At 68.7% G+C, this 114,790-nt stretch carries 101 protein-coding genes and 1 pseudogene (1 of these 102 cut by a window edge); 63 read left to right on the forward strand and 39 right to left on the reverse strand.

The features are described from left to right. Positions 1-901 precede the first annotated feature (901 nt). The 3 genes from ABD260_RS29460 to ABD260_RS29470 form a co-directional block, all read right to left on the reverse strand. Positions 902-2,497 carry an FAD-dependent oxidoreductase gene (locus tag ABD260_RS29460; RefSeq protein ID WP_344238682.1) on the reverse strand — a complete coding sequence of 532 codons (1,596 nt, stop codon included), beginning with the start codon at positions 2,495-2,497 and terminating at the stop codon, positions 902-904. Further along, entirely contained in the window at positions 2,498-3,730 is a 1,233-nt protein-coding gene (locus ABD260_RS29465; RefSeq protein ID WP_344238684.1) for a LacI family DNA-binding transcriptional regulator, read from the reverse strand. A 64-nt stretch (positions 3,731-3,794) separates the two neighbouring features. After that, entirely contained in the window at positions 3,795-5,540 is a 1,746-nt protein-coding gene (locus ABD260_RS29470; RefSeq protein WP_344238686.1) for a hypothetical protein, read from the reverse strand. Positions 5,541-5,780: 240 nt separating this feature from the next. On the opposite strand from ABD260_RS29470, the gene ABD260_RS29475 reads away from it, so the two are divergent. The 6 genes from ABD260_RS29475 (at position 5,781) to ABD260_RS29500 (ending at position 12,554) form a co-directional block, all read left to right on the forward strand. Continuing rightward, complete coding sequence (locus tag ABD260_RS29475) at positions 5,781-6,704, forward strand: carbohydrate ABC transporter permease (protein WP_344238688.1); 924 nt, start codon at positions 5,781-5,783, stop codon at positions 6,702-6,704. Beyond that, positions 6,694-7,578, forward strand: coding sequence for a carbohydrate ABC transporter permease (locus ABD260_RS29480; RefSeq protein WP_344238690.1), 885 nt, complete (start codon positions 6,694-6,696; stop codon positions 7,576-7,578). The genes ABD260_RS29475 and ABD260_RS29480 overlap by 11 nt, the downstream gene beginning before the upstream one ends. A 67-nt stretch (positions 7,579-7,645) precedes the next feature. Further along, positions 7,646-8,944, forward strand: coding sequence for an ABC transporter substrate-binding protein (locus tag ABD260_RS29485; protein ID WP_344238692.1), 1,299 nt, complete (start codon positions 7,646-7,648; stop codon positions 8,942-8,944). A 25-nt stretch (positions 8,945-8,969) separates the two neighbouring features. Further along, positions 8,970-10,082, forward strand: a complete 1,113-nt coding sequence (locus ABD260_RS29490) for a Gfo/Idh/MocA family protein (protein WP_344238694.1) — start codon at positions 8,970-8,972, stop codon at positions 10,080-10,082. Beyond that, positions 10,079-10,981, forward strand: a complete 903-nt coding sequence (locus ABD260_RS29495) for a DUF6807 domain-containing protein (protein ID WP_344238696.1) — start codon at positions 10,079-10,081, stop codon at positions 10,979-10,981. Before ABD260_RS29490 ends, ABD260_RS29495 begins: the two co-directional genes overlap by 4 nt. A 205-nt stretch (positions 10,982-11,186) precedes the next feature. Further along, on the forward strand, positions 11,187-12,554 hold the full coding sequence (locus ABD260_RS29500) for a hypothetical protein (protein ID WP_344238698.1): 1,368 nt from the start codon (positions 11,187-11,189) through the stop codon (positions 12,552-12,554). A gap of 36 nt (positions 12,555-12,590) precedes the next feature. On the opposite strand, the gene ABD260_RS29505 is transcribed toward ABD260_RS29500, so the two are convergent. Continuing rightward, positions 12,591-13,793 (reverse strand): cytochrome P450, encoded by a 1,203-nt coding sequence (locus ABD260_RS29505; protein WP_344238700.1) that lies wholly within the window; start codon positions 13,791-13,793, stop codon positions 12,591-12,593. 189 nt (positions 13,794-13,982) lie between these two features. Continuing rightward, positions 13,983-14,573: a TetR/AcrR family transcriptional regulator gene (locus ABD260_RS29510; RefSeq protein WP_344238702.1), complete on the reverse strand. Its 591-nt coding sequence runs from the start codon at positions 14,571-14,573 to the stop codon at positions 13,983-13,985. Positions 14,574-14,683: 110 nt separating this feature from the next. Here ABD260_RS29510 and ABD260_RS29515 point away from each other — a divergent pair, with 110 nt between their 5' ends. After that, positions 14,684-15,466 carry an SDR family NAD(P)-dependent oxidoreductase gene (locus tag ABD260_RS29515; protein ID WP_344238704.1) on the forward strand — a complete coding sequence of 261 codons (783 nt, stop codon included), beginning with the start codon at positions 14,684-14,686 and terminating at the stop codon, positions 15,464-15,466. A 94-nt stretch (positions 15,467-15,560) separates the two neighbouring features. Here ABD260_RS29515 and ABD260_RS29520 read toward each other — a convergent pair whose 3' ends face one another. Further along, positions 15,561-16,793 (reverse strand): aldose epimerase family protein, encoded by a 1,233-nt coding sequence (locus ABD260_RS29520; protein WP_344238706.1) that lies wholly within the window; start codon positions 16,791-16,793, stop codon positions 15,561-15,563. A 202-nt stretch (positions 16,794-16,995) separates the two neighbouring features. Between ABD260_RS29520 and ABD260_RS29525 the strand changes: the two genes are divergently transcribed. The 6 genes from ABD260_RS29525 (at position 16,996) to ABD260_RS29550 (ending at position 26,101) form a co-directional block, all read left to right on the forward strand. Further along, complete coding sequence (locus tag ABD260_RS29525) at positions 16,996-17,595, forward strand: isochorismatase family protein (protein WP_344238708.1); 600 nt, start codon at positions 16,996-16,998, stop codon at positions 17,593-17,595. Between the two features lie 4 nt (positions 17,596-17,599). Next, complete coding sequence (locus ABD260_RS29530) at positions 17,600-18,517, forward strand: GlxA family transcriptional regulator (RefSeq protein ID WP_344238710.1); 918 nt, start codon at positions 17,600-17,602, stop codon at positions 18,515-18,517. 68 nt (positions 18,518-18,585) lie between these two features. Beyond that, positions 18,586-19,266 (forward strand): hypothetical protein, encoded by a 681-nt coding sequence (locus ABD260_RS29535; protein ID WP_344238712.1) that lies wholly within the window; start codon positions 18,586-18,588, stop codon positions 19,264-19,266. A gap of 69 nt (positions 19,267-19,335) precedes the next feature. Further along, positions 19,336-21,171 carry a S8 family serine peptidase gene (locus tag ABD260_RS29540; RefSeq protein ID WP_344238714.1) on the forward strand — a complete coding sequence of 612 codons (1,836 nt, stop codon included), beginning with the start codon at positions 19,336-19,338 and terminating at the stop codon, positions 21,169-21,171. A 96-nt stretch (positions 21,172-21,267) separates the two neighbouring features. Further along, positions 21,268-22,230: an LLM class F420-dependent oxidoreductase gene (locus ABD260_RS29545; RefSeq protein ID WP_344238716.1), complete on the forward strand. Its 963-nt coding sequence runs from the start codon at positions 21,268-21,270 to the stop codon at positions 22,228-22,230. Positions 22,231-22,417: 187 nt separating this feature from the next. Continuing rightward, a complete protein-coding gene (locus ABD260_RS29550; RefSeq protein ID WP_344238718.1) occupies positions 22,418-26,101 on the forward strand; it encodes a S8 family serine peptidase in 3,684 nt (1,227 codons plus the stop codon). Between the two features lie 153 nt (positions 26,102-26,254). Here ABD260_RS29550 and ABD260_RS29555 read toward each other — a convergent pair whose 3' ends face one another. Beyond that, entirely contained in the window at positions 26,255-27,634 is a 1,380-nt protein-coding gene (locus ABD260_RS29555; RefSeq protein ID WP_344238720.1) for a lytic transglycosylase domain-containing protein, read from the reverse strand. 265 nt (positions 27,635-27,899) lie between these two features. Between ABD260_RS29555 and hemL the strand changes: the two genes are divergently transcribed. The 11 genes from hemL to ABD260_RS29610 all read left to right on the forward strand — a co-directional run bounded on the left by hemL (position 27,900) and on the right by ABD260_RS29610 (position 41,796). Beyond that, entirely contained in the window at positions 27,900-29,213 is a 1,314-nt protein-coding gene (gene hemL / locus ABD260_RS29560; RefSeq protein WP_344238722.1) for a glutamate-1-semialdehyde 2,1-aminomutase, read from the forward strand. 10 nt (positions 29,214-29,223) lie between these two features. After that, the gene (locus ABD260_RS29565) at positions 29,224-29,874 is read left to right on the forward strand and encodes a histidine phosphatase family protein (RefSeq protein ID WP_425553418.1); all 651 of its coding nucleotides are present in this window, start codon (positions 29,224-29,226) and stop codon (positions 29,872-29,874) included. After that, a complete protein-coding gene (locus tag ABD260_RS29570; RefSeq protein ID WP_344238724.1) occupies positions 29,874-30,437 on the forward strand; it encodes a TlpA family protein disulfide reductase in 564 nt (187 codons plus the stop codon). The genes ABD260_RS29565 and ABD260_RS29570 overlap by 1 nt, the downstream gene beginning before the upstream one ends. A gap of 4 nt (positions 30,438-30,441) precedes the next feature. Beyond that, complete coding sequence (locus tag ABD260_RS29575) at positions 30,442-31,185, forward strand: cytochrome c biogenesis CcdA family protein (RefSeq protein WP_344238914.1); 744 nt, start codon at positions 30,442-30,444, stop codon at positions 31,183-31,185. 3 nt (positions 31,186-31,188) lie between these two features. Beyond that, entirely contained in the window at positions 31,189-32,775 is a 1,587-nt protein-coding gene (resB, locus tag ABD260_RS29580; RefSeq protein ID WP_344238726.1) for a cytochrome c biogenesis protein ResB, read from the forward strand. Then, positions 32,772-33,821, forward strand: a complete 1,050-nt coding sequence (ccsB, locus tag ABD260_RS29585; RefSeq protein WP_344238728.1) for a c-type cytochrome biogenesis protein CcsB — start codon at positions 32,772-32,774, stop codon at positions 33,819-33,821. Before resB ends, ccsB begins: the two co-directional genes overlap by 4 nt. Before the next feature lies 1 nt (position 33,822). Continuing rightward, the gene (locus tag ABD260_RS29590) at positions 33,823-34,074 is read left to right on the forward strand and encodes a DUF4229 domain-containing protein (protein WP_184840106.1); all 252 of its coding nucleotides are present in this window, start codon (positions 33,823-33,825) and stop codon (positions 34,072-34,074) included. Positions 34,075-34,255: 181 nt separating this feature from the next. Continuing rightward, positions 34,256-34,864, forward strand: a complete 609-nt coding sequence (locus ABD260_RS29595) for a TetR/AcrR family transcriptional regulator (RefSeq protein WP_344238731.1) — start codon at positions 34,256-34,258, stop codon at positions 34,862-34,864. 56 nt (positions 34,865-34,920) lie between these two features. Further along, positions 34,921-36,483, forward strand: a complete 1,563-nt coding sequence (locus ABD260_RS29600; RefSeq protein ID WP_344238733.1) for an MFS transporter — start codon at positions 34,921-34,923, stop codon at positions 36,481-36,483. A gap of 182 nt (positions 36,484-36,665) precedes the next feature. Then, positions 36,666-39,182: a hypothetical protein gene (locus ABD260_RS29605; RefSeq protein ID WP_344238735.1), complete on the forward strand. Its 2,517-nt coding sequence runs from the start codon at positions 36,666-36,668 to the stop codon at positions 39,180-39,182. A gap of 109 nt (positions 39,183-39,291) precedes the next feature. Then, positions 39,292-41,796, forward strand: coding sequence for a hypothetical protein (locus ABD260_RS29610; RefSeq protein ID WP_344238737.1), 2,505 nt, complete (start codon positions 39,292-39,294; stop codon positions 41,794-41,796). A 2-nt stretch (positions 41,797-41,798) separates the two neighbouring features. On the opposite strand, the gene ABD260_RS29615 is transcribed toward ABD260_RS29610, so the two are convergent. Together ABD260_RS29615 and ABD260_RS29620 are read right to left on the reverse strand one after the other, a co-directional pair. Continuing rightward, a complete protein-coding gene (locus tag ABD260_RS29615) occupies positions 41,799-42,278 on the reverse strand; it encodes a GNAT family N-acetyltransferase (RefSeq protein WP_344238739.1) in 480 nt (159 codons plus the stop codon). A gap of 69 nt (positions 42,279-42,347) precedes the next feature. Beyond that, positions 42,348-43,367, reverse strand: a complete 1,020-nt coding sequence (locus tag ABD260_RS29620) for a M48 family metallopeptidase (RefSeq protein ID WP_344238741.1) — start codon at positions 43,365-43,367, stop codon at positions 42,348-42,350. A 130-nt stretch (positions 43,368-43,497) separates the two neighbouring features. Here ABD260_RS29620 and cds1 point away from each other — a divergent pair, with 130 nt between their 5' ends. After that, complete coding sequence (gene cds1 / locus ABD260_RS29625) at positions 43,498-44,610, forward strand: L-cysteine desulfhydrase Cds1 (RefSeq protein WP_344238743.1); 1,113 nt, start codon at positions 43,498-43,500, stop codon at positions 44,608-44,610. 15 nt (positions 44,611-44,625) lie between these two features. Here the strand turns inward: cds1 and ABD260_RS29630 are convergent, their stop codons facing one another. Beyond that, positions 44,626-45,600, reverse strand: coding sequence for a zinc-binding dehydrogenase (locus tag ABD260_RS29630; protein WP_344238745.1), 975 nt, complete (start codon positions 45,598-45,600; stop codon positions 44,626-44,628). A 106-nt stretch (positions 45,601-45,706) separates the two neighbouring features. Between ABD260_RS29630 and ABD260_RS29635 the strand changes: the two genes are divergently transcribed. The 3 genes from ABD260_RS29635 to ABD260_RS29645 are packed head-to-tail and all read left to right on the forward strand — an operon-like array spanning position 45,707 to position 47,297. After that, positions 45,707-46,297, forward strand: coding sequence for a TetR/AcrR family transcriptional regulator (locus ABD260_RS29635; RefSeq protein ID WP_344238747.1), 591 nt, complete (start codon positions 45,707-45,709; stop codon positions 46,295-46,297). After that, positions 46,294-46,740 (forward strand): AAA family ATPase, encoded by a 447-nt coding sequence (locus ABD260_RS29640; RefSeq protein ID WP_344238749.1) that lies wholly within the window; start codon positions 46,294-46,296, stop codon positions 46,738-46,740. The genes ABD260_RS29635 and ABD260_RS29640 overlap by 4 nt, the downstream gene beginning before the upstream one ends. 26 nt (positions 46,741-46,766) lie before the next feature. Next, positions 46,767-47,297 carry an AAA family ATPase gene (locus ABD260_RS29645; protein ID WP_344238751.1) on the forward strand — a complete coding sequence of 177 codons (531 nt, stop codon included), beginning with the start codon at positions 46,767-46,769 and terminating at the stop codon, positions 47,295-47,297. A gap of 4 nt (positions 47,298-47,301) precedes the next feature. Here the strand turns inward: ABD260_RS29645 and ABD260_RS29650 are convergent, their stop codons facing one another. Then, entirely contained in the window at positions 47,302-48,174 is an 873-nt protein-coding gene (locus ABD260_RS29650; RefSeq protein WP_344238753.1) for a 1,4-dihydroxy-2-naphthoate polyprenyltransferase, read from the reverse strand. Between the two features lie 63 nt (positions 48,175-48,237). Between ABD260_RS29650 and ABD260_RS29655 the strand changes: the two genes are divergently transcribed. The 3 genes from ABD260_RS29655 to menD are packed head-to-tail and all read left to right on the forward strand — an operon-like array spanning position 48,238 to position 51,889. Then, positions 48,238-49,329, forward strand: coding sequence for an AMP-binding protein (locus ABD260_RS29655; RefSeq protein WP_344238755.1), 1,092 nt, complete (start codon positions 48,238-48,240; stop codon positions 49,327-49,329). Next, positions 49,326-50,252 carry an o-succinylbenzoate synthase gene (locus ABD260_RS29660; protein WP_344238757.1) on the forward strand — a complete coding sequence of 309 codons (927 nt, stop codon included), beginning with the start codon at positions 49,326-49,328 and terminating at the stop codon, positions 50,250-50,252. Before ABD260_RS29655 ends, ABD260_RS29660 begins: the two co-directional genes overlap by 4 nt. Then, positions 50,249-51,889, forward strand: a complete 1,641-nt coding sequence (gene menD, locus ABD260_RS29665; RefSeq protein WP_344238759.1) for a 2-succinyl-5-enolpyruvyl-6-hydroxy-3-cyclohexene-1-carboxylic-acid synthase — start codon at positions 50,249-50,251, stop codon at positions 51,887-51,889. Before ABD260_RS29660 ends, menD begins: the two co-directional genes overlap by 4 nt. Here menD and mptB read toward each other — a convergent pair. The 4 genes from mptB to ABD260_RS29685 all read right to left on the reverse strand — a co-directional run bounded on the left by mptB (position 51,876) and on the right by ABD260_RS29685 (position 55,826). Next, complete coding sequence (gene mptB, locus ABD260_RS29670) at positions 51,876-53,300, reverse strand: polyprenol phosphomannose-dependent alpha 1,6 mannosyltransferase MptB (RefSeq protein WP_344238761.1); 1,425 nt, start codon at positions 53,298-53,300, stop codon at positions 51,876-51,878. The two genes, menD and mptB, sit on opposite strands and share 14 nt — an antisense overlap. 49 nt (positions 53,301-53,349) lie before the next feature. Continuing rightward, positions 53,350-54,114 (reverse strand): ABC transporter permease, encoded by a 765-nt coding sequence (locus ABD260_RS29675; protein ID WP_344238763.1) that lies wholly within the window; start codon positions 54,112-54,114, stop codon positions 53,350-53,352. After that, positions 54,111-55,100, reverse strand: coding sequence for an ABC transporter ATP-binding protein (locus tag ABD260_RS29680; protein ID WP_344238765.1), 990 nt, complete (start codon positions 55,098-55,100; stop codon positions 54,111-54,113). The genes ABD260_RS29675 and ABD260_RS29680 overlap by 4 nt, the downstream gene beginning before the upstream one ends. Before the next feature lie 96 nt (positions 55,101-55,196). Further along, the gene (locus tag ABD260_RS29685; RefSeq protein WP_344238767.1) at positions 55,197-55,826 is read right to left on the reverse strand and encodes a PadR family transcriptional regulator; all 630 of its coding nucleotides are present in this window, start codon (positions 55,824-55,826) and stop codon (positions 55,197-55,199) included. 55 nt (positions 55,827-55,881) lie between these two features. Between ABD260_RS29685 and ABD260_RS29690 the strand changes: the two genes are divergently transcribed. After that, positions 55,882-56,049 carry a hypothetical protein gene (locus tag ABD260_RS29690; protein ID WP_344238769.1) on the forward strand — a complete coding sequence of 56 codons (168 nt, stop codon included), beginning with the start codon at positions 55,882-55,884 and terminating at the stop codon, positions 56,047-56,049. Continuing rightward, positions 56,046-56,696 carry a GNAT family N-acetyltransferase gene (locus ABD260_RS29695; protein WP_344238771.1) on the forward strand — a complete coding sequence of 217 codons (651 nt, stop codon included), beginning with the start codon at positions 56,046-56,048 and terminating at the stop codon, positions 56,694-56,696. The genes ABD260_RS29690 and ABD260_RS29695 overlap by 4 nt, the downstream gene beginning before the upstream one ends. Here ABD260_RS29695 and ABD260_RS29700 read toward each other — a convergent pair. Next, positions 56,693-57,310, reverse strand: coding sequence for an MBL fold metallo-hydrolase (locus ABD260_RS29700; protein WP_344238773.1), 618 nt, complete (start codon positions 57,308-57,310; stop codon positions 56,693-56,695). The two genes, ABD260_RS29695 and ABD260_RS29700, sit on opposite strands and share 4 nt — an antisense overlap. 2 nt (positions 57,311-57,312) lie before the next feature. Further along, on the reverse strand, positions 57,313-58,578 hold the full coding sequence (locus ABD260_RS29705; protein WP_344238775.1) for an isochorismate synthase: 1,266 nt from the start codon (positions 58,576-58,578) through the stop codon (positions 57,313-57,315). A 308-nt stretch (positions 58,579-58,886) separates the two neighbouring features. On the opposite strand from ABD260_RS29705, the gene ABD260_RS29710 reads away from it, so the two are divergent. The 17 genes from ABD260_RS29710 (at position 58,887) to ABD260_RS29790 (ending at position 77,657) form a co-directional block, all read left to right on the forward strand. After that, on the forward strand, positions 58,887-59,585 hold the full coding sequence (locus ABD260_RS29710) for a demethylmenaquinone methyltransferase (RefSeq protein WP_344238777.1): 699 nt from the start codon (positions 58,887-58,889) through the stop codon (positions 59,583-59,585). 153 nt (positions 59,586-59,738) lie between these two features. Further along, positions 59,739-61,052, forward strand: a complete 1,314-nt coding sequence (locus ABD260_RS29715) for a geranylgeranyl reductase family protein (protein ID WP_344238916.1) — start codon at positions 59,739-59,741, stop codon at positions 61,050-61,052. Positions 61,053-61,142: 90 nt separating this feature from the next. Then, positions 61,143-61,502, forward strand: a complete 360-nt coding sequence (locus tag ABD260_RS29720) for an NADH-quinone oxidoreductase subunit A (RefSeq protein WP_184840174.1) — start codon at positions 61,143-61,145, stop codon at positions 61,500-61,502. Position 61,503: 1 nt separating this feature from the next. After that, a complete protein-coding gene (locus tag ABD260_RS29725) occupies positions 61,504-62,058 on the forward strand; it encodes a NuoB/complex I 20 kDa subunit family protein (RefSeq protein ID WP_344238780.1) in 555 nt (184 codons plus the stop codon). Continuing rightward, entirely contained in the window at positions 62,055-62,762 is a 708-nt protein-coding gene (locus ABD260_RS29730) for an NADH-quinone oxidoreductase subunit C (protein ID WP_425553423.1), read from the forward strand. The genes ABD260_RS29725 and ABD260_RS29730 overlap by 4 nt, the downstream gene beginning before the upstream one ends. Next, positions 62,762-64,099, forward strand: coding sequence for an NADH-quinone oxidoreductase subunit D (locus tag ABD260_RS29735; protein WP_344238782.1), 1,338 nt, complete (start codon positions 62,762-62,764; stop codon positions 64,097-64,099). Before ABD260_RS29730 ends, ABD260_RS29735 begins: the two co-directional genes overlap by 1 nt. Beyond that, complete coding sequence (gene nuoE, locus ABD260_RS29740) at positions 64,100-64,906, forward strand: NADH-quinone oxidoreductase subunit NuoE (protein WP_344238784.1); 807 nt, start codon at positions 64,100-64,102, stop codon at positions 64,904-64,906. It begins immediately after the preceding gene. Positions 64,907-64,908: 2 nt separating this feature from the next. Beyond that, positions 64,909-66,219 (forward strand): NADH-quinone oxidoreductase subunit NuoF, encoded by a 1,311-nt coding sequence (gene nuoF / locus ABD260_RS29745; RefSeq protein ID WP_344238786.1) that lies wholly within the window; start codon positions 64,909-64,911, stop codon positions 66,217-66,219. Next, a complete protein-coding gene (locus ABD260_RS29750) occupies positions 66,216-68,666 on the forward strand; it encodes an NADH-quinone oxidoreductase subunit G (RefSeq protein ID WP_344238788.1) in 2,451 nt (816 codons plus the stop codon). Before nuoF ends, ABD260_RS29750 begins: the two co-directional genes overlap by 4 nt. After that, entirely contained in the window at positions 68,663-69,976 is a 1,314-nt protein-coding gene (nuoH, locus tag ABD260_RS29755) for an NADH-quinone oxidoreductase subunit NuoH (protein WP_344238790.1), read from the forward strand. Before ABD260_RS29750 ends, nuoH begins: the two co-directional genes overlap by 4 nt. Beyond that, positions 69,969-70,517 carry an NADH-quinone oxidoreductase subunit NuoI gene (gene nuoI, locus ABD260_RS29760; protein WP_344238792.1) on the forward strand — a complete coding sequence of 183 codons (549 nt, stop codon included), beginning with the start codon at positions 69,969-69,971 and terminating at the stop codon, positions 70,515-70,517. The genes nuoH and nuoI overlap by 8 nt, the downstream gene beginning before the upstream one ends. Next, a complete protein-coding gene (locus ABD260_RS29765; protein ID WP_344238794.1) occupies positions 70,514-71,353 on the forward strand; it encodes an NADH-quinone oxidoreductase subunit J in 840 nt (279 codons plus the stop codon). Before nuoI ends, ABD260_RS29765 begins: the two co-directional genes overlap by 4 nt. After that, complete coding sequence (gene nuoK, locus ABD260_RS29770; RefSeq protein ID WP_130384807.1) at positions 71,350-71,649, forward strand: NADH-quinone oxidoreductase subunit NuoK; 300 nt, start codon at positions 71,350-71,352, stop codon at positions 71,647-71,649. Before ABD260_RS29765 ends, nuoK begins: the two co-directional genes overlap by 4 nt. An 11-nt stretch (positions 71,650-71,660) precedes the next feature. After that, positions 71,661-73,529 carry an NADH-quinone oxidoreductase subunit L gene (nuoL, locus tag ABD260_RS29775; RefSeq protein WP_344238796.1) on the forward strand — a complete coding sequence of 623 codons (1,869 nt, stop codon included), beginning with the start codon at positions 71,661-71,663 and terminating at the stop codon, positions 73,527-73,529. Continuing rightward, complete coding sequence (locus ABD260_RS29780; RefSeq protein WP_344238798.1) at positions 73,526-75,049, forward strand: NADH-quinone oxidoreductase subunit M; 1,524 nt, start codon at positions 73,526-73,528, stop codon at positions 75,047-75,049. The genes nuoL and ABD260_RS29780 overlap by 4 nt, the downstream gene beginning before the upstream one ends. 5 nt (positions 75,050-75,054) lie before the next feature. Beyond that, on the forward strand, positions 75,055-76,635 hold the full coding sequence (gene nuoN, locus ABD260_RS29785) for an NADH-quinone oxidoreductase subunit NuoN (protein ID WP_344238920.1): 1,581 nt from the start codon (positions 75,055-75,057) through the stop codon (positions 76,633-76,635). After that, positions 76,632-77,657 carry a polyprenyl synthetase family protein gene (locus ABD260_RS29790; protein WP_344238800.1) on the forward strand — a complete coding sequence of 342 codons (1,026 nt, stop codon included), beginning with the start codon at positions 76,632-76,634 and terminating at the stop codon, positions 77,655-77,657. The genes nuoN and ABD260_RS29790 overlap by 4 nt, the downstream gene beginning before the upstream one ends. A 4-nt stretch (positions 77,658-77,661) precedes the next feature. Here ABD260_RS29790 and ABD260_RS29795 read toward each other — a convergent pair whose 3' ends face one another. The 3 genes from ABD260_RS29795 to ABD260_RS29805 all read right to left on the reverse strand — a co-directional run bounded on the left by ABD260_RS29795 (position 77,662) and on the right by ABD260_RS29805 (position 81,188). After that, complete coding sequence (locus ABD260_RS29795; RefSeq protein ID WP_344238802.1) at positions 77,662-79,212, reverse strand: phospholipase D-like domain-containing protein; 1,551 nt, start codon at positions 79,210-79,212, stop codon at positions 77,662-77,664. A gap of 58 nt (positions 79,213-79,270) precedes the next feature. Further along, positions 79,271-80,641 (reverse strand): MFS transporter, encoded by a 1,371-nt coding sequence (locus ABD260_RS29800; protein ID WP_344238804.1) that lies wholly within the window; start codon positions 80,639-80,641, stop codon positions 79,271-79,273. 64 nt (positions 80,642-80,705) lie between these two features. Further along, positions 80,706-81,188 carry an RrF2 family transcriptional regulator gene (locus ABD260_RS29805; RefSeq protein ID WP_344238806.1) on the reverse strand — a complete coding sequence of 161 codons (483 nt, stop codon included), beginning with the start codon at positions 81,186-81,188 and terminating at the stop codon, positions 80,706-80,708. A gap of 1,136 nt (positions 81,189-82,324) precedes the next feature. Here ABD260_RS29805 and ABD260_RS29820 point away from each other — a divergent pair. Continuing rightward, the gene (locus ABD260_RS29820) at positions 82,325-83,077 is read left to right on the forward strand and encodes a sugar phosphate isomerase/epimerase family protein (RefSeq protein WP_344238812.1); all 753 of its coding nucleotides are present in this window, start codon (positions 82,325-82,327) and stop codon (positions 83,075-83,077) included. Between the two features lie 78 nt (positions 83,078-83,155). Here the strand turns inward: ABD260_RS29820 and ABD260_RS29825 are convergent, their stop codons facing one another. From ABD260_RS29825 to ABD260_RS29835, 3 genes are read right to left on the reverse strand one after another with little or no spacing between them, the layout of a single operon-like run. Continuing rightward, entirely contained in the window at positions 83,156-84,403 is a 1,248-nt protein-coding gene (locus ABD260_RS29825) for a DUF445 domain-containing protein (RefSeq protein ID WP_344238814.1), read from the reverse strand. A gap of 35 nt (positions 84,404-84,438) precedes the next feature. Beyond that, a complete protein-coding gene (locus tag ABD260_RS29830; protein WP_344238816.1) occupies positions 84,439-85,635 on the reverse strand; it encodes an MFS transporter in 1,197 nt (398 codons plus the stop codon). Next, positions 85,625-86,623: a hypothetical protein gene (locus tag ABD260_RS29835; protein ID WP_344238818.1), complete on the reverse strand. Its 999-nt coding sequence runs from the start codon at positions 86,621-86,623 to the stop codon at positions 85,625-85,627. The genes ABD260_RS29830 and ABD260_RS29835 overlap by 11 nt, the downstream gene beginning before the upstream one ends. A 162-nt stretch (positions 86,624-86,785) precedes the next feature. On the opposite strand from ABD260_RS29835, the gene ABD260_RS29840 reads away from it, so the two are divergent. The 3 genes and pseudogenes from ABD260_RS29840 (at position 86,786) to ABD260_RS29850 (ending at position 89,928) form a co-directional block, all read left to right on the forward strand. Next, a complete protein-coding gene (locus ABD260_RS29840) occupies positions 86,786-87,370 on the forward strand; it encodes a TetR/AcrR family transcriptional regulator (RefSeq protein WP_344238820.1) in 585 nt (194 codons plus the stop codon). Continuing rightward, a pseudogene (locus tag ABD260_RS29845) lies at positions 87,354-88,640 on the forward strand (nitrilase-related carbon-nitrogen hydrolase); the annotation flags it as partial. The gene ABD260_RS29840 and the pseudogene ABD260_RS29845, both read left to right, overlap by 17 nt. Before the next feature lie 136 nt (positions 88,641-88,776). After that, positions 88,777-89,928, forward strand: a complete 1,152-nt coding sequence (locus ABD260_RS29850; RefSeq protein ID WP_344238822.1) for an alpha-hydroxy-acid oxidizing protein — start codon at positions 88,777-88,779, stop codon at positions 89,926-89,928. A gap of 94 nt (positions 89,929-90,022) precedes the next feature. On the opposite strand, the gene ABD260_RS29855 is transcribed toward ABD260_RS29850, so the two are convergent. The 4 genes from ABD260_RS29855 to ABD260_RS29870 all read right to left on the reverse strand — a co-directional run bounded on the left by ABD260_RS29855 (position 90,023) and on the right by ABD260_RS29870 (position 96,276). Next, on the reverse strand, positions 90,023-90,322 hold the full coding sequence (locus ABD260_RS29855) for a hypothetical protein (RefSeq protein ID WP_344238824.1): 300 nt from the start codon (positions 90,320-90,322) through the stop codon (positions 90,023-90,025). A gap of 22 nt (positions 90,323-90,344) precedes the next feature. Beyond that, positions 90,345-93,095 carry a hypothetical protein gene (locus ABD260_RS29860; protein WP_344238826.1) on the reverse strand — a complete coding sequence of 917 codons (2,751 nt, stop codon included), beginning with the start codon at positions 93,093-93,095 and terminating at the stop codon, positions 90,345-90,347. A gap of 122 nt (positions 93,096-93,217) precedes the next feature. Beyond that, positions 93,218-94,297 carry a 2-oxoacid:ferredoxin oxidoreductase subunit beta gene (locus tag ABD260_RS29865; protein ID WP_344238828.1) on the reverse strand — a complete coding sequence of 360 codons (1,080 nt, stop codon included), beginning with the start codon at positions 94,295-94,297 and terminating at the stop codon, positions 93,218-93,220. Continuing rightward, positions 94,294-96,276 (reverse strand): 2-oxoacid:acceptor oxidoreductase subunit alpha, encoded by a 1,983-nt coding sequence (locus ABD260_RS29870; protein WP_344238830.1) that lies wholly within the window; start codon positions 96,274-96,276, stop codon positions 94,294-94,296. Before ABD260_RS29870 ends, ABD260_RS29865 begins: the two co-directional genes overlap by 4 nt. Positions 96,277-96,551: 275 nt before the next feature. Here ABD260_RS29870 and ABD260_RS29875 point away from each other — a divergent pair, with 275 nt between their 5' ends. Together ABD260_RS29875 and ABD260_RS29880 are read left to right on the forward strand one after the other, a co-directional pair. Then, the gene (locus ABD260_RS29875; RefSeq protein WP_344238832.1) at positions 96,552-97,352 is read left to right on the forward strand and encodes a hypothetical protein; all 801 of its coding nucleotides are present in this window, start codon (positions 96,552-96,554) and stop codon (positions 97,350-97,352) included. Between the two features lie 10 nt (positions 97,353-97,362). After that, complete coding sequence (locus ABD260_RS29880) at positions 97,363-97,719, forward strand: NADH-quinone oxidoreductase subunit A (protein ID WP_344238834.1); 357 nt, start codon at positions 97,363-97,365, stop codon at positions 97,717-97,719. Between the two features lie 77 nt (positions 97,720-97,796). On the opposite strand, the gene ABD260_RS29885 is transcribed toward ABD260_RS29880, so the two are convergent. Continuing rightward, positions 97,797-98,714 carry an ornithine cyclodeaminase family protein gene (locus ABD260_RS29885; RefSeq protein ID WP_344238836.1) on the reverse strand — a complete coding sequence of 306 codons (918 nt, stop codon included), beginning with the start codon at positions 98,712-98,714 and terminating at the stop codon, positions 97,797-97,799. Between the two features lie 43 nt (positions 98,715-98,757). Between ABD260_RS29885 and ABD260_RS29890 the strand changes: the two genes are divergently transcribed. The 3 genes from ABD260_RS29890 (at position 98,758) to ABD260_RS29900 (ending at position 101,540) form a co-directional block, all read left to right on the forward strand. Continuing rightward, entirely contained in the window at positions 98,758-99,777 is a 1,020-nt protein-coding gene (locus tag ABD260_RS29890) for a dipeptidase (RefSeq protein ID WP_344238838.1), read from the forward strand. Between the two features lie 4 nt (positions 99,778-99,781). Continuing rightward, on the forward strand, positions 99,782-101,131 hold the full coding sequence (locus tag ABD260_RS29895; protein WP_344238840.1) for a serine hydrolase domain-containing protein: 1,350 nt from the start codon (positions 99,782-99,784) through the stop codon (positions 101,129-101,131). Positions 101,132-101,312: 181 nt separating this feature from the next. After that, positions 101,313-101,540, forward strand: a complete 228-nt coding sequence (locus tag ABD260_RS29900) for a hypothetical protein (RefSeq protein ID WP_344238842.1) — start codon at positions 101,313-101,315, stop codon at positions 101,538-101,540. Positions 101,541-101,603: 63 nt separating this feature from the next. On the opposite strand, the gene ABD260_RS29905 is transcribed toward ABD260_RS29900, so the two are convergent. The 5 genes from ABD260_RS29905 to ABD260_RS29925 all read right to left on the reverse strand — a co-directional run bounded on the left by ABD260_RS29905 (position 101,604) and on the right by ABD260_RS29925 (position 107,649). Next, positions 101,604-104,516, reverse strand: a complete 2,913-nt coding sequence (locus tag ABD260_RS29905; RefSeq protein WP_344238844.1) for a helix-turn-helix transcriptional regulator — start codon at positions 104,514-104,516, stop codon at positions 101,604-101,606. Positions 104,517-104,638: 122 nt separating this feature from the next. Further along, the gene (locus ABD260_RS29910) at positions 104,639-104,845 is read right to left on the reverse strand and encodes a hypothetical protein (RefSeq protein WP_344238846.1); all 207 of its coding nucleotides are present in this window, start codon (positions 104,843-104,845) and stop codon (positions 104,639-104,641) included. 14 nt (positions 104,846-104,859) lie between these two features. Further along, on the reverse strand, positions 104,860-104,988 hold the full coding sequence (locus ABD260_RS29915) for a hypothetical protein (RefSeq protein WP_344238848.1): 129 nt from the start codon (positions 104,986-104,988) through the stop codon (positions 104,860-104,862). 502 nt (positions 104,989-105,490) lie between these two features. Beyond that, the gene (locus ABD260_RS29920) at positions 105,491-106,198 is read right to left on the reverse strand and encodes a GntR family transcriptional regulator (RefSeq protein WP_344238850.1); all 708 of its coding nucleotides are present in this window, start codon (positions 106,196-106,198) and stop codon (positions 105,491-105,493) included. Further along, the gene (locus ABD260_RS29925; protein WP_344238852.1) at positions 106,195-107,649 is read right to left on the reverse strand and encodes a purine-cytosine permease family protein; all 1,455 of its coding nucleotides are present in this window, start codon (positions 107,647-107,649) and stop codon (positions 106,195-106,197) included. The genes ABD260_RS29920 and ABD260_RS29925 overlap by 4 nt, the downstream gene beginning before the upstream one ends. 113 nt (positions 107,650-107,762) lie before the next feature. Here ABD260_RS29925 and ABD260_RS29930 point away from each other — a divergent pair, with 113 nt between their 5' ends. Genes ABD260_RS29930 through ABD260_RS29940 form a run of 3 tightly spaced genes read left to right on the forward strand, consistent with a single transcriptional unit; the run spans position 107,763 to position 110,067 of the window. Next, a complete protein-coding gene (locus tag ABD260_RS29930; RefSeq protein WP_344238854.1) occupies positions 107,763-108,371 on the forward strand; it encodes an NADH-quinone oxidoreductase subunit B in 609 nt (202 codons plus the stop codon). Then, positions 108,368-109,138, forward strand: coding sequence for an NADH-quinone oxidoreductase subunit C (locus ABD260_RS29935; RefSeq protein WP_344238856.1), 771 nt, complete (start codon positions 108,368-108,370; stop codon positions 109,136-109,138). The genes ABD260_RS29930 and ABD260_RS29935 overlap by 4 nt, the downstream gene beginning before the upstream one ends. Next, entirely contained in the window at positions 109,135-110,067 is a 933-nt protein-coding gene (locus ABD260_RS29940; protein ID WP_344238858.1) for a GNAT family N-acetyltransferase, read from the forward strand. The genes ABD260_RS29935 and ABD260_RS29940 overlap by 4 nt, the downstream gene beginning before the upstream one ends. On the opposite strand, the gene ABD260_RS29945 is transcribed toward ABD260_RS29940, so the two are convergent. The 3 genes from ABD260_RS29945 to ABD260_RS29955 form a co-directional block, all read right to left on the reverse strand. Next, positions 110,058-110,483: a PIN domain nuclease gene (locus ABD260_RS29945; RefSeq protein WP_344238860.1), complete on the reverse strand. Its 426-nt coding sequence runs from the start codon at positions 110,481-110,483 to the stop codon at positions 110,058-110,060. The two genes, ABD260_RS29940 and ABD260_RS29945, sit on opposite strands and share 10 nt — an antisense overlap. Then, positions 110,480-110,701, reverse strand: coding sequence for a type II toxin-antitoxin system VapB family antitoxin (gene vapB, locus ABD260_RS29950; protein WP_344238862.1), 222 nt, complete (start codon positions 110,699-110,701; stop codon positions 110,480-110,482). Before vapB ends, ABD260_RS29945 begins: the two co-directional genes overlap by 4 nt. Before the next feature lie 76 nt (positions 110,702-110,777). Then, a complete protein-coding gene (locus ABD260_RS29955; RefSeq protein ID WP_344238864.1) occupies positions 110,778-111,593 on the reverse strand; it encodes an SDR family oxidoreductase in 816 nt (271 codons plus the stop codon). Between the two features lie 61 nt (positions 111,594-111,654). Here ABD260_RS29955 and ABD260_RS29960 point away from each other — a divergent pair, with 61 nt between their 5' ends. After that, positions 111,655-112,602 (forward strand): complex I subunit 1/NuoH family protein, encoded by a 948-nt coding sequence (locus tag ABD260_RS29960; RefSeq protein ID WP_344238866.1) that lies wholly within the window; start codon positions 111,655-111,657, stop codon positions 112,600-112,602. Here ABD260_RS29960 and ABD260_RS29965 read toward each other — a convergent pair. The 3 genes in view from ABD260_RS29965 to ABD260_RS29975 are tightly spaced (each overlapping or abutting the next) and all read right to left on the reverse strand, a layout consistent with a single transcriptional unit that may run on beyond the window. Next, entirely contained in the window at positions 112,589-113,917 is a 1,329-nt protein-coding gene (locus ABD260_RS29965; RefSeq protein WP_344238868.1) for an ABC transporter permease, read from the reverse strand. The genes ABD260_RS29960 and ABD260_RS29965 overlap by 14 nt on opposite strands. Next, the gene (locus ABD260_RS29970; RefSeq protein ID WP_344238870.1) at positions 113,914-114,579 is read right to left on the reverse strand and encodes an ABC transporter ATP-binding protein; all 666 of its coding nucleotides are present in this window, start codon (positions 114,577-114,579) and stop codon (positions 113,914-113,916) included. The genes ABD260_RS29965 and ABD260_RS29970 overlap by 4 nt, the downstream gene beginning before the upstream one ends. Next, positions 114,576-114,790: the 3' portion of a peptidoglycan-binding protein gene (locus tag ABD260_RS29975; protein WP_344238922.1), read on the reverse strand. The gene runs 838 nt beyond the window's last position; 215 of the gene's 1,053 nt are visible here — the last part of the coding sequence; the start codon falls outside the window, past its right edge; it ends in the stop codon at positions 114,576-114,578. The genes ABD260_RS29970 and ABD260_RS29975 overlap by 4 nt, the downstream gene beginning before the upstream one ends.

Raw genomic sequence — 114,790 nt, forward strand, 5'->3', positions numbered from 1 at the left:
CCTTCCGGAGCACAAGCTCCTGATCTCGGATGTCCGTCAAAACGGGGCAGCCCCAGGGGCGGGGGTCGGGGGTGCCGTCGGGGGATTTGTGGGGGCGGGCGTGGGCGTGGATGAGGGTGCGGAAGAGTTCGGCGTTTTCGTTGGCCAGGTAGCCGCGGAAGGTGATGCCTCGGTCTGCTGGGCTGAGGGTCAGGGACTCTTGGGTGTAGGCCTGTTTTTCCTTGGGTTCTGGGCCGTCTGGGTCCAGGAGGTCGCGGATCTTGCGGCCGGAGCGGCGGAGGTCGGCGGGGGTGTGGGTGGCGGCGAGGGTGATCAGTTGTTGTTCGGCGAAGTTCAGGTTTTCGGTGGAGACCGAGGGCGGGACCTGATCGAGGACGGACATGATGGCGGCTGCTTGGGCAGGGGTGACTCGCCAGCCGGCCTGAGGCGTCGCGGCTGGATCAGGTGTGGTGTCGGGGGCGGGCGTCGTTGTGGTTAGGGGGTTGGGGAAGGGAGTGCTTGGGTCGGGGAGGGCGGCGGTGGTTTGGGGGTACTTGGGGAGCTGGGTGGCGGTGCGTACGGTGCGGCGGGACTCGGTCGGGTCCAGGTGGTACCGGGTGGTGAGGAGGCGGGCGGTGTCGCCGGCGCCCAGGTCCTTGGAAGTCGGATCGTAGCCATGTCGTTCTGTGAGCCAAGGAGTTGGTCTTGTGAGTTGTCTTCCTAAGACCGCTTGGCCTCCGACTTCGTCCAGAGCGGACAGTTGTTCGCTGTCGCTCATCGTCCACACGGGGCGTTCGCCGAGTACCTCCATGCAGACAAGCCTAGACACACCCACCGACAGTTTTTGCCCGGAAGGCCTTTTATTTAAGAGGAAATTCAGCGCTGGATCGAGTAATCCGCGTGTGTAAACCCCGAAGCGAGCTCAGTACCCAGTGACGTCCGGCCAGCTCAGTTCGATGCCTTGGGCAACTAGGCTTGATTGGAAGGCCGTGAGCTGTGCGGGATTACCACGGACGGCGCGCGGCGTGGTCTTGTGGTTCAGGCAGTACGCGGCAAGGGCGCCCGCGGATTCGCCGATGTTCCACTCGACCGGATGCAGGCGGTAACACCCGTTGGTGATGTGTGTCGTGCCGAGGTTCTTGTTGGCAGGCAGGAGGTTGTCGACGCGTTCGGGGATCAGCGCCCCGAGCGGGATGCGGAACGGGCTGCTCGCCACATCGATGTAATTGTCCCCACCCGTCGACGGATGCAGGTCGATGCGGTACATCCCCACGCCGACCGAGTCCGCGTACTCGACCGCGCCGCGCGACCCCCGCACCGCAACGGACAGATCCTGCTCCACAATCGTGTACTCGGCCTTGATCCGCCGCGATTCCCGGATGTACGGCGCCTGGGCCAGACCATCCGTGGAGCCGAGCAGATCGCCCCGCAACCGCAAACCGGGGAATCCCGCGCCCCCGTCGGGCCGGGGTGCTTCGGTCTGCAGCCAGTAGAAGACCGCCTGCGACAGCTCTCGCGCCGCGGCGAGATGTTTCGCGGCGTCCGGTACGTCGATCACCGGGCCGTCGAAGTAGTCGATCATCGGCCAGTTGACCAGGCAGATGTCGCTCTCGTACGCACCGGGGACGAACTGCCGGCGGGCGGCGATCCGGCGGAAGGTCCAAAGGTTGGTGTCACCACCGGTACGGCGCTGGTCGGCGATCACGGCCAGCGGATCGTCGTCGGGGTTCGGGGTGAAGGAACGCGTCGAGGTTTGCAGGGTGCGCGGGTTCGGCGCGGTCCAGGACAGCAGCCGATCGCCCCAGAACTCGGGCTGGTAGTTCCGCCAGTACGCATAGTTGGCCGGTTTGTCGCCGACGTGATCGCCGTCGGCGTGATCGATCGCGAAACAGTACGAGACGGCTTGCATGTTCAGCGGTTGCGCCTCGGCGGGGGCGCTCGGTTCGCCGGTGGTGGACTGGGATTCGAAGCCGGTGACGTACTCGGTGCCGGTCAGCGGGAGCAGCTCGCCGGTCTCGGTTGCGTCGAGTACGTACGGCGCTGTGATGGCAATGCGCTCGTCGGACTCACGGTGCTGAACGGTCACGGCGGTGACGCGGTCGCCGTCGGTGTCGGCGGCGATCGGACGGTACGGCTGGAGGATCTGCAGGCGACGGCTGGCGCGGTACGGGGCGAGCATGCTCTCCAGGACGGCGAGCGCGACACGTGGTTCGTGGCAGAGTTTGGAGACGTAGCCGGCGCCTGGGTTGAGCTGTGCGGTGTCGCGGGCGGCGGCGGTGAGCGGGTAGTGGCGGCGGTAGTAGTCGCGGATGCCGTCTCGGAGGGCGCGGTACGAGGCGGTGACGCCGAACTGCTCGACCCAGGAGTGCTCGTCCGGTGGTACGGCCTGGCTGGTCAGCTGTCCGCCGAGCCAGTCGAACTCCTCGGTGAGGACGACCGAACGGCCGGCGCGCAGGGCGGCGAGCGCCGCCGCGACACCGCCTAGACCGCCGCCGACGACGAGAACATCTGTATGCATTTAGCGACCTTTGCTGGGCGGGGTGAGGGTGGTGCCGGTGGTGAGTTCGCAGGGGAGGAGCACCTGGTACGAGCCGGCGGTGCCGCTGAGGATCGCTTCGAGCAGTTCGACCGCCCGGAGTCCCATCGCGCGCCGGGGAACGTGAAAGCCGGAGAAGTCGACATCGCTGGCGACCGGACGAGTGGAGTCACCCAGGGCGACCACGGAAAGCTCAGTTGGTACGTCGATGCCCCGCGCGGATGCTGCAGCGAGTAGGGCGATCGCGTCCGCGCGCTCCTCGACGAAGACAGCGGTGATGTGCCGGTCGAGGAGCGTGTCGAGTAGTTGGCCGGCCCAGGTGTCGGGTGGCGTTGAATCCGCCGCTGTGCTTCCAGGTGAGATGGGATCAGATGGAAGGGAGGAGGGGGAGGGGCGCGGACCGGTGGTGAGGGTGAGGGCGCGGGGGCCGGCGGCCTGGTAGTAGCCGCGGAGGCGGTCGGCGGACGACTCGGCGAGGCGACCTGCGGCACCGCCCAAAGCACCGCCCAAAGCACCGCCCAAAGCACCGCCCGAGGCGCCGCCCAGAGCACCGCCCGAAGTGCGGTCCGAGGCGTCGCCCGAAGCGCCGCCTGACGTGGCGGCCAGGGTGCTGGGGCCGGCGTAGGCGAGGTGGTGGTGGCCTTGGGAGAGGGCTTGTTGGACGACTGTGGCGGTGGCGGTGGTGTAGTCGGCGCCGACGTACGGAACGGGGCCGCCGGCGTCGTCGCGGCGGCCGACCGAAACGAACGGGTAGTCCTCGGCGATCAACCGAGCCAGCTCGTCACGCGGCACGTCGCGCCCCAGCAGCAGGCAGCCATCGGCGATCCGCAACCGGTTGTTCTCATGGAAGATCCGCCGGTGACCATCGCTCACCGGCGCGCTGGTGAACAGCAGCAGATCCAGCCCGAGCCGCTCGGCGCAATCCTCGATCCCGGCGAGAAACGGATGGTAGAAATCCCCACTCGCGCTGGGAAACACCGACTCGTACGTGAACACGCCAAGGATCTGATTGCGCTGTTTCAGCATCCGCCGGGCCAGCGGATCAGCCTGGTACCCGGTGTCGCGGATCACCTTGAGCACCCGGTCCCGGGTTTCGGCCGGGATCCGGGCGGTCGCGTCGCTGCGGTTGTTCAGCACCAGCGAAACGGTGGTCTGGCTGACATTCGCCAGCCGCGCGATGTCACGCTGCGTCAGTCGGGTGGCCTTGTCTGGCATCGTGCGACGATAGCTCGCCCGCAACCAGGACGTCAAGCCGATCAATCAGTGGTAATGCGAATTACTAGGTCATCCTGAACTGCAGTACCTGCCGCCCGGGAGTGCGTCCGGTCAGGTACACCCGAAGCCCGTCCGGCGTCAGGTTCCCACCGAGATACGTGTACCGCTCACCAGGATCCATCGCGACCCGAGCCGTCCCGTTCCCAGGCCCGAACGAGATCCGATCCGCCCCCACCGTGTAACTCCCGGTCCCGGACCCGAGCTGATAGTTGCCCGAAGCATCCAACGCGTCAACCCCGGCCAGCGTTCCACCGGGCCGGAAGCACAGCTCGATCGCGTACCCCGTCTCATCCCCCGCGAAATCGAACGTCAAGTCAAACCCGTCTGGCACCTCGACAACTGAAACCGACGTCCGCAACGACCGATACTGCTTCGGCCGATGCTCAAAATCCATCGACGCATAGAACCGCCCCTCCGGCGTCAGCGCATACTGCCCGTCAGGACGCCGATACCGCTTGGGCAACGGCAAGTGGTACGGCACCTTGACCTCGGACGACAACCGAAACGCCTTGCCCGCCACCCGAAGCCCATCACTCCGAAAATGCCCGGTACTGAAGAACTGCGGTGACAACCGCACCGAGTCCAGGATCGCCGCACCGTTGCGCAGCTTGAAGAACGTCGGGTTCGTCGACAACCCCGACGAAATCACCGGCACGTCAGAGAAGTCCGTGCCACCGAAGATGGTCGCCGTACGCGCCCCACGCCGCACCCGAACCGACGCCTGCGACGGATAGTGCTGCACAAAGTCTACCGGCGCCGGCACCAAACCAGGAAGCGATGCAGCAAGCGAAGGCCGCTCCAGCACCTCGGCCAAGAAGTCCCCAAGCTCACCCGTCCCACGCGCTTCGATGCCCTTGGCAACGGTCGCGAACCGCCCGTCCCGTGCATGCAAAGCCAGCTCACGGAACTGCGTCAGGTACCACCAAACCTCCCGAATCCCCTTCTGATCCTGCCGGCGCGAAGCCGTCGTATCCACCTCGCCATTCGGCTCCAGCAAATACAACGTCACGTCAAGATTCCGCCGCACGTACTCGAGCAACTCCGGCTTGTTCCGCAACCACGCGATCGTCAGCAGACAAGGGTTCGTCACCTCAGCCGCGTACGTGGAGCTGCGTTCGCTGTAGATCCCGTCCGGGGTCGCGTCGATACCCTCGTCCAGCCACTCGTCGATCCGCGCCGCGTACCGCCGGTCCGGGAACAGGTGATGCGCGCGAGCCAGCGCGGCGGACACCTCCCACCGATGGTTCGGCGTGTGTACGCCACCACTCGCCAGCGCCGGACCGGCCTTCTTCACCACCGACGCGAGCCGCGCCCGCAGCGCCGAAGTCTCGGACCGCCCATCGTCCTCCAGCAACGCGTACAGCATGCACACGTCCTGGATCGCGAACGCACTGTCCGGCGGCGAATGCAGGTTGCCCACGTCGTACAGCCCGTCCGCATGCTGCCGTACGACGAGCTGATCCACGAGCCACCCAAGCGGTTCGAGCAGCGCCGGATCGTGGTGATAGGACGACCGCCCCCACACGTACCCGGACACCAGCCGCCGCGCCTTTCGCGCCACCGTCCGGACGCTGTCGCCGGTGCTCCGGTAGTTCGCCAGGACCAGCGGGATCTGGGTCTGGTTGGCCTTGGTCAGCAGGGTCAGGAAGTCGTCGTCCACGGCAGCAACCTCAGCATGCGCGGGCCCGGGATGCAGCGCCCCCACCGCCACCGTGGTCAGCGAACCGGTCAGAAAGGTACGTCGGAGCATCGGGGATCTCCCTCGGTAAGCGGTTGCCAAGTGTCCAGAACTGTCGCTGCGCGACTTTGTCCTGTCAAGACCGCGCGAGCCGCGCGCAGCCAGCCGTCCGACCCGCGCCGACCCCTTGCATAAACCGGTTTCTCGTACTAGTTTCACCGGCCAAAGCAAGCGCTTTCCGGCGGCTCCGGGGCAGGCGGCCCCGGAGCATTGCCCAAGGCAACCCGCCGGCCTGGGATGGAGGAGTCGTCGATGAGTGCGCTCAGCGAACTGGGCAGCCTCCGGGGCAGGAAGGCATCAGGCCGGAAGAAGGACAACCTGGCCGGCTACCTGTTCCTGGCGCCGTGGCTGCTCGGGCTGTTCCTGATCACGATCGGCCCGATGCTGGCCTCGCTGTACCTGTCCTTCACGGACTACAACCTGATCCAGGCGCCGAAGTGGATCGGCCTGGACAACTTCGTCCGGATGCTGTCCGACCAGCGGCTGCACAACTCGCTCAAGGTCACCTTCACGTACGTGTTCGTCTCGGTCCCGCTGCAACTCGGGCTGGCGCTCTTGCTGGCCGTGGTGCTCGACCGCGGTGTTCGCGGGATGGCGTTTTATCGATCGATCTTCTACCTGCCGTCGCTGCTCGGTTCGAGCGTCGCGATCGCGATCCTCTGGCGGCAGGTGTTCGGCACCGAAGGCCTGATGAACCAGGTGCTCGGCCTGGTCGGCATCGAAGGCAAAGGCTGGATCTCCGACCCGAGTACGGCACTCGGCACCCTGGTCGTCCTGAACGTGTGGACGTTCGGTTCGCCGATGGTGATCTTCCTTGCCGGCCTCCGGCAGATCCCGTCGATGTACTACGAGGCCGCGGCCGTGGACGGAGCCGGCGTACTCCGCCGGTTCTTCAGCATCACGCTGCCGCTGCTGACGCCGATCGTGTTCTTCAACCTGGTGCTGCAGATCATCCACGCGTTCCAGTCGTTCACCCAGGCGTTCGTCGTCTCCGGGGGCAGCGGCGGGCCGTCGGACTCGACGATGTTCTTCACGCTCTACCTCTACGACCGGGGCTTCGGCAATTTCGACATGGGGTACGCGTCCGCGATGGCGTGGTTCCTGCTCGTGATCATCGGGGTCTTCACCGCCGCGAACTTCTTCGCCTCGAAGTACTGGGTGTTCTATGACGACTGAGACGCTGCCCCGAACCGTCGGCGCCGGCCGGACCGCGCTCCTGACCTGGTCCCGGGTCCGCCCGATCCTGATCCATGTCGTGCTGGCCGGCGCCGCGCTGGTGATGCTCTACCCGGTGATCTGGATGGTGGTCAGCTCACTGCGGCCGGGCAACGAGATCTTCCGCGATCCCGGCATCCTGGTGAAGGACCTGCGGATCGAGAACTACCGGGTCGGCTGGAACGCACTGACTGAGCCGTTCACGCGCTACCTGCTGAACTCGGCCCTGGTGGTCCTGGGCGCGATCCTCGGCAACCTGGTGTCCTGCTCGATGGCCGCGTACGCGTTCGCGCGGCTGGAGTTCAGCGGCAAGAAGTTCTGGTTCGCGATCATGCTGCTGAGCATCATGCTGCCGATCCACGTGGTGATCGTGCCGCAGTACATCCTGTTCTCGAACCTGGGCTGGATCAACACCGTGCTGCCGCTGATCGTGCCGAAGCTGCTCGCCACCGACGCCTTCTTCGTCTTCCTGATGGTGCAGTTCATCCGCGGCATCCCGCGCGAGCTGGACGAAGCGGCCCGGATCGACGGCTGCGGCAAGGCCGGCATCTTCGTCCGGATCATCCTGCCGCTGATGGTGCCGGCGCTGGCCACCACGACGATCTTCACGTTCATCTGGACCTGGAACGACTTCTTCAGCCAGCTGATCTACCTGACCGACCCGCACATGTACACCGTCCCGCTCGCGCTGCGGTCGTTCGTGGACTCGACCTCCAGCTCGTCCTGGGGCTCGATGTTCGCGATGTCGGTGGTCTCGCTGGTCCCGGTCTTCCTCGCCTTCCTGCTCGGCCAGCGGTTCCTGATCAAGGGCATCGCCACCACCGGCATCAAGTAGTCCCGCCCAAGTACCCACGCCCAAGTACCCACGCAGTCGCGGTAGTTATCGCTGAAAGGTGCACCACATGAGGCACATCCCCAAGGCCCTGACGGCCCTGGCGCTGGCCACCACGTTGCTGGCGGCAAGCGCCTGCGGTGGCGACTCCGGCGGCGCGGCGTCGTCGAAGGACGGCAAGGTCACGCTCCGCTTCACCTGGTGGGGGTCGGACACCCGGACCAAGCTCACCCAGCAGGTGATCGACGCGTACCAGAAGGATCATCCGGACGTCACCATCAAGGGTGAGTTCGGCGAGTGGTCCGGCTACTGGGACAAGCTCGCCACCACGGTCGCCGCCAACGACGCGCCGGACATCATCCAGATGGACGAGAAGTACCTGCGCGAGTACGCCAAACGGGGCGCGCTGCTCGACCTGAAGAAGGCGCAAGGGCTGGACACCGGCAAGTTCGAGCCGGACACCCTGGGCGCGGGCGAGTTCGACGGCGGTCTGTACGGGCTGAACGCCGGAATCAACTCCTTCGCGGTCGTCGTGAACCCGGCCGCCTTCAAGACCGCCGGCGTACCGATCCCGGACGACACCACCTGGACCTGGGACGACTTCGCCAAGACCGCCGCCGAGATCACCACCAAGACCGGCGGCAAGATCACCGGGTCCGGCACGCTCGGCGGCAACGAGGCCGGCCTGAACCTGTGGGCCCGGCAGAACGGCGAGTCGCTCTGGACCAAGGACGGCAAGCTCGGCGTCTCGCCGGAGAAGACCACCGACTTCTTCAAGTACATCCTGAAGCTGCGGGACCAGAAGGCGATCCCGTCGGCCGAGGCGGTCTCGCAGGACATGAACGCCTCACTCGACCAGTCCGCGTTCGCGACCGGCAAGCTGGCGATGACCTTCATCTGGAGCAACCAGCTGGTCGCCTTCAGCAAGGCGACCGGGCAGCAGTTGAAGCTGCTCCGGATCCCGAGCCAGGACGGCACGGCGGCCGACAACGGCTCGTACTACAAGGGCTCGATGTTCTGGTCGATCTCGTCCCGGTCGAAGCAGCAGAAGGCGGCCGCCGAGTTCGTCAACTACCTGGCCAACAGCACTGCGGCTGGGAACGTACTGCTGGCCGAGCGGGGTGTGCCGCCGAACACCGAGATCCGCGCTGAGGTGACGCCGAAGCTGCAGCCGGCCGACGCCGCGACCGCGAAGTTCATCCAGGACATCAGCAAGGACCTGGGCGACCCGTCACCGGCGCCGCCGGTCGGTGGTGGACAGGTCGAGAAGATCATCCAGCGGTACACGACCGAGGTACTGTTCGGCCGGCAGGCGCCGGACGCGGCTGCCAAGGCGTTCCTGGCCGAGGTCGACGGGGAGCTCAAATAGTGTTGCTGATGGCAACTGATTGCCGATGACGGGCTCGCGCGTGGCCGTGGTGGGAATCCACGGCCACGGCGCCTCCCATGTCCGGAACGTCGCCCGGCTGGCGGACCGCGGCCAGGCCGAGCTGGTCGCGGTCGCCGATCCACAAGGCGCGGACGATCTGCCGGCCGGCGTCCAGGTCTTCGCCGGTCTGGATGAACTGCTCGCCGCCACCGCGGTCGACGTGGTGGTGATCTGTACGCCGATCCAGACGCACGTCCCGCTCGCGGAGCTGGCGATGCGCGCGGGCGCCGACGTCCTCCTGGAGAAGCCGCCGACCGCGACGCTGGCCGAGTTCGAGCGGCTGTCCGAGGTGGTGGCCGAGACCGGGCGGGCCTGTCAGGTCGGCTTCCAGGCGCAGGCGTCGGAGGCGACGCTCAAGCTGGCGTCGATGATCGCGGCCGGGCAACTCGGCGAGTTGCGCGGCATCAGCGCGACCGGCAAATGGGTACGAAAAGCACAGTACTTCCAGCGGGCGCGCTGGTCCGGCCGGCGGCGGCTCGACGGAATCGATGTCGTCGACGGTGCGGTGACGAACCCGCTGGCGCATGCGGCCGCGGCTGCACTGCTGCTGGACGGTTCGACCGGCGTTGATGACGTACGCACCGTCGAAACCGAGCTGTACCGGGCCAATCCGATCGAGTCCGACGACACGTCATCGGTACGCATCACCACCACGCGCGGTACGCCGATCCTGATCGCGGTCACCTTGTGCGCGACCGAGCATCTGGAGGCGTCCGTGATCGTGCACGGCTCCGAAGGGCGTGCGGTACTGACGTACCAGTCGGACCTCATCGACGGTACGAAGTACGGCCGCGCTGATCTGCTCGAGAACTTGCTCGCCCACCGCGCCGATCCCGGCGTACCGCTCTACTGCCCGCTGCACGCGACCGGCGGATTCACCCGCGTGGTCGAGGCGGTGCGCACTGCCCCGGACCCGATCGAGATCCCCGCGGAGCTGGTGCGCTGGGAAGGTGACGGACTGGAGCGCCGGCCGATCGTCCGCGACGTGGAGAACTGGATCGACCGCGCCTCGAACGAGCTCGCCCTCTTCAGCGAGATCGGCGCGCCCTGGACCCCAACGAAACGGGAGACCCGATGACCCTCGGCTGCAACCACGCGCTCGGCCGATCCATCCAGGTCACGGCCGGCGACCGTGAGCTGTTCACGTACGTCTACAACGCCGACGACCCCCAGTACGAATCGCCGCGACCGTACTTCCACCCGATCCGCACCCTGACCGGCGACCTGATCAGCGTGTACCGGCCCTGGGATCACCTGTGGCACAAGGGCCTGGCGTGGTCGCTGCCGCACTTCGGGCAGGACAATTTCTGGGGCGGGCCGACGTACGCCAAGGAAGACGGGTACCAGCCGCGCGACAACAACGGATCGCAGGACCACGACCGGGTGGAGGCGCTCGACGTGTCCGACGACGAGGTCCGGTTCGCGCATCACCTGGCCTGGCACACCCAGGGCGGCAAGCACGTGGTCGACGAGCTGCGGACGATCACCACCCGCCTGACCGACGACGGCTGGGTGTTGCGGTACGAGACCGCGATGACCAACGTGTCCGGCGAGGACGTACCGATCGGCAGCCCGACCACCGCCGGCCGCCCGAACGCCGGGTACGGCGGACTGTTCTGGCGCGGACCGCGTTGTTTCACGAACGGCACGATCCTCTCCCCGCAGGGCAGCGGGCGCGACGAGCTGATGGGTCAGCGCGCGCCGTGGATGGGCTTCACCGCACGCCAGGACGAGACCGACACGGCGTCGACGATCATCGTCGCGGACGACACCGGCAACGTACGCCATCCACCGCAGTGGTTCGTACGCTCCGAGAACTTCGCCGCGGTCTGCCCGGCGCCGTGGTTCTCCGAAGAACTCCCGGTTCCGGCCGGCAGCACGCTCGCCCTCAAGTATGCCGTCCTGGTCGCCGACGGGCTCTCCGACGACGACCGCGCGAACGCGCTGGCGGACCAGGCGCGGAAAGCATTGGGCTAAGTCGCTTCCGCATCAACAAAAAGGAAGCGTTTGAAATTCGGAGGTGTAAGCCGCCAAGGTAATGGGGAGGTTCGAGACGTTTCCGGATTCGCCTCCCCTTCCGGGGCCGGGAACCGGTAGCCTCGTGCAGCGCGCTACATGGGGGCCGCCGTACCACCCACCCGACGAACTGCCGGAGAGCCCAAACCGGTCAGGAGAGCACGTCTTGCAGGAGAACACCAGCACAACCAGTACTGGCGAACTGGTCAACGTACCCCTCACCGGTGCGGACAAAGTCGCCTACGCTTTCTACGCGACCGCGGCTGCCGCGGCTCTGGTCGGCCAGGTCTGGGCCGGCGTGACCCATATCCCCTGGCCGGACAGCGGCTTCTCGACGCTGCTCAAGATCGTCCTGGTCACTCCCGCGGTCGCGGTGCTCGAGCTCGGTGGTGTCGCCACCGCCGCGCTCGCCGACCTGCGCCGCCGCAAGGGCGAGCAGGCCTACGCGTACCGGGCGATGTCGTTCTTCGCGGCGCTGGTCGCGGTCGTCTTCAACGTGGTCGGCCACTGGCGGCCGGAGGAGCGGTTCCTCGCCTTCGGCTTCGGCGGCCTGTCCGCGTTCGCCTACGTGCTCTGGCTGATCCACAGCTCGGCCCGCCGCCGCGACGCACTGCGCCGGGCCGGGCAGATGCGTGAAACCGGTCCGGTGTACGGCCTGGTGCAGTGGGCCCGCGAACCGCGGGTCACCTGGCTGGCCCGCTCACTCGCGATCGAACACGGCTACGGCCTGTACGAGAGCCTCCGCGCGGCGCAGCACCAGATCCGGAACCGGAGCCGGCGCGAGGCGATCGCCGGCACGGTGGCCGAGTACATCCGGTCCGAGCACCAGGACGAGCGGCTGGCGAAGATCGCCGAGACGACGTACGACCCGGACCGGCTGGCCGGGATGCTCGAAGAGCGGATCAACTACGAGGTCATCACCAACAAGCTGACCAAGGCGATCTCGCCGCCGCCGGAAGCCGAAGAGCGCCCGGCCGCGGTGTGGGTGCTCGAAGGTGGTCAGCCGCGGCGCGCGGACGGCGGAGTGTCGTTGCGCGGCGACGAGGACGCCTGGACCGGCGAACTGATGGCGATCGTCGATCAACCGGACCGGACCGACAGCGATGTCGCCGAGGCGGTCGTGGTCGAGGACGAGAGCGTGTCGCAGAACGGTGCCGCGGGCAAGCTTCAGCCGCTGGCCCCGCAGCCGAAGGCCGAGCCGGTGGTGAAGAAGCCGCAGCCGCCGTCCCCGTTCGCGGGGCCGGCGGATGCACAGCCGCCGGCGCTGCTGAGTGCCTCGAAGGTCGAGCCGGTGCTGCCGGACCCGGCGCCCGCCGCGAAGGTGGAGCCGGAGCCGGAGGAAGAGCAGCCGGAGCCGACCGATCTGGAGAAGCGCCGGATGCGCGCGTGGAACATGCTGGCCGACTGGCCGGAGGGACACGAGCGGACGGCGAAGAACCTGGCCACCGCGATCAACTGCAGTGAGCCGATGGCGAGCCGGTTCATCGAGCAGTACGAGGCCGAGCACGGACTGGTCTTCAGCTCGCCGAATTGAACCTCGCACGATTGAAGCACGTGCTGCCGGTGGACCTCAGAGGTTGAGGTTCACCGGCAGTTCCGCGAGACCGCTGACCAGGACGCGGCGCCACTCGAGTTCCTCGGCCGGCTTCGCGAGGCGCATCCGCGGGAACCGCCGGACCAGCGCGAGCAGCGACTCCTGCAACTCGATCCGCGCCAGTTGGGCGCCGAGGCAGAAGTGCGGTCCGAAGCCGAAGGACAGGTGCTTGTTGTCCTGCCGGTCCAAGCGCAGGTCGTCCGGCGCTTCGTACGCCCGTGGGTCGCGGTTGGCTGAGTTGAGGGCTGCCATCACGCCTTCGCCGGCCTTGATGTGTACGCCGTGCAGCTCGAGGTCCTCGAGTGCGACCCGCAGCTGACCGACTTCGCTGAACCGGTTGAACCGCAGCAGCTCCTCGATTGCCGACGGGACCAGCGACGGGTCCGCGACCAGCCGATCCCAGTTCTCCGGCCAGCGCAGCAAGGTCGCGACGCAGCTGGAGATCTGGTTCGCCGAGGTCTCGTGACCGGCGACCAGCAGGTTCACGCCGAACGCGATCAGCTCCTCCTGGCTGAGCCGATCGCCCTCCTCGCGGGCGCGGACGAGCTCGTCGAGCAGATCCTCGGCCGGCTGGTCGGTGTTCGCCAGCTTCTTTGTGACCAGGTCCTCGATGTACGCGGTCAGGCTGGTCATCGCGTCCTCGACCAGGTCCTTCTCCGCCATCTTCATGCTGTACCCGAGCTCGGTCCACTCCCGGAACTGCGCGCGGTCCGCGTACGGTACGCCGAGCAGCTGGCAGATGACCTGGATCGGCAACGGCAAGGCGACCAGCTGACGGATGTCCGCGCCATCGCCCGCCCGGGCCACGTCCTCGGCGAGTTGCGCGGACAGGTCGGCCACCCACGGCCGGGTCCGTTCGATCTTCCGGTGCGCGAACGTTGGGACCACCAATCGTCGGAGGCGGGTGTGCTCGGGCGGGTCGGTGGTGGTCAGACTGTTCGGCATCGGCTTGGCCAGTGCGACCCGGGGCGCGCCCTGTTTGACCACGGCAGCTCGGGAGAACCGCGGATCGGCGAGGACGAGCTTCACGTCCTCGTAGCGCGTCACCAGCCAGACGTCGGCGCCGGCCAGGGTACGGACCCGCGCCACCGGCCGGTCCTCGCGGAGCTCGGCGAACGTCGGCGACGGATCGAACCGGAACGCGTCCTCGAACGGAATCTGCAACACCGGGTCAGCCATACCCACGACCCTAGGCAACTTAGGTAACCCTTGCCTCCACCCACGGCGCGTCGGCGGCCGCCTCCGGCCGACGCACTCCCCGACCGACGCACCCCCCGACCGACGCACCCCCCGACCGACGCACCCCCCGACCGACGCACCCCCCCGATCGACGCGCCGCCTGCCCCGACCAGCGCGCCGCCGCATCCCCTACAGCTGGGTGTTCGGGCTTCCTACTCCGCGAAGCAGGGTGTCGACTACTCGGGTCGCAAGCGTGTCAGTGTCGTCCGAGTCGTCGGCGGCGCGGTTCTCGCAGACCTCGTGGATCAGTGCGTAGTACACCCGCCGGACCCAGACCACGTCGACGTCCGCCCGTAGTACGCCGGCTTCCTGCAGCCGCCCGAATAGCCGGTCGCAAGCGGCCACCACCTCGGACAGGATCTGATCACTTTCGTTGCCGCTGGCAAGGGCCGTGTTCATCGAGAAACCCCAGGACAGCTTGACCTCGAGCGCGTTCGCGGTCGCCTGGTAGAGCGCGACCAGCGGCGGCGCGCTGTCGAACCGGGCCTCGTCGACGGCGGTCGCGAGCTGCCGGGACGCCCAGGTCTTCATCGCCACGATCAGTGCCTCGCGGGTCGCGAACCGCCGGTGCACGGTGGTCCGGGCGACGCCGGCCGCGGTGGCGATCTCCTCCATCGAGGCGGACGGGTTGCGGTTCAGCACCCGCTCGGCCGCCTCCAGGATCGTCCGCACGGTCCGCTCGGCATCCGCCCGCAGCGGGCGCGCGGCGGTGTCAGTCACCCCAAAAGACTACCTGTCCGTCCCCGATTTCGCGATACTTGCAACATTCGTGTTGCAAGTAGTAGCTTTTGGGCGTCAGCGAAGATGCAATTGATCGAGAAGAGGGTCCGATGGATCTCCAGTTGAAGGACAAGACCGCGCTCGTCACCGGAGCCAGCCGGGGGATCGGGCTGGCGGTCGTGGAGCAGCTCGCGGCAGAGGGCGTGCGGGTCGTCGCGGTGGCCCGGACCAGTACGCCGGAGCTGCGCGCCACCGGGGCGTACGTCGTCGCCGCGGATCTGGCCGCGGCGGATGGGCCGGAGCAGGCGGTCGCGGCCGCGCTCGCGGAGGTCGGCGAGCTGGACCTGCTGGTGAACAACGTCGGCGGTGGTGACGGCGAGGCGGCCGGCGGGTTCTTGCAGTTGGATGACGAGACCTGGCGCCAGCTGTTCGAGGTGAACTACTTCGCCACCGTACGGACTACTCGCGCCGCGTTGCCGAGCCTGCTCCGGCAGGGCGGCGCGATCGTCAACGTGTCGTCGAACGCGGCCCGCACGCCGTCGAGCGGCCCGATGCCTTACGCGACCGCCAAGGCCGCGCTGACCGCCTTCGGGAAGGCGATGGCCGAGGAGTTCGGTCCGCAAGGAGTGCGGGTCAACACCGTGTCACCGGGTCCGGTGCGGACCGGGCTGCTGACGGACCCCGAGCGGTATGGCGGTCAGCTTGCGCGCACGCTCGGCGTACCGCATGAGGCACTGCTGGCGGGCATTCCGCAGCAGATGGGCATGCTCACCGGTCGCCTGATCGAGCCCGCCGAAGTGGCCGCGCTGATCGTCCAGCTGTGCTCGCCGCTGACCGCGAGCATCATCGGCGCCGACTACCTGATCGACGCCGGCGTCGTGAAGACCGCCTGAGGCGGATCGCCAGGCCATCACAATCGGCGCCGGGCCGAGCGATCAGGCGGGGCCGGGCGGCGGTGGAGCGATTGTGACGGCCTGGGGATTCGGGCTACCTGGTGCCGAAGGTGTAGATGGTGGTCGACTTGTACGTCTCGCCCGGGCGCAGGACCGTGGACGGGAAGTTCGGGTGGTTGGGCGAGTCCGGGAAGTGCTGCGTCTCGAACGCGAAGGCGTCGCTCTGCCGGTACGCCTTGTTGCCGATGCCCGCGAACGTACCGTCCAGGAAGTTGCCGCTGTAGAACTGCACGCCGGGCTGATCGGTCCGTACCTCGATCGTGCGGCCGTGCTCCGGCTCCCAGAACCGCCCCGCCCGGCGGAGTCCGTCGCGGTCGGGCTGCCCGGCGATGACGAAGTTGTGGTCGTACCCGCGCCCGAAGACGAGTTGCTGGTGGTCACCGCGCAGCCGCGCGCCGATGGCGGTCGGCTTGCTGAAGTCGAACGGCGTACCGGCGACCGGGGCGATCTCGCCGGTGGGGATCAGGTTCGCGTCGACCGGCGTGTACTTGGCCGCGTTCAGCTCCGCGACGTGGTCGTAGATGCTGCCATTGCCCTCGCCGAGCAGGTTGAAGTACACGTGGTTGGTCAGGTTCACGATCGTCGGCTTGCCGGCCACGGTCGCGTGGTAGTCGATCCGCAGGTTGTCGCGGGTGTCCAGCGTGTACGTGACGGTGCTGGTGAGTTCGCCGGGGAAGCCCATTTCGCCGTCCGGGCTGACGTACGTGAACGCGACGCCGATCGCCTTGCCGGTATTGACCGTCTTCGCTTTCCAGACCTTCTTGTCGAAGCCGACCGTGCCGCCGTGCAAGGCGTTCTCGCCGTTGTTGACCGGGATCTGGTACGTGGTCCCGTCCAGCGTGAACCGGCCCTTGGCGATCCGGTTGCCGTACCGGCCGATGGTGGCGCCGAAGTACGGGCTGAGCTTCGCGTAGTCGGGCAGGTTGTCGAAGCCGAGGCTGATGTTCTCGGTGTGGCCGCGGCGGTCCGGCGTCTCGATCCGCTGCAGGGTCGCGCCCCAGGTCAGCATCGAGACCGTCACCCGGCCGTTGGTGAACGTGTACACGTCCACCGCCTGGCCGTCCGGGGTGCTGCCGAACGGGTCCTTGCGGATCTCGAGCTTGCCGTGGTGTTCGCCCATGCCGGCCAACTTATCTGTCGTGTCAGTGGCCGAACCGGCCCGGGTGGAGGCTTCCGCTGTACTGCTGAGAGCGCCCGCGGCGGCGGCACCGAGGCCCAGGGCGCCGGCGGTCCGGAGGACCTGGCGGCGGGGCAGGTGATCGGGCATCGCAATCCCCTCAATCGTTGTAGAAGCTGGACGATGGCACGATAAGCGCGCCAGACCGGTGTTTGGAACAGTTCGGAACGGTGTGAATTCGTCCGATCTCTCCACGCTGCTCGAAGGGTCCGGGCGGGCGTGACCAGATCGGTCCGGTACGGGCCCCGATCGAGCCTTCCGCCGGACGCGGGTCCGGCCGGACGATGGGGTCATGAGCCGAACCGCACTGATCGTGATCGATGTCCAGGAGTCCTTCCGGACCCGCCCGAACTGGCAGCTGGTGAACCACCCCGACATCGCCGAGCGGGTCGACCGGCTGGTCCGTGCCGCCCGCGCCAAGGACGACCTGGTGGTGTGGGTGCTGCACTCCGAGCCGGGCACCGGTGGCGCGTTCGATCCGGCGCTGGGTCACGTCCGGTTGCTCGACGGTCTCGAACCGTTGCCCACTGAACCGATCATCACCAAGACGTCGCACAACGCCTTCACCACAACGAATCTGCAGCAGTTGCTGACCCAGCACGGCGTCGGCGAAATAGTTGTCTGCGGCATCCGTACCGAACAGTGCTGCGAGACCACCGCGCGGGTCGGTTCCGATCTCGGGTACGAGGTGGTGTTCGTCACCGAGGCGACCGCGACGATGGCGCTGGCGCACTGGTCGATCCGCGAGCAGGCGAGTGTCGAGGAGATCCTCGCGGACCCGCGGACGCTGTCGGCCGAGCAGGTCACCGAGCGGACCGAGTACGCGCTGGCCGGGCGGTTCGCCACCATCCGGACGCTCGACGAGCTCACCGGCGTACCCGTGTCATCCTGACCGGATGCGTCCCGCTCGCGTCCTCTTCGTACTGGTACCCAAGCTGCACTTGCTGGATCTTGCCGGGCCGGCGCAGGTGTTCTCGACCGCGAACGACCTCGGATACGGGTACGAGGTGAGCTACGTGGCCGAGTCCGACGAGGTGATGACCGCGCAGGGCGTACCGCTGCGTACGCAGGTCGCCTGGCCTGAACTGGAGCCCGGCGACCTGGTCCTGGTCCCGGGCTGGCGGTCGCCGCGGTTGTCACCGGAGCCGCCGATCGGCCCGGCGATCCGGCAGCGGTTGCGCGATCACCACGCGGGCGGCGGGACCGTGGCGAGCGTCTGCTCGGGCGCCGACGCGCTCGGCTGGGCGGGGCTGCTCGACGGGCGGCGGTTCACCACCCACCACGACCTGACCGACGAGCTGGCCGCCCGGTACCCGCGGGCGACCATCGTCCGGGACGTTCTGTACGTCGAGGACGACCGCGTCATCACCTCCGCCGGGATCGCGAGCGGTATCGACCTCGCGCTGCACCTGGTGGCGATCGACCACGGCGCGCTCGCCGCCGCGCGGGTCGCCCGGGAGATGGTCGTGTACGCGCGCCGGAACGGGGATGAACTTCAGGAGTCCGCGATGCTCCGGCACCGCGGTCATCTCAGTGATCTCGCGCACCGCGTCCAGGACGTGATCGACACCCAGTACGCGGACCGCCTTCCGCTCGCGGAGCTGGCCGGCCGGATGGGCGTCAGCGAACGTACGCTGACCCGGATCTTCACCACCGCGACCGGCCTCACCCCACTGCGGTACCAGCAACTCCTCCGCCTCGAACGCGCCGAACACCTGATCGGCCACGGCGCCACGATCGAGTCAGCCGCCCGCACCGTCGGCTTCGAGGACGCCCGGATGCTCCGCCGGCTACGCTCCCGAGCGTTTGTCTAGACCGGAACGAACTTTCCGCCCGGCCCTCGCGTCTACCCCGGCACGACCGACCGACGAGGGGATGAACCATGAAGTTTGTTGCTGGGGGCAAGGTACGGCGGACGGCCGGGCTGGGCGCGGCGCTGGCGCTGACAGTCACGGGGCTCGGCCTGCTGGGCGCAAGCGGCGCGGCGGCGGCGCCGGCGAGCGGGACCAGCGCGACTGCCGCGACGGCGCTGAGCCGGACGCAGTTGCTGACCATCGCGCAGGTCAAGCAGGCCGACGCGCGGCGGAAGTGGAGTACGCAGGTCGATCGGGGCGTCCTGCCGCGGGTGTACTGCGGGCCGGCGTCGACCGAGGGGAAGCGGGTCTCGGCCCGGATGGCGCGTGGGTTCACCGACGAGCTGGACGCGTACGGCGCGCAGTACGTCAGCCAGTACGCGAATGCCGCCACCGCGCGGGCCGCGTACAACTCGGTGATCGCGACGCTGAAGAGCTGCACGTACAGCAAGCCGGCGCCGACGCACGCGCGGAAGATCACCGAGAACCGGGTGGTGAAGGGCGCGTCCGGCGATCTGACCCAGGTGATCCGCTGGTACGACTACCCGAAGCCGAACGACCCGGGCAGTGAGGCGGGCGGCTTCCCGTACGCGGTCACGCTGAAGGGCCGGAACGTCTCGGTGCTGGCGTTCAGCGAGATGGGGCCGGGCGTACCGGCGCCGAACTTCGACAAACTCGCCCGCCTGGCAGCCGCGAAACTGCCGCGCTGAGGTCTGGACAGCCGGTTGCCGGGTGGGTGAGGGTGATCGAGTCGCGCCGCCCAGGTGGGGGAGAACTCGGTGAAGCTCCGGTATGTGCTGAGCAGTGTCCTGTTGATGGTGCCGATGGCTGTGGTCGCGGCGGTCCCGCCCGCGGCCGCGGCTGAGGCTCAAGCGGCTGGGGGTGCGGCCGCGGAGCCTTCGTCGGCGAAGGTGCCGTCGATGCTGCGATCCGCGGCGGAAGCGGCCGCGCACAAGGGCAAGCAGGCGCGGTCACTGGCGACCGGCCAGGGCGGCCGGCTGGGCGTACAGGTGTACGCCGCCGCGCCGATCGACGCCCGCCAGCAGGCCGACCTGACGAACCTCGGCGTGACCGTGCTCAGCAACTCCGCCGACTTCAAGAGCGTCCCCGGCGCCGACCTGCCGAACACCGGCCTGGTTTCGGCGCAGGTCCCGTACGACAAGCTCGACGCCGTTGCCGCCCTTGACTGGGTGACCGCACTCCGGCCCTCGCTGCGCCCGGCGGTGGACGTCGGACCGGTGACCGCGGAAGGCGTCCAGCTGCACCAGGCCGACAAGGCTCAGGCACGCGGTCTCACCGGCCGTGGCCAGACGATCGGCGTGATTTCCGGCGACGCCGACCACGTCGCCGAAGCGATCGCCGCCGGTGAACTCCCGGCCGACACGAGGGTGCTGCGGTCGGCCGCGTACGACAACGACGAGGGCACCGCGATGATGGAGATCATCCACGACCTCGCCCCGGACGCGAAGCTGGCCTTCGCGAGCACGCTGGAGTCGAACGCGGACTACTTCCAGGCCTTCCACGTCCTCGCGAACGCGGGCGTGACGATGATCGCCGAGGACATCGCCCTCGACGACGAACCCGCCTTCCAGCAGGGCCTCGGCGCCGCAACGGCCGAGGCGCTCGCGAAGCACGGCATCTGGGTCAGTTCGTCGGCCGGCAACCTCGGCAACCGGCACGCGCCCCGGGTCCAGGCGATCGGTACGGGTGCCGGACCGGATGGCGTGCAGGGCCCGTACACCGGGTGCCCGAAGAACCCGGACAACGTCGTGAAGCTGCGCGGCAACGACACCTCGTACGACCTGAACCTCCTGCCCGGCGCGGCGATCCTGCCGACGCTGCAGTGGAGCGAACCGCGTGCGATCTACCCGACCGCCGGCCAAGGCGGTTTCACCGACCTGAACCTGTACCTGATGGACGCCACCGGTACGAAGTGCCTCGCGTCGAGCACCGCGGTCCAGGGGAATGGTGTCGGCGACACGATCGAGCAGTTCGAGTATGACAACACGACCGGGGCGCCGCAGGCGGTGAAACTCGTCGTCGATGTCGAGAGCACAAGTACGGCGCGCAAGGCCCCCGTACTGGATCTGCGGTGGCGCGCACTGTCCGCCGGGGTGCAGACGATCGACCCGCCGGAGCGCGCCGGATCGATGAACCCGGACTCGAACTACACCGTCTTCGCCACCAGCGCCGGCGCCGTGAACGCGAGCGTGTCGACCGACCCGGCGACCGCGCCGCTCGAGGCCTACAGCGCGGCCGGGCCGACCCAGCTGCTCACCACGACCCGCTGCCCGGCCGGCAAGCCCGGGCCGTGCCGCGGCATCCCGGGTCCGGGCGAGCTGAGCTTCCCAGCGCCGAACTGGCTGGCCGCCGACGGTGAGTCGGTCAGCGGCGCCGGCGGCTTCGGCTCCGGTACCTGCCCGACCGAGGTCCAGGGCAAGTGCCGCTTCTTCGGTACGTCGGCGTCCGCGCCGACCGCCGCGGGCGTCGCCGCACTGACCCGCCAGGAGTTCGGCGGCCGGCTGGCCCCGGTCGCGCTGAACGCCCTGCTGGCCGGTCGCGCCGTCGATCGCAGCGGTCCCGGGGTGGGTGCGGGCGTGCTCAGCGCCCGCTAACCAGTGCCGATTAAGAACCAGCAGTGCTCTGATTGAGAACGAATTCAGTACTCGTAGTCATGGACCCGGACGGCTGTCGCCGGAAAGGATGACAGCATGACTACACGTTTCGGGGTATTCGTTCCGCAGGGCTGGAAGATGGACCTCACCGCGATCGCCGACCCGATCGAGCAGTGGGAGGCGATGACGGCCGTCGCGAAGCGCGCCGACGAGCAGTCCTGGGACTCGATCTGGCTGTTCGACCACTTCCACACCACGCCGGAGCCGACCGACAACACCACCTTCGAGTGCTGGAGCGCGACGGCCGCGCTGGCCCGCGACACCAAGCGGGTGAACATCGGCCAGATGGTCGGCTGCAACGGGTACCGCAACCCGGCGCTGTACGCGAAGATCGCGTCCACCGTCGACGTCGCCAGCCACGGCCGCTTGTACGCCGGGATCGGGGCCGGCTGGTACGAGCACGAGTGGAAGGCGTACGGGTACGAGTGGACCGACATTCCGGAGCGGATGGCCGCGTTCCGGGAGGCGACCGAGATCATCCACAAGATGTGGACCGAGGACAAGCCGGTCTACAACGGCAAGTACTACTCGATCGACGCGCCGATCAACGAGCCGAAGGGCGTCCGCAAGCCGCACCCGAGCTTCTGGATCGGTGGTGGCGGCCCGAAGGTCACGCTGAAGCTGGTCGCGCAGTACGCCGACGCCGCGAACATCGGCGCCGGGAAGCCGGAGCTGTTCAAGGAGAAGGCGGACATCCTCCGCGGTCACTGCGAGAAGCTCGGCCGGAACTACGACGACATCATCAAGTCGACGAACTTCAACATCTTCCCGATCGACAAGGGCGACGACCCGCAGCAGGCGACCGCGAAGGCGCTCGGCCCGATGAACCGGGAGAAGTTCGACCGGGACAACATCATCGCCACCGAGGACGAGATCGCGAACCGGGTCGAAGCGGTCCTCGAGGCCGGCGCCGACTACGTGATCTTCTACGTCCCCGGCGTCGCCTACGACCTCGACCTCCTCGAGCGCGCCGAGCGCATCGCCAAGCGCTTCGCCTGACTTTGAGAACCCACCACGTACTTTCGCGGCCCGAAACGCGTGGTGGGTTCACAAGGTGACCAAACGACTGACCAAATCCGGTCATGGCGGGGGTCGGTCAGGGGGAGTGGTGGATCTCGGGTGAGCGGCGGTGCGAGGGTTTCGGCGATGGCCTCGCGTGGGTCGGGGCATCGGGAGGTATCCGCCAATGTTTCCCCGACTGTCCAAAACCGCGACCAGCCTGCTCGCCGCGGTGGCCGCTGGTTCCCTGCTGCTGCCGGCCACCGCGGTGGCCGGTCCACCGGCGCCACCACCGGCCGATCCCGTCTCAAGTGGTCAGCCGACGCCTGGTACGAGCAGCAAGCGGATCACCCTGCTGACCGGTGATGTCGCCGAGCTGACCACGAGCTCCAACGGCCGGCCATCGGCCCGCCTGCTCAATGACGAGCCGTACTACTTCGGCACCTTCGACGGCGAGCTCAGCCTGATCCCGGCCAAGGCGTACCCGCTGGTCACCTCCGGCAAGCTGGACAAGCGGCTGTTCAACCTGACGGAGCTCGCCGCGCAGGGGTACGACGACGCGAGCACCGACCAGCTGCCGCTGCTGCTCACCGCGCCGGCGACCTTGCGCAGTGCGCCGAGTACGCCGGCGGCCGCCACCTTCCGCCGTACGCTCGCCAGCGTCGGAAGCACCGCGGTCACCGTGAAGAAGTCCGACGCGAAGACGTTCTGGGACGGCGTGAGCGGCCCGACCACGTTCAAGAGCAGCCAGGTCACCAAGATCTGGCTCGATGGGCGTACGCACGCCACGCTCGACCGTTCGGCCAAGCAAATCGGTGCGCCGACGGCCTGGAAGCAGGGGTACGACGGGCGCGGCGTGAAGGTCGCCGTACTCGACACCGGGTACGACGCCGGGCACCCGGATCTTTCCAAGCAGGTCGTCGCCGCGGAGAGCTTCGTACCGGATGAAGCGGTGCAGGACCTGCACGGTCACGGTACGCACACTGCGTCGATCGTCGCGGGCCTCGGTACGGCGTCGGCCGGCCTGCGGAAGGGGGTCGCGCCCGGTGCCGAGCTGTTGATCGGCAAGGTGCTCGACAACGGCGGCGGCGGGTACGACTCCGAGGCGATCGCCGGGATGGAGTGGGCCGTCAAGCAAGGCGCCAAGGTCATCAGCATGAGCCTCGGCGGAATGCCGTCGGACGGCACTGACCCGATGGAGCAGGCGGTCGACCGGCTGTCGGAATCGAGCGGTGCCCTGTTCGTGATCGCGGCCGGTAACGCCGGTGGCGAGGAGAGCGTCGGCTCGCCCGGTTCGGCGAGCGATGCGCTGACCGTCGGTGCGGTCGACCGCGACGACAGCCTGGCGAACTTCTCCAGCCGTGGCCCGCGCCTCGGCGACGGAGCGATGAAGCCCGAGGTCACCGCGCCGGGCGTGGAGATCGCCGCCGCCCGGGCCGCCGGTACCGAGCAGGGACACATCCTCGGCCAGTACTACACCGCGATGAGCGGCACCTCGATGGCGACGCCGCATGTCGCCGGCGCGGCCGCGATCCTGGCCCAGCGGCACCCGGACTGGACCGGCCCGCAGCTGAAGGCTGCCCTCGCCGCGACCGCGGTCCCGTCGGCCGGCGCCCGCGTCGACCAGCAGGGCCTCGGCCGGGTCGACATCCCGAACGCGCTGAACCCGTCGGTTCTCCCGGACACCGCCAGCCTGCTGTTCGGCGACCTGTCCTGGACCGGTGCGACCGCTCCCGCGCCGGTCACCCGAACCGTTGCCTACCGCAACACTTCGAACCGCCCGGTGACGCTGACGCTGGCCGTCGACGCGCAGTCCCCGGCGAAGGTGAAGGCAGCCGTGACGGTCAGCCCGTCCCGGCTGACGATCCCGGCCGGCGGTACGGCGTCCGCGAACGTCACGCTCAACCTGGCGAAGACCCAGCCGGCCAACTACTCCGGCGTACTGACCGCGAAGACCGGCAACCAGTCGGTCCGCACCGGTCTCGGCTTCGCCGCGGGTGGACGACTGAACCAGGTCACCGTGAAGGCGATCGGCCGCGACGGCAAACCGGCCACGGCGGCGATCGGCTCGAGCGGCGTCCAGCTCTGGAACCAGGACACCGGCGACGTGAAGGCGATCGCCTTCGACGACACCGGCAGCCGGACCCTCGACGTACCGACCGGGCGTTACAGCGTGATGGCGTTCGCGATGGGCGGCGACGAAGCGGACTGGACGAACTCGATCAGTCTGCTCGGCGAACCGGACGTATGGATCGCCGGTGACCGCACCTTCACCTTCGACGCTCGCAAGGCCCACAAGGTGACGGTCAAGACGCCGCGGCGGTCCGACCCGGACAGCGTCAAGATCGCCTGGCACCGCAAGGTCGGCGGCCGGGACGCGGTGTCCGGCTGGTCGCTCGACGGCCGGGTCGCCGACGGCGTCTACGCGCAGACGTTCGGAAAGGTTGCCAACGGCACCTTCCAGCTGGTGCAGCGCTGGGACCTCGCCGAGCCGAAGCTGACCATCGACGTCAGCGGCACCGGCAGCAGCTTCCGGCTGCCGACGCCGCGCGAGGGCGACCAGGTGACCGTGTACGTCGGAACCGAGCAGCTGCAGCTCGTCAACGGTGGCGACGGCACGGCGGCGGAGCTGACCGGGGCCAAGGGCAAGGTGGCCCTGATCCGGTTCCGGGACCATGACCTGACCGCCGAGCAGGTGCGGGCCGCGAAGGAGGCCGGCGCCAAGGCGGTGCTGATGTACAACGAGAAACCCGGCTTCTGGTCGACCCTCGCCGAGGAAGGCCTGCCCTTCAACCTGATCGAGGCACCGCAGGGCAAGCAACTGCTCGACCTGCTCGCGAAAGGCCCGGTGACGCTGAAGCTGAACGGTCTGCTGGACAGCACGTACCGGTATGACCTGGTGATGGCGCCGTCCACGGTCCGTGGGCCGTTGACCTACGACGTCGCGAAGATGAACCCGGCTGTGGTGACGACGAAGTTCAACCGCAACGACGCGTGGTTCCTGCACCGGGAGGAGCGGATCGCGCATGTGCCCGGGATCGCGAGCGGGCTGGGCGCCGGGCGCCAGGTGACCGGGCCGCTGACCCGGACCGACTACCTGGCCAGCGACGTGAAGGGCGTGACCTGGGACGAGAAGCTGGTGGCGGGTGAATGGAACGAGAGCGGCTACGAAGCGACGCTCTCGCGTGGGTACCGGCCGGGTGAGCAGGTCAGCCGGGCCTGGTGGGAGTCGTTGGCGCGTCCGGCCGTGCCGGGTCTGTCGGAAGCGCCAGGTGATGTGGCGCAGGGGTGGCCGCCGGCGCGGTTCGAGAATGCGTTGCGGATCGCGATCCCGCAGTACGTGAGCGGCGACCGGACCGTGTACGGATGGGCCGACCGTGGTGATGTGACCAGCATGAAGCTGAGCAGCAACGGCGTGGAGCTGGGGAGCAAGAACTGGTCGGTGGCGCAGTTCCCCGTACCGGCGAAGGCTGCCTGGTACGACCTGACGCTGGATCAGCAGCGTGGGCCGAAGAGCTGGGCGAAAACCTCGACCGCGACGCACACCAAGTGGCACTTCGTGTCGGCGCCCAGCAAGAGCCGGGCCGCGCTGCCGCTCGTACAGGTGGACTACAAGCACACGAACGGGCTGCTGGAGCTGACGCCGGGATATCAGCCGGGCGTCCGCGGGCTGCCGATCTTCCGTACGACTGCCGAGATCTCGTACGACGGGAAGACCTGGCAGAAGCTCGCACTGCGCGGGATCGGGAACACGGTGCGGGCGCAACTGCCGGCTGCGCCGGCCAAGTCGGCCGCCAGCATCCGGGTGACGGCGACGGATCTGATCGGCAACAGCATCACCCAGACCATCGAAAAGGCCTGGCTGAACTGAAGGTTCAAATGCTGACCTGGTCGCTCAAACGCTGACCTGATCGTTAAAAGGGCGACGCCACGAAGCCGGGGGGAGGTGCTCCGTGGCGTCGCCGGGGGCGCGCCAAGGGAGGGGTGGGGGCTGGCGCGCCGGTCGGTGAAGTTCTGGCTGGGATCAGCTCCCGAGGATGCCTCCGCCCAGGACCCCGAGGAGTCCGAGCAGGGACAGCAGGTTGCGGATGACTTGGTCGACCGCCTTCGTGCCACCGGTCTGGTAGGCGGTCACGCACTTCTGCAGCTGGTCCTGGGTCGGCTTGGTGATCGTCACCTTCGACAGCTCGGACTGGCAGTAGGTGGTCGCGGTCTGCAGTTCGTGCAGGGTGCTGCCGACCGTACCCACGATCAGCCCGGCGGCCGTCTTCAGCGTGACCAGACCCGGTGGGGTCGTCGTAGTCGGCGTCGTCGGCTTGGTGGTGGGCTTGCCCGGGGTGGTCGGCTTGGTCGGCGTCGGCTTGCCGGGTGTCGGCTTGTCCGTCGGCTTGCCCGGCTTGGTCGGCGTCGTCGGGCGCTGGGTCGGAATCGCCGGCCGGGCGCCGCCGCGCTCGTCGGTCGGCGTCTGGATCGGCTTGCCCGGCGGGGTGGTCGGCAGGTCGATCGCCTTCGGCAGGTTCTTGTCCGCCGGCGCGTCGATCTTCGGGTCGCCGATCTGCTCGCCGGCGGTGTCCACGTCGTCCCCGGAAGTGCCGTTCCCGACCGCGATCCAGCTGCCGCCCGCGTACGCCTTGGCGATGCTGATCACCAGGTCCGCGTACGACTGCGAGTGGTTGTACCGCAGCAGGGCAGCGTTCAGGTCGCTCGCCTTGGACAGGTCGGTCTTGCCGGAGCACAGGTACACACCGGTCGACAGCGCCGCGTCGTTGATGTCCTGCGGGTTCCGCACGCCGTCGCCGTCGCCGTCCACTCCCACGGCTCGCCAGGTGCCGGGGATGAACTGCATCGGGCCGACCGCGCGGTCGAACGCGCCGTCACCGTCGAACGCGCCGGCGTCGGTGTCGGCGATCTTGGCCGTCCCACCGGAGCCGTCCAGGCGCGGGCCGAAGATGCCCGGTACCGCGACGCCCTTGGAGTTCAGCGAGTTGCCGCCGAACCGGCCGTGGTTGGACTCGACCCGGCCGATCGCGGCCACCAGCGTCCACGGCAGGTGGCAGGACGGATCGGCCTGGGCCAGCACCTGCTGGGCCCGCGAGTACGCCTTCAGTGCCGCGTTCGGAATGCCGTTGCGGGACAGCCCCGAGACGACCTGGTTGGGCGGCTCGCCGGCGCCGACTCCCGGCCCGACCTGACCTGGCACCGGTACGTTCGCCGGCACCGCGATCGGCTGCTTCGGCACCACGACCGGGTTGCCGCCGCCCATGCCCTGCTCCAGCGACGCGGTGGCGATCGCCGGGTCGTCGGTCGCGCTGACGGTGAACGCGCTCGCGAACAGCGCGACCGGAATCAGCGGCGCCACCTGACGCCACCCGCCACCGGTGGCGCGGCGCTTGCCCTTCGCCATCGAAGAAATCCCCTCCGTGACTCATCGACCGGCCCGGCCCCACGCTGCGGACAGTCTTTGCGTCTTCTGGTTTCCGCTCGCTCTAGGTCTAACGTCCGCCCCGTTGCGTGGGTTACGCGCCGGACGCAGACCGTGTACGACCGGTCACCGGGGATCCATACTCGCGCGTAACAAAGCGCCTGTACACCCCCTGGCGACGATCCGCGCCGGGAATTCCGGATGCCCTGCCCATCGGCCCGCGAGAGCGGCAAGCGAGAATGGCTCGGTGCCCGATCACACTGTTCAGTCCGCCGAGCTTTTCGACAGGGCCGCCGCCGTTACGCCGGGCGGGGTCAACTCTCCCGTCCGCGCGTTCCGTGCCGTTGGCGGCGTGCCGCGCTTCATGGCTTCCGGTGACGGATGTCACATGACCGACGTGGACGGCAACCGGTACCTCGACCTGGTCTCGTCCTGGGGTCCGCTGCTGCTCGGCCACGCCCACCCGGAGGTGATCGCCGCCGTCCAGGCCGCGGTCGGCCGCGGTACCTCGTTCGGTACGCCGACCGAGACCGAGGTGCTGCTGGGTGAGGAGCTCGTGGCCCGCACGCCGGTGGACAAGGTCCGGCTGGTGTCGTCCGGTACCGAGGCAACGATGTCCGCGCTCCGGCTGGCCCGCGGATTCACCGGCCGCGCGAAGATCGTCAAGTTCGCGGGTTGCTACCACGGGCACGTGGACGCGCTCCTCGCCCAGGCGGGTTCGGGCGTGCTGACGCTGGGCATTCCGGGTACGCCCGGGGTGACCGAGGCGACCACCGCCGACACGATTGTGCTGCCGTACAACGACCAGGCCGCCGTCACCGCCGCGTTCGCCGAGTACGGCGACCAGATCGCGGCCGTGATCACCGAGGCGTCACCCGGCAACATGGGCGTGGTGCCGCCGCGCGACAACTTCAACGCGTTCCTGGCCCGGACGTGTACGGACCACGGCGCGCTGTTCATTTCCGACGAGGTGATGACCGGCTTCCGGATCACCCGCTCCGGCTGGTACGGCGTCGACGGCGTACGCCCCGACCTGATGACCTTTGGCAAGGTGATGGGCGGCGGCTTCCCGGCGGCCGCGTTCGGCGGTCGCGCCGACGTGATGGCGCATCTGGCTCCGGAGGGCTCGGTCTACCAGGCCGGCACGCTGTCCGGGAACCCGATCGCCACCACCGCCGGCCTGACCACGCTCCGGCTGGCCACCGACGACGTGTACGCGAAGATCGACGAGACCTCGCTGACCATCCAGCGGCTGGTCTCGACCGCGCTGGACAAGGAAGGTGTGCCGCACGTCATCAGCGCGGCCGGGAACCTCTTCAGCGTCTTCTTCGTGAAGTCTTCGGAGGGACCTGCCGAGATCCGGGACTTCGCCGGTGCGAACGCACAGGTGCTGCCCCGGTTCACGGCGTTCTTCCATGCCATGCTGGACGCCGGCGTCTACCTGCCGCCGAGCGCGTTCGAGGCCTGGTTCGTCAGCGCCGTGATCGACGACGACGCGCTGGCCGAGCTGGAGTCCGCGCTGACACCGGCGGCCCGGGCGGCCGCTGCGGTCGAGGACTGAAGGGACAGTGGTGACCGAAACGACGGTCGTGCACCTGATGCGTCACGGCGAGGTGCACAACCCGGCCGGAGTCCTGTACGGCCGGATCCCCGACTTCCACCTGTCCGAGCTCGGCCGGCAGATGGCCGACCGGGTCGCCGAGCACGTCAAGGGCCGCGACATCGTGCACCTGGTCAGCTCGCCGCTGGAGCGGGCCCAGGAGACGATGCGGCCGATCGCCGAGGTGTTCGGGATCACCCCGGACATCGACGAGCGGGTGATCGAGGCGGCGAACCTGTTCGAGGGCAAGAAGTTCGGCGTCGGCGACGGCGCGCTGCGGAACCCGAGTGCCTGGTGGCTGCTGCGGAACCCGCTGAAACCGTCCTGGGGTGAGCCGTACCAGCAGCTCGTCCGCCGGATGCGGGACGCGATCGAGACCGCCCGGGAGAAGGCCGCCGGGCACGAGGCGCTGATCGTCTCGCACCAGCTGCCGATCTGGATCGTCCGGTCCGCGATCGAGGGCCGCCGGCTGCCGCACGACCCGCGCAAACGGCAGTGCAGCCTGGCCAGCCTGACCTCGTTCACCTTCCACGGCGATCAGATCGTGTCCGTCGGGTACTCCGAACCGGCAAAAGACCTGTTGCCGGTGAAGAACCCGAAGAAGTTCGTCGGAGGGGCCTGATGCGTCGCGTCGTACTGCTTGTGGCGGGCCTGATGCTCGCCGTCACCGCCTGCTCGTCGGGTCAGCAGGCGGCGCAGAACCGCCAGGGCCAGGCCGGCTTCGTCAGCGGCAACGGGAACGTGTCGGTGTTCGCGCCGGCCGACCGCAAGCCGGCGCCGGAGCTGACCGGCACCACCTTCGACGGCGCGACCTGGACGCTGTCCGACCACCGCGGCAAGGTCGTGGTGCTGAACGTGTGGGGCTCGTGGTGCCCGCCGTGCCGGAAGGAAGCCCCCGATCTCGTTGGTGCGGCCAAGGAACTCGGATCGTCGGTGCAGTTCATCGGGTTGAACACCCGGGACAATGACCAGGCGCAGGCGAAGAAGTTCGTCCAGGAGTTCGGCGTACCGTACCCGAATCTCTACGACCCGAGCGGCAAGGCGCTGCTGCGGTTCCGCGGCCAGATCGCGCCGGCCGCGATCCCGACCACGCTGGTGATCGACAGGTCCGGCAAGGTCGCCGGGCGGGTGGTCGGCGAAGTGACGAAGCAGACGCTGGTCGGCATGGCGAAGGATGCCGGTTGAGCTGATGGGTGAGTGGTTCGCCCAGTCGATGACGGGCTCGATGCTGGTGGCATTGCCGATCGCGGTGCTGGCCGGTGCGATCTCGTTCTTCTCGCCGTGCGTCGTCCCGCTGCTGCCCGGCTACCTTTCGTACGTCACCGGCCTGTCCGCGGCCGAGCTCGGCTCGGAGAAGCGCGGCCGGATGCTGGCCGGTACGGCGTTGTTCGTGGCCGGTTTCTCGGCCGTGTTCATCCTCACCGGCGTGCTTTTCGGTACGGCCGGGAACCTGCTGCTCGACCATCAAACCGCGATCACCCGGGTGCTCGGCGGGCTCACCGTCGTACTCGGCGTGGTGTTCCTCGGCGGGTTCGGTTTCATGCAGCGCGACCTGCGCGTACATCGGGTCCCGGCGGTCGGGATCGCGGCCGCGCCGTTGCTCGGCGTACTGTTCGGGTTCGGCTGGACGCCGTGTATCGGTCCGACGCTCGGGACCGTGATGACGCTCGCGGCGACCCAGGGCAGTGTCGGGCGCGGCGCGGTGCTGGCGCTGGTGTTCAGCCTCGGGCTGGGGATCCCGTTCATCGTGGCGGCGCTGGCGTTCCGGCGGATGCTGGCCGCGGTGGCCTGGGTCCGCAAGCACCAGCTGCTGGTGATCCGGATCGGCGGCGTACTGATGATCGTGGTGGGACTGCTGCTGCTGACGGGAGTGTGGGATGCGATCACCGCGGACCTGCGGCAGTGGGTCGCCAACTTCGGATCGGCGGTCTGAGCGATGACTGAAGTGAAGGACCGGATCGCGGCGGCGTCGGGACCGGAGGAGCCGTCCGGCCCACCGGCGCTCGGCCTGGTCGGCTGGCTGCGCTGGACCTGGCGGCAGCTCACGTCGATGAAGACCGCACTGGTGCTGCTGTTCCTGCTCGCGCTCGGCGCGGTGCCGGGATCGCTGGTACCGCAGACGGCGATCGACCCGATCAAGGTGTCCGACTTCCTCGCCGCGCACAAGACGCTCGGCCCGATCTACGACAAGCTCGGGCTGTTCGACGTCTACAAGTCCGCGTGGTTCTCGGCGATCTACCTGCTGCTGTTCATCTCGCTGATCGGCTGCGTCGTCCCGCGGCTCTCGGTGTACTTGCGCGCGTTGCGGGCCCGCCCGCCGAAACCTCCGCGCAACCTGAACCGCCTGCCCGGCTATCAGCGCTTCGAGATCGACGACGCCGGTGACGTACTGGCCGTCGCGACCCGTGAGCTGAAGCGGCGCCGGTTCCGGATCGAGTCGTACGACGGTGCGGTCGCGGCCGAGCGTGGGTACCTGCGCGAGGCCGGCAACCTGCTCTTCCACTTCTCCCTGATCCTGGCGCTGATCGGCGTCGCGTGGGGCTCGCTGTTCGGCTACCGCGGCACCGTACTCGTTGTCGTCGGCAACGGATTCTCCAACTCCGTGGCGCAGTACGACGACTTCACGCCCGGCCGGGCGTTCAGCGGTGACGACGATCTGCCGCCGTTCTCGCTGACCGTGAAGGACTTCGAGGCGAAGTTCCAGGAGGACGGTCCGCAGAAGGGCGCGGCCCGTGAGTTCAAAGCGCAGCTCGCGTACCAGGAAACGCCGGACGCGCCGGAGAAGTCGTACGAGCTGCTGGTGAACCACCCGCTGAAGCTGGACGGCAGCAGCGTGTACCTGCTCGGCCACGGGTACGCGCCGCGGGTGACGGTGAGGGACGGGCAGGGCAACGTCGCGTTCTCCGGCCCGGCGCCGTTCCTGCCGCAGGACACGAACTTCTCCTCGTTCGGCGTGATCAAGGCCCCGGACGCGCGGCCGATGACGCTCGGGTTCGAGGGGTTCTTCCTGCCGACCGCGGTGATCGGCCAGAACGGTCCGGTGTCGGTGTTCCCGGACTCGCTGAACCCGGCGCTGGTGCTGACCGGGTACTACGGCCGCCCGCAACCGGAGACCGGGAAGCCGGAGTCGGTGTACCAGCTGGACAAGTCGAAGCTGACCCAGTTCGAGCAGAACAAGGACAAGTGGCGCGTCCAGCTCGCACCCGGGCAGAGCACGCAGCTGCCCGACAAGGCTGGGTCGCTCACCTTCGACGGGTACAGCCGCTGGGTGAAGCTGCAGATCAGCCACACCCCGGGCACGGACCTCGCGCTCGCGGGCATCCTGCTGGCGATCCTCGGCCTGATGGGTTCGCTGTTCGTGCACCCACGGCGTACCTGGGTGCGGGTCCGCGAGCAGGACGGGCGTACCGTGGTCGAGGTCGCCGGCCTGGACCGCGGGCCTGAACGTGGACTCGGTGACGAGATCCAGGCCATCACCGACCGATTGAAGCCTGCCGACTCTAGCAATGAGGAGCAGTCATGAGCCCGGAGACCTACGCGCAAGTCTCCAATTTGCTGATCCCGACCGCCACGGTGATCTATGCCATCGCGATGGTTTCGCACGCGATGGAATGGGCGCTGGGCCGGGCCGCAGTCGCGCAGACGGCTGAGGTCAAGGCTGAGGTCAAGGCAGGAGCCAAGGCGGAGACGCTGGTCGCCGCCGACGGGTCGGCAGTCTCCGGTGGGACATCGGGGGTAGCGGACGGTGCCGGCGTACCCGACCAGACCGGCGGCGGAGCCGCGAAGGTCGAGCCGGCCTCGACCGAGCGGATGGCGGCGGCCAGCCGGATCGGGTTGCTGCTCACCTGGCTGGGCTTCGTGCTGCACCTCGGCGGCGTGCTCACCCGCGGTCTCGCGGCCGGCCGGGTGCCGTGGGGCAACATGTACGAGTTCTCGATCACGGCGTCGCTGGCGGTCGCGATCGTGTACCTGATCTTCGTGCAGCGCTACAAGCTGCAGTACCTCGGGCTCGGCGTCACCTTCGTCGTCGCCGCGGTGCTCGGGCTGGCCTCACTCGCGCTGTACACCCCGGCCGGACCGCTGGTGCCGGCGCTGGACTCGTACTGGCTGGTCATCCACGTGTCCGCGGCCGCCATCTCGGGCGGTGCGTTCACGGTCGGCGGCCTGATCTCGGTGCTGTACCTGATCAAGGCGCGGGCCGAACGCCGCGTACTCGCGGGCGGCACGATGGCGGCTTCGTTGCGGCGGCTCCCGAGCGCCGAGGCGATGGACGGCACCGCGTACAAGGTGCTGGCGTTTGCCTTCCCGCTCTGGACCTTCGGCGTCCTGGTGGCCGGCCCGATCTGGGCCGAGCACGCCTGGGGCCGGTACTGGGGCTGGGACCCCAAGGAGGTCTGGTCCCTGGTGACCTGGGTCGTGTACGCCGCGTACCTGCACGCGCGGGCGACGGCCGGCTGGCGCGGACGCAAGGCCGCGAACATCGCGATCGCCGGCTGGTTCGTCTTCATCTTCAACTTCGTCGGAGTGAACCTGCTGGTCTCCGGCCTGCACTCCTACGCCGGGGTGTGACGTGAAGGAATTCGCCATCTACACCGGCCTGCGGGCCGCGCTGTTCGCGATCTGCTTCGGCGTGCTCTGGCTGGTGCTGCACTCCTGGCTGTCGATCTTCCCGCTGCTGCTGATCGGCCTGATCATCTCGTCGATCCTGTCCATCTTCGTGCTCCGCGCCGCCCGCGACCGGCTGGCCGGCAAAATCGACACCCGGGCCGAGAAGATCGCCACCCGGCTCGAACAGGCCCGCAGCGCCGAGGACGACGACTAGGCCCTGCTGCCTGGCCCCGCCTGATCAAAGCCGTACCAGTGCTCGACTGGTACGGAGAGTGACGCACGCCACTCGTGAATTCTCAGAAAAACCCTTTGTGCATTCCTTCACATGAGTCGTACCGTGGTTGATGAAACGAAACCGTTTCGTTCCATCGGTGATCTAGTACTTACTCAGGGTGATGAAGGTGGATGCAGCAGGCGTGCGGTCCCGGCCGCGGGTCGAGGGCGGCCGCGAGGAGGAGATCCTCGACGCGACCGTCGCGGTGGTGGCCGAGCTCGGCTACGACCGGCTGACCATGGACGCGGTCGCGACCGCGGCGAAGGCCAGCAAGGCGACGCTGTACCGGCGCTGGACCAGCAAGGCCGAGCTGGTCGTGGACGCGATCAGCCGGGCCAAGGGCTGCCCGATGCCGGAGGACGTCGACACCGGCAGCCTGCGCGGTGACCTGATCTCGATCTCCTGCGGCGACGGCGGCTTCACCGACGAGCTGCCGATGTCGGTGGTGGCCGGTCTGCTGACCGCGCTGCACCGCGACCAGGAGCTGCAGAAGGCCTTCCGGGAGCTGTTCCTGGCGCCCCGGCTCGAAATCACCAGCAAGGCGTACGAGCGGGCCGTCGACCGTGGCGAGATCGCCCCGGACGTCGACGTCGACCTGCTGTCGGTGACGTTGCCGGCGGTGATCATCCAGCACGCGTACGTCCTCGGCATCCCGCCGACCGACGACCTGATCCTGCGAGTGATCGACAACGTGATCCTGCCCGCGGCGCGGGGGTCGCAGGCGAGCTGACCGGTTGAGGGGCCGGTCCGCGACCAAGACAGTTCTGCCAAGAGGGGAAAATATTCATGTCCGAAGAAGTGATCAACGCCGATCCGCCGGAGCGGCGACCGGCCGACGCGCCCGGGGGCGGCGAGCACGGCCACCGGAACCTCGGCATCGCGCTCGCGCTGATCTGCATGGCGCAGTTGATGGTGGTGCTGGACGGCACCATCGTGAACATCGCGCTGCCGCACATCAAGGACGCGCTCGGCTTCACCGACGCCTCGCTGCCGTGGGTGGTGAACGCGTACGCGCTGGCGTTCGGTGGCCTGCTGCTGCTCGGCGGCCGGATCGGGGACATCCTCGGCCGCCGCAAGGTCTTCATCGTCGGCGTCGTGCTGTTCGGCCTGGCGTCGTTCGTCGGCGGTGTCGCCCAGAGTGAGGGCGTACTGCTGGCCAGCCGGATTCTGCAGGGCATCGCGGCCGCGATGGCCTCGCCGAACGCGCTGGCCCTGATCACCACCACCTTCCCGGCCGGCAAGGAGCGGAACCGGGCGATGGGCGTGTACGCCGCGATGTCCGGTGCGGGTGCCGCCGTCGGCCTGATCCTGGGTGGCGCGCTGACCGAGGCGTCCTGGCGCTGGACGTTCTTCATCAACACGCCGATCGGCCTGATCGTGGCCGTGCTGGCCTTCCGGTTCCTGGGTGAGTCGGCCCGGCAGAAGGGCAAGTTCGACCTGCCCGGCGCGATCACCGGAACCGTCGGTCTGACCTCGCTGGTGTACGGCCTGACGCACGCCGCCACCGAAGGCTGGGGCGACAAGTGGACGCTGATCTTCATCTTCGGCGGCCTGGTGCTGATCGCGGCGTTCCTGGCGATCGAGGCCCGGTCCCGGCACGCGCTGATGCCGTTCCGCATCCTCGCGAACCGTACTCGTGGCGTCAGCTTCTTCGTGATGCTGGTGGTCGGTGCGGCGATGTTCTCGATGTTCTACTTCCTGGGCATCTTCGTGCAGAGCATCATGGGGTACAGCGCGCTGAAGACCGGTCTGTCGTTCCTGCCGTTCAGCGTCGGCATCGTGGTCGCGGCGCAGGTCGCCTCGACGCTGGTGGCGCGGATGGACCCGCGCTGGATCTCCGGTGCCGGTGGGATCCTGGTCGGGGCCGGGATGTTCGGGTTCAGCCGGTTGCAGGTCGACTCGTCGTACCTGACCAACCTGCTGCCGTACATCCTGGTGCTGTCGTTCGGCATGGGCCTGATCTTCGTACCGCTGACGCTGACCGCGGTCAGTGGCGTGGCGAAGGAGGACTCCGGTGTCGGCTCGGCGGTCCTGAACACGGTGCAGCAGATCGGTGGCGCGGTCGGCCTGGCGCTGCTGGGCACGATCTCCACCAACGCGATCAAGGACAAGTTCGCCGAGCTGGCCCCCGGCCTGCAGAAGGCGGCCGAGTCCGGCCAGTCACCGGAGCAGCTCAAGCAGCTGCAGGGCCAGTTCACCGCACTCGCCACCACGCACGGCTTCACCCGCGCGTTCCTGTGGTCGGCGTTCCTCGCGGTCGGCGCGGGCTTGGTGACGATGATCGGCCTGTCGATCAAGCACAAGGACCTCGCCACGGACAGCGAAAGCGGCCCGGTCCACATCGGCTGACCCAGCCACTCCCAGCCACTCCCAGCAACACCGCAAGCCGAAGGGCCCGCTTCCCGGGAGGAGAGAAGCGGGCCCTTCGTCATGTCCGGAGGTTCCGGGTGCCGGGACGAACGGCGGCGGGACCCGCACGGTGACTTAGAGTGTCCGCTACATCGGGCGACCAAGCGGATCTGAGGTGGCGAATGGCTGGCGACGATCCGGACCTGGACGCAGCTGCACGGCGGGCGCTGGTGAGCTCGATCGCGGCCGGCGTGACGGAGTTCGCGAGCCGGCCGGGTACGAGGGTGCGGCTGATCGAGAGGCGGTCCGCCGACGAGTGGCGGCGCTGCGCGCAGCGGGCCGGGGCCGCCCTCGCGGATACGAAGCACCTGATCGACACCTTTCGGCGGAGCTTGCCGGGCTTCGAGCGTGGTCCGGACTGGCGGTCGCAGCGGGCAGCGGTGGACGCGCTGGCGCATCGGGACGCTGACTACGCGGTGGTGGTCGAGGCCGGAGACGACGGCCCGATGACCGTCGTGACACTCCACGAGGCGGGAGCTCGCTTCATCGTGGTCGGGGGCGGTACGACCTTCCGGCCGGCCGGTCCGCTGGCGGACCCTTCGCAGCCGACCGCCGAGCAGGCCGGGTTCGCCGCGCAGTACGCGGTGGCGACCATGGCTGCGCAGGACACCATGGCTGTCGACCATGTGGTCTCACCCGACGGCTGGTACGGGCCGCGGGCGCTCGAGGGCCGGCGGATGATCCGGCCGGACGGGCAGGCACGCAGCACCAGCTCGGCCGCGCTGCGCTGGTCGGCCGCCGATGCGCGGTACATCGCCGAACAGGTCACCAGTCGTCAGCCCGACGGCGAACATCCCTTTCCGGAGGTCGACGACCGCCCGCTCGGGCAGGACGAGCACCGGCGCCTGGCCACCCAGCTCGGCGACTGGCTCGAACGCGGCGGCCACGTCGAGGTGTACGACCACGAAGACAAGAACCTGGACGACCACGACGACGGCATCCAGCCGTATCACCGGGCCGAGCTCGCTCTGATGGCGCTGGACCCCGCGCCGGATCGGGCGATGGACAACCCGATCCCGCAACGGCCCGGGGTCCGGACGATGGTCGCGATGACGGACGGCGAGCCGCAAGCCGCCGTCACCGTCGGCCGCGATGCCGCCGGCGACCTGCACGTGCTGCGATTCGTCTATACGCCCGGCGTCGAAGGTGCCACCCGGGCGGCCGAGCTGATGATGTACGAGGCCGCGATCCGGGCCGGCGGCGGAGTGTCCTTCTCCCGGCAGGCCGCGCTGGACTTCGCCGGGAAGGAGCAGTTCGCGGTCAGCGCCTCGGACGGCGCCGTCCACGCCGACAGGATGCGGAGCCGCCTTGGCCAGGTGAACGGCGCCGCGGGAAGCCGGATGTCCGGCTTGATCGCTGCCCTCGACAACAGGCCCGGCGAACCGACCGTGCACCCGACTGCCAACCCGGCCGCCCCGGCCGTGCTGGCCGCGACGGTGCAGCGGTTCCGCGAGGCCGGTGGGGACGTGCTGTTCGTCGACCGGTCGAATCCGGCCTTCGTGGCGCTGCGGGAGCAGGCGGCCGACCGGCTGGCGGCCGCGATGGGTCCGGACGGGACTGTCCCGCTGGACGTCGACAGTCTCTGGCGGGTGTTCAATCCGCCGGTCGCCGAGCCGGGCCGGACGGATTCCGGTCGCCGGGAGGTGGCGGTCGCGGTCGTCGACGGCCAACCGGTCGCTGCCGTCGCGGTCACGAGCACCGGCTCCCGGTACGAGCTCGGGGCGCTTGGTGCGGTCGACGGCGCCGACGATGCTCTCGTCGCGGCGCTCGTCGACGGCGTGTACCCGAGAGTCCGCGACACCGCGCCGCTGACCATGTTCCGCGCCGATGAGGAGGCGAATTCGGAGCAGCTCGCGGCGTTGGGTCTGGAGGTGACCGGAGTGCGTCCGCTCGACGACGACAGCCGGGTCGAGGTCCGGCTCCCGAAGGACACCCCGCAAGCAATTCACGATGCCTCGTCGGCCGGATGGACCAGCTCCCGCTGGCTGGACTACGAGGCAGAAGGTCTCCTTCAGTTCCAGCAGCGGAAAGGAACAGTGCGGCGGTTCGACCACTCCGTCGCGGCGGAACGTCAGCAGGCCGAGGAGGCCATCCGGGCGGTTCAGGACAAGCCTCGTCGCGAACCGCCTGCGACCCCGGTTCCGCCGGTGAACGGAAGTCGGGTGACGCTGGTGGCCCGGTTCGATCGCGATTCGGCGTACATCACCTTCGACGAGCGTCCCGGCGGCGAGATCGAGGTCGTCGACGTCGCCAACACGGCGACCGACTACGCGGCGCTGGAGGCCGTGCGGCACGGGTTCTGCGACCATCTCGCCGAGCGTGGGCAGGATGCGGTGCTGCACGAGCGGATCTCCGACTTCGAGCGGGAGCGGGGAGTGTGGGGTGCGGCGGAGAGCCGCTACTTCGTCACCGGCATCCGCAACCGCCTCGGCCCCGAAGCCGCCGAATCGTTGCTCCCGGCCCCCGAACCGCCGCCTGCCCCCGAACCCACCCAAACCGCCGAAGCCGGGCAGACCACCGAAGCCGGGCAGGAGACCGAGGCGACCGCTGACTCGCCGGGAACAGCCGCTCCGCACGGCCAAGGCAAGCCGCCACGACGCCACGGCCCAGACGGCCGCCGCGGCCCGTTCGAGCGATGAACGCCCGGTGACCGGCGATCCGTTCGTCACACCAACTCACGGTCGGTCAGCGGCGGGGGATCGGCCCAGGGCTGACCTAGGGTGATGTGGGGATCAGGCAACGAGTTGAGTGAGGTGGCGGGTGGTCGCGGAGGATCAGGGGTTCGACGAGCAGGATCGTCGGCTGCGCGGGACCGAGACCTCGATCGCCGCCGGTGTCAGCTCGTTCCTCGGCCGGTCCGGCGGGACTGTCCGGGTGATCGACAAGGGCTCCGCGGAGTGGGAGAGGTACGCGCAGCAGCTCCGGGACCGGCTCGCCGAGACGGACAAGCTGACCGAGACCTTGCGCCGGGGGCTGTCGGGGATCGGGCACGGCCCAGTGTTGCAGGCGCAGCAGGCGGCGGTGGACGCGCTGGCGGACGCGGAGGCGGAGCACGCCCAGCTGGTCGAGGCGGGCGAGAACGGGCCGGTGACGGTTGTATCGTTCCGGCGCAAGGACGGTGAGCTGGTGGTGGTCGGCGGTGGGAGCACGTTCCCGCCGACTCCGGTCGCCGGGCCGGTGGCGGTCAGCGGTCCGAGTGCCTTCACGGCGTTGCCGGTCGGAGCGCGAGCGGATGCGCCGGTGCCGAGCGGTGAAGAAGCCGGGTACGTTGCCCAGTACGCGCTGGCGTCGATCGCCGCGCAGGAGACCTTGAGCCTGAGCCACCAGGTTTCGCCGGTGCCCTGGCATGGACCGCGGGCGCTGGAGTCGCGGCGGCTCATCGGCTTGGACGGGCAGACTCGCGGTATCAAGGCACCGACCTGGCCGGCCGCCGACGTACGCCACATCGCCGAGCAGGTGACGCTCCGGCAGGCCGACGGCCGGCACCCCTTCCCGAACGTCCAGACCCACCAAGTCGGCCGGTCCGGGTTCCGCCGGTGGGCGACCGATCTCAAAAGCTGGATCGACAACGGCGGCACCATCGAGGTGTACGACCACAGCGACCCGGTGCAGCGTGACGCCGCCGGCCTGGCGATGCTGACGCTGGTCGGCGACGCGGGCGCCCTTGCTGTGCTGCCGATTCCGGAGCAAAGCGGCGTACGGACCATGGTCGCGATGACGGACGGCCGGGCCCGCGGCCTGATCACCACCGGGCGGAACGCCAATGGCGACCTGCACGTGCTGCGGTACATGAGCACGTACGATCGCGGCGCGGCCCGGGCGGTCGAGCTGATGATGACGGAGGCGGCGGTTCGTACCGGTGGCTCGGTGTCGTTCTCCCCGGCCGGAGCGATCGAGTACACCGGGGACACCGAGACCGAGATCCGCGCGGCGGATGCGGCGAACTGGGCCTCTCAGATCAGGATCAACCTGCTGCAGCTCGACCGCTCGACGTCGGAGCGGATGACCGAGCTGCTCACGGCGTTGGACGTGCCGGCGCTGTCGCCGCTGGACCCCACCGAACTTGCTGCCTCGGTGCAGAGGTTTCGCGAAGCCGGCGGCGACGTCCTGTACCTCAGCCCGTCCGATCCGAGGTTCGTGGCGTTGCAGGAGCAGGCGTCGGAGACGCTCTGGGCGGCCGCGGCGAGCCCGGACGGAACGGTGCCTCCGGGCGCCGACAGCCTCTGGCGAGTCCTCAACCCGCCGGCTCCCGATCACGAGATCAACCGGCACGGCGACGACGACCGGCGGGTCGCGGTCGCCTTGGTCGATGGCATGCCGGTCGCTGCGGCCGCGATCCGGGACACCGGCTACCGGTACGAGCTCGGGACCCTGGCCGCGGCGCCCGGTGCCGAGGACGCGCTGGCGGCTGCTGTCGTCGAGGGCGTCCACCAACGGGCCTATTCCCAGGCGCCGCTGGTCATGTTCCGGCCCGAAGCCGAGGCACGATCGGAGCAGTTGGCCGCGTACGGGCTCGAGGTGACCGGAGTGCGTGCACTCGACGACGACAGTCGCGTCGAGGTGCGGCTACCGGACACGGTACGCAACAGCATCGTGGACGCGGACCGGGCAACCGGCTGGGCGAATTCGCGGTTGCTCGACCTCGCGGCGATGGGCATCGAGGATTTCCGGAAAGCGAACGAGCACGGAACGGTGCGCCGGCTGGATCATTCCGTCGAGGCGGAGCGGGTGGCGGCCGAGGAGGTGGTCAGCGCGGTGCTGGCCAATCCTGGCACGCGTCCCTCCGAGCTGCCGATTCCGCCGGTGAACGGGAATCGGGTGACGGTGGTGGCGCAGTCGGAGAACCACGGACCGGCGTACATCACCTTCGACGAGACGCCCGCCGGCGGGTTCGAGGTCGTCGACGTGAACGCGAAGAGGCTCGATTATGCCGCGCGGGACGTGGCTCGGTATTGGCTCTCCGACCGGCTGGCCGAGAGCGGTCAGGACGCGGTGCTGCACGAGCGGATCGGCGAGAACGAGCGCCGCCGTGGGACCTGGGGGGCGGGCGAAAGCCGGTACTTCGTCACCGGAATGCGCAACCGCCTCGGCGACCGCCCGGCCGAGTTGTTGCACCAGGCCCCTGAATCCACGCCGGCCGCGGAGGCACCGGGTGAAAGGAAGGCTCCGGGTGAAGGGAAGGCTCCGGGTCAAGGGGAGGCCCCGCGGCGTCCCGGGCCGGACGGTCGCCGGAAGGGCCCGATGGAGCGGTGAAGTCAGAGGGGTTTGTGCATGACGAGTTCCCGGCGGACGCCGTCGGGCATCAGGTCGCCGGGCTGGTCGGTGTCGACGTAGCCGTGGCGGAGGTAGAGGTTGTGCGCGGGGTCGTTGCCGGGGACAACGGATAGTTTGAGGGTGGTGGCACCGGTGGAACGCGCCCAGGTTTCGATCGCCGTCATCAAGGCATTGCCGACGCCGCGACCGCGACCCGTTGGGGCGACCCACATCGAGACCAGTTCAGCCACTCCCGGTTCGTCCGGAAAGCCGCCGGCCATCCCGGCCGGTACGCCGTCGATCGACGCGATCACCTGGTACGCGCCGGGCGAACCGAGCCGCTCCCGCCAGCGCTCCTCGGTCGCGTCCACCCAGTCCGCATACCGCGAACCGAACGCGAACGGCGCCTCCTCCAGCGCGGCCAGCCGAAGCTCGCGCCACGCCTTCCAGTCGTCCGGGCCCACTGCCTGTACGTCGATCACCAGCACAGCTTGACAGTCGGCCCGGACCCAATGGGTGGTGGGGCGGGTTTGCGACTGGTACAGCACCACTCAGTTTCGGGGCGGGAACTTCGAGGACACCCAGTCGCGGACGCCGCCCAGGCCCTCGCCGACGTCGCGGAGGAACTTGGCCAGCGGGTCCTGCGACCGGTTGAAGGCGTCGGAGTACGACTTGGCCGCGTTCTTCGCCTCCTGGGAGATGGACGCGTTGTCGTCGTCCTGGCGCTTCGGGTAGTCGCCGGACACGATCGTGGTGTACTCGCCCTCGTCCACCCAGCGGCGCAGCTCGTGCGCGCGGATGACCGCGAGCGGGTGCGACTGCGCCTCGAGCAGCAGCAGCTTCAGGACGCTGTCGCGCAGGTCGCCGGCGCTCTCGTACTCGGTGCCCTGGGCGAGGAACGCGGTCGTGTCGAGCTCACCGAGCTGGCCGCCGCTGGCCAGCTTCATCTGGACCCGCAGCGCGACGGCCGGGTCCTGGACCGCGAGTAGACCGGCCCGGTCGCCGGACAGCTCGGCCTTCCGGGACCACTCGTGCAGCGCGGCGATTATCGCGCGAATCCCGAGCGCGCCGATCGGCATCCAGTTGACCGCGCCGGTGAGCCGCATCAGCCACATCAGCAGCGACTGGTACAGCGCGTGCCCGCTCTGCGCGTGGCCGAGCTCGTGCCCGAGGATGAACCGCAGCTCCTCCTCGTCCAGGCCCTGCAGCAGCGCGCTGTTGACCACGATGAACGGCCGGTCCATGCCGATCGTGACCGCGTTCCAGATCGGGCTGTTGGTGACATACAGCTCGGGGAGCTGGCGTACGTCCAGGGTGGAGGCCGCCTCGGTGTACAGCCGGTGCACGGTCGGGAACTGCCGCTCGTCCACCCGGATCGCCGACCCGAGGTACTGCAGCCGGAACGCCCGCTCGTTGATCAGGCCCGACATCTTCCGCAGGACGAAGTCGAAACCCTTCAGCTGCCGCAGCGCGACCAGCGCGCCACGGTCGGCGGGATGCTCCCAGGCCCGCGAACTGATGTCGGTCAACGTCACCCGCTGCCGCGTCGGCCGATCACTGTTCTCGCTCATCGCTCCCCCTGCCACCGGTTGTCATGAACCCCCAACCTAGCTCGCTTCCGGGGCCAGCGGGACTCGAGCGCCGGATGGTTGCAGAGCGTAGGAATACTCAAATCCTCAAGTTCGTCCTAGCCTGGCCCGCATGAGTGAGGTTGTGTGCCATGAGGTCGATCGGCGTGACGAGAAGGCGCGGGCATGGGTGTCCGAGGCGATCCGGATCGTGGACGCCGACGCGAACCGGAGCGCGGACACGCATCTGCACGTGTTCCCGATGCCGGAGGGCACCGGCGTGGACCTGTACCTGAAGGACGAGTCGGTGCACCCGACCGGCTCGCTCAAGCACCGGCTGGCCCGGTCGCTGTTCCTGTACGCGCTGTGCAACGGCTGGATTCACGAAGGCACCACCGTGATCGAGGCGTCCAGCGGCTCGACGGCGGTCAGCGAGGCGTACTTCGCGCGGCTGCTCGGGCTTCCGTTCGTCGCGGTGATGCCCCGCTCGACCAGCCCGGAGAAGGTCGAGCTGATCGAGTTCTACGGCGGCCGCTGTCATTTCGTCGAACGTTCCGGCCAGATCTACGGTGAGGCCAAGCGCCTGGCCGAGGAGACCGGCGGGCACTACATGGACCAGTTCACGTACGCCGAGCGCGCGACCGACTGGCGGGGCAACAACAACATCGCGGAGTCGATCTTCGGTCAGCTCTCGCTCGAGCAGCACCCGGTCCCGACCTGGATCGTGGTCGGCGCCGGCACCGGCGGTACGTCGGCCACCATCGGCCGGTACGTCCGCTACCAGCGCTTCGAGACCTCGGTCGCGGTCGTCGACCCGGAGAACTCGGCGTTCTTCCCGGCGTTCGAGGCCGGTGACCACGAGTTCTCCACCGGCCGCCCGTCCCGGATCGAGGGCATCGGCCGGCCGCGGGTGGAGCCGTCCTTCGTCCTCGGCGTCGTCGACCGGATGATCTCCGTCCCGGACGCGGCCTCGATCGCCGCGATGCGGTTCTGCTCCCGTGTCACCGGCCGGCTGGTCGGCGGCTCCACCGGTACCAACCTGTGGGGATCGCTGCGGCTGGCGGCCGAGATGCGGCGTACGGGCGTCCGCGGCAGCATCGTGACGCTCTTGTGCGACAGCGGCGAACGGTACGGCAACACGTACTACGACGACGCCTGGCTCCGGACCAGCGGGATCGACATCAGCCCGTACACGGCCACCCTCGAAACCTTCGCCACCACCGGCCGCTGGACCGAGCCGGAGTAGGTCGACCGGGGTAGATCACGGGATCAGCGCGAGTTTGCCGATCGTCGCGCGGGCTTCGAGTTCGGCGAGTGCTTTCGGGCCGTCGGCGAGCTCGTACGTCGTGGGTTGCGCGGGGCTGAGTACGCCGGCCGCGAGCAGGCCGAACAGTTCGCCCATCACCGCGCCGAAGATTTGCGGCGCGGCCTGGACGAGTACGCCGAGGTTGAGGCCGATGATCTGAACCTGGTGTTTGTAGACCAGGTCCCAGTTGCTGATCTGTGCTTCGCCGGCGGGCAGGCCGAAGACGACGACGCGGCCGGTGATCCGCTTGGCGGCGGTCAGGCTGGCTTCGAGCGTGCGGCCGCCGACCGATTCCAGTACGAGGTCGACTGGGCCGGTCAGTCGCAGCACTTCGGCGGCGAGGTCGGGGTTGCGGGCGTCGATCACGTGGTCGGCGCCGAGCCCGCGGACGACGTCGTGCTTGTCCGCGGAGGCACTCGCGATCACTGTCGCGCCGTAGTGTTTCGCGAGCTTGACCGCGGCCTGGCCGGTGCCGCCGGCCGCCGCGTGGATCAGCACGGTTTGACCGGTTTCCAGCCCGCCGAGCGGTCGGAGCGCCGCGAGCGCGGTCGGCCAGCTGACCATCAGCCCGAGCGCCTGCTCGTCGGCCCATCCGGCCGGGACCGGGACCGCGGCGACGGCGGGCAGCGCCAGGTACTCGGCGAAGGCCCCGCAGGTGATGCTCACGCCGACCACGTGCTGGCCCGGTTCGAAGCCGGTCACCCCTTCGCCGAGGCCGACGATTTCACCGGCCGCTTCGATTCCGGCGATGTACGGCGGCTGCGGTCCGTTCGCGAAGCTGCCGTACGCCTGCGAGAGGTCGACGAAGTTGAGTCCGGCGGCGGTGACCCGTACGAGCAGTTCGCCCGGCCCGGGGCTGGGGACCGGTGCGTCCGTGATCACGTGCAGGTCCCGCGGGCCGTTCAGTGAGGTCTGGCGCAGTGCGCGCATGGCGGTTCTCCTTTTGTTGGTCGATCGACCAACAAAAGGTTGCCAGCGCGACGGGTGGTTGGTCAAGGTAAACTTGGTCGATCGACCAACAAATCTCGGAGGATCGATGGGGACCCGCGGCAGACCGCGTACGTTCGACCCGGACCTGGCGCTCCGGCAGGCGCTCGACGTGTTCTGGGAGCGCGGGTACGAAGGGACGTCGCTGAGCGATCTGTCCGCGGCGATGGGGATCAGGTCGGCCAGCATCTACGCGTACTTCGGCAGCAAGGAAGAGCTGTTCCGCCAGGTGATGGCGCTGTACGGCGCAACCGCCGGCGAACCGCCGCGGCGCGCGCTCCGGGACGGTCCGACCGCCCGCGAGGCGGTCCACGCGATGCTCCAGGCGACCGCCGACCAGATCACCCACCCCGAGCACCCGCACTACTGCATGCTCATCCTCGCCGCCCCCACCGGCACCGTCCAGAACCACCCGGTCCGCGAATTCCTCGCCGACCTACGCCACGGCATGCGCGAGGAGATCAGGGCCCGCCTGGCGCGCGACGGCGACGTACCCGAACCCGCCCTCGACCCCATGTCCCGCTACTACACCACCATCGTCCAAGGCCTCTCCATCCAAGCCCGAGACGGCGCCACCCGCCCAGAACTGGAACCGGTAATCACCTGCGCCATGGCCGCCTGGGACACTCTGGCGGCATGACTCGGATCCTCATCACGGGCATGTCCGGCACCGGCAAGACGACGCTCCTGGAAGAACTCAACCGGCGCGGCCACAACACCATCGACACCGACTACGACAACTGGACCGGCCCCGACGGCACCTGGGACGAAGTACGGATGGACCGGTTGCTCACACGGCCCGATCTGGTCGTCTCCGGGACCGTTGAGAACCAAGTCGAGTACTACGACCGCTTCGATCACATCGTGCTGCTCTCCGCTCCGGTCGAGGTTCTCGTCGATCGGGTGCGGCGGCGTACGAACAACCCGTACGGCAAGACCCCAGCCGAACAAGCCGAGATCATCGGCTACGTTCAGACCGTCGAACCGCTGCTCCGGACCGGCGCGACGCTCGAACTGGACGCTCAGCGGCCGGTGGTCGAGCTCGCCGACACGATCGAGCGGCTGATGGTGCGCAGCGCATGACACCGTTGGCGTCTACCGTGCCGAAGATGTCGCGGCTGGTGGTTGTCAGGGGGAATTCGGCTTCGGGGAAGACGACGTTGGCTGCGGAGGTGCAGCGGGGGATGGGGCGGGGGACGGCCAATGTGGGGCAGGATCATCTGCGGCGGGTGATTTTGCGGGAGCATGATGTGCCGGGCGGGGACAACATCGCGTTCATCCGGGAAACCGTTCGGTACTGCGTCGGGATCGGGTACAACGTGATCCTCGAAGGCATCTTGTACGAGCCGCATTACGGCGCGATGCTGCGGCAGCTGGTGGATGAGCATCCGGGGCCGACGCATGTGTTCTATCTGGATGTTCCGCTCGAAGAGACGCTGCGGCGGCATGAGGGCCGCAACATGTCGGTCAGCGGAGACAAGCTTCGCGAGTGGTACAAACCGCTTGATCTGCTAGGGGTTCCGGGGGAGATCACGATTGCGGCGGGGCTCGGCCTGGCGGAGCTGACGGCGTATGTGCTCGAGCAGATCGGTCCGGTCGAGCCGCCCCGCCGGAACTTCGGGGCGGCACAGTTCCTGTAGCCGGTCAGCCCCCGAGGGCCAGGCCGAGACCGAGGCCGACGGCGTACAGGAGTTCGGTCAGGCCGGTGTTCTTGAGGACCGGGATGAGCGCCGGGCCGACGGCGTCGCTGAGGATGATCCGGATCGACTTGATCGCCAAGGGGACGGCGATGAAGGCGAGCAACGCCCAGGGGGTTGCGATGGCGGAGACAGCGGCCAATACGAAGGCGAGTGCAACCAGCGCGGCGTACATACGGCGCGAACGTGCGGCGCCCAGCACGACGGCGAGGGTGCGCTTGCCGGTGACCGAGTCGGTGGGGATGTCGCGGAGGTTGTTGGCGACCAGGAGGGCGCACGCGATCGAGCCGACCGAGACGGCGCCGGCGATGGCGGTCCAGTGCAGCGACTCGGCTTGGGCGTACGTCGTGCCGAGTACCGCGACCAGGCCGAAGAAGAGGAAGACGCTGACTTCGCCCAGCGCGCGGTAGCCGTACGGCTTCTTGCCGCCGGTGTAGAACCACGCGCCGAGCAGTGACGCGGCCCCGGCGACGAGCAGCCACCAGGTGGTGGTCGCGCACAGCACGATGCCGAGTACGGCGCCAACCCCGAAGCAGGTGAAAGCGGCGGTCTTCACTGATCGCGGAGTGGCGACCTTGGAGCCGACCAGGCGCAGCGGGCCGACCCGGTTCTCGTCGGTGCCGCGGATGCCGTCGCTGTAGTCGTTGGCGTAGTTCACGCCGATCTGCAGCGCCAGCGCGACGCCCAGAGCGAGCAGTGCCTTCCACCAGACGAAGCCGTCCAGGTACGCGGCCGCGCCGGTTCCGACCAGGACTGGGGAGATCGCGGCAGGCAGCGTACGGGGGCGGGCGCCTTCGATCCACTGGGCAGGGGTAGCCATGGCGGTCGATTCTGTCAGCCGGGAGCCGAGCGGCCGGAGGCGGGCCGTACGCTCATCATTGTCATGTCTAAGTTGCGACTGGTTCCGGGGACGCCGGACGGAGTGCTGGCGGCGCTCGCCGGGCTGCTGGACGGCAGCGGTACGCCGTTCGCGCCGGTGCCCGAGGACGCGGTCGGGGCCGCGCGCGTACGCCAGGCGGCCGCGCCGGATCAGCCGATCGAGGACGGCGCCGGTGTGGTGCTGACCACATCGGGCTCGTCGGGTGAACCGAAGGGCGTGCTGCTGTCGCGGGAGGCCCTGATCGCCTCGGCCGTGGCCACCCACGACCGGCTCGGCGGTCCAGGGCAGTGGCTGCTCCCGATGAAGCCGTACTTCGTCGGCGGCCTGCAGATCCTCACCCGTTCGCTGATCGCCGGCACCACACCGGTTGTGGCTACGGACAACTTCACGGCCGCCGCGCGGAAGCTGACCGGTGTACGGCGCTACACGGCGATGGTCCCGACCCAGCTGGCGCGCTACCTGGACACCGACCTGGACGGCCTGCGCCTGTTCGACGCGATCATCATCGGCGGGGCGTCGACGCCGGAGCCGCTCAAGGCCCGCGCCGCGGCCGCCGGGGTCACCGCGATCCCGGCGTACGGGATGACCGAAACCGGCAGCGGCTGCGTGTACGCCGGCGTACCGCTGGACGGTACGTCGATCAAGCTGGACGACGGCCGGATCATGATCAAGGGCACCACGCTGTTCTCCGGGTACCGCCTGCGCCCCGAGCTGACTGCGGAGGTGCTGCGGGACGGCTGGTTCCGTACGCAGGACCGGGGTGAGCTGGTGGACGGTCGGCTGCATGTGGTTGGACGCGTGGACGACGTGGTGATCTCGGGTGGGGTGAACGTCACGCTGACCACTGTGCAGGCGCGGCTGCTGGAGCATCCGCGAGTGAAGGACGCTGTCGTACTGGGCGTACCGGACGCGGACTGGGGGACCAGAGTGGTCGCCTTCGTTGTGGGGGAGCCGTCCAGGGATGAGCTGCGGGACTGGATCAGCGAGCTGTTGCCGCGTACTTGGGCGCCGCAGGACGTGATCGCGCTGGACGCGTTGCCGATGCTTGCCTCGGGCAAGGTTGATCGCCAGCGGTTGCTGGAGGGCGTGCGGTGATCACGTACTCCATCGGGTTGAAGAACAAGTTCCGCGGCATCACTGTCCGCGAGGGCATGCTGTTCGAAGGTCCGGCCGGCTGGGCGGAGTGGAGTCCGTTCCTGGACTACGACGACGCCACCTGTGTGTCCTGGCTGCGGGCGGCGCGGGAGGCAGCGGAGTACGGGTGGCCGGCGCCGGTACGCGACCGCATCCCCGTGAACTGCACTGTGCCGGCCGTCGGCCCAGAACGAGCTGCGGAGCTGGTCAAAGCATCAGGATGCAGTACGGCGAAGGTAAAAGTGGCTGAACCGGGTCAGACCCTCGCTGACGATCTGGAACGAGTCGAAGCAGTACGGGACGCGATCGGCACCGGGCGCGTACGCATCGACGCGAACGGTGCCTGGTCTGTGGATCAGGCTGTGTACAACCTCAAACAACTGCAGCGGTTCGACCTGGAGTACGTGGAGCAGCCGTCCGCGACAGTGGAGGAGCTGGCAGAAGTGCGGCGGCGTACGGACGTACTGGTTGCTGCTGACGAGTCGATCCGACGTGCCGAAGACCCACTGCGCGTACGGGAGCTGGATGCCGCTGACATAGCGGTACTGAAGGTGCAGCCCATAGGAGGCGTCCGTGCCTGTTTGGAGATCGCGGAGCGCATCGGACTGCCCGTAGTGGTGTCGTCAGCACTGGAGACGTCAGTAGGGATCGCTGCGGGCGTCGCACTCGCCGCGGCGCTGCCCGAGCTCCCGTACGCGTGCGGTCTTGCCACCGTGTCGATGTTCACCCACGAAGTGGTCGCCGAGCCGTTGCTGGCGGTCGACGGGCACTTGCCGGTCAAACGCATCACACCAGACCCCCAACTGCTTGAAGCAGCCCGTGCGGACGCGGACCGGACCAAGGTCTGGGAAGAACGGATGTCCCGAGTGAGGAGTGCCGGATGAACCCGTCCACGGCGTTCGCGACGGTTGTCGTCGACGAGCTGATCCGGTGCGGCGTACGCGAGGCTGTGGTGTCACCGGGGTCGCGGAGCGCGCCGCTAGCGCTGGCACTCGCGGCTGCCGACCGTGACGGCCGGCTCCGGCTGCACGTCCGGATCGACGAGCGCACGGCCGGGTTCCTCGCCATTGGGCTGATGCGCGGCAGCGGCCTGCCGGTTCCTGTTGTGACCACGTCCGGTACGGCGGTGGCGAACCTGCACCCCGCAGTGCTCGAAGCGTCGCACAGTGGTCTCCCGCTGATCGTGCTGAGTGCGGACCGCCCACCGACGCTGCGGGGCAGTGGTGCGAACCAGACAACCGATCAGCTGAAGGTGTTCGGCTCTGCGATCCGCCTGTTCCACGAGATGGGCGCTCCGGTGCGGGAGATCGGCCAGGTCGCGTACTGGCGCTCGCAGGTCGCGCGGGCAGTAGCGAGCGCGACCGGAGCCCGCAGCGCCGACCCCGGGCCCGTACAGCTCAACTGCCCGCTGTCGGAGCCGCTGGTGCCGACAGAAGGGCCGGAGTGGCCAGAGCCGTTGGAGGGACGCAGTACTGGGCCGTGGACCGCGGTGCACGCGGCAGCTGGCCGACCGGCGGCTGTGTCGCCCGGTCCGAAGACCGTGGTGGTTGCGGGCGATGGTGCGTCGCAGGCCGCGCGGCTGGTCGCGGAGGCGGGGCAGTGGCCGTTGTTTGCCGAGCCGTCGAGCCGAGCGCGTACCGGTCCGGCAGTCATCTCAGCGTACCGGTTGTTGCTGCAGGCAACTGAGCTGGCGACTGAGATCGAGCGTGTCCTCGTCTTCGGCCACCCGACGCTGTCTCGGCCGGTCTCCCAGTTGCTGGCGCGTCCGGACGTCGAGGTGATCGTGGTGTCGCCGACCGGTTCGTGGCCGGACCCGGCCCGGCGCGCGGCCTCGGTGGTCACCGGGCTCGAGGTCACCGGCGCCGATGAGACCGACTGGCTGGCGCGCTGGCAGCACGCCGACCAGCTGGCCCGCCCAGCCATTGAAAAGGAGCTAGGCGACGGTTTGAATGGGCCGCGGATCGCCGCTCTGGTCGGTGAAGCGGTCGGTGCCGACGGCATGCTCGTGGTCGCTTCGTCGAACCCGATCCGCGATCTCGATCTCGCGCCGGTCGTGCCGATCCGCACCATCGCCAACCGGGGCCTGGCCGGCATCGACGGCACGATCTCGACCGCCGTGGGCGCCGCGCTGGCGAACGCCGGGCCGACGTACGCGCTGATCGGGGATCTCGCCTTCCTGCACGACAGCAACGGCCTGGTGATCGGGCCGGACGAGGCCCGGCCCGACCTGCGGATCATCGTCGTCAACGACAACGGTGGCGGGATCTTCTCCACCTTGGAACAAGGCGATCCGTCGCACGCGACCCACTTCGAGCGCGTCTTCGGTACGCCGCACAACGTCGACCTGTCCGCACTGTGCGCGGCGACTGGTACCCCGTACACGCTGGTCGGGACTGTGGACGAGCTGCGGGCGGCGCTCGTACCGGCTGTTGCCGGGATGGATGTGATCGAGGTGCGGATCGCCCGCGACGGGCACCGCCCGCTGGGCCAGTCGCTTGTCGCGGCGCTCAAGCAGCTGTAACTGGCACCTTCGCCGGCTTCCGCGCCGGATGCAGCGTACGGACGTGGTTGAGCAGCGGCAGGGCCACTGCGATCACCAGCGCGGTGGTGGTGAGGATGGGGATGGTTGCGCCGCGCAGCGACGAGTTGAGCGGTGCGGCGATGGTGAAGATCAGACTGACCGCGGTCATGATCGTGGTCAGTCTGCGACCGGGGCGTGCCACGGCCAGGAAGGGCATGCACCACAGGAAGTACCAGTCGTGTGCGCTTGGGCCCAGTACGACCACTGCGAGCAGTGCGATGCCGACAGCGCGGGCCGCGTAGTGGATGGACGACCGGAGACTCAGGAGCGCGATCAGCCCGAGTGCGGCGACCATACCGACCAGTCTGACGATCTGGAGGGCTTGCGCTGCCGCCGTGTCTTCGCCCAGCCAGCCGAGTACGCCGGACGCGGCCATGCCGATCAGGTTGGCGATGGAGAAGGGCGAACGGACCAGTCCAGGTACGTCGAGTGCGCCGAGCCAGCCGGAGCCGACACCTGTCAGTGCACCGATGGTGACCAGCGTCAGTACGGACACCGCACCAGCAATGGCCAGGCTGGCGAACCGGTGCAGCCGTCCGGCGAGTGGGCTCATCACTGCGGCAATGGCGATCACCACAAGACCACCGGGGAGTTTCACTGCGGCTGCTACACCGGCGACGACAGCTGCCGTACCCCACCGGCCGGTCAGCGCCAGCGCGAAGGCACTACAGGCCAGTCCGATCATCAGTACGTCGTTGTGGGCCGCACCGATGCCGTGCGTGAGCAGCATCGGGTTCAGTACGACCAGCCAGGTCGCGAAAGCCGGATCGACTCGACAGGCGGTGGCCAGCCGCGGTACGGACCAGGCGATGAGCACTATGCCCAGTACGGCGAGGAGGCGGTGCGCCAGCATCAGTACGTACGGGTCCATGGTGACGTGGGCGGCCAGACCGCCGTACGCGAGTGGTAGCGGTCCGTACGGCGCTGGGGTCTGCATCCACATCGGGTCAACCGCCTCGACGATGTGGCCGGACAGTACGCCGGGGCCGACCTCGTACGGGTTGTAGCCCTTGGCGACCAGTGCGCCTTGTGCCGCGTAGCTCCAGGCGTCGCGACTGAACAGTGGCGGCGCAAGGAGCAGTGGCGCACTCCAGTACGCGACGTAGCGCAGGAGGGGGAGCCGTTCGCCGGCCATCACGCGGCGGCCCACGGTCAGCCAGGCCCAGGCCAGCAGCCCGAGCCCGGCGACCATGAACGTCAGACCTAGCATCCGCCCAGTCAGCGTGTGCCGCAGGTCGCCGGTGACCGGCAGTGCGGCCACCCAAGACGACGGGGGCACCACCGAAGTCACCAGACTCGCTACGGCGACTACGACGGCGCCTACGACTCCACGGGCGACCGGCGAGCGCATGAGCGGACCGTAGCGCCGCCGGGCGACCCGTGGATGAACAGCAGGTAGATCAGGCGGATTCCTTGCGGAAGGTGCGCGCACCGACCGCCAGGCCGACGATCGTCAGCAGTACCACCCAGAACAGACCCCACAGCGACGACGAGCTGGTGATGTCGCCACGGAACAAGGCGCGTACGCCGTTGACCACGTGCTTCAGCGGACTGATGTCGGACAGCCGCTGCAACCAGGCCGGACCGATCTGCATCGGCAGCAGGATGCCGGACAGCAGCAGCAACGGCATCGCGATGCCGTTCAGCAGCGGCGCCAGTGCGTCCTCGCTCTTGGTGATCAGCGCGACCGAGTACGACAGTGAAGCGAACGTCGCGCCCAGCAGAGCCACGATGACTAGGGAGAGCAGCACGCCACCCCACGGGGCACGGAGGCCCAGCGGAAGTGCGGCGAGCAGCAGGAGTACGGACTGCGCGACCAGTACGACAACGTCCCGCAGTACGCGCCCGGCCATCAAGGCGATCCGGGACGCCGGTGTCACCCGGTCGGCCTCGATCACGCCGGCCCGGTACTCGGCGATCAGTCCGAAGCCGACGAACATCGCGCCGAACATCCCCAGCTGGACGATCAGGCCGGGGATGAACACCTGGTACGCGTTCGTGGTGGCGCCCTGGCTGATCTGGGCGGTGATCGGCTTCAGCAGCGGGCCGAACAGGAACAGGTACATCAGCGGCTGGCTGAGCATCAGGATCGACCACATCGGGTTCCGCAGCGACAGCCGCATCGCCCGGTTGAACACGATCCACGTTTCCCTGAGCACGGTCATGCCACCGTCTCCTTCTCGGTCTCGGCCGGGGCGGTGTCCTCGTCGCGGAGGGAGCGGCCGGTCATGGTCAGGAACACGTCGTCCAGCGTCGGGCGGTGCACCTCGACGCCGGCCAGTTCGATGCCTTGGGCATCGATCGAGCGGAGCAGCCCGGGCAGCACCGAACCGCCGCGCGGGATCCGGAAACCGACCACGTCGGCGTCGGTCTCGACCTCGATCGCGCCGTCCAGCTCGCGGGCGATCTTCATCACCGACGGGGCGTCGGCGACATTCGCCAGGCTGAGCCGGACCGCGTCGCCGGACACCTGCTGCTTCAGGGCATCGGGCGTACCGGAGGCGACGATCTTGCCGTGGTCGATGACCAGAATCCGGTCGCAGAGCGCGTCCGCCTCGTCCAGGTAGTGCGTGGTGAGGAAGATCGTCGCGCCGCGCTGCCGCAGCTGCCGGATGTGCTCCCAGAGGTTCGCCCGCGCCTGCGGGTCGAGCCCGGTGGTCGGTTCGTCCAGGAAGATCAGCTTCGGATCGTGGATCAGACCCATCACGATGTCCAGCCGCCGGCGCTGACCACCGGACAGGGTCTTGCTCTGCCGGCGCCACAGCCCCGGCAGGTCGAGCTCCTCGAACAGCCGCTGACCGTCGGCCGCGGCCTTCGCCTTGGACACGCCGTACAGCCGCGCGTGGTCGACCACTTCGTCACCGGCGATCGCCTCGGGCAAGGTGGAGCCGCTCTGCGGTACGTACCCGATGCCGCGCCGGACGCCGACCGGGTCCTTCGCGAGATCACAGCCGGCCACCGTCGCGGTGCCGCTGGTCGGCTTGATCAGGGTCGCCAGCATCCGCATCGTGGTGGTCTTGCCGGCCCCGTTCGGGCCGAGGAAGCCGACGATCTCCCCGTCGGCGACGTCCAGATCGACCCCCTGCACGGCCTGGACCGGGCCGCGTTTCGTCTTGAAGGTGCGGACCAGTCCGCGTGCTTCGATCATCATCCGGCCAGTGTGGATGATCAACTTTGACTAGTCAATCTTGATTAGTCGGGCCGAAGGGTGGCGGGAAGGCGGATTCGGGCGGCTGTGGGGTGGGTTTCAGACGCTGGGTGGGTTGGGGATTTCGCCCCAGTGGGTGATCATGCCCGGGTGCGGCGCCCAGTCGGCCGGTTCGCCCGCGAAGGCGTATGCGCCGTTCATGATGCGCTCGGCGAACTCCCGCGTCCAGCGCAATTCGCCGGTGTCACGGGCGGCGGTGATCCGGTACATCTCCAGTACGTGGTCCGGGGTGGCCGGGTCCTCGAGGATCTGGCGTTCCGAGAACGGCTGCGCCGTGAGCGCGGCTTCCAGCTGGCTGATCCGCGCCTCGAGCGCCGTGATCACCTCGTCCCGGCGCAGCGACCACACGAAGCTCAGCGTGGCCTGCATCTTGTCCGGGTGATACGCGTCGACCGTCCAGAGCATGCTCCGGAGCAACGAGAAGTACTCCGTCTCACCGTCCGCGGTCAGCTTGTACGACGTACGCCCCGGCCGCCGCGCCCCGTCCTCGGCCACCTCCAGCAAGTACCCGTGCTTGGCGAGCGTCCGCAGCCCGGTGTAGATCGACCCCGGATTGATGTTCGCCCACGCCTGCACGTTCCACGTCATCAACTCACGCCGCAACTGATACCCGTACGCCGGCTGAAAAATCCGCACAACCCCAAGCAACAACAACCGCGTGGTGGACATACCCGCAGTCTAAGTCCGCCTCGCACCCCCACCCGCGAGGCGTACGCTCCGCACCATGGATGTCCGCGTGACGACCGACCCGCACCTGTTCCGGCAGACCGTCTTCCCTTTCCTGCAACAGGATCCGGTCCTGCACACCCTCATCCTCACCATCGTCCACACCCAGACAGCCATCCCCACCCCTGAGCCGTCGTACTCGTCTCCGTCCACGACCCGGAGGTGATCGGCGCCGCGATCCGCACGCCAGGACGGCACGTGTACGTCGGCGCGCTCCACCCGGACCTCGCCGACCCGGTCGCCGACGCCTTCGCCGGCGTACTGCCCGAACTCAGCGGGGTAGCAGGCGACCGAGCCGCGGCGGTCAGGTTCGGCAAACGCTGGCAGGCCCACCGCGGCGGCCAAGCAACCGAAACCCGCGGCACCCGCCTGCACAAACTCACCGAGTTCACCCCGCTGACGGCCGGCGCGGGGCATCCGCGGTTGATGACGAGCGCGGAGATCGACCTGGTTGCGGGCTGGGCTCGGGACGGATTCCCGGAGGAGCTGGGCAGCCAACGCCGCGAGTGGGCTGAGCGGCAACTGGAGCAGCAGACGATGTGGATCTGGGAGGTCGGCGGGGTTCCGGTTTGCATGGTGGGGTGCCGGGTGCCGCTCTTTGGGGTTAGTCGGGTGGGGCCGGTGTATACGCCGCCGGAGTGGCGGCGGCGTGGGTTTGCGGGGGCGTTGACCAGTCAGGTGTCTGCGGGGATTGTTGCTGGTGGCAATCAAGCGTGTTTGTACACGGATCTGGACAACGCGACGTCGAACAAGATCTACCGCCGGATCGGGTACCGGCCGGTGGCGGACTTTGTGGATGTGGTGCTGGGTTAGCTGATTTCCAGGGAGTTGCCGGGGGTGAGGGCGTGGTACGGGCGGTCGTCGGAGTTCAGGAAGCGCGAGAACATGGATTGGCCGATGGGGCTGAGGATGGCGTCGTGGATGCCTACGAGCTGGGCGGACTTGACCGTGCGGGCGTAGTCGACGGCTGGTGGGAGGGCGAACCAGGGGCCGGAGATCGGGACCAGGTTGGTGTGTACGGCACGATCCGGCTGGGTGAATGAGTCGCCCGGGTGGTACACGGCGTCCTCGATCAGGAAGCCGACGTTCTCGCACGGTACGCCCCACTCGGGCAGGATCACCGCGTGGTCGTTGCCGTACGCGCTGACTGCGAAACCGGCCGCCTCGAACGACTGCCCGCCGGCCACCACGTGCACGCGATCGCCCAGCGCCGTCAGCTGTGCGGCCACCCCAGCGTTCGTGTACACGGGTACGTCGAGCGCGGCGACCCGGTCCACATCGAGATGATCCTGGTGCTCATGCGTGACCAGGATCGCGTCGGCGCGCTCGAACGCCGCGTCCTCGCTGAACGAACCCGGGTCGACCAGCAGCGTCTTCCCGTCCTTCTCCAGCCGGACACAAGCGTGCGCGAACTTCGTCAGCTTCACAGTCAGTCTCCCAACGCGTCTCTCATCGGCACCAGCTTGGCGTTCGTCTCGGCGAGTTCGGCGTCCGGGTTGGACCCGGCGACGATCCCGGCGCCCGCGAACAGGCGCATCCGGCGCGGTTCGTCCGGGTCGGCCTGGCCGCAGCGCAACGCGATGCACCACTCGCCGTCCCCGGCCGCGTCCATCCAGCCGACCGGCCCGCTGAACCGGCCGCGCTGCATGCCTTCGATCTCGCCGATCAGGTCCCGCGCGACCGGCGTCGGCGTGCCGCAGACTGCCGCGGACGGGTGCAGCGCGGCGGCCAGCCCGAGCGCGGAGGCGCCGTTGTTCGCGACGCCGGCCACGTCGGTGGCCAGATGCATCACATTCGGCAGGTGCAGTACGAACGGCGTCTCGGGAACGTTCATCGAGGTGCAATGCGGTTCGAGCGCATCCGCCACCGAGCGCACCGCGAACTCGTGTTCTTCCAGGTCCTTCGACGACCGTGCGAGCGAGGCGGCCAGCGCCAGGTCGTGCGCGTCGTCGCCGGTCCGCCGGATCGTCCCGGCCAGCACCCGGGACGTGATCAGGCCCTTCTCCCGGCGTACGAGCAGCTCCGGGGTGGCGCCGATCAGTCCGTCGACGGAGAACGTCCAGCAATTCGGGTACGCCGTCGCGAGCCGGTGCAGCGGCCAGCGGAGGTCGATGGGCTGGGCCGCGATCGCGATCAGGTCCCGCGCCAGCACCACCTTGTCGAGTTCGCCGGCGGTGATCCGGCGGACCGCGTCGGCGACGATGCTCGACCAGTCGGTCCCGGTCCGGGCGCCGTCGGCGAAGGTCACGTCGTACACCGGTGCCGGCTCGTGCACGGCCAGCTCCGGCGGCGCGGTCAGCGAACTGGCCGGGGAGACCGTGGTCACCCAGGTGGTGTCGCCGCGCCGGCCGACGATCACCTTCGGTACGACCAGCTCACCCGGATCCTGGTCGGTGAAGCCGAACGATCCGAAGCAGATCAGCCCGGACCCCGGTACGCCGACCTCGTCGCGCACCACCGCGGTCGCGGTCAGCTGCTTCCACCAGCTCATCGCGTCCTGGAAGCGGTTGCCACCGGCAACATCGAGCCGGGCCGCCGTACCCCAGCCGATCTGCCCGTCGCCGCGCCGGACCCAGGCCAGCCCGCCGTCGGGCGGCAGGTGGTCGAGCAGTTGCGCCGACACGCCGTCCACGCGCTGGCTGCGGATCACCAGCCGCGGTGCTTGCGACCGACCCACCGGTTCGGACACGCTCACAGGCCCACCCCTCGCTCGTGCTCCGGCCCCGGGTCACGGTGGCCGGACAGGATCACTGGAGATGCACTCACGAAATGCAAGAGTATGCCTCCCCGATGTCCAGCCGATTTCGGTGCCGCTCAACCCCGTGATCAACCTCGCGTCCTCCATCGCCCTCCGCGCACCATCTCCGGCGCCCATGCGGGCGCCTCGCTGCGTTGGAGGACAGGGCACGATGAACCCCGCATCGAGCCCTGCCCTCCGCCTTGCGATGCACCCACCTGGACACCGGAGCTGGCACACGGAGAGCGATGCAGGACACTAGACAAGTGACCCGCGCAGATCTCAGCAAGGACCCGCAGGCCGTGGCGGCCATGTTCGACAACGTGGCCGAGGGGTACGACCGGACCAACGCGGTCGCGACGATGGGTCTGGAGAAGCTGTACTGGCGGCCGGCGACCTTGACCGAGATCGCGCCGCGGAAGGGGATGAAGATCCTCGACCTGGCCGCCGGGACCGGCGCGTCCAGCATCCGGCTGCGGGAGGCCGGCGCCGAGGTGGTGTCCTGCGACTTCTCGGTCGGGATGCTGACCGTCGGCAAGCGGCGCTACCCGGAGCTGGACCTGATCGCGGGCGACGCGCTCCGGCTGCCGTTCGCGGACGAGACGTTCGACGTGGTGACGATCTCCTGGGCGCTGCGCAACGTCAACGACGTGCCGCTGGCGCTGGCCGAGATGCTCCGGGTCACCCGCCCGGGCGGCCGGCTGGTCGTCCTCGAGCAGTCGCACCCGACCTGGAAGCCGTTCCGGGTGGTGTACCTGGAGTACATGATGCGCGCGGTGCCCGCGGTCGCGAAGGTGGTCTCGACCAACCCGGAGGCGTACGAGTACCTGGCCGAATCCACCCGGGCCTGGCTGCCCCAGCAACCCCTGGCCGAGGCGATCGAGGCGGCCGGCTGGACCAGGGCCCAATGGCGCAACCTCAGCGGCGGCCTGGTGGCCATCCACCGGGGTGTGAAGCCCAGTTAATTACGCAACGGAAATTATGCGTAATTGGCTTGTCCGCAAGGCGGTTGGGGTGAGTTTCGTGTCGGCGTCAGGCAGTCCTAGACTGTCGGGTGTAGAGGCCTCGTGAATGCCTTCACGAGCGCGAACGCCCCCAACTTCCAGGCCGGGAAAGAGATGAGCCAGAGCGTGCCGAGCGGGCAGCAGGCGGAGACCGCCGATGTGATCGTGGTCGGTGCCGGACCCGCCGGATCGGCGGCGGCGTACCACCTGGCGAACGCCGGTCTCGACGTGCTGCTGCTGGAGAAGACCGCCTTCCCGCGGGAGAAGGTGTGCGGCGACGGGCTGACCCCGCGCGGCACCAAGCAGCTGATCAACATGGGCCTGGACATCTCCGAAGAGGCCGGCTGGATTCGCAACTACGGGCTCCGGATCCAGGGCGCCGGGCACCAGCTGCAGCTGGACTGGCCGGACCTGTCCAGCCACCCGAACTACGGCCTGACCCGGAACCGGATGGACTTCGACGACATGCTCGCCCGGCAGGCGGTGAAGGCCGGCGCGCGGCTGCGCGAGCGCACCAACGTCGGCGCGCCGATCCTGGACGAGCGCGGGCACATCGTCGGCGTGACCGCGAAGCCGGTCGACGACAACGGCCGCCGGGCCGGCGCGGACGTCGAGTTCCGGGCGCCGCTGGTGATGGCGGCGGACGGTAACTCGTCCCGGCTGAGCATCGCGATGGGCCTGCACAAGCGCGACGACCGCCCGATGGGCGTCGCGGTCCGGACGTACTTCACCAGCCCGCGGACCAACGACGACTACCTCGAGTCCTGGCTGGAGCTGTGGGCCGACGACCCGAAGCAGCCCGGCGGCAAGGTGCTGCTGCCCGGGTACGGCTGGATCTTCGGGATGGGCGACGGCACCGTGAACGTCGGCCTCGGCATCCTGAACACCTCGGACGCGTTCGGCAAGGTCGACTACGCCGACCTGCTGAAGCAGTGGCTGAAGGTGACGCCGGACGAGTGGCAGTTCCGCGACGAGTACCAGACCATCCCGATCCGGGGCGCCGCGCTGCCGATGGGTTTCAACCGGCAGCCGCACTACACCCGGGGCCTGATGCTGCTCGGCGACGCCGGCGGCATGGTCAACCCGTTCAACGGCGAGGGCATCCCGTACGCGATGGAGTCCGGGTCGTTCGCGGCCGAGGTCGCCGCCCAGGCCCTGCGCCGGCAGCCGAACCAGCGGGAGCGCGCGCTGTCGGCGTACCCGAAGGCCCTGAAGCAGGAGTACGGCGGGTACTACACGCTCGGCCGGATCTTCGTGAAGCTGATCGGAAATCCGGAGGTGATGCGGCTGTGCACCAAGTACGGTCTGCCGCGCACCACGCTGATGAAGTTCACCCTGAAGTTGCTGGCCAACCTCACCGACCCGCGCGACGGCGACGTGATGGACAAGATCATCAACGGCCTGACCAAGCTCGCACCGGCGGCCTGACCGGCGGGGCGAGTGCGCCGGGCCATCGGCGTACTGATACCAACTGACTGACAACCGACATCACCGGCTGAAGGAGGGAGCACGAGAGCGATGCACCCCTATACACCGATTCTCGCTCTTGGTGTGCTCGCGGCGCTCTTCGTGGCGGGCAGCATCACGGTAAGTGCGCTGGTCGGCCCGAAGCGGTACAACCGGGCCCGGCTGGACTCGTACGAGTGCGGCATCGAGCCGACTCCGCAGCCGGTCGGCGGTGGGCGCTTCCCGGTGAAGTACTACATCACCGCGATGCTGTTCATCGTGTTCGACATCGAGATCATCTTCCTCTACCCGTGGGCGGTCGCGTTCGACCAGATGGCCCTGTTCGGGCTGGTCGAGATGGTCATCTTCATCGTCACCGTCTTCATCGCCTACACGTACGTGTGGCGCCGCGGCGGACTGGAGTGGGACTGACATGGGTCTTGAGGAACAGCTTCCGGCCGGCGTACTGCTGAGCACCGTCGAAGGACTGCTCGGCTACATGCGCAAGGCCTCGTTGTGGCCGGCAACCTTCGGGCTGGCCTGCTGCGCGATCGAGATGATGACCACCGGCGCACCGCGCTACGACGCCGCCCGGTTCGGCATGGAGGTCTTCCGGGCGTCGCCGCGGCAGGCCGACCTGATGATCGTGGCCGGCCGGGTGAGCCAGAAGATGGCTCCGGTACTGCGCCAGATCTACGACCAGATGCCCGGCCCGAAGTGGGTGCTGGCGATGGGTGTCTGCGCCTCCTCCGGCGGCATGTTCAACAACTACGCGATCGTGCAGGGCGTGGACCACGTGGTCCCGGTCGACATGTACCTGCCCGGCTGCCCGCCGCGGCCGGAGATGCTGCTGGACGCGTTCCTGAAGATCCACGACCAGATCCAGCACATGAAGCTCGGCGCGCACAAGAAGGCGCTGCAGACCGAGCAGGAGGCGGCGGCCCTGGTCGCGGCGCCGACGATCGAGATGAAGGGGCTGCTCCGGTGAGCGACTCTCAGCCCGAGAACTTGCCGGCGACGTCGGCGGCGAGTGACGCGCAGACTCCGCAGGCCGAGGTGATCGACCAGCGCGAGGGCATGTTCGGCGTCCGCGGCACCGGTGACACCTCCGGTTTCGGTGGCCTGCAGCGCCAGATCGCGCTGCCCGGCAGCACCCCGCGCCCGTTCGGCTCCTGGTTCGACGGCGCGGTGGACCGGCTGGAAGGCCTGGCCGGCGAGGACGCGATCGAGAAGGTGGTCGTCGACCGCGGCGAGCTGACGCTGCACATCAAGCGCGAGCGGCTGGTCGAGGTCTGCAAGCACCTGCGGGACGATGAGGCGCTGCGGTTCGAGTTCTGCTCCGGCGTCAGCGGGGTGCACTACCCGAACGAGACCGGTCGCGAGCTGCACGCCGTGTACCACTTCCTGTCGATCACCAACAACCGCCGGATCCGGCTGGAGGTGTCGGCGCCGGACGCCGACCCGCACATCCCGTCGATCGTCTCGGTGTACCCGGCCAACGACTGGCACGAGCGCGAGACCTGGGACTTCTTCGGGATCGTCTTCGACGGTCACCCGGCGCTGACCCGGATTCAGATGCCCGACGACTGGCCGGGCCACCCGCAGCGCAAGGACTACCCGCTCGGCGGCATCGACGTCGAGTACAAGGGCGCTGTCATCCCACCGCCCGACACGCGGAGGTCGTACAACTAATGACCACTACCGACCCGTACGCGACCACTCGGGACACCACCGAGGGCAAGGTCTTCACGGTCACCGGCCAGGACTGGGACTTGGTCGTCTCCGGTCTCGGCGAGGAGCCGGAAGAGCGCGTCGTCGTCAACATGGGCCCGCAGCACCCGTCCACGCACGGCGTGCTCCGGCTGATTCTCGAGCTCGACGGTGAGAACGTGACCGAGGCCCGCTGCGGCATCGGCTACCTGCACACCGGCATCGAGAAGAACATGGAGTTCCGCTCCTGGACGCAGGGCGTCACGTTCGTCACCCGGATGGATTACCTGTCGCCGTTCTACAACGAGGCGGCGTACTGCCTCGCGGTCGAGAAGCTGCTCGGGATCGAGGACCAGATCCCGGAGAAGGCCAACGTGATGCGGGTGCTCCTGATGGAGCTCAACCGGATCAGCAGCCACCTGGTCTGTATCGCCACCGGCGGTATGGAGATCGGTGCGCTGACGGTGATGACGATCGGCTTCCGTGAGCGGGAGATGACGCTCGACCTGTTCGAGCTGATCACCGGCCTGCGGATGAACCACGCGTTCATCCGGCCGGGCGGTGTCGCCCAGGACCTGCCGCCGGGCGCGCTGGACAAGATCCGCGAGTACATCACCTGGATGAACAAGCACCTCCCGGAGTACGCGGAGCTGTGCAACGCGAACCCGATCTTCAAGGCCCGGCTGGGCAACGTCGGCTATCTGGACCTGGCCGGCTGCATGGCGCTCGGCATCTCCGGCCCGACGGTGCGCTCGACCGGGTACGCGCTGGACCTGCGCAAGTCCCAGCCGTACTGCGGCTACGAGACGTACGACTTCGACGTACCGACCTGGGACACCTCGGACTCGTACGGACGGTTCCGGGTCCGGCTGCAGGAGATGCACGAGTCGCTGAAGATCGTCGAGCAGTGCGCCGACCGGCTGGAGAAGATGGACGGCGAGCCGGTGATGGTGGCGGACAAGAAGATCGGCTGGCCGAGCCAGCTGGCGGTCGGCTCCGACGGCATGGGCAACTCCCTCGACCACATCAAGCACATCATGGGCGAGTCGATGGAAGCGCTGATCCATCACTTCAAGCTGGTCACCGAGGGCTTCCGGGTGCCGGCCGGCCAGGCGTACGTGGCGATCGAGTCGCCGCGCGGTGAACTCGGCGCGCACGTCGTCTCCGACGGCGGCACCAAGCCGTACCGGGTGCACTTCCGTGACCCGTCCTTCGCAAACCTGCAGGCGATGCCGATCATGTGCGAGGGCGGCCAGGTCGCCGACGTGATCGTCGCCGTCGCCAGCCTTGACCCGGTGATGGGTGGAGTGGACCGCTAAATGGCCGAGAACCACACGACGAACAGCGAGACGACGGTGCCCTACAGCACCGGCGACTCCAAGATCACCGAGACCACGGTCGCCGAGCTGCGCGAGATCGCGGCCCGGTACCCGGAGGCGCGGTCAGCGCTGCTGCCGATGCTGCACCTGGTGCAGTCGGTCGAGGGCCGGATCACCCCCGAGGGCATCGAGGTGTGTGCCGAGATCCTCGGCCAGACCGGTGCCGAGGTGTCGGCGGTGGCCACCTTCTACACGATGTACAAGCGCCGTCCGGTCGGCGAGTACCACGTCGGCGTCTGCACCAACACGCTCTGCGCGGTGATGGGCGGCGACCTGATCTTCGACCGGCTGAAGCAGCACCTGGACGTCGGCAACGACGAGACCACCGAGGACGGCAAGATCACCCTCGAGCACCTCGAGTGCAACGCCGCCTGCGACTACGCGCCGGTGATGATGGTGAACTGGGAGTTCTTCGACGACATGACGCCGGAGAGCGCGACCCAGCTGGTCGACGACCTGCGCGACGGTACCGAGGTGAAGTCGCCGCGCGGCGCCACCATCTGCACCTGGCGCGAGGCCGAGCGGGTGCTGGCCGGGTTCCCGGACGGCCGCGCCGACGAGGGCCCGACCGGCGGCAAGGCCACGCTGGCCGGCCTGCGGCTGGCCCGCGAACGCAACTGGACCGCCCCGGGCGGCAACGGCGGCACTCCGGCGCCGCTGGAGACCCCGCCGGGCCCGCGCCCGGAGGACCAGCCGGGCCGTGAGTCCCAGGCCGTGCGTTCCGACGACTCCCGGAAGGAGGACTGACCATGACGTCTGTGCTGACACCGGTGCTGTCCGACAACTGGGATCAGATCAAGTCCTGGCAGCTGAACTCGTACCAGCGGTCCGGCGGGTACGACGCGCTCCGCAAGGCGCTCGCGATGCAGCCGGCCGACGTGGTCGCCACGGTCAAGGACTCCGGTCTGCGCGGCCGTGGTGGCGCCGGCTTCCCGACCGGGATGAAGTGGTCGTTCATCCCGCAGGACAACCCGAAGCCGAAGTACCTGGTGGTGAACGCGGACGAGTCCGAGCCGGGCACCTGCAAGGACATCCCGCTGATGATGGCCTCGCCGCACACGCTGGTCGAGGGCGTCATCATCGCGTCCTACGCGATCCGCGCGTCGGCCGCGTTCATCTATGTCCGTGGTGAGGTCCTGCACGTGATCCGCCGGCTGCAGCAGGCGGTCCAGGAAGCCAAGGACGCCGGCTACATCGGTACGAACATCCTCGGCAGCGGCTACGACCTGGACGTGATCGTGCACGCCGGCGCCGGCGCCTACATCTGTGGCGAGGAAACGGCGCTGCTGGACTCGCTCGAAGGACGTCGCGGTCAACCTCGGCTGCGTCCCCCCTTCCCCGCGGTCGCGGGCTTGTACGGCTGCCCCACTGTCATCAACAACGTCGAGTCGATCGCATCCGTTCCCGTCATCATCAAGAACGGCGCGGACTGGTTCTCCTCGATGGGCACCGAGAAGTCCAAGGGCATGACGCTGTACTCGCTGTCCGGCCACGTCACCCGCCCGGGCCAGTACGAGGCGCCGCTCGGCATCACGCTGCGCGAGCTGCTCGACCTGGCCGGCGGTGTCCGGGCCGGGCATCAGCTGAAGTTCTGGACACCGGGTGGCTCGTCCACGCCGCTGCTGACCAGTGAGCACCTGGACGTGCCGCTGGACTACGAGGGCGTCGGCTCGGTCGGGTCCATGCTCGGTACCAAGGCGCTGCAGATCTTCGACGACTCGGTGTGCGTGGTGCGGTCCGTACTGCGCTGGACCGAGTTCTACAAGCACGAGTCCTGCGGCAAGTGCACGCCCTGCCGTGAGGGCACCTGGTGGCTGGTGCAGATCCTCGAGCGGCTGGAGCAGGGCAAGGGGTCCGAGGAGGACCTGGAGACGCTGCTCGACCTGTCCGAGAACATCCTCGGCCGGTCGTTCTGTGCGCTCGGCGACGGTGCCACCGCGCCGATCACCAGCTCGATCCAGCACTTCAAGGACGAGTACCTGGCGCACTTCGAGCACGGCGGCTGCCCGTTCGACCCGATGGCAAGCACTGTCTTCGCGACTGCTGGAGCTAGCGCATGACGATCCAAGCCAACCCACCGGCCGGCAGTGGAGCAGTGGAGCGGACCGCCCCTGATGACGCTGTGACGGTCACCATCGACGGCATCGAGGTGAAGGTTCCGAAGAACAGCCTGGCGATCCGGGCCGCGGAGCAGATCGGGATCCAGATCCCGCGGTTCTGCGACCACCCGCTGCTCGACCCGGTCGGTGCCTGCCGGCAGTGCCTGGTCGAGGTCACCGACGCCGGCAACGGCCGCGGGATGCCGAAGCCGCAGGCGTCCTGCACGCTGACGGTTGCCGACGGCATGGTGATCAAGACCCAGGTCAGCTCGCCGGTGGCCGACAAGGCCCAGCACGGGAACATGGAGTTCCTGCTGATCAACCACCCGCTGGACTGCCCGGTCTGCGACAAGGGCGGCGAGTGCCCGCTGCAGAACCAGGCGATGACCAATGGTGGCGGTGAGTCCCGGTTCGCCGAGACGCACGGTGTGAAGCGGACCTACCCGAAGCCGATCAACATCTCGGCCGAGGTACTGCTGGACCGGGAGCGCTGCATCCTCTGCGCGCGCTGCACCCGGTTCTCCGAGCAGATCGCCGGTGACCCGTTCATCGCGCTGATCGAGCGCGGCGCGCTGCAGCAGGTCGGCATCTACGAGAAGGAGCCGTTCGAGAGCTACTTCTCCGGCAACACCATCCAGATCTGCCCGGTCGGCGCGCTGACCAGCGCGGCGTACCGGTTCCGCTCGCGGCCGTTCGACCTGGTGTCGGTGCCGTCGGTGGCCGAGCACGACTCGTCCGGTGCGGCGATCCGGGTCGACTACCGGCGCGGCAAGGTGATGCGCCGGCTGTCCGGTGACGACCCGCAGGTGAACGAGGAGTGGATCTCGGACAAGGACCGGTTCGCGTTCCAGTACGCGACCACCGGTGACCGGCTGACCTACCCGATGATCCGCGAGGACGGCGAGCTGCGGCCGGCGTCCTGGCCGGAGGCGATCTCCTTCGCGGGCGCGAAGCTGGCCGCGGCGCGTGGGAACGCGGGGGTGCTGACCGGTGGCCGGCTGACGCTCGAGGACGCGTACGCGTACTCGAAGTTCGCGCGGGTCGCACTGGGCAGCAACGACATCGACTTCCGGGCCCGGCCGCACTCCGCGGAGGAGGCGGACTTCCTCGCCGCCGCGGTCGCCGGTACCGGCCTGGGCACCACCTTCGCCGATCTGGAGAAGGCCGGCAGCGTGCTGTTCGTCGGGTTCGAGCCCGAAGAAGAGGCGCCGTCGGTGTTCCTCCGCATCCGCAAGGGTGTCCGGTCGCACGGCACCAAGGTGTTCACGCTCGCGGCGTACGGATCGCGCGGCATCGAGAAGCTGGACGGCGTGGTCGTACCGGCCTCGCCGGGCACCGAAGCCGCTGTGCTGGCCGACCTGGGCAACACCGGTGAGGCCGGGGCAGCCGCCCGGGCAGCGCTCGGTCCGGACTCGATCATCATCGTCGGCGAGCGGCTGGCGAGCGTACCGGGCGGGTACTCGACCGCGCTGCGGCTGGCGCTGGACACCGGTGCGCAACTGGCCTGGATTCCGCGCCGTGCGGGTGACCGGGCCGCGCTCGAGGCCGGCTGCCTGCCGGGCCTGCTGCCTGGTGGCCGGCTGGTCAGCGACCCGCAGGCGCGGGTCGACCTGCAGGCCGCCTGGGGCGTCGAGCACCTGCCGGCCGAGACCGGCAAGGACCTGACCGGCATCCTCGAGAACGCCGGCGGCCTCGGCGCGCTGGTGGTCGCGGGTGTCGAGATCGACGACCTGCCGGACCCGGCCGCGGCGCTGGCCGCGCTCGAGGCCGCGCCGTTCGTGGTCAGCTTCGAGGTCCGCAACTCGCAGGTGACCGAGTTCGCCGATGTCGTCTTCCCGGTGGTTCCGCCGGTGGAGAAGTCCGGCACGTTCGTGAACTGGGAGGGCCGCGAGCGGCCGTTCCCGGTGGTGCTCAAGCAGCCGGCCGCGATGCCGGACGTCCGCGCGCTGGCCGCGCTGGCGCAGGAGATGGGTACCCCGCTCGGGTTCGCCACGCCGGACGGCGCCAAGCGCGAGCTGGACGAGCTCGGCCGCTGGGACGGCGACCGCGCGCAGGAGCCGGGGTACCACCCGGCGCCGCCGCTCGGGGCGTTCGACTCGACCCGGCTGGCGACCTGGCGGATGCTGATCGACGACAGCCGCGCCTGCGACGGTGAGCCGCACCTGACCGCGACCGCGCGGACGCCGGTGGCCCGGATCTCCCGCACCACCGCGCACCGGATCGGCGTCGCCGACTCCGACGAGCTGGTGGTGAGCACCGACGCCGGGTCCGTCCGGCTGCCGGTGCTGATCACCCCGATGACCGACAACGTGGTCTGGCTGCCGACCAACTCGGCCGACTCCCACGTCCGCCGGTCGCTGCACGCAGACCATGGCTCGATCGTGACGATCGCCGGAGGGAACGCATGACCATCCCACTCGCGGTGCCGGATGCCGGGGTCGGACACGATCCTTGGTGGGTCATTCTCATCAAGGTGCTGTTCATCTTCGTCTTCCTGGTGGTACTGACGCTCTTCAACATCTGGTGGGAACGCCGGGTCGTGGCGCGGATGCAGCACCGGATCGGCCCGAACGTGCACGGCCCGGCGGGTCTGCTGCAGTCGCTGGCCGACGGCGTCAAGCTGATGCTGAAGGAAGACCTGATGCCGAAGGGCGTCGACCGGTTCGTCTTCGTACTGGCTCCGGCCATCGTCGCGATCCCGGCCTTCCTCACCTTCGCGGTGATCCCGTTCGGCCCGACCGTGAAGATCCCGTTCACCGACACGTACACCCGGCTGCAGCTCACCGACCTGCCGGTTTCGGTGCTGTACGTGATGGCGATCGCCTCGATCGGCATCTACGGCATCGTGCTCGGCGGCTGGTCCTCGAACTCGACGTACTCGCTGCTCGGTGGCCTCCGGTCCAGCGCGCAGATGATCTCGTACGAGGTCGCGATGGGCCTGGCGCTGGTGACGGTGTTCCTGTTCGCCGGCTCGATGTCCACCTCGGAGATCGTGGCCGCGCAGTCGCACCAGACCGTGCACTGGTTCGGGGCGTCGATACCGCTCCCGGGCTGGTACGCGTTCCTGCTCTTCCCGTCGTTCGTGATCTACGTGATCTCGATGATCGGCGAGACGAACCGGGCACCGTTCGACCTCCCCGAAGCCGAGGGTGAACTGGTCGCGGGCTTCCTGACCGAGTACTCCTCGATCAAGTACGCGATGTTCTTCCTGGCCGAGTACATCAACATGGCGACCGTGTCGGCGCTGGCCACCACGCTGTTCCTGGGCGGCTGGCGGGCCCCGTGGCCGATCTCGCTCTGGGACGGCGCGAACTCCGGGTACTGGCCGGTGCTGTGGTTCCTGGGCAAGATGATGTGCTTCATCTTCTTCTACATCTGGCTGCGCGGAACGCTGCCGCGGCTGCGCTACGACCAGTTCATGAAGCTCGGCTGGAAGATCCTGATCCCGGTCTCGCTGGTCTGGATCCTGCTGGTCGCCACCGTGCGCGCGGTCGGCCGGGAGACCAACTTCAGCCGGACCACGCTGCTGGTCGCGGCCGCGGTGGTGCTGGTGCTCGCGGTGATCAGCATGTTCGTCCCGCAGAAGCCGAAGCCGGAGCAGCCGACCGAGGCGGACCGCGCGAAGGACTTCGATGCGTTCGCCGGCGGCTTCCCGGTGCCACCACCGATCTCCGGTCAACAGTCCGAGCCGACATCGAAGGCAGGCAGTCGTGGCTAGTGTCAAAGAGTCCCTCTGGGATCCGGTCGCCGGGTTCGGGGTCACCTTCCGGACGATGTTCCGCAAGGTGTTCACCGAGCAGTACCCGTTCGAGAAGAAGCCGACCGCGCCACGGTTCCACGGCCGGCACCAGCTGAACCGCTGGCCGGACGGGCTGGAGAAGTGCATCGGCTGTGAGCTGTGCGCGTGGGCCTGCCCCGCGGACGCGATCTACGTCGAAGGCGCCGACAACACCGAGGGCGGCCGGTTCTCGCCGGGCGAGCGGTACGGGCGCGTGTACCAGATCAACTACCTGCGCTGCATCCTCTGCGGTCTGTGCATCGAGGCCTGCCCGACCCGGGCGCTCACCATGACCAACGAGTACGAGCTGGCCGACACCAGCCGCGAGTCCCTCATCTACGAGAAGAAGGACCTGCTGGCGCCGATGCTCCCGGGCATGCAGGAGCCGCCGCACGACATGCAGCTGGGCAAGACCGAGAAGGACTACTACCTCGGGCTCACCGGCGCCGCTGTGAAGGCCGAAGGAAGTGACACCAAATGATCGGATTGGTCACCGGGCCGCAGGTCGCCTTCTGGCTGCTCGCGCCGGTCATGATCCTGGCCGCGATCGGGATGGTGCTGGTCCGCAAGGCCGTGCACTCGGCCCTGCTGCTGGCGACCGTGATGATCTGCCTGGCGATCCAGTACGCGGCGCAGGACGCGCCGTTCCTGTTCGCGGTCCAGATCATCGTCTACACCGGCGCGATCCTGATGCTGTTCCTGTTCGTACTGATGCTGGTCGGCGTGGACGCGTCCGACTCGCTGGTGGAGACGATCCGGGGTCAGCGGCTGCTGGCCGGGATCGCGTTCCTCGGCTTCGGCATCCTGGTGGTCGCGGCCGTCGGCAGCGCTGCCTTCGGCAACCCGCTGGGGCTGGCCGACGCGCAGCCGGACGGTAACCCGAAGGCGATCGCGGCACTGCTGTTCGGCAAGTACGTCTGGGCCTTCGAGGTCACCTCGGCGCTGCTGATCACCGCGGCGATGGGTGCCATGATGCTGGCCCACCGCGAGCGGCTGACCAAGAAGCGGACGCAGCGCGACCACGCCGAGGAGCGGATTCGCAAGTACGCGGAGCAGGGCATCCACCCCGGTCCGCTGCCGACCCCCGGTGTGCTGGCCCGGCACAACGCCGTCGATACCCCGGCGCTGCTGCCGGACGGGTCGATCGCACCCACCTCGGTTTCGCGGGTGCTGCAGGCACGTGGCACCGTGTTCCCCGAAGACCGGGAGCGCGCCGACGTCGAAGAGGTGCGCGAGCTCGAACTCGGGGACGCGTACCCGTCCGAGGCTGAGAGCACCGACACCACCGGTTTCGTCGGACAGGAGGAGAAGAAGTGACCACCGAGCCGTACATCGTGCTCGCGGCGATCCTGTTCAGCATCGGGGCGCTCGGCGTGCTCGTCCGCCGGAACGCGATCGTCGTCTTCATGTGCGTCGAGCTGATGCTGAACGCGACCAACCTCGCGTTCGTCAGCTTCGCCCGCCAGCACGGCAACCTCGACGGCCAGATCGCCGCCTTCTTCGTGATGGTGGTGGCCGCGGCCGAGGTGGTCATCGGCCTGGCCATCATCATGGCCATCTTCCGCACCCGTCGCTCGGCCTCGGTCGACGACGCCAACCTGCTCAAGTACTGAGGTAGCAACCGATGAGTCATGAGCTGACCTGGCTGCTGGTCGCGGTACCGGCGGTGTCGGCGGCGATCCTGCTGCTCGGTGGCAAGGCCACCAACGCGTGGGGTCACCTGCTCGGCACCCTGGCGCCGGTGATCTCGTTCGCCCTCGGCGTGGTGCTGTTCGTCCAGATGAACGGCAAGTCCGGCGAAGAGCGGTCCGAGACGGTCCGGCTGTTCGAGTGGTTCTCGGTCGGCCACATCAAGGTCGACTTCACCCTGCTGATCGACCCGCTGTCGATCCTGTTCGTGCTGCTGATCACCGGTGTGGGTTCGCTGATCCACATCTACTCGATCGGCTACATGGAGCACGATCCGCGGCGGCGCCGGTTCTTCGGGTACCTGAACCTGTTCATCGCGTCGATGCTGCTGCTCGTGCTGGCGGCCGATTACCTGCTGGTGTTCGTCGGCTGGGAGGGCGTCGGTCTGGCCTCGTACCTGCTGATCGGGTTCTGGCAGCACAAGAACTCGGCGGCGGTCGCGGCCAAGAAGGCCTTCGTGGTGAACCGGGTCGGTGACATCGGCCTCTCGCTCGCGGTGATGAGCATGTGGGCGCTGTTCGGCTCCTCGGCCTTCGGGGTCGTGAACGCCGGCGCCGGCCAGCTCTCGCACACCTGGGCGACGCTGCTCGGCCTGATGCTGCTGCTGGCGGCCTGCGGCAAGTCCGCGCAGGTGCCGCTGCAGTCCTGGCTGCTGGACGCGATGGAAGGCCCGACCCCGGTGTCGGCGCTGATCCACGCGGCGACCATGGTCACCGCCGGTGTGTACCTGGTGGTCCGCTCGCACGCGATCTACGCGGTCACCGACGCGGCCTCCACCGCGGTGGTGATCGTCGGTACGGTCACCGCGCTGGCCGGCGCGATCATCGGTTGCGCCAAGGACGACATCAAGAAGGCGCTGGCCGGTTCGACGATGAGCCAGATCGGCTACATGATGCTCGCCGCGGGCCTCGGCCCGGCCGGGTACGTGTTCGCGATCTTCCACCTGCTCACCCACGGGTTCTTCAAGGCGAACATGTTCCTCGGCGCCGGTTCGGTCATGCACGGCATGAACGACGACGTGAACATGCGCCACTACGGTGCGCTCCGGTCGGCGATGAAGGTCACCTTCGTCACCTTCGGCTTCGGGTACCTGGCGATCCTCGGCATCCCGCCGTTCGCCGGGTTCTTCAGCAAGGACAAGATCATCGAGGCCGCGTTCGCGCACAACACCGTGATCGGTCTGTGCGCGCTGCTCGGCGCCGGCATCACCGCGTTCTACATGACCCGGGTGATGCTGATGACGTTCTTCGGCAAGAAGCGCTGGGCCGAGGACGTGCACCCGCACGAGTCGCCGAAGGTGATGACCTGGCCGCTGATCATCCTGGCGGCGCTGTCGCTGGGCGGCGGCGCGCTGTACTTCGCCGGCGACTGGATCGTGAAGTGGCTGGAGCCGATCGTCGGGCACGAGGAAGCGCACCCGCCGGTCAGCGCGCTGGTGATGACGCTGATCACCCTCGCGGTGGTTGCCGTCGGCATCGTCATCGCGGTGCTCAAGTACCGCCAGGACATCCCGCGGGAGGCGCCGGCCGGTTCGCCGGTCACCGTGCTGGCCCGGCGTGACCTGTACGGCGACGCGCTGAACGAGGCGGTCCTGATGCGCCCGGGCCAGTACCTGACCCGGACCCTGGTCTGGCTCGACAACCGGGGCGTCGACGGCCTGGTGAACGGGCTGGCCGCACTCTTCGGCGGTCTGTCCGGCCGGCTCCGCCGGTACCAGACGGGCTTCGTCCGTTCGTACGCACTCAGCATGGTCTTCGGCGCCGCATTCGTGGTCGTCGCCCTCCTCGCGGTGAGGTTGTCGTGAACATCGGTTGGCTGACCCTGTTACTGCTCCTGCCGCTCGTCGGGGCCATCGCGACGATGCTGGTGCCGAGGGCGAAGGCGCTGCTGTCCAAGCAGGTCGCGCTCGGGTTCTCGCTCGTCACGCTGGTGCTGACCGCGATCGTCGCGATCGGCTACCAGCGCAACGGCGCCGGGGACTACAACGAGACGCACACCTGGATCAAGGCCTTCGGCGCGCACTACGCGCTCGGCCTGGACGGTGTCGGTGTCGTCCTGGTGGTGCTGACCGCGCTGCTGACGCCGATCGTGCTGATCGCGTCCTGGAACGACGCCGAGCACGGCCGCTGGTCGGAGAAGTCCTTCTTCGCCTGGGTGCTGGCGCTGGAAGCACTGTCGATCGGCGTGTTCAGCGCCACCGACGTGTTCCTGTTCTACGTACTGTTCGAGGCCACGCTGATCCCGATGTACTTCCTGATCGGTGGCTTCGGCGGCCCGCAGCGTTCGTACGCCGCGGTGAAGTTCCTGCTGTACTCGCTGCTCGGCGGTCTGATCATGCTGGCGGCGGTCGTCGGCCTGTACGTGGTGTCGGCCAAGCACGGCGCCCCCTCGTACCTGCTGACCGACCTGATGAAGCTGGACATCAGCCAGAACACCGAACGGTGGCTGTTCCTCGGCTTCTTCTTCGCCTTCGCGGTGAAGGCGCCGATGGTGCCGTTCCACACCTGGCTGCCGGACGCGGCCGGTGAGGCGACGCCGGGGACGTCGGTGCTGCTGGTCGGCATCCTGGACAAGATCGGCACCTTCGGGATGATCCGGTTCTGTCTCGGCCTGTTCCCGAACGCGTCCGAGTGGGCGACCCCGGTGGTGCTCGTCCTGGCGCTGATCTCGGTGCTGTACGGCGCGCTGCTGGCGATCGGGCAGACCGACATCAAGCGGCTGATCGCGTACACCTCGATCTCGCACTTCGGCTTCATCGTGATGGGCATCTTCGCGCTGACGTCGCAGGGCCTGACCGGCTCGACGCTGTACATGTTCAACCACGGTCTCTCCACCGCCGCGCTGTTCCTGGTCGCCGGGTACTTGATCTCCCGGCGTGGGTCCGCGCGGATAGCCGACTACGGCGGAGTGGAGAAGGTCGCACCGGTGCTGGCCGGGACGTTCCTGTTCGCGGGCCTGTCCAGCCTGGCGCTGCCCGGCCTGTCGCCGTTCATCTCCGAGTTCATGGTGCTGGCCGGTACGTTCAGCCGGCACAAGGTGATCGCGGTGATCGCCGTCCTGGGTATCGTGCTGGCCGCGCTGTACATCCTGCTGATGTACCAACGCACGATGACCGGCCCGGTCCGGGACGGGATCGAGAAGCTGAAGGACCTGAACGCCCGTGAGGTGCTCGCGATCGCGCCGCTCGTGGTTCTGATCATCGGCCTGGGAATCTTCCCGAAGCCGGTGGTCGACATCATCAAACCCGCGATCGACTCGACCATGCAGCGGGTGGGCGTGACTGACAAGGCACCGCAGATCCCCGTGACGGAGGGACAGAAGTGAGCGCGATGTTGCTGCCGCTGGCAGACTTCACAGCGCCGAAGATCGAGTACAACGAGCTGGCTCCGCTGCTCGTGATCTTCGCCGCGGCGTGTGTCGGCGTACTGGTCGAGGCGTTCCTGCCGCGGCCGCTGCGGCACCTGGTGCAACTGGCGATCACCGTTGTCGCCGTGGTCGCCGCCGGCGTGCTGACCGGCATCCTGATGCATGGCAAGAAGGCACTGATCGCCGCCCAGGGCGCGATCTCGGTGGACGGCCCGGCGCTGTTCACCTGGATCATCCTGCTGGCGCTGACGCTGATCAGCGTGCTGCTGTTCGCGGAGCGGTCGGTCGACGGCGGGCTGTCCGCGTTCGCGGGCCAGGCCGCTGCCGTGCCCGGCTCCGAGGCCGAGCGGGAGGGTACGGCGGCCCGGATCGAGCACACCGAGATCTTCCCGCTGACCATGTTCGCGGTCGGCGGCATGATGCTGTTCGCGGCGTCGAACGACCTGCTGGTGCTGTTCGTCGCGCTCGAGGTCTTCTCGCTGCCGCTGTACCTGCTCTGTGGGCTGGCGCGCCGTCGCCGGCTGATCTCGCAGGAAGCCGCGATGAAGTACTTCCTGCTCGGTGCGTTCTCGTCGGCGTTCCTGCTCTTCGGCATCGCGCTGCTGTACGGGTACGCGGGCACCATGTCGCTCGGCGGCATCTCGGACGCGCTGTCCACCCAGACCAGCGGCGACGCGATCCTGCTGGCCGGTACCGGCCTGCTCGGGGTCGGCCTGCTGTTCAAGGTCGGCGCGGTTCCGTTCCACTCCTGGACCCCGGACGTGTACCAGGGCGCGCCGACGCCGGTCACCGGCTTCATGGCGGCCTGCACCAAGATCGCCGCGTTCGTCGGCCTGATGCGGGTCTTCTACGTCGCGCTCGGCGGCTCGCGCTGGGACTGGGCGCCGATGATGTGGGTCGTCGCGATCCTCACCATGGTGGTCGGTTCGATCGTCGCGATCACCCAGACCGACGTGAAGCGGATGCTGGCGTACTCGTCGATCGCGCACGCGGGCTTCCTGCTGACCGCGTTCGTCGGGCTCGCCCAGAGCGGGAACGGCGTGCACACCGGGATCACCTCGACCCAGGCGGTGCTGTTCTACCTGGTGTCGTACGGCTTCCCGACGATCGGCGCGTTCGCGGTCATCACGCTCGTCCGCGATGCCGGCGGTGAGGCGACGCACCTGTCCCGCTGGGCCGGCCTCGGCAAGAAGTCGCCGCTGCTGGCCGGGATCTTCGCGTTCTTCCTGCTGTCCTTCGCCGGCATCCCGCTGACCGCGGGCTTCACCGGCAAGTGGGCGGTCTTCAGCGCGGCCTGGACCGGTGGCGCCTGGCCGCTGGTCGTGGTCGCGGTGCTGTCCAGCGTGGTCGCCGCGTTCTTCTACGTCCGCGTGATCGTGCTGATGTTCTTCTCCGAGCTGCCGGCCGACTCGCCGGACGTGGCGCTGCCGGGTTGGCAGACCACGTCGGCGGTCGCGCTGGGTCTCGCTGCCACGGTGGTCCTCGGTCTGGTTCCCGGACCGGTGCTCGACCTGGCGGCCCGAGCTGGTGAGTTCATCCGTTGAGTCCGACTCCGCTGCCGGCCGAGAGCCTGGGCTTCGAGTTCGCCGACGCGGCGCTCGAGGCCCGGGTTCGCGCTGGGCTGGAGCGGGTCGAGCAGGCGCTGCTCGATGCGACCCAGTCCGAGGCGCCGTTCGTCACGGCGGCGGCGCAGCACGTCATGGTTGCCGGCGGCAAGCGGTTCCGGCCGCTGCTGGTGCTGCTGGCGGCTGAGTTCGGAGCTGCCGAGGTCGCCGTCGACGACGTGGTGAAGGCGGCTGTGGTGGTCGAGCTGACCCACGTCGCGACCCTGCACCACGACGACGTGATGGACGAGGCCGCGCTCCGGCGCGGTTCCGCCACCGCGAACGCGCGCTGGGACAACTCGGTCGCGATCCTGTCCGGCGACTGGCTGTTCGCGCGGGCGTCGGACCTGGTCGCCGACCTCGGACCGGAGGCGGTCCGGATTCAGGCCCGTACCTTCAGCCGTCTGGTCGAAGGCCAGATCCGGGAGACCATGGGTGTCGGCGAAGGCCAGGACCCGCTGAAGCACTACCTGTCGGTGGTCGCCGACAAGACCGGTTCGCTGATCGCGACGTCCGCGCTGTTCGGGGCCCGGTACGCCGGTGCGCCGGACGACGTCCAGGAGTCGCTGCGGGCGTTCGGCGAGGAGATCGGGGTGGCTTTCCAGCTCGCCGACGACCTGCTGGACATCGCGTCCGAGTCGGATCAGTCCGGCAAGACCCCTGGTACGGATCTGCGCGAGGGCGTACCGACGTTGCCGGTGCTGATCTTCCGCGCCCAGGCGGATCCGACGGACCCGACCGACGCACGCCTGCTGGACCTGCTCGATTCGGACCTTTCCGACGACGCCCGGCTGGCCGAGACGCTCGACCTGCTCCGCGCTCACCCCGCGTTCGGTCAGGCCGAGGACGATGTCCGTCGGCGCGCTGCCGACGCTCGCAAACTCCTCACCACGGTGCCCGAAGGGCCTGGCCGCGAGGCGCTCGAAACTCTCTGCGACCTGGTCGCCACCCGTTCCGTCTGAGTCTTCAGAACGTGTTGCGGCGGCGGGCCGCGTGTTTGCGGCCGTCGGGGTCGTAGAGGTGGCCGGCCAGCCAGGGTGCCCAGAGGGATTGCGTGCGGGTCAGCGGTTCTGGGCGGTGCCGGCGGATTCGGCCGGGAGGTCGTGGCCCTTGGCAACCATTCGCGTACCAGTTGTCCAGCTCCGCGGCGGTTTCGCGCCAGGTGGTGAAGCCGGTGATGGGATCGGCCTCGTCGGTTTTGTCGGTGCAGAGGTGTTCGGACCAGAGTTGCGATCGTAGCGAGCGGGCCAGCTCGGGGGAGTCGATGGCGCAGGTCAGTTCGCTGTCACTGGTCCAGGAGCGGCGGTTGAAGTTGTCGGAGCCGCAGGTCATCCAGGTGTCGTCGACGATGCAGACCTTCGCGTGGACGTAGATCGGTACGCCGTTCTCGTTCTCCAGGTCGTAGACCGCGACCCGATCGGAGTCCAGCAGGCGCAGCGCTTCCAGTTGGGCATGCCGCGCCGGTGGGCCGCTGACCCGGCCGTCCTGGTCCGGGTAGCGCGGTACGACCGCGATGATGCGCAGCTCCGGCGATCGCTCCAACGCTTCCCGGAGACCTTCGGCTACCAAGTTGGACCAGAGGTACTGATCTTCCAGGTAGATCAGGGACTTCGCCCGGCGGAAGGCCTTCAAGTACGCGCGCGCGATGCTGTACTCACCGTGCGGTGCGAAAGGGAAGCCGGGGTGCTTGTGCGCGTACGTCCGCAGGACCTGCACGGTGTGCGGCCCGGCCGGTGGTGGATCGGGGAAGGTCTCCGGCAGCTCGCCCGGGTGCCGGGGCATCCGGGCCAGTCGCTGGATCACCATCCGGTACGGCGTCCGCCGATCGAGCGGATGCGGATCGTCCCACCGTTCGATGAAGCACCGCAGCAGGTCGCCCACCACCGGCCCGCGGAGCTCGAGCATCACGTCGTGCCACGGCGGCCGGGAGCCGTACCGTCGATCCATCGGCGCGGTTTGTGGATCGCCCAGGTGGCGTACGTCGTCCCGGCGCCCGTGACACAGATCGATCCCGCCGACGAAGGCGAGATCGGCCGCCGGGTTTCCACGGTGCCGGATGACGAACAGCTTCTGGTGGTGCGAGGCCAGCCTTCGTACGCGTTGATCCAGCAGGACGGCACCGCCCGCTTCGTTGAGCTCGGTGCCGAAGTGCTGGTTCTCCTGCGAGTTGAAGTCGAGATGATCCGAGTGCGATCGCCACAGTAAGGCGCGGATCGTGACGCCGGATTTCGCCAGCTCGCACAGCACCTCGCCGATCGACGGGCCCCGGTCGGTCAGTACTTCGTCCGGGTCGCCGCGCCAGTCGGTGAAGTACACCTGGTCGCCTGGACGGAGGACGCGCAGCTCGTCGTACAGGCGCTGGAAGTAGGTCGCGCCGTGGACCAGCGGGCGGACCAGGTTTCCCTCGGTCCAGGCACCGTTGGCGTCGAGGCCGGTCGCCGGGTTGCCGCGCTCCTCCGGGGTCAAGAACCACTCATGCGTCACCACCACCCAGTGCCCGCCCGACGCCGACCTCATGAGTTTCAGCCGCCCCCACCTCCTCTTCTCTCCCCGTAGAGCGGTGACTTCATGAAGCTCAGTTGCTGAGGACGAGAGTTTTGGTGTTCCGGCCTGTGAAGGCTGCGACGGCGGTCAGGAGGACACCGGCGGCGCTGAGCAGGATGGCGGTGCGGAGGCCGTCGATCGGTTCGGCGCTCCGGCTCGCGATCGCGACCAGGACGGCGAGACCGACCGCGTTGCCGACCTGCTGGCCGGTTGAGGCGGTGCCGGAGCCGATGCCCTGGTGTTCGGGCGCGACGCCGGTGGACGCGGCCGCGTACATGGTGGTGAACGCGCTGCCCTGGCCGAGCCCGAGGATCAGCAAGGCCGGGACGAGGACCGCGTACGAGGCGGTGGTCGAGATGATCACCCCGAGCACCGCGACGCCGAGGCCCGCGATCACCAGGCTGGCCGCCAGCGTGACGTGCAGGCCGAAGCGGGTGGCGAGCCGGCCGCCGAGGTTGGCGCCGACGAAGATCGCGACGGTGGGTACGAGGTAGGCGAGCCCGGTTTGCAGCGCGTTGTAGCCGTGGACGTCCTGGAAGTAGACCGTCTCGAAGTACAGCAGCGGGCCGAGAGTTGCCGCGAAGAGCGTGATCACGCTGACGCCCGTCCGCAGGTTGCGGATCCGCAGCAACGCCAACGGGAGCAGGGGATCGGCCGAGCGCGACTCGATCATCACGAAGAGCGCGAGCAGTACGGCGCCGATCACGCCCGCGAGCACACTCACTGTGCTCCAGCCGGTCGCCGGGCCCTGGACGAGGGCGAAGACGATTGCGGTGATGCCCGCGGTTGCCGAAAGTGCGCCCGGTACGTCGAATCGACGGCCGTGGTGGGCGGAACCATCGGCCGGGAGGAGCAGTACGGCGGCGATGACTCCGATCGCGGCGAGGGGGACGTTGACGAAGAAGATCGCGGGCCAGCCGAACGCTTGGGTGAGGACGCCGCCGAGCAGTGAGCCGAGCGCCATCCCGCTACCGCCGGCGGCGCCCCAGATCGAGAAGGCGCGGTTGCGTTCGCGGCCTTCCTCGAAGAGGGTGCCGATCAGGGAGAGCGTTGCCGGCGCGAGTACCGCGCCGCCGAAGCCCTGGACCGCGCGGGAGCCGATCAGCAGGCCGGGGTCGGTGGCCAAGCCGCCGGCCAGCGAGGAGGCGCCGTAGAGCAGCAGGCCGGCGGTGAACATGCGGCGGCGGCCGAGCAGGTCGGACATCCGGCCCCCGAGGAGCAGGAAGCCGCCGAACACCACCGCGTACCCGCTCACCACCCATTGCAGATTGTGCGGCGCGAAGCCGAGCTCGCGGCCGATGTCCGGGACGGCGACGAAGACGATCGTGTAGTCGATCGCGATGATCAGCTGCGCGAACGCGAGCAGCGCCAGGATCATCGGTTTATTGAGGATATTGGACATCCAGAATCAACTCCAGAAAAGGGGAAAGGGGAGCGCGCGGGCCCGCGTGGAGTGGGGAAGGTTGCTAGGCCTTCAGGTTGGTGAAGTGGTTTCGGACCCGGTCGGGGGCTTCGGGGGTGTGGCTGACCACTCGGGCGGCGATGTCGGCGATGGACTGGGCGGCCAGTTCTTGCCGGTAGGCGAGCTCGGCGGAGCGCATGGCCTGGGAGATCAGGCAGGACCGGGTGTAGTCGACCGAGGGGTCGGCGTGCGGGCCGGCCTTCAGGATCTGCGTGCAGCGGAAGGCCTCGTCCGGCCCGTCGATGGCGACCACGATGTCGAGCAGGCTGATGTTCTTCGGGTCGCGGGCGAGCTGGAAGCCGCCTTTGGGTCCGGAGACCGAGGTGAGGATGCCGGCCCGGGTCAGCGCCTGGAGCTGCTTGTTCAGGTACGCCGTCGGCAGGTCGTAGAAGGCGGCGAGGCGCTTGGCCGTGATCGCCGCGCCGGTCGTCCAGCTGAGGTTCACGCAGCTGTGCATGGCCCACTCGACGCCCTCGTTCATCTTCATAACCTGGATGTTAGATGTCCTGAATAGATTGGGTCAAGAGGGTGCGTACCGGACGAGGGCGAACGGCTAGACCGCGGAGGCGGTGACCGCGGCGCGCTCGAGGGCGAGCGTACGGCGGCGGGTGTGCATGCTGTCGAAGGTGAACAGCGCCAGCGCGACCCACACCAGGCCGAAGCCGGCCCAGCGCATCGACGTCATCTGCTCGTGGAAGATCACCAGTCCGCAGATGAACTGCATGATCGGCGCGATGTAGTTCAGCAGCCCGAGTGTGGTCAGCGAGACCCGGGTCGCGGCCGCGCCGAACATCAGCAGCGGCAAGTCGGAGGCCAAGCGGTCTTAGGAACACAACTCACAAGACCAACTCCTTGGCTCACAGAACGACATGGCTACGATCCGACTTCCGAGAACGGCGATCGCGACCAGTGCGAGCGGCGCGACCGTACCCGACTCGATCGCCATGCCCTCGATCGCACCGGCGCCGGCCTTCTTCTTCGCCAGCCCGTAGAACCCGAACGAGAAGGTCAGCGCGATCGCGACCCACGGCGGCTTCCCGTTCTCGATCGCGAGCCCGAGGACAGCCACGAACGCGATCCCGAGCGCGGTCCACTGCATCGGGCGGAGCCGTTCCTTCAGGACGAAGACGCCGAGCAGGACCGTGAACAGCGGGGTGATGAAGTACCCGAGGGAGGTCTCCACGACATGGCCGTGGCCGACGGCCCAGATGTACGTACCCCAGTTCACCGAAATCAGGAACGCCGCCGCGATCAACGGCCACCGCCGGCGCGGCTCGGCGAGCAGGGCCTTCACCTGGCCGAACTTCCGCAGTGCGACGACCAGGACGACGATCGTGACCAGCGACCAGACGATCCGGTGCGCCAGGATCTCGACCGCACCGGACTGGTCGAGCAGCTTCCAGTAGAGCGGAAAGAGCCCCCAGATCAGGTACGCACTGAATCCGAAGAGAAACCCCCGACGCTGTTCTGGCACCGGGTCAGCGTAATCCCCACCGACAGTTGCATCCAACTCGTTTGCTCATGACGTGAGACGCCGAGACGTTGGGCGGCGGTGTGGGCGGGGCGGGGCTGCTGCGGGGTTGGGGTGATGGGGTTGGATGGGAGGGTGACGAGGAGGCGCGTGTGGGTGTGAGGACCGGGCTGGTTTCGGTGACGTTTCGGCAGTTGCCGGTGGACCAGGTGGTGGAGGTGGCGGCCAAGTCGGGGCTTTCGGCGATCGAGTGGGGCGGGGACATCCACGTTCCGCTCGGCAACCTGGTGAACGCCAAGCGGGTCCGGAACCTGACCGAAGTGCATGGCTTGCAGGTCGCGGCGTACGGGTCGTACTTGCGGGCCGGGAGTGTCGACCGGGAGGAGATGCGCTCCGCGGTCGCCACCGCCGAGGCGCTCGGGGCGCCGCGGATTCGGGTCTGGGCCGGCAACGTCGGCACCGCCGAGGCCGGGGTCGGCGACCGGATGGCGGTCACCCGCGGGCTTGGTGAACTCGCCGACATGGCCGCCGGTGCGGGGATCGAGATCGCGATGGAGTTCCACCGGAACACGCTCACCGACGAGGTCGACTCCACGATCACGCTGCTGCTGGACGTCGGCGCCCCGAACCTCAAGACGTACTGGCAGCCCCCGGTCGACCTGGACGACACCGAGTGCCTCCAGCAACTGGAAGCACTGATGCCGTGGCTGAGCACTGTCCACGTCTTCTCCTGGTGGCCCTCCAACAACCGCCTGCCGCTGGCCGCCCGCGAGTCCCTCTGGCGCCCCGTCCTGGACCGCCTCACCGCCGAACCCCGCGAAATCAACGCCCTCCTCGAGTTCGTCGCCGACGACTCCCCCGAACAACTCACCAAAGACGCCGCGGACCTGCACAGCTGGGTGTAGGACAGAGGAGCTTTTTCCGGCATCTACGGGGTGAAACGCTCCTGTATCGGGTGCGAAACGCTCCTGCTTTGCGGAGTGCTAGACCAGTTGGCTGAGGGTGTGGATGGTGAGGCCGACGAGGGCGCCGACGACGGTGCCGTTGATGCGGATGAACTGGAGATCGCGGCCGACGTGGAGTTCGATCCGGGCGGCGGCTTCGCGGCCGTCCCAGCGTTCGATCGTGTCGGAGATGACCGAGACGATCTCGGTGCCGTACGTGCGGACGACGTACCCGACCGCCTCGGCGGCGCGGTCGTCGACCTTCGTACGCATCGTCTCGTCGTCCTGCAGGCGCCGGCCCAGGTCCTGCAGGGTCTTGATCGCGCGCAGCCGGAGCGCGCTTGTCGGTTCGTTGATCGCGTCGATCAGTGCCGTCCGCATCGCGTCCCAGACCGCGGTCAGGCTGTTGCCCATGTCCGGGTGGGTCAGCATCCGGGCCTTCCAGGCCTCGAAACGTTCCATCGTCTCCGGGTCGTGCTGCAGGTCGTCGGCCAGTTGCGCGAGCAGCCGGTCGACCGCCCGGCGGGCCGGATGGGCCTGGTTGTCGCGTACGTCGGCCAGCCAGGCGAGTGCTTCGCGGTGGATGCGATCCACGACGAGCCGGTCGACCCACTGTGGTGACCAGCGGGGTGCGCGGGGGCCGATCACGTCCGCGAGCAGTTCCCGGTTGTTCGCCAGCCAGTCGTACGCCTCGACCATCAGCAGGTCGAATAGGGCGTGATGCGCGCCGTCCTCGACCACGGACTGGACGAAGTGCCCGGCGATCGGGCTCAACGGCTCCTTCACGAACCGGGGCAGCAGCGAGCCGCGCACGAACGCGGCCACGTCGTCGTCACCGAGCTTGGGCAGCGCGGCACCGACCGTCCGCGCGCCTTCGGCCACGATCCGTTCCGCGTGGTTGCCGTCGGCAAGCCAAACGCCGGCGCGGCGGCTGACCTGGGCGGTACGCATCTTCTCCGCCACCACCTCCTCGGACAGGAAGTTCTCGGTGACGAACTGTTCGAGGCTCTCCGCGAGGCTGTCCTTGCGGGTCGGCACGATCGCGGTGTGCGGGATCGGCAGGCCGAGCGGCCGCCGGAACAGCGCGGTGACCGCGAACCAGTCGGCCAGCGCACCCACCATCGCCGCCTCGGACGCCGCGTTCAGGTACGCCCAGCCGCCGGTCCGGTGCAAGGTCGCCACGTAGATGATCGCGGCGAGCACCAGCAGGGTCAGTGCCACCGACCGCATCCGCCGCAGCCCACGCCGCCGTACCAGGTCGGCCGCGCCCAACGTCAAGGTCGCCATACCCCGATCTAACCAACACCCTGGTCAGAAGACCCTCAGGCAGGTACCTGAGTCGTCCCCCGTCGTTCCATCAGGCCGGAGATCAGCGCCAGGATCAAGCCGGCCGCGGCGAGGGCGGCGCCGAGGCGGCTGGGCCATTCGTAGCCGTAGCCGGCGGCCAGGACGACGCTGCCGAGCCAGGCGCCGAGGGCGTTGGCGATGTTCAGCGTGGAGTGGTTCAGCGAGGCGGCCAGCGACTGGCCTTCGTGGGCGACGTCCATCAGCCGGGTCTGCAGCGCGGGCACCAGGATGCTCGCCGAGCAGCCCATCGCGAACACGGCGACCAGCGCACCGGGCCGGGTCTGCGCAAGCCAGCCGAAAGTACCGAGTACGACGGCTACCGCGATCAGCCCGCCGTACATGCTGCCCATCAGCGACCGGTCGGCGAGGCGGCCGCCGACGACGGTGCCGACGGTCATGCCGATGCCGTACACCGCGAGCACGATCGTCACCGCGGACTCGGAGAAACCGGCCAGTTCCGTCATCGTCGGGGTGATGAACGAGTACGTCGCGAACATCCCGCCGAAGCCGACCATCCCGACCAGCAACGCCATCCACACCTGCGGCCGGCGGAGCGCGCTCAGCTCACTGCGGACGTTCACCTCGCTGCCGACCGGCTGCGGCGGCACCCACAACCAGACCGCGACCAGCGTCAGCAACCCGAGGACACCGACCGCCAGGAACGGCAGTTGCCAGCCGAACCGCTGCCCGAGCAAGGTCGTCAGCGGTACGCCGACAATGTTCGCGACCGGAAGCCCGAGCATCGACATCGCGATCGCCCGCGCCCGCCGGCCGGGCGGCACCATCGAGGCGCCGACGACCGCGCCGATCCCGAAGAACGCTCCGTGCGGTACGCCGGACAGGAACCGCGCGGCCATCAGGAACTCGTAGCTGGAGGCAACCGCGGACAGTACGTTGCCGGCCACGAACACCGCCATCAGGCCGAGCAGCAACCGCTTCCGCCCGGTCCGCGCGCCGAGCGCCGCGATCACCGGCGCGCCGACGACCACCCCCAGCGCGTACGCCGAGACCACATGCCCCGCGGCCGGGATCGAGATGTGCACGCCGTCGGCGATCTGCGGCAGCAGGCCCATCGTGACGAACTCGGTGGTACCGATCGCGAATCCACCGGTGGTCAGGGCGAACAGCGCCAGGCCGACGTGCCGCGCGGTGGCGCGATTGTCAGGCGTCACCGAACTTTTCACACCTGATTGTCGCACCGATCAGCAGCCCGATCGCGAGCAGGGCGAAGACCGCGTTCCCGATCAGATCGACGGTCCGCGAGGCGCCGAACACCGGGCTTTCTCCGAAGGCGTGCCAGGCGTACGTGAGCAGCGCGCCACCGGCCGCTGCCAGCGTGTGCAGTCGCGTCCAATTGCTCCGCCGGGACAGGTTGACGAGCGCGACGGCCGCGAGGAGCTCGATCGTCAGCGTGAGGGCGGCGCAAAGCCAGCCGTTCGACACCTGATCGTTGACGAGCATCCAGGCGCTGGTGACCACGAGCGCGGCGGCGCCGATCAGCCAGGGCGTGGGCACGTTTCCGGCAGTGTGCCGCGGCAGTCGGCGGCCGACCAGGACGGCCAGCGCGATCAGTACGAGGACCGCGATCGCGACGCCGAGGTCCTGGCCGATCGATGCGCGGAACGGGTCTTTCGTGTAGCCGAAGGCGGTGGTTGCGACCACACCGATCGTGAAGAGCACGCCGTACACGCTGAGTCCCACTTTGCCGAGCCAGGGTTCGCGGGGGCGCCGGGACAGCGATTCCATCACCACGATCGGGACGGTGATGCTCCACAGCGTGTGCAGGCCGAGGACCATCACCGTCCACGGTGCGCCCATGCCGAGGAACGAGATGTGGCCCGGGTCGAGCAGGCGCAGGTGCGCGTAGTTCGGGTTGAACAGCGACTGGGTGGTGATGCCTTCCTCGATCACGCCGTACGCCAGCGCGAGGACGAAGATGCTCGGGTAGCCCCAGCCGCGGCGGCGGGCGAGCTCGCGGATCAGCACCGCGCCGCCGCCGTACAGCGGCGCCAGCGTGATCAGCGCGAACAGTGCGGAGATCGGGATGTTTCCGAGCAGGAACTCCGCGACCAGTGGGGACAGGAAGAACAGGCCGAGAGCCGGCAGTGCGCGTCGTACGCCGCTGCGTGGGGGAGCGGTCACCACGTTCGTGTTCGTCATGGCTTCACTGTCCGGTCCGGAGCCCGCCCAGGCCGGTGCGATCCGTCCGGATCGTTGCCTGACGGACGTCCGGGCTCAGGGATGACCGATGTCATGGATCCGGGTCGGGTCAGGGTCGATTCGCCTATACAGCGTATAGGGAATGCGTATTTAATGGTTCGCATGAGCGAGGTGACGACAAAAGAACGGATCACCGCCGCGGCCACCTACCTGCTGACCGAACACGGCGCGGCCGGCGTCTCGATGCGCAAGGTGGCGGCCGCGGTGGGGATCACGCCGATGGCGATCTACCAGTACTTCCCGGACCGCGAGGCGCTGCTGAACGCGGTCGCGGACGCGGCGTTCGCCGAACTGGTCCGCCGCTGGGAGTCGGCGGACCGGCCGGCCGCGGCGGATGCACGGCTGCGGGAGATGCTGGTCGACCACGTCGACTTCGCGCTCGCCCAGCCGCGGCTGTACGACTACATGTTCACCGCGCGGCGCGACCAGGCCCGGAAGTTCCCGGCGGACTTCGAGGCCCGCAAGTCACCGACCTTCAACCTGGTCGCGGACGCGGTCAGCGCCGGAATCGACCAGCACCTCTTCCGCGGCGACCAGGACATCTGGGAAACCAGCCTGATCTTCGCCGCGCTCCTGCACGGCCTGATCCAGCTCCACCACGGCGACCGCATCGGGATGCCGGAAGCAGATTTCCGGGCTCTCTGCCTGCGCCTGGGCGAAAGGACGATCGATGAACTCCGTGTCTGAACAGGCGTCCTTTGTGGGCAAGCCGCTCTCCAAGTGGTGGGCGGTGCCGGCGGCCCTCGCCACCGGAGCCTTGCTGTACTTCGGCTCCGGCCTGCACACCCTCCCGGCGCTCACCTGGTGGGCCGCCGTCCCGGTGTTCTTCGTCGCTCCACGGTTACGAGCGCGCGCCGCCGCGCTGACCGCCTTCGTCGGCTGGCTCCTCGGCCTCACGAATCTCGTTCCCTACTTGCTGAACGACCTCGAACTGCCCCCGATCGCACTGTCGTTCCTGCTCTTGCTCGCCGGCGTCTTCACCGTCACCGTGCTGTTCTTCAGGGCATTGGTCGTCCGGGGTCATCCGGTGATCGCGGCCGTGGCGGCTCCGGCCTTGTGGGCGGTGCTCGACTACGTACTCACGAGCTTCTCGCCGCACGGAGCGTTCACGAGTCTCGCGTACACCCAGGTGGCAGTTGCCCCGGTCAACCAAATCGTGTCGTTTACGGGCATGTGGGGGTTGAGTTTCCTGCTGATGTTCCCGGCCGCCGTGTTCGCGACCCGGAGGATCAAGCTGGTCGGCGTACTCGCGGTGGTTGCCGTTGGCACCTGTCTGTACGGCGTGGTGCGGCTGAACGGCACCCCGCCTGCGCAACCGGTGAAGCTCGCGATCCTGTCCGCGGAGGGCGCCGACGATGCCGGCTGGCCGAACGCCGGCGGCCCGGCGATCCTCGACCGGTACAAACCGATGATCGCCTCCGCTGCCCAGTCTGGCGCAAAGATCGTGCTGCTGCCGGAGAAGACGATCGATGTACAAACCACCGAGCTGGCGAAGCTGTCCCAGCAGTTCCAGACGCTTGCTACGAGCAACAAGATCGAGTTGGTTGTCGGGTTGACCGTACTCGGCGATGGCGATCACAACCGGGCGTTGATCTTCCACCCGGACGGGGCGGCACCGACCTCGTACGACAAACATCATCTGATTCCGGGCATGGAGCCGTACACGCCGGGCGAGCGGTTGGCCACGTACCAGGGCTGGGGGTTGATGATCTGCAAGGACCTGGACTTCCCGCCGCTGGCGCGGCAGTACGGTCAGCTCGGTACGTCGCTGTGGCTCGTACCGGCGCTGGACTTCGTGGACGACGGCTGGTTGCACAGCCGGATGGCGATGCTGCGTGGGATCGAGAACGGTGTCCCGATGGCCCGTGACGGCAGCAAGGGGCGGCTCGTACTGGCCGACGCGAACGGGCGGGTCGTTGCGGAAACGGATGCGCCGGCGGACGGTCCGGCCGTACTGATCGGCGAGCTCCGGCCGGGGATCGACAAGACGCTGTACACGGCGTGGGGTGACTGGTTCGCCTGGTTGTGCGGGGTGATCGTCTTGGCCGGACTCGTGTGGTTGAGGTCGCGGGGTGGGCGTGGGAGCATCCGGCATGGCCAACTTCGGGGACTACCAGTTGCAGATCTACCTGCAGGGCATGCTGCAGGGGACGACGCCGGAGATCACCACCGACCTGGCCCGGCTGGAGTCGCAGGCGGCCGGGAAACTGTCGGCGGAGGCGATGGGCTACATCGTGCCGAGCGCGGGCAGCGGGGCGACGGCCCGGGCTAACCAGGCGGCGTTCGAGCGGTGGCGGCTGGTGCCTCGGATGCTGCGCGGCAGTACTGAACGTGATCTGTCCTGCACGATCCTTGGTACGGCGATGCCCGCGCCGGTCCTGGTTGCTCCGATCGGGGTGCAGACCCTTGCGCACCCGGACGGTGAACTCGCGACGGCGCGGGCGGCGGATGCGCTTGGGCTGACGTACACGCACTCGACTCAGGCGAGTCATGCGATCGAGGAGATCGAGGCGCGGAACAAGTGGTTCCAGCTGTACTACCCGACCGATCGTGACGTCTGCCTGAGCTTCCTGCAGCGCGCGAAGGCGGCCGGGTACGCGGTCCTCGTCGTCACGCTCGACACCGGGACGATCGGCTGGCGGCCGGCTGACCTGGACCGCGGGTTCCTGCCGTTCCTGAAGGGGGAGGGGCTGGCGAACTACTTCACCGATCCCGCCTTCCAGTCGAAGCTGGCCAAGCCGATCGCCGAGGACCCGGGCGCGGCAGTGATGCAGTGGGCGCAAATGTTTCCCCACGTCGGTCTGCACTGGGACGACCTGTCGTTCCTGCGCGACAACTGGGACGGCCCCATCGTGCTGAAGGGCATCCTGCACGTCGAGGACGCGAAACTCGCCGCGGAGCACGGTGTCGACGGCATCATCGTCTCCAACCACGGCGGCCGCCAGGTAGACGGCGCAATCGCCGCCCTGGACGCGCTACCACCCATCGCGGACGCCGTCGGCGAACAACTGACAGTCCTCTTCGACTCCGGCGTACGCACCGGCGCCGACGCCGCCAAGGCGCTGGCCCTAGGCGCCAAAGCCATCCTCCTGGGCCGCCCCCTCCTCTACGGCCTGGCCCTAGCCGGCCAACCCGGAGTAGAACACGTCCTCCGCTGCTTCCTCGCCGACCTAGACCTAACCCTCGCCCTAACCAGCCACACCAACCACCGACAACTAACCCGAGACTCGGTGACTCGGGCGTGAAGGCGGTACTTGTCAGGTGAGCTGACGCATGTGGGGCAGCGGCGGTGCCGGTTGCGGGGGTACGGGCGGCTGGGGGGAGCTTGGTGGGGTTGGTTTAGAAGTCGCGGCCGTCGTTTGCTTTGGGGCCGCCCATGACCTCGCCGAGTTTCTTGTTGCCGTTGAAGATCCAGAAGAGTACGAAGTACATGAGGAAACCGCCGAGCAGGCCGATCGAGTACCAGGCGAACAGGGTTGGGCTCTTGAACAGGCCGGTGACTGCCCCGCCGCCCACGGCCGCGATGACGGCGGAGATGTCGGTCAGCGCGGCGCGGTCGCTGCGGCGGATGAGGGTGCGGTACGTGACCCAGCCGACGACCACTCCGAAACACAGGGCGCCCAGCTCCGTAACCCTCATGGTGATTCCCTTCTTCGGGACACTAGGACCGCTCAAGCATCAGATCCATCGAGCAGAACGGCGTGTACACCAGTCCGGCGAGGTTGCCCTTCCGGAGCAGGTCGATCCGGGTCCGGTACAGCGCCGTACCGGCCGTCGCACCGTCCGACCCGATGAAGTGCCGGTAGAACTTCAGCGCGACCTCGCCCGCGACCCGCTGCGACACCGAGATCTCGGTACCGATCACCCCCGCCGCATGCAGCCCGGCGAACGCGTCAACGAAACTCACCACATCCGACGGCTGCAGCGAAGCCGTCTCACACCCGTTGATGAACACGAGCGGCGCGGTCTCGCTCCAGTGACTCGTACCCCAACTGCCCGCCTCGTGCCACGCCCCGAGCGACCCGGGCGCGATCCGCGTGTCCTCCCCGATCTCCAGGTACGGCGTGATGACGTCGGCCTGCTTCTCGGTACGCCCATGGCAGTAGAAGTACGCCAGCGGCAACCGCGGGTCCGCCAAGGCAGCCTCCAGCGCGGCCTTGTCATCGCACGGCACCAACTCGAACTGCCCCGCGAAGCACGCCTCCAGGTCGGTGAAGTGCGTCGCCGTCAACGCCGCGTTCAGCGCCAGGCTGCGCGCCGCTGCGGCCTGCGCCGGCTCGACCACCTTGATACTCGTCCGCAGGATGCCGGTCCGCACCGACGGCGGCTGCTCGATCAGATGCCGGAAACCCCAGAACCCGTACGGGCAGATCACGTTCAACCCGTGCGACGCCTCCGCCGGGCACCGGACCGGATAGTCCCGCAGCTCCACTTGCCGCTTGTCCCAGTCCTTGAGGATCGGGCAGAGCGTACCGTCCTCCTCCGGATCCCGCGGGATGTCATAGATCAGCGCCCACGGAAACACCGTGTACGTGGCCCGCGTGATCTGGATCTTCGCCCGCTCGGCCAGCTGCTCGCGCAAGTACGAACGATCGTCGACGTCCGGTACGACGGCCTGCCACAACTGCGCTCCGCTCAACGCCATCCGGCGCAGATCCATGATGAACCCGGCGGTCGGCTTCCGGTTCTCGTCGTCGTACTGCGACTGCTTGCCCGAGGCCCCTAACGTGATCTCGGTCAGCCGTTTCCGGATCGCGGTCAGTACGGTCGTCGCCTGCTGATCCGACACCGTGACAGCGATCGCCCGCTCACCGTTGTTGACGACGATCTTGTGCGTCCCGCTCGGCCCGTCGTTGGTGAGGATGTTGAGATTCCGGTACGGCAACTCCGGCGACCGCCCGACGTCATCGGTGAGCGCGTAATCCACCATCCCCTTGATGTGTCCGGTACGCCGCCCGCGCCGCTCGATGTCGAAGTCGATCCGCGCCGACTGCACCGCGTTGTTCCGGTGGTACAGCGTGACCCGAAGTGCCGCCGCGCCGAGACTCGCCCCGGTACGGAACGGGACGTACACGTACCGGCTCGCACCGGTCAGCGGAAGCCGCAGCTCGTACGGGCCGGGATCGACCGTGACGTCACTGCTGCTCACGACGACATCGAACTGGTAGCCGTCGTCGTCATCCGGCTCGTCCAGTTGGAGCGGTACCGGGTTGATGATGACCGAGTCCTCGACCAGCGGGCCGACGTCGATGCGTACCTGGTACACGCCATCGGGCCGCAGCGGAGCGGTCGTACTGAGCAGCTGCCGCTCGGAATCGGTCAGCGCCACGTTCAGCACCCGGGGCGCCCAACTGAGGAACGCCCACGAGGCCGGCCGGAGCCCGGCGAGCGACAGCCTGACCAACGACTGCGCAAGGAACGCGGTGCCGCGCTCGTCGCCACTCTCGTCCGGCGACAACCGCACCTGCGCGGAAGTCCCGAGGTACTGATGATCTGTGATCGCCTCAACCGCTGTCCGGCGACTGATCGCGCTGAGGTCGAGGGTCATTCCGTCGCCGAAGGCAACAGTCGCGGGAATGTCGTAGAACCGCTTGTAATAGAGGTCGATCACCCGCTGCGTGTCCTCCACGGCGGGGATCGCCAGGCTCATCCCGTAGTCGGACACGTCGACCGCAAGGTCCCCGAGTATCGAGTCCGTGGCCTGATTCCCTTGGGCCGACAGCAGCAGGATCGAGGGGAGCGGTGGCAACACTTCCAGCTCGTTGTCGTCGAGATACAGCTCCTCCAGCGGCAGCCCGGCGAGTACGTCGAGTGCCGCCGACGTGAGGTGGTTCCCGGACAGATCCAAGCGCCGCAACGCAGGCAGTTGCGCAAACGCCGCGGGCAGCGTCTCGAGCTCGTTGCCGCTCAAATCGAGTGCCGTCAGGGTCGGCGGACCAGGCGCCCCAGTGAGCTCCGCCAGCCGGTTGTCGGCCGCGTCCAGAATCAGCAGCCCTGGTACTTCAGCGAGCGGGGTGAGATCGCGAAGGCCGTTGCTGGAGACATCGATCCGCCGCAGCTCGTGGCAGCGCGCGATCGCCGCCGGAATCTCCGACAACCGATTGTCGGAGACGTCGAGCAGACGCAGCGCGGCCGCCTGCCCGATGGTCTCGGGCAACTCGGTCAGCCGGTTCCCGGCCAGCACCAGGCGCTGCAGCCGGGTCGCGTCGGACAGCCAGGCCGGCGGCAGCTCGGTCAGCCGGTTGTCGCTCAGATCGAGACTGGTGAGCAGCTCAAGCGACGGCACCCGATCCGGCAGCGAGCGCAGACCCATCCGGCGCAGCGACAGGTGCCCGGACTGTTGCCAGTCCTGGGCCGCCATCGCCGCCGACGCCCGGATCCGATCGGCAAGCCGGTCCGCGGCGTCGTTCATGGGTGTACGTCGTACGGCTCCATACCGCTCCCCCTGCCGTGACTCCCCTCAGGAATTCCACGATAGGGCTTTGCCGCCGCAAGCAACAGAGCGAATGTTACCCCAACGTCACACAGCGTGAGTCAGTCCACTGTCCAGGTGTCGGAGCCGGTGACCAGGGCCTGCAGATCGCCGGTGCCCTGGGCTTCCTGGGCGGTCGTGATCTGCTGCCGGACCAGGTCGTCGTATGCCGGGCGCTCGACGCTGCGGAAGACGCCGATCGGAGCCCGGTGCAGGACGCCGCCGTCGGTCAGCCGGGACAGCGCGAACGCGTACGCCGGGTCTTCGGTGTGCGCGTCGTGGACGACGAGATCGGCCTCGCCGCCGGGCAGGTCCGCGACCTCACGGACCGCCAGCGACGCGAAACCGTCCCGGACCACGCCGAGCCGGCCGTCGGTGCCGAACCGGATCGGTTCACCGTGGACGAGCGGGATGATCGCGTCGTCCCGGGTCTCCGGGTCCTTGAACGCCTCGAACGCGTTGTCGTTGAAGATCGGGCAGTTCTGGTAGATCTCCACGAACGACGTACCCCGGTGCTCGGCCGCGGCGCGCAGCACCGACGTCAGGTGCTTGCGGTCCGAGTCGACCGTCCGGGCCACGAACGTCGCCTCCGCGCCGAGCGCCAGCGAGACCGGGTTGAACGGGTTGTCCACCGAGCCCATCGGCGTCGACTTCGTCACCTTGCCCGGCTCGGACGTCGGCGAGTACTGGCCTTTGGTCAGGCCGTAGATCCGGTTGTTGAAGAGCAGGATCTTCAGGTTCACGTTCCGGCGCAGGGTGTGGATCAGGTGGTTGCCGCCGATCGACAGCGCGTCGCCGTCGCCGGTCACCACCCAGACGCTCAGGTCCGGCCGGGACACCGCCAGGCCGGTCGCGATCGCCGGCGCGCGGCCGTGGATCGAGTGCATGCCGTACGTGGACAGGTAGTACGGGAAGCGGGACGAGCAGCCGATCCCGGAGATCATCGCCACGTTCTCGCGCTTGATGCCGAGCTCGGGCAGGAAGCCCTGGAAGGCGGCGAGGACCGCGTAGTCACCGCAGCCGGGGCACCAGCGGACCTCCTGGTCCGACACGTACTCCTTGCGGTTCTGCGGTTCGGTCGCGGCCGGGACGCCCTTCAGGCCCCCGGGCAGGCTCGGCATGCCGAGCTCTACGGTGCTCATCGTGCTCCCTCCGTGTTCAGGTGGCCGTTCTGGTCGGCCAGTGCCTCACCGTGCGCGAGCGCGGCCGCGGCCGACCCGAGCTGGCGGGCGTCGTCGTCGATCCCGGCGGTCTCCTCGACCAGGTTGCCGATCACCTCGGCCAGCTCCGCGGCGCCCAGCGGCATCCCGCGAACCTGCGCGTACGAGACGACGTCGACCAGGTACTTCGACCGCAGCAGCATCGCCAGCTGACCCAGGTTCATCTCCGGGACCAGGACCTTGTCGTACGACTTCAGCACGTCACCGAGGTTCGACGGGAACGGGTTGAGGTGCCGAAGATGGGCCTGCGCGACCTTCCCACCGACCTTGCGGACGCGGCGGACGCCGGCGCCGATCGGTCCGTACGTCGAACCCCAGCCGAGCACGAGCACCTTCGCCGTACCGTCCGGGTCGTCGACCTCGAGCGGCGGGATGCTGCGGGCGACCGCGTCGACCTTCGCCTGCCGGGTCCGGATCATCAGGTCGTGGTTGGCCGGGTCGTACGAGATGTTGCCGGTCTTGTCCTCCTTCTCCAGACCACCGATCCGGTGGTCCAGCCCGGCCGCGCCCGGGATCGCCCAGGCGCGGGCCAGGGTCTCCGGGTCACGCAGGTACGGGAGGTACTTCGGGGCGCCCTTGTCGTCGGTCGCGTTCGGCTCGACGGTGAAGTTCGGGTCGATGGTCGGCAGGTCCTCGATCACCGGGATCTGCCACGGCTCCGAACCGTTCGCCAGGTAGCCGTCGGACAGCACGATCACCGGCGTCCGGTAGGTGACCGCGATCCGGGCCGCCTCGATCGCGATCGCGAAACAGTCCGCGGGGGACTGGGCCGCGAGCACCGGCAGCGGCGCCTCGCCGTTGCGGCCGAACATCACCTGCAGCAGGTCGGCCTGCTCGGTCTTGGTCGGCATCCCGGTCGACGGGCCGGCGCGCTGGATGTCGCAGACCACCAGCGGCAGCTCGAGCATCACGCCGAGGCCGATCGTCTCCGACTTCAGGCTGATCCCGGGGCCGGACGACGTGGTGACGCCGAGCGCCCCGCCGAAGGACGCGCCCAGGGCGGCGCCGACACCGGCGATCTCGTCCTCGGCCTGGATCGTGGTCACGTTGAACCGCTTGAGCTTGGACAGCTCGTGCAGCACATCCGAGGCGGGGGTGATCGGGTACGCGCCCAGGACCAAGGGCAGTCCGGCTCGCTGGGCGCCCGCCACCAGGCCGTACGCCAGCGCGAGGTTGCCGGAGATGTTCCGGTACGTGCCGGTGGCCATGCTGGCCGGCTTCACCTCGTACCGGACCGAGAACTCTTCGGCGGTCTCGCCGAAGTTGTAGCCGGCCCGGAAGGCGGCGATGTTCGCGTCCCGGATGTCCGGCTTCGAGGCGAACTTGGTCTGCAGGAACGTGATCGTCGACTCGACCGGCCGCTGGAACAGCCAGGACACCAGGCCGAGCGCGTACATGTTCTTCGCCCGGGACGCGTCCTTGCGGGACAGCCCGAACTCCTTCACCGACTCCACGGTCATGCCGGTGAGGTTCAGCGGCACGACGTGGTACGCCTCCAGCTCGCCGGTCTCCAGCGGATTCTCGTCGTAGCCGATCCGCTTCAGGTTCCGGGCGGTGAAGTCCGCGGTGTCGATGATCAGCGTCCGGCCGCGCGGGACGTCCTTCAGGTTCGCCTTCAGCGCCGCCGGGTTCATCGCGATCAGCACATCGGGCGCATCACCCGGCGTGAGGATGTCGTGATCGGCGAAGTGCAACTGGAAGGACGAGACTCCCGGCAGGGTTCCGGCTGGTGCCCGGATCTCGGCTGGGAAGTTGGGCAGGGTCGACAGATCATTGCCGAACGATGCCGTTTCCGCGGTGAACCTGTCCCCCGTGAGCTGCATCCCGTCACCGGAGTCACCGGCGAAGCGGATCACCACGCGGTCGAGCTGCTTGACCTCGATGGTCACTGTTCTGTTCATCTCCAAGTCGAAGCTTGGGCCGGCCGGCACCTCGTGAGCGAAGGCCGATCCCCCCGTCTGGGCGATAACTCAATATTAGTTGGCCCTTGGCACGGAACCATCCGGAAGCCCCGGTGGTCCACAGCCTGGGACGGAGTGCTACAAGCCGGACGCATCGGGTACGGCGGAAAATCCTCCAGTATCACAGTGCGCAAACGCATCCTTGCTATCCGCAGCCGGAACCGGCAGGGTGTCGTCATCAAGCTGTGATACTCGCTGTGGTCGGGAGATTTTTGATGCGCCGTGTGCGTTTGCTGGTCGGGCTGCTGACGTTGCTGGGAGCGGGCTGCGCAGTCCCGGCGGCGGCCGCGGCCGCGGATGGCCCGGGGCCCGCGCTCGCGCCGGTGTCGGAGACGGCTCCGGCCCGGGTGGCGACGATCAAGAGCATCCGGACGACGGATTCGGCCAAGGGCGTGATCACCGTCGTCGGCACCCTCACGCCGGCGCCCGCGGCCGGGACCAGGGTTCCGTTGCACCAGTGGCTTCCGGCGCAGAAGCGCTGGCAGGAGATCGCCCACGGGTACACGGCCGGCACCAGCGTGACGATCACGACGGTTCAGCCCGGGTCGGTTCGCTCGTACCGGATCGCGGTCGGGGCGCAGGCGCAGTACGCGGCCGCGATCTCGCCGGTGATCAGCTTCAAGCACTATGTGTGGCGCGGGTTCTTCAAGAAGGGTCTCGTTGCGGCCGGTGGGGTGGGGCAGCCGCAGCTCAACGTCGTACCGCCGAAGGAGGGTCCGCGCCGTGCCGAGGCGGATCTGCTGGCGAACAAGGGCGGGTACGTGTGGGGTGACGTCGACACGACCGGTTGCCGGTATTCGCGGAACTGGCTGGGCAACATCACCGACGGTACGGTCCGGGTCTCGCTGCACAACGGGACCAAGGCGCTGACGTCGCTCCGGATGAAGCAGGAAACCGAAGACTGGATCAACCAGGACATCACCGGCGTAACGCGCCTCCGGCTGCAGGTCGCGGACATCCAGTCGGGGTACGGGCCGTACGTCTCGATCGACTCCTTGTTGCTCTGCACCAATTAGACTGCTGACCGTGTCGGACAGCTATGGGGTCGTCGCCGCGGTGGTCGCGCTCGGCCTGGTGGGGCTGCTCGGCGCGTTCGCGCTGAACCGGGCGCTGACGGTCACCTATCCGACCGAGGGCAAGCTCAAGACGTACGAGTCGGGCGTCGACCCGGTCGGCGAGGGGTGGGCGCAGGTCCACATCCGGTACTACCTGTTCGCGTACTTGTACGTGATCTTCGCGGTCGACGCGATCTACCTGTTCCCGTGGGCCACCATCTACGCGGCGCTCGGTGTGTCCACGCTGATCGAGATGTTCGTCTTCCTCGCCTTCGTCACGGTCGGCCTGCTGTACGCGTACCGCAAGGGCGTCCTGCGCTGGACCTAGGGCTGGACATGCCGGCTCGGCGCGGCGGTCGTGGCGGTCGGAGCGATGCTGGCAGGCGGCGGCCACGAAAGCTGGGCCTACCCTGCGACACGATGTAGGGAGTGCTCCAGGGCGGCGGCGATGGCCCAGTCCTGACAGCCGACCCCTACCGACTTGAAGACTGTGCGGCCGCTAGGGGTCGGTGGGGTGGTCAGGGCTTCGCCCAGCTCGACCAGGGCGGTGGTGGTGAGGGTTCCGGAGGTGACTGCGTCGATGATCTCGCCGGACTCTTCCATCGCCGCCTCCCGCTGGTCGACCAGGACCGTGGTCGCATCGGCCAGCAGGTCGCGGGGGAGTTCGCGCATGGTCGGACGGAACGCGCCGATCGCGTTCACGTGGACGTGCTCGGGCAGCGCATCGACCGAGAACAACGGCGTCGCCGACGACGTAGCGCAGCAGATGATCTGAGCATCAGCGACGGCCGCATCGACCTCCGTACCGGCCGTGAACCGCACTTCGGGGAACTCCGCCCGCAACTCCTGGGCCAGTCTCTCGGCGCGCTCGGCCGAGCGCCCAGCCAGCACCACGTCAGCGATCGGGCGTGCGGCGACCACCGCCCGTACTTGATCCGGCGCCTGTGCCCCGGTCCCGATCACGGTCAACCGCTCCGCATCGGCCGCCGCGAGCAGATCGGTGGCGACACCAACCACCGCCCCGGTCCGCAGTGTCGTGATCGAGCTGCCTTCGGCGACCAACTGCGTGCCGTTCCCGGTCCACACCACGGTGGCGCGGATCGCCGGCACCTGGTCCAGCGCGATCCCGATCGTCTTCACGACCGCGGTCCCGGTCGGCGCGTGGTACGCCGACATCACCAGCACCTTGCCGTCGCCGAACACCTGGCGCGGCGGCAGTACGAAGCTCCCGTCCGCCAGCTCGCGGAACGCTTCCCGCACGGCGCGGACGGCCGTACGCATCGGAACCGCACGCCGGACATCCCGCGCCGAGAGCACCTTCACCCCGCCGAGCATATTCTGGTGCTTCGACCTTGAGAGGGGCTGCATGGACCTGCATCGGGACGCGCTGGTTGCGGACGGGCACAACGACCTGCTGATGCTGGTGGCGCGGCGGCCGAAGGAGGTCTGGCCGGCGTACTTCCGCGAGCGCTGGCTGCCACAGCTGCGGACCGGCGGGATCGACGTCCAGGTGCTGCCGGTGTTCATCGACGCCGAGTTCCGGCCCGAGGGCGCGTTGCGCGAGACGCTCCGGATGATCGAGGCCGCGCACCGGATCGCCGAGGCGAACGCGGACCAGGTGATGCTGTGTACGGAGCCCGGCGACATCGCGGCGGCGACCGAAGCGGACCGGATCGCGCTGGTGCTCGCGCTGGAGGGCTGCCCGCAGATCGACACCGACCTCGAACTGCTCCAGACCCTGCAGCGACTCGGCGTCCGGATGGTGTCGTTCACGCACTTCGGCCGGAGCGCGCTCGGCGACGGTTCCGGCGAGGACGCGGCCGGCAGCCGGCTCACCCACGCCGGGGTCGAGGCGGTCGGCCTGCTCGAGGAGCTCGGCGTGCTGATCGACGTCTCCCACGTCGGCCGGGCCGGCACCGAACACATCCTGGAGCTGGCCACCAAACCGGTGGTCGCGTCCCACTCCAGCGCGTACGCGCTCCGCGAGCACCATCGGAACCTGACCGATGACCAGTTGCGCGCGATCGCCGCGACCGGCGGCGTGGTCTGCGTGAACTTCTTCGCCGGATTCCTCACCAGCGACGAGAAGCCGACTGTCGACCACCTCGCCGACCACGTCCTGCACGTGATCGACATCGCAGGCGAGGATCACGTCGGTTTCGGCAGTGACTTCGTCGCGGAGGTGTTCGGCGAGAAGATCCCGGCCTGCGACCGGCCGGTGGTCATCCAGGGCCTGGACGCCGAGTTGTACGTCCCCGGCCTGGAAGGTCCGGCCGGGATGCCGCTGGTCACCGGCGCCCTGCTCCGCCGAGGGGTGCCGGAGGCGACGATCCGCAAGGTCATCGGCGAGAACCTGATCCGTGTGCTTTCCCACCCCCTGGAGTGACTACGTGCAGAGCTGGCTGGATGACAACCTCGCGGAACTGATCACCAAGCACGGCGTCCCCGCCGCCTCGGTCGCGGTGCTGGCCGGCGGCGAGGTGAGTACGGCGGCGGCCGGCGTCCTGAACCTGAACACCGGCGTCGAGGCGACCGTCGACGCGGTGTTCCAGATCGGCTCGATCACCAAGCTCTGGACCACCACGCTGATCATGCAGCTGGTCGCCGAGGGGAAGGTCGAGCTCGACCGGCCGGTGCGCGCGTACCTGCCGGAGTTCAAGCTCGCCGACGAGACCGCGGCCGCGGGGATCACGGTCCGGCAGTTGCTGACGCACACCAGCGGGTTCTCCGGCGATGCCTTCACGTCGACCTCGCGGGGCGACGACGCGGTCGAGTTGTTCGTACGCGACGTGCTGCCCGGCCTTGCGCAGGAGGTTCCGCCGGGCGCGGGCTTCTCGTACAACAACTCCGGCTTCGTGGTGCTCGGGCGGATCGCGGAGGTGTTGCGCGGGAAGCCGTTCCATGAACTGATCCGGGAGCACATCGGCGAACCGCTCGAGCTGAAGCAGCTGGCGACGATCCCGGACGAGGCGTTGCTGTACCGGACCGCGCTCGGCCACATCGCGCCCAAGCCGGACGAACCGCTCCAGGCCGCGCCGATCTGGAGCCTCGTGCACGGGATGGCGCCGGCCGGGTCGTTGCTGGCGATGAGCGCGCGCGACTTGCTCTCGTTCGGCCGCGCGTACCTGGACGCGACGCTGCTCGATCGGGCGGCGGTGGATCAGCTCTGGGAACCGCAGGTCGACGTACCGCTGATGGACGGCTTCCCGCAGCACTGGGGCCTCGGCTGGATGATCTTCGACGTCGAGGGCGGCCGGATGTACGGGCACGACGGCGGCACGGTCGGCCAGTCGGCGTTCTTCCGGCTGGTGCCGGAGAAGGACGTCGCCGTCGTACTGCTGACCAACGGCGGCAGCACGGCCGCTTTGTACGACGAACTGGTCGGCGAGATCCTCCGCGAAACCGCGGGGGTCGTACTCCCGAAGCGGTCGGTGCCACCGACGGAACCGGTCGAGATCTCGCCGGAGCTGGTGACCGGGGCGTACACGGACGTACTGACGCGGGCCACGATCAGCGTCGAAGACGGCGACTTCTGGGTCGTCGACGAGGCGGTCAGCGAGGGAGCCCGCCTGATGCTGCCGGAGCCACGCCGGACCAGGCTGGTCGTGCTGGACGACTCCCGGCTGATCGCCGCCGAGCCGGAGCGCGGTGCGTACGAGGTGCTGGCCTTCCGGGAGCCGCGGGACCGACGCGCGACGTATTTGTTCCGGGGTGGCCGACTCACGCCTCGCAGTCACTGAGTGTAGTCAGAGTCGCCGGGCCCAGGCTTGTTGCCTCGTCACCTTTTGTGATTGCGGTGGGCAACAAATGTGAGATTGAATCACTTCTCCTCACGGATTGCGTGCAAGCGATCGCCAACCGCTCAGTTCGGAGCTATGGTGATTACTCGGGGGAACGGGGCGAGTACGTGGTGGTGAGGCTATGTCTTGGCAACTCTGGGTGGCGATCGCAGTGCTGGCGGCGGGGGTGATCCTGCTGGCCGTGGCGCGGATGCGGCATGCCCGCAAGGTCTTCGACGACCTCACCGATCTGGACCGTGCCGGGTCGTCCCGAACGCCGGATCCGGCTGCTGATCCGGCCGACGAGCTGGCCCGCGCCCGGGCCCGGCAGTTCCGCGCCGAGCCCTACCGCCACCACGGCCACGGCTGAACCTCGCTCCACCAGAGCGGCCGGGCCCAGCTCGGCGCGGGCTCGATGTACTCGTTGCCGTCGTCAGTCGAGGAGGCCGTCGCGGCGGGCCACGGCGGCGGCTTCGGTCCGGGAGCGGACACCGAGCTTGCCGAGGATGTTCGACACGTGCACGCTGACCGTCTTCTCGCTGATGTACAGCTCCCGGGCGAGCTGTCGGTTCGTCCGCCCTTCCGCGAGCAACCGGAGCACCTCACCCTCGCGTGACGTCAGCGCACTCGCACTGCCGGTTTCCACCCCACCGGCCTCCTCCAGCAGCGGCTTCGCGCGCAACTCCCGCCCGACCTCCGCCGCCAGCGCGGTCTGCTCGTTCGCCTCGGCGACCCGTCCCGCCGCCCGCAGCGCGGCGGACAACCGGACCCGCGACCACGCCTGCTCGAACACATACCCGTACCCGAACGCGTCAGTGGTCCGCTGCCAGGCAGCAACATGCTCCTCGGGCGTCGGCGCGTCCACCCCGGCCAGCCACCGCAGCCGATCCCACTCCGACTCCAGCCGGGCCAGCCAGGCGAGCCCTTCGACGCCCATCAACCGACCGGGCGGCAGCCCCTTCTCGGCGGTCGTCTGGCCGAGCGCGACCAGCTCCGCGCCGCGTTTGACCAGGTCAGCGGCAGCCGACGGCTCACCGACGGCGCGGTGGCAGAGCAGCTGCAGACCGAGTGTCGAGAACCGGATGCGCGCCAGAAACCACTCGGTTTGGAACACGTCCGCGCACATCGCCGACACGTCCGCGATCAGCTTCTCCGCTTCGGCCGGCTGATCGAGCTGCCGGTACGCGTCCACGGCCGGCTGCAGCCCGATGATCGGCAGCATGATGTCCAGATCCCACCACTTGCGGGACATCACGAACTCTTCGGCGACCTTGGTGTCGCCACGCCCGCTGCGGACCGAGAAATCGACGCTGCGCAGTGCGGCCGCGGCCGCCCCGGGCGTCATCGAGTCGATCCGGGCCGTCGTGGCCGCGTCGTCCCACTCGCCGAGCATGAACTGGGTCAGCGCGAGCATCCGCCGGGCGTCGAACCCGTACGCGGCCCATTGCCGTCCCAGCTCACGGGCGCGTTTGGTCGCGAACGTCAGCGCGGCCTTCGCGTTCAGCAGGTCGCCCTGCTCGTAATGCGTCGACCCGAGCAGGAACCGGCTCCGCACCTCGGCGGCCGGATCGCCGGTGAGCTGGGCCCGGACCGCGGCCTCCTCGAGCTGCTTCGCGGCCGTCTCCGGGTCACCGGCCCGGCGGCGCAGCTGCGCGAGGGTGATGCCGGCGTCGCTGGCGGCCGACTCCTGACCCGCCTCGCGGGCGATCTCGAGCGCCTTGTGCGCCCAGCGCTCCGCCTCCATCGGCCGGCCGAGCGCGTCGGACACCCGGGCGTACAGCGAGGCGACCTGCGCTTTGAACACGCTGGCCGGCTCGTCGTTGACCAGCTTCAACGCCTGCGAAACGGCCTCGTTGGACTCCTGGTCCTGGTCGATCACCAGCGCGATGTCGGCCAGCGGCAGCAGCAACTGCGCCCGCTCCAGCTTCGGCGCGTCCGGCGGCAGGTCCGCGATCGCCTTGCGGAGGATCTTGACCGCGCGCAGGTGCTGCGAGGACAGCGTCGCGGCGGTCGCGGTCTGGACAATCAGCCAGGTCTTGTCGATCGAGTTGTCGGGGGCTCGGTTGGGGAAGAGCTCCAGCGCCAGCTCGTAGTGCTTCAGGCCCTCCTGCGGAGCGGCGACCGAGATGGCCTCCTCACCCGCTCGCACCCGGGCCTCGAACGCGACCGGCAGATTGTGCGACCGGGTGGCGTGGCCGGCCAGCTCGGCCGCCGTCCCGTTCACGGTCTCGTCGTGCAGCGCCTGGACGTACGCCGCGTGCAGCCGAACGCGCTCACCGGGCAGCAGATCGTCGTAGACCGCCTCGGCGAGGAGCGCGTGCCGGAAGTAGTACCGGTCGCTGGTGGGTACGTCGATGATGTGGGCGTCGATCAGCTCGCGCAGCGCCTCGTCCAGCTCACGGTCCGGCAGGCCGGCCACGGCGGTCATCACGGTGTGCGGCACGCGCCGCCCGGCGACCGCGATCACCCGCGCGACCTGGCGGGCGTCGTCGGACAGCGGGTCGAGGCGGACCAGCAACAGATCGGCCAGATCGGGCGGCACGGCGTCGCCGTCGCCCATCGACGCGGCGGCCGCCAGCTCCTCGGTGAAGAACGCGTTGCCGCCGGCCCGCTCCAGAATCCGCCGCTCCTCGGCCGCGGGCAGCGGCTCGGTGAGCAGCGAGTGCAGGAGCGTCCGCGCCTCGTCGGCGTCCAGCGGGAGCAGGTTGACGCGGCGGACCCGCGGGTTGCGCGACCACTCGGCGATCGGGCGGCGGAGCGGGTGCCGGCGGTGCAGGTCGTCGCTGCGGTACGAGACCACCAGCGCCAGCCGCTGCGAGGTCAGCCGGGTGATCAGGAAACCGATCAGGTCCCGGGTCGAGTCGTCGGCCCAGTGGGCGTCCTCGATGATCACGATGATCGGCTCGCTGGTGGACAGCGCGGTGAACGCGCCGAGCACGGCGTCGAAGAGCGCGGCCCGGTCCAGCTGGCCCTCCTGCGGCGCCGGCTGGGCGCTGAGCAGGCGGTGCGCCGGCAGCAGCCGGCCGATGGCCGGGAAGTTCGTCAGGACGCTGTCGACGAGGTCCGGGCGGTCACCGGCCAGCCGGCCGAAGATCTCCGAGAACGGCTGGTACGGCAGGCCGGCGTCGCCGAAGTCGGTACAGTGCCCGACCAGCACGCCGAAACCGCGCTCGTGCGCGCCGGTCGCCACCTCGTCCAGCAGCCGGGTCTTGCCGACGCCGGCGTCGCCGGACAGCAGCACGGCACCGGCACGGCGCGTCTTGGCGTCGTCCACGGTGCTGAGCAGGGCGGCCATCTCGCTCGAGCGGCCGACGAGAGGTGTCGAAGTCCAGGGCACGTCGTCCATCTTCGCCCCTGGCGCCGACACAAATCGACGGCATCCCGTTCTGTGGGTTTTCCCAGCCGCAGAAAAAGCAGAATCGCCGTCCCTGATCGCGAGTTTCGGATCAGGAACGGCGGTTCGGGTGCTCATGCGGCCCTGGTGGGTCGGACCGGGCGGCGGGCGTGCCGCGGCTCCGGCGGGGCGGTCTGGGCGGCGCTCGCCGGCTGTGCTGCCGGGGCTGCCTGGGCTGCTTGGGCGGCGCGCTTGCGGGGCCGGAAGGCGCGGGTGGCGCGCTCCTGCCGGTACGCCACCTCAGCCCTGATCAGGTCCTGGCTCAGTGGAGTGATGAACATGGTTGAACCTCCCTTCAGGCTTTCCGGGCGAACAGGTGGGTGAGGCTCCGGCGGCCACGGCTGGTGCGGTGGTGCCGGAAGTCACGGCTGAGGCGCTCCCTGCGGTAGTCGACCTCTGCCTTGACCGATGCGTTGGTGAACATGTGTTCCTCCGTTGATTGCTGCCGGCTCCCTGCCGACACCGGTAAATCTGCTCGTCTGAGGTAGGGCCGCACATCGGAAGTCCTCCCTATCCGCGCGAGCCGGTCGCACTTAGGCGCCTCAGGCGGTGCCTTAGGAGCGCTCTGGAGGCTGGAAATGACGGCGGCGCGGTCGGCTCCAGGGGAGCCGGCCGCGCCGGGTGGAAAGGGGTTGCTGGGGGCGGTGACCGAGCGGTCACATCGCGGGCCGGGCCCGCAGTTCGGGCGCGCAGGGCCGTGGCGGCTCCGGCTTACGCCTGCGCTGGAACCAGAACGGCCGCAGAAACTCGCGCCGGATCCGGTCCTGGCGGTACCGGGTCTCCGCACGTACCGCCTCAGGCGAGTAAACGAACATGATCTCCTCCGACCTACTGCTGTCGATGAGGAAACAGTCCGCCCCTGAGTCCCCCCACCACATCCGCACATATCCCTATGCCCAGGGCAACAACCCCCTTAGGCAGTCGGGCTACTGGGAGGTGCGGTAGGAGAGGGTCAGCTCGTAGTGGTTGGGGTCCAGGAGGTCGTCGGCGTGTTCGGCGAAGGTGTTGGTGGCGGTCCAGCTGGTGCGGAGGGTGTGCAGGAACCAGGTGCCGGCGGGGCGGTCGAGGTGATGGCACTCGGTGTCGGTGAGCGGGCGGCCGCGGAGGCGCTGGTCGCAGTGGTCCAAGTACAGGCCGGCGCGGTTCAGGGTCGTACTGATCGAGTTGTCGTCGAGGCCGCGTTCGGGCAGGTCGCGGAAGGCGGCGATGGCGGGGATCCGGCTGCGTTCGAAGGAGATCGGCGCACCGTCCGTGAGCTCCCGGACGCGTTCGATCACCACGAACTCGGAGACACTGAGACCCAGCTGATCGGCCAGTACCGGATCGTTCTCCAGTTCGATCCGTACGGTCCGCATCAGTGTCTCCACGCCCTGTTCCGACAGCGCGTGCGTCCAGCCGAGGCGTCCGTCCAGCGGCCGACCGTCGAAGCGTACGTACGAGCCCTTGCCGATCATCGTGGTGATCAATTCGTCGGCGGCCAGTACGGCGAGTGCGGCGCGGACCGTGTTCCGGCTGACCGCGAACCGCTTCGCCAGCTCGACCTCACCGGGCAGTTGCGCGCCGCGGCGTACGACGCCCGACTTGATCTCCCGCGCGAGTACCCGGGCAACCCGCTCGTGTTTGAGCGCGATCATGCGTTCTCCTGCCGGCGTACGGAGGTCCTTCCGCCGAACCATTGCGCCCCGAAGCCGATCACCAGCGCGGCAAGTACGCCCAGGTTCGCGTACGCCCAGGCGCCGTCCTTGCCGCCGAGGCCGAACGCGCCGAGCAGGTAGCCCTGCCATTGCAGCCAGGACGCCAGCGTGTTCGTGACCAGGCCCCAGCCGATGCCGGTGGCAACGACCATTGTGATCACGGGCAGTGCGCGAATATCTCCGTACCGGCCGCGGGAGTCGTAGAGATCGTCCTCGGCGTAGTCGCGCCGCCGGGACGCGATGTCGGCGAGCATGATCCCGCACCAGGCCGCGATCGGTACGCCGAGCGTGATCAGGAACCCCTGGAACTGTGCCAGGAATTCGCCGCCGTAGAACACGACGTAGATCGTCCCGCCGATCATCACGACGCCGTCGATCAGCGCGGCGACGTACCGCGGCGCCGGCAGCCCGAGCGACAGCAGGGCGAGGCCCGACGAGTAGATGTCCAGCACCGCGCCACCGACCAGGCCGAGCACCGCGACGATCACGAACGGCACCAGGAACCAGGTCGGCAAGGCCGCCGCGAGCGCACCGATCGGGTCCGCGCTGATCGCCTTGCTCAGCTCCTCCGAAGATCCTGCCAGCAACAGACCGAAGATCAGCAGTACGACCGGCGCGACCGAACCGCCGAAGGTGGTCCAGCCGACCACGCCGCGACTCGACGCCTGCCGCGGGAGGTACCGCGAATAGTCGGCCGCCGCGTTCACCCAGCCGAGTCCGAAGCCGGTCATCAGGAACACCAGCGCACCGATCATCGCCTGCGCCGATCCGCTCGGCAGCGCGGAGACCGTACTCCAGTGGATCCGGTCCGCGACCAGGGCGATGTAGACGACCGTGAGTACACCGGTGACCACGGTGATCACGGTCTGGGCGCGCATGATCAGGTCGAACCCGAGTACGCCGCAGATCACCGTGAGGGCGCCGACCACGACCAGCGCGATCACCTTCGTCAGCGTGCCGCCGCCCCAGCCGAGCCGTTCGAACACGGTCGCGGTGGCGAGGGTCGCGAGGATGGTCAGCACGGTCTCCCAACCGACCGTGAGCAGCCAGGACACCAGCGAGGGCAGTTTGTTGCCGCGGACGCCGAACGCCGCGCGGCTGAGCACCATCGTCGGCGCGGAACCGCGTTTGCCGGCCAGCGCGATCAGGCCGCAGAGCAGGAACGAGAACACCACCCCGATCAGCCCGGCGATCACCGCCTGCCAGAACGAGATCCCGAACCCGAGCGCGAACGCGCCGTAGCTGAGCCCGAGCACCGAGACATTGGCCCCGAACCACGGCCAGAACAACTGGGCGGGACGGCCTTTGCGGTCCGCGTCGGCGATCACGTTCAGCCCGTTGCTCTCCACCGCGAGCGCCCGGGACTGCTGCTGGTCGAGCTGATCCGTCATGCCTGCTCCTGAACCTGTTCAGTCCTGTTCAAATCACGGTAGACCCGCGAGGTTCGGCGGGCAACGGACCTGATGCGACGCGGGCGAAGGACCTGGGGCACTAGGCTGGTCTCATGGCTGAGACCGAGCTGGGGATGCCGACCGTGCGGCCGGCCGTGGGCGCGCTCGCGCGGCTCGCGCCGGAACCGGTCCGGTACCTGCTGAACTGGGGGCGGAAGTACTCGCTCTGGGTGTTCAACTTCGGCCTCGCCTGCTGCGCGATCGAGTTCATCGCCGCGTCGATGGGCCGGCACGACTTCATCCGGCTCGGCGTCATCCCGTTCGCGCCCGGTCCGCGGCAGGCCGATCTGATGGTCGTGTCCGGCACCGTCACCGACAAGATGGCGCCGGCGATCAAACGGCTGTACGACCAGATGCCGGAGCCGAAGTACGTGATCTCGTTCGGCTCCTGCTCGAACTCCGGCGGCCCGTACTGGGACTCGTACTGCGTGACGAAGGGTGTCGACCAGATCATCCCGGTCGACGTGTACGTACCCGGCTGCCCGCCCCGGCCGGAGGCGCTGCTGCAGGGGATCCTGAAACTGCAGGAGAAGATCGCGGGCGAGAACGTGATCTCCCGGTATGACGAGCCGTCGGCGGGCGCGCTGACCCGGGATCTCGTCCAGCCGGGCGATGTCGTGCAGCCGGGCGGTTCGCGCCGTGATGGCGTGGTGGGGTCTTGAGTGCTGATGCGGTGGCGGCGCTGGAGAGTGCCGGGATCGCCGCGACCTCGGTGGACAGCTTCGGCTTGACCGCTGTCGACGTGGCGCCGGAGTCGTGGGTGGCGGCGCATGAGGTGCTGCGGGACGCGGTCGGGCTGACGTTCTTCGACTTCCTGAGTGCGTCCGACGAGCTCACCGACGGGTTTCGGGTGGTGACTCACCTGGCCGACTTCTGGGGCGGTACGCATGTCGACCACCTGCTCGTCCGGACCCTCGTACCGCGCGACCAGCCGGTGCTCGCGACGCTGATCGACGTGTACGCCGGCGCGAACTGGCACGAGCGCGAGACGTACGAGATGTTCGGGATCAGCTTCGACGGGCATCCCAATCTGATCCCGCTGCTGCTGCCGGACGAGTTCGAAGGGCATCCGCTGCGCAAGGAGTTCGTACTTGCGTCCCGGGTCGCCAAGCCGTGGCCCGGCGCGAAGGAGCCTGGCGAGTCGGATCACGCCCCCGCCGGCGCCCCGAGCCGCCGCCGCACCCTGCCCGCCGGCGTCCCCGACGCGGAAACCTGGGGCCCCCGCCCACCCGGCTCGCCGGACCCCGACCCGCTCGCCCCTGCCCAAGCCGCCGCCACTCCAGCCCGCCCACGCCGCGCAGGTGGCGAACGCCGCACCCGCCAACAGTCCCAGCAGCCCAACCCGGCCGCTCCACCGCCGAGCGGCCAAGAGCCGCCCAACCCGGCGACTCCACCGGCTGACGGCGAGACGCCGGGCGAACCATCGTGATTCCTGGGGCGGAGGAGCTGGCGTGGTACACCCTCGACCGGCAGCACCCGCTCACTCGGGTGTGGGCCGACGACGGGCCGCGGCTCGCGGTGCTGGCCGAGGAGCATGCGGCGCTGGACATTCTGCTGGCCGAGGACCTCGAGATCGCCGCCCAGCGCGCCGCCCGCCTCGCCCCGGGCAAACCGGCCGAATCCATGCTCAACAAATGGGTTGCCGTCAGCAACGATCTCTCGGTGATGTTCGGCCTGCGGTTCGAGAACATGAACCTGGACAAGCCGTTCGTCGACGCGACCCCGATGACCCGTTCGCCGGAACCACGTGATCTCCCCGCGCTGGCAGCCGCCGCGCAAGAGCATTACGGCGTACACAACCCGCTGTACGTCCGGCTGTGGAGTGCGGCGCCGGGCATCGACGGGACCGTACCCGATCGGCGTTTCTACGCGGCGCCGATCAGTGCGCTGCAGCCACGCGACGTACCGCCCGGGCTCGAGCTCCGTCCGGCGAAGACGGTCGACCACTACGACGAGGCCCGCGAGGCGTACGCGGCGGTCGACGCCGATCACCCGCACCACGCCGAAGAGGCCACGCTGCAGAGCCTGGAGGACCTGCAGGAGTCCGCCGACGACGGCCTGCTGTTCGACGTCACGGTCAACGGCGAGTGGGCCGGCTACTCCGCCGCGATGATCAACCCCGCCGATGCGCTAGGCCTGCCCGCGTACGTAGTCGGCGAACTCATCCTCGCCAAACAACACCGAGGCCACGGCTACGGCCGCCACCTGAGCGCCCTCCTCGCCCAGTCCCTCCCCGACCCCACCAAGATCCTCATCGGCACCATCCACGCCGCCAACCACGGCGCCCGCACCGCCGCCCTCAACTCCGGCCGCCAAGACGTAGGCGGCTGGGTCCAACTCCCGCTCAGTCAGGCCTGAGCAAGCCGCTCCGTCGGCTGACCGGTGAGTTCGGCGATCAACTCGAAGTCCTTGTCCAGATGAAGAAGAACAAGGCCAGTCTGCTCAGCGGTCGCGGCGATCAGCAGATCCGGCACCGAAGGCGCCCGATGCTGACCAGCCGAGGCGAGCTGCGACTGCACGACGACAGCTCGGCGCTCAGTCGCAGGGGTCACGTTCTCCACCGGCATCGCTGCGACGGGTGGTTGCTGCAGCAGCGAGCGATGTTCATCTGCAGATCTGGCAGAGAATCCGACCTCAAGCAGGGTCATGGTCGTGATGTGGACGAGTCCACGGGTGATACGGTTCGCCCAGTCCGCTGCATCGGGAGCGGTGCCAAGACGTACCAGTGCTGACTTGTCGATCAACCAGCGCCGGTTGTCGAGACTTGGGGTCATGACCAGGCCTGCCGCATGACCTCTGGGTCCTCCAGGTCACGAGCCAGCTCCGAGAACCGCTGGAGATCGTCGAGAGTGACGGCAACCTCGGAACGCCCGGCTTCTTGGCTGAGTTGCCGGCGCAGATACTCACTTCTGGACAACCCCTGGCTGGCTGCCCGCTGGTCGAGCACGGCGATCACATCGTCGGGTACGTCGCGAATGAGAACGTCGCTCACGGCGTCCACCTCCTCCTCGAGAACCAACGATATCGAATGATATCGAATGAGTGGTGAGCAAGGTGGTTGCTTTCGTCTACTGGAAGTCGGTGGCGTGTTCTTGGGCCCATTGGGCGAAGGTCAGGGCGGGGCGGCCGGTTAGGCGGGGGACTGTGGGGGTTACTGGTTCGGGGTTGTCGACGAGGGAGGACCAGTAGGTGACGGCGCTTTCGGCCATGGTGGGGTCGGCGCCTTGGGCGAGCATGGATTCGCGGGCTTCGGCGTCGGAGAGGGCTTGTACGCGGATGGGCTTGCCGATGGTGCGGGCGATGGTTTGGATTTGTTCGGTTTGGGTGAGGACCTCGGGGCCGGTCAGGTCGTACGTCTGGCCGATGTGGTGATCGTCGAGCAGGGTGAGTACGGCTACCGCCGCGATGTCGCGTTCGTGGATGAGGGATCGGCCGGCTTCCGGTGACGGGACCCGGACGACGTCGCCGGTACGGATCTCGTCCGCCCACGACTGGGCGTTCACCGCGAAACCACCCGGCCGGACGTACGTCGCGTCCTTGCCCGCGTCGCGCAGCAACTGTTCGATCTCACCCCAGACCCCGCCGGACGACGCGTTCAGCGACGACAGGTGGACGACCCGCCGCGGCAGCTCGCCGACGATGGCCTCCGCGCCGGCCGAGCTGAACGACGGCCAGAGCAGGAACGCGGCGTCGGCACCGTCCGACGCGCGGCGTACGGCGGCCGGGTCGTAGATGTCGCCCTTGACGAGCTCGACCTCAGCGGGAAGATCGGCCTGCTCCGGCGTACGGACAAGTGCGCGAACGGTCACCTCGGCGGCAAGCAGCCCGGCGACGACGTGCCGCCCGACCCGCCCGGTGGCACCGGTGACAAGAATCGTAGTCATGACCCCACCCTGAGACCTGAACGCTGGTTGAGGTCAAGTCAGACCCACTAGGGTTACCAACATGCTGGAGTTCGTGGTGCGGGTGGTGGGCGTGCTGGCTGCCTTCCTGGTGGCGCCCCTGGTGGTCGGGCAGGCCGAGCACAAGGTGATGGCGCACATGCAGTCACGGCTCGGCCCGATGTACGCGGGCGCGTTTCACGGCTGGGCGCAACTCGTCGCGGACGGGGTGAAGTTCGTCCAGAAGGAGAGCGTCACGCCGGCCGCCGCGGACAAGCGTGTCTTCGAGTGGGCGCCGATCGTCGCGATCCTGCCCTACCTGGCGGCCCTCGCCGCGATCCCGCTCGCGCCCGGCCTGGTCGGCGCCGACCTCGACTCCGGACTGTTCTTCGTCCTCGCGGTGATGAGCATCGGCGTCCTCGGCTCGCTGATGGCGGGCTGGGGGAGCGGCAACAAGTACAGCCTGCTCGGCGGACTCCGGGTCGCGGCGCAGTTGATGAGCTACGAGCTGCCGTTCGTACTCTCCGCCGCGAGCGTCGCGGTCGCGGCCGGCACGCTCAGCCTGACCGGGATCGCGCACGCGTGGAACCCATGGTGGCTGCTCTGGCAGCTGCCCGGCATGGTGGTGTTCTTCATCGCCGGTCTTGCCGAGTTGCAGCGGCCGCCGTTCGACATGCCGGTGGCCGACTCCGAGGTGATCTTCGGCCCGTACACCGAGTACACCGGGCTCCGGTTCGCGATGTTCCTGCTCGCCGAGTACGCCGGGATCGTGATTCTGGCGGCGCTGACGACCGTACTGTTCCTCGGCGGCTGGAGCGGGCCGGGACCGGAGTCGATCGGCTGGATCTGGACGCTGGTGAAGGTCGCGTTCGTCTCGGTCGTGGTGATCTGGGTACGGGTGTCCTTCCCGCGGATGCGCGCGGACCAGCTGCAGAAGCTCGCCTGGCAGGGCCTAGTGCCGGTGGCGCTGTTCCAGCTCGCGCTCACCGGCATCGGCGTCACGCTGTTCTGAGCGCCTCCGTCGGCGACAATCGCGCGGCCCGGATCGCGGGATAGAGCCCGGCCAGCGCACCGATCGCCAGCGTCGCGATCACGCCACCCGCCAGCGCCCAGACCGGGATCACGGTCAGCCAGTTCTGGTACGAGGAGTACGCGGCGGTGACCGCTGCTCCGAGCAACGCACCGCCGATCCCGCCGAGCGCGGACAGCAGCAATGACTCGGTCAGGAACTGGGTACGGATCTGGCCGCGGGTCGCTCCGAGCGAACGGCGCAGTCCGATCTCGGCGCGGCGTTCGAGTACGGAGATGACCATGATGTTGGCGACCCCAACACCACCGACCAGCAGGGCGACCGCGCCGAGGCCGAGCAGCAGTCCGGTGAACGCCTGTCCCGCGGCCTGTTTCGCGGCCAGGGCATCGGACGGCCGGGAGACCTCCACCTCGTTCGGTGCTTCCGGGTTGGCCGTTGCCCCGAGCACCGATCGGACGTCGGCAACCTGCGCGTCGTCGGAGCGGGTGTAGATGGTGGTCGGGTGCCCGTCGAAGGACAGTTTGCCGCTCGCGGCCGGCCAGCCGATGAGCGCGGCGGTGTCGAGTTCCGGGGCGAGCGCGGCCGGTTCGAGGATGCCGAGGACGGTGAACCAGGTCTTGCCGATCAGCACCTGGACGTCGGGCCCGGCGCGGGTGATTCCGAGCCGGTCGGCGGCGGCCGCGCCGAGCACGGTCGCCGGGTACGTGCCGGTCGCCGCGTCGATCCACTTGCCGCTGCGGACCGTACCGCCGATGGTGTCGAGCAGGTTGGTCCGGGCGGCGTACGCGAGGATGCCGTTGGTCTCGATGTCCGGGATCTTGTTCGTCCGGTACACCGAGGCGTCGTCCACCTTGCCGATCGCCGACTCGGACCGCACCGGCGGAATCCGGCGCACCATGCTCTCCGCGGCCAGTGGAAGCTGAGCCTGCTCACCGGTGAGGCTGGTGCCCGGGGTGACGGTCAGCAGATTGGTGCCGAGGGCATCAAGTTGCCCGTCGAGCTCGGCCCGCGAGGACGACGAAATCCCCACCACGGCAACCATCGCCGCAATCCCGATCGCAATCCCCAACGCGGAGAGAAACGCACGGGTCGGTCGAGTCCGCAACCCAACAGCACCCACGCGAACAACATCCCGCAGCTTCAAACGAGCGGGCCGCAACTCCGCACAGCCCTGCCCGACGACCCGCTCCCCACCGCTCCGTCGCGCGGAATGCTCGGCGGGGTGGGGCCCCTCCTTCGAGCGGGTGGAGCCGGGCGCCGGGTCGTTCGCTGGGTTGCTGTTTTCGGCGTTCGTCATGTGTGGGCCTCCTCGACTATTCGGCCGTCGCGCATGCGGATTTGGCGGGGGAGGGAGGCGGCGATGTCGCGGTCGTGGGTGATGACGATGACTGTGGTGCCGGCGGCGTGCAGGTCGTGGAGTAGTTGCATCACGCCTGCGCCGGACGCGGAATCGAGGGCGCCGGTCGGTTCGTCGGCCAGCAGGACAGCGGGTTCGCCGGCGACTGCGCGGGCGACGGCTACCCGTTGGCGTTCTCCGCCGGACAGTTCGTTCGGCTGGTGGTTGAGGCGATGTCCGAGACCGACCCGTTCCAGCGCAGCGGCCGCGCGTTTGCGGCGGGCGGACATGCGCAGACCGGAGTACAACAACCCGTCGGCCACGTTGTCGACCGCCCGCACCCCGGCCGCCAAATGAAACTGCTGGAACACAAACCCGATCCGGGTCGCTCGTAGCGCGGACAGCCCGGCATCGGACAGTCGCGCCACGTCGTAACTGTCGATCCGGACTGTGCCGGACGTCGGCCGGTCGAGGGTGCCGAGTACGTTCAGCATCGTCGACTTCCCGGACCCGGACGGCCCGACGATCGCGACCAGTTCACCGCGCTCCACCTGCAAACTCACCCCGGCCAGCGCGTTCACCCCACCCCCGTACACCTTCGTCACGTCCCGCAGCTCGATCACTTCGGGATCCCCACCGTCGTACCGGCCTTGATCCCCGTGCCGGTGATCTCGACCTGACCGCTCGCGAACAGCCCGGTCTTCACCGGTACGTACCGCGACGTGCTCCCGTCAGTGACCTCGACCCCGAAACCACCTTCCCGCAGCGCGACCAGCGCCGCGACCGGCACGGTCAGTACGTTCTTCCGCTCCGAGGCGGTGAACGTCACATCGG

This window comes from Kribbella hippodromi, assembly GCF_039531045.1.
Lineage (GTDB): Bacteria > Actinomycetota > Actinomycetes > Propionibacteriales > Kribbellaceae > Kribbella > Kribbella hippodromi.

Coding starts and splice junctions, on each gene's coding strand:
- ABD260_RS29460 (WP_344238682.1), bottom strand. CDS start 2,497: ATGCATACAGATGTTCTCGTCGTCGGCGGCGGTCTAGGCGGTGTCGCG.
- ABD260_RS29465 (WP_344238684.1), bottom strand. CDS start 3,730: ATGCCAGACAAGGCCACCCGACTGACGCAGCGTGACATCGCGCGGCTG.
- ABD260_RS29470 (WP_344238686.1), bottom strand. CDS start 5,540: ATGCTCCGACGTACCTTTCTGACCGGTTCGCTGACCACGGTGGCGGTG.
- ABD260_RS29475 (WP_344238688.1), top strand. CDS start 5,781: ATGAGTGCGCTCAGCGAACTGGGCAGCCTCCGGGGCAGGAAGGCATCA.
- ABD260_RS29480 (WP_344238690.1), top strand. CDS start 6,694: ATGACGACTGAGACGCTGCCCCGAACCGTCGGCGCCGGCCGGACCGCG.
- ABD260_RS29485 (WP_344238692.1), top strand. CDS start 7,646: ATGAGGCACATCCCCAAGGCCCTGACGGCCCTGGCGCTGGCCACCACG.
- ABD260_RS29490 (WP_344238694.1), top strand. CDS start 8,970: ATGACGGGCTCGCGCGTGGCCGTGGTGGGAATCCACGGCCACGGCGCC.
- ABD260_RS29495 (WP_344238696.1), top strand. CDS start 10,079: ATGACCCTCGGCTGCAACCACGCGCTCGGCCGATCCATCCAGGTCACG.
- ABD260_RS29505 (WP_344238700.1), bottom strand. CDS start 13,793: ATGGCTGACCCGGTGTTGCAGATTCCGTTCGAGGACGCGTTCCGGTTC.
- ABD260_RS29515 (WP_344238704.1), top strand. CDS start 14,684: ATGGATCTCCAGTTGAAGGACAAGACCGCGCTCGTCACCGGAGCCAGC.
- ABD260_RS29520 (WP_344238706.1), bottom strand. CDS start 16,793: ATGCCCGATCACCTGCCCCGCCGCCAGGTCCTCCGGACCGCCGGCGCC.
- ABD260_RS29525 (WP_344238708.1), top strand. CDS start 16,996: ATGAGCCGAACCGCACTGATCGTGATCGATGTCCAGGAGTCCTTCCGG.
- ABD260_RS29530 (WP_344238710.1), top strand. CDS start 17,600: ATGCGTCCCGCTCGCGTCCTCTTCGTACTGGTACCCAAGCTGCACTTG.
- ABD260_RS29535 (WP_344238712.1), top strand. CDS start 18,586: ATGAAGTTTGTTGCTGGGGGCAAGGTACGGCGGACGGCCGGGCTGGGC.
- ABD260_RS29545 (WP_344238716.1), top strand. CDS start 21,268: ATGACTACACGTTTCGGGGTATTCGTTCCGCAGGGCTGGAAGATGGAC.
- ABD260_RS29550 (WP_344238718.1), top strand. CDS start 22,418: ATGTTTCCCCGACTGTCCAAAACCGCGACCAGCCTGCTCGCCGCGGTG.
- ABD260_RS29555 (WP_344238720.1), bottom strand. CDS start 27,634: ATGGCGAAGGGCAAGCGCCGCGCCACCGGTGGCGGGTGGCGTCAGGTG.
- ABD260_RS29570 (WP_344238724.1), top strand. CDS start 29,874: ATGCGTCGCGTCGTACTGCTTGTGGCGGGCCTGATGCTCGCCGTCACC.
- ABD260_RS29575 (WP_344238914.1), top strand. CDS start 30,442: ATGGGTGAGTGGTTCGCCCAGTCGATGACGGGCTCGATGCTGGTGGCA.
- resB (WP_344238726.1), top strand. CDS start 31,189: ATGACTGAAGTGAAGGACCGGATCGCGGCGGCGTCGGGACCGGAGGAG.
- ccsB (WP_344238728.1), top strand. CDS start 32,772: ATGAGCCCGGAGACCTACGCGCAAGTCTCCAATTTGCTGATCCCGACC.
- ABD260_RS29595 (WP_344238731.1), top strand. CDS start 34,256: ATGAAGGTGGATGCAGCAGGCGTGCGGTCCCGGCCGCGGGTCGAGGGC.
- ABD260_RS29600 (WP_344238733.1), top strand. CDS start 34,921: ATGTCCGAAGAAGTGATCAACGCCGATCCGCCGGAGCGGCGACCGGCC.
- ABD260_RS29605 (WP_344238735.1), top strand. CDS start 36,666: ATGGCTGGCGACGATCCGGACCTGGACGCAGCTGCACGGCGGGCGCTG.
- ABD260_RS29620 (WP_344238741.1), bottom strand. CDS start 43,367: ATGAGCGAGAACAGTGATCGGCCGACGCGGCAGCGGGTGACGTTGACC.
- cds1 (WP_344238743.1), top strand. CDS start 43,498: ATGAGTGAGGTTGTGTGCCATGAGGTCGATCGGCGTGACGAGAAGGCG.
- ABD260_RS29630 (WP_344238745.1), bottom strand. CDS start 45,600: ATGCGCGCACTGCGCCAGACCTCACTGAACGGCCCGCGGGACCTGCAC.
- ABD260_RS29635 (WP_344238747.1), top strand. CDS start 45,707: ATGGGGACCCGCGGCAGACCGCGTACGTTCGACCCGGACCTGGCGCTC.
- ABD260_RS29640 (WP_344238749.1), top strand. CDS start 46,294: ATGACTCGGATCCTCATCACGGGCATGTCCGGCACCGGCAAGACGACG.
- ABD260_RS29645 (WP_344238751.1), top strand. CDS start 46,767: ATGTCGCGGCTGGTGGTTGTCAGGGGGAATTCGGCTTCGGGGAAGACG.
- ABD260_RS29650 (WP_344238753.1), bottom strand. CDS start 48,174: ATGGCTACCCCTGCCCAGTGGATCGAAGGCGCCCGCCCCCGTACGCTG.
- ABD260_RS29655 (WP_344238755.1), top strand. CDS start 48,238: ATGTCTAAGTTGCGACTGGTTCCGGGGACGCCGGACGGAGTGCTGGCG.
- menD (WP_344238759.1), top strand. CDS start 50,249: ATGAACCCGTCCACGGCGTTCGCGACGGTTGTCGTCGACGAGCTGATC.
- mptB (WP_344238761.1), bottom strand. CDS start 53,300: ATGCGCTCGCCGGTCGCCCGTGGAGTCGTAGGCGCCGTCGTAGTCGCC.
- ABD260_RS29675 (WP_344238763.1), bottom strand. CDS start 54,114: ATGACCGTGCTCAGGGAAACGTGGATCGTGTTCAACCGGGCGATGCGG.
- ABD260_RS29680 (WP_344238765.1), bottom strand. CDS start 55,100: ATGATGATCGAAGCACGCGGACTGGTCCGCACCTTCAAGACGAAACGC.
- ABD260_RS29685 (WP_344238767.1), bottom strand. CDS start 55,826: ATGTCCACCACGCGGTTGTTGTTGCTTGGGGTTGTGCGGATTTTTCAG.
- ABD260_RS29690 (WP_344238769.1), top strand. CDS start 55,882: ATGGATGTCCGCGTGACGACCGACCCGCACCTGTTCCGGCAGACCGTC.
- ABD260_RS29715 (WP_344238916.1), top strand. CDS start 59,739: ATGAGCCAGAGCGTGCCGAGCGGGCAGCAGGCGGAGACCGCCGATGTG.
- ABD260_RS29720 (WP_184840174.1), top strand. CDS start 61,143: ATGCACCCCTATACACCGATTCTCGCTCTTGGTGTGCTCGCGGCGCTC.
- ABD260_RS29725 (WP_344238780.1), top strand. CDS start 61,504: ATGGGTCTTGAGGAACAGCTTCCGGCCGGCGTACTGCTGAGCACCGTC.
- ABD260_RS29735 (WP_344238782.1), top strand. CDS start 62,762: ATGACCACTACCGACCCGTACGCGACCACTCGGGACACCACCGAGGGC.
- nuoE (WP_344238784.1), top strand. CDS start 64,100: ATGGCCGAGAACCACACGACGAACAGCGAGACGACGGTGCCCTACAGC.
- nuoF (WP_344238786.1), top strand. CDS start 64,909: ATGACGTCTGTGCTGACACCGGTGCTGTCCGACAACTGGGATCAGATC.
- ABD260_RS29750 (WP_344238788.1), top strand. CDS start 66,216: ATGACGATCCAAGCCAACCCACCGGCCGGCAGTGGAGCAGTGGAGCGG.
- nuoH (WP_344238790.1), top strand. CDS start 68,663: ATGACCATCCCACTCGCGGTGCCGGATGCCGGGGTCGGACACGATCCT.
- ABD260_RS29765 (WP_344238794.1), top strand. CDS start 70,514: ATGATCGGATTGGTCACCGGGCCGCAGGTCGCCTTCTGGCTGCTCGCG.
- nuoL (WP_344238796.1), top strand. CDS start 71,661: ATGAGTCATGAGCTGACCTGGCTGCTGGTCGCGGTACCGGCGGTGTCG.
- nuoN (WP_344238920.1), top strand. CDS start 75,055: ATGTTGCTGCCGCTGGCAGACTTCACAGCGCCGAAGATCGAGTACAAC.
- ABD260_RS29795 (WP_344238802.1), bottom strand. CDS start 79,212: ATGAGGTCGGCGTCGGGCGGGCACTGGGTGGTGGTGACGCATGAGTGG.
- ABD260_RS29800 (WP_344238804.1), bottom strand. CDS start 80,641: ATGTCCAATATCCTCAATAAACCGATGATCCTGGCGCTGCTCGCGTTC.
- ABD260_RS29805 (WP_344238806.1), bottom strand. CDS start 81,188: ATGAAGATGAACGAGGGCGTCGAGTGGGCCATGCACAGCTGCGTGAAC.
- ABD260_RS29825 (WP_344238814.1), bottom strand. CDS start 84,403: ATGGCGACCTTGACGTTGGGCGCGGCCGACCTGGTACGGCGGCGTGGG.
- ABD260_RS29835 (WP_344238818.1), bottom strand. CDS start 86,623: ATGACGAACACGAACGTGGTGACCGCTCCCCCACGCAGCGGCGTACGA.
- ABD260_RS29840 (WP_344238820.1), top strand. CDS start 86,786: ATGAGCGAGGTGACGACAAAAGAACGGATCACCGCCGCGGCCACCTAC.
- ABD260_RS29850 (WP_344238822.1), top strand. CDS start 88,777: ATGGCCAACTTCGGGGACTACCAGTTGCAGATCTACCTGCAGGGCATG.
- ABD260_RS29855 (WP_344238824.1), bottom strand. CDS start 90,322: ATGAGGGTTACGGAGCTGGGCGCCCTGTGTTTCGGAGTGGTCGTCGGC.
- ABD260_RS29860 (WP_344238826.1), bottom strand. CDS start 93,095: ATGAACGACGCCGCGGACCGGCTTGCCGATCGGATCCGGGCGTCGGCG.
- ABD260_RS29865 (WP_344238828.1), bottom strand. CDS start 94,297: ATGAGCACCGTAGAGCTCGGCATGCCGAGCCTGCCCGGGGGCCTGAAG.
- ABD260_RS29870 (WP_344238830.1), bottom strand. CDS start 96,276: ATGAACAGAACAGTGACCATCGAGGTCAAGCAGCTCGACCGCGTGGTG.
- ABD260_RS29875 (WP_344238832.1), top strand. CDS start 96,552: ATGCGCCGTGTGCGTTTGCTGGTCGGGCTGCTGACGTTGCTGGGAGCG.
- ABD260_RS29890 (WP_344238838.1), top strand. CDS start 98,758: ATGGACCTGCATCGGGACGCGCTGGTTGCGGACGGGCACAACGACCTG.
- ABD260_RS29900 (WP_344238842.1), top strand. CDS start 101,313: ATGTCTTGGCAACTCTGGGTGGCGATCGCAGTGCTGGCGGCGGGGGTG.
- ABD260_RS29905 (WP_344238844.1), bottom strand. CDS start 104,516: ATGGACGACGTGCCCTGGACTTCGACACCTCTCGTCGGCCGCTCGAGC.
- ABD260_RS29910 (WP_344238846.1), bottom strand. CDS start 104,845: ATGTTCATCACTCCACTGAGCCAGGACCTGATCAGGGCTGAGGTGGCG.
- ABD260_RS29915 (WP_344238848.1), bottom strand. CDS start 104,988: ATGTTCACCAACGCATCGGTCAAGGCAGAGGTCGACTACCGCAGGGAG.
- ABD260_RS29920 (WP_344238850.1), bottom strand. CDS start 106,198: ATGATCGCGCTCAAACACGAGCGGGTTGCCCGGGTACTCGCGCGGGAG.
- ABD260_RS29925 (WP_344238852.1), bottom strand. CDS start 107,649: ATGACGGATCAGCTCGACCAGCAGCAGTCCCGGGCGCTCGCGGTGGAG.
- ABD260_RS29930 (WP_344238854.1), top strand. CDS start 107,763: ATGGCTGAGACCGAGCTGGGGATGCCGACCGTGCGGCCGGCCGTGGGC.
- ABD260_RS29945 (WP_344238860.1), bottom strand. CDS start 110,483: ATGACCCCAAGTCTCGACAACCGGCGCTGGTTGATCGACAAGTCAGCA.
- ABD260_RS29955 (WP_344238864.1), bottom strand. CDS start 111,593: ATGACTACGATTCTTGTCACCGGTGCCACCGGGCGGGTCGGGCGGCAC.
- ABD260_RS29960 (WP_344238866.1), top strand. CDS start 111,655: ATGCTGGAGTTCGTGGTGCGGGTGGTGGGCGTGCTGGCTGCCTTCCTG.
- ABD260_RS29965 (WP_344238868.1), bottom strand. CDS start 113,917: ATGACGAACGCCGAAAACAGCAACCCAGCGAACGACCCGGCGCCCGGC.